Here is a 115343-nt window from a genome sequence, read left to right as displayed (position 1 = left end):
TTTTAAATTCATTTTTTTTGATACTACTTGCTTATAGTATTAACTTTAATTGTGATAAAGGAAAATATTTTTTCCTATTGTCAATTTACATAATTATTTCAATAGTTGGTATTCTCTTTTCAAGGACAACAATTATTGGGATTCTCTTGTCATCACTGTTTTTTCTTAATTATAGAAGTTTATTTAGGATTTTGTTAATAATAGTGCCCTCTTTGATCTTGTTGCTAATATACGGTAAGAATCTACTAGAAGCGAATAGTCAAATTGCTTTTGGTTTAGACTTTTTATTTAATTTTAAAGATTCTCAAGCATCATCGTCATTCGGTGGGTTAAAAGAAATGTATGAGATATTACCTGATAATTTAAAAACTTGGGTTTTGGGGGATGCTAAATATAAGGTTGTTTCACAAGGTGGAGATTTTTTAGCATATTATAAAGACACAGATATTGGATATTTTAGAGTAATTTTTTACAATGGTATAATAGGCTTATTTTTATTTTTTTTAATGACTATTTATATTTTAAAAAAATCTTTCTATTTTAGTCGTTCTTTGTTTTTGTTGTTGTTAATATGTTTTATTTCTTTGAATTCTAAAGGTGTGGCTAATGTTTATTTTTTCTGCTTTTTATTTTTCTTAGTTGATTTTAGTTTTGATAAAAATCAATTAAATAATGATAAGAAGGTTTTAGTATGAAAAAAGTTGCTATTTTGATTTTGGCGCATAAACCTATCAAATATTTTGAAGCACTTGCTAAAGAAAATAAAAGTGTTAATTTTTTTGTTCATATGGATAAGAAAACAAATTTTGAAAATTCCTATATTGAAAATCTAGTATTTCTAAATGATGATCTAAGAGTGGATGTTAGGTGGGGAGGATTTTCACAAGTACAAGCAACATTGAATCTATTTTCATTTGTAATTGAGAATACTGAATGTGATTATATTCATCTTGTTAGTGGAGAGGATATATTACTTTCAAGCAATAATAATATTTATGACTATTTGACTTGGCAAAGTTCTGATATTTTTATGGAGCTTAACAACTCTTTGAGCCATAGGTTTCGTGTTCGTTTTTTTGCTCCACATGTTGAAACTACATGGCAACGAAAACCTTTTGGGAAACTTCTTACATTTGCTTTGAAAATTTTAGATAGGATTCTGTTTACTAATAAAAAATTTTGGTTTGGAAGTAACTGGTTTTCAATTAGAAGAAACGAACTGAAAATCCTGTTAGAATCAATAAGTCAGAAAGATATTAATTTGTTTCAACATAGACTCAATCCTGACGAACATTTTTTTCAGCATCTAGTTGTTAAATCTGGTTTGCAGCATCTTGTTAGTGCGGATAAAAATAAGAGGTATATTATTTTTGATAAAAAATACAATAATGGTAATAACCCTCTTTATTTTGATGCAGAAAATTTGTTAATTTTGAAGAATGCTAGGGATTTCTTTTTCGCTAGAAAAGTAAAAGAAAACGATCAATTTGAATATTATGAAAAGGTAAACTCATTGTGATACTGTTTTCTATTTTATTGTCTTTATATCATAAGGAAAAAGTTGAGTACTTAGAAAAGTGCTTTGAAAGCATTTGGGATCAACAGACTTTAAAACCTACTGAAATAGTATTGGTTTTAGATGGTCCTATTGGAGAAGAGCTTACGAAATCTGTAGAACATTGGCAGCAGAAACTCGGTAATATTTTAAAAACCGTTACTTTGGCAGAAAATTTCGGTTTAGGTAAGGCTTTAAATGAAGGCTTAAAGCACTGTACGAATGAATGGATTTTCCGTATGGATACGGATGATATCTGTACTCCAGATCGTTTTTCTAAGCAGGTTGCTTTTATTCAAGAAAAGCCTGATGTGGTTTTATTTGGTGGACAGATTCTAGAGTTTAATCAAGATGTTTCAGACGCTCACATATTAAAAGCTGTGCCTGAAAATCATAATGAAATTAAGGCTTTTGCACAAAAGCGTTGTCCATTTAATCACATGACTGTTGCCTATCGTCATGATGTCATTACTGAACTTGGTGGTTATCAACATCATTTATTCATGGAAGATTATAATCTTTGGCTACGTGTGATTGGCGCAGGTTATAAAGTTGCTAATTTACCCGATGTAATTTTATTTGCTCGTGTGGGAAATGGAATGCATGCTCGACGTAAAGGCTTGGAATATATTAAAAGCGAAAAAAAGTTATTGGATTTAAAAAAAGAGTTGAAGTTACAGCATCCAATTCATGCTAATATAGTTTTTTTGTTACGGTCAATGTTTCGACTACTACCATCCACGATGTTGGGGAAAATTTATAATAATTTTCTTAGGAAGAAAGTCTAAATTATTTTGATATATGGGTTTCAAACAATGAAAAGGCTTGTTGATATAGTTGTTGCATCTGTAGCAATTTTATTACTTTCTCCAATATTTATTCTCGTTGCTTATAAAGTCAGGAAGAACTTAGGGGCGCCTATCTTTTTTTATCAGGAACGCCCTGGTAAAGACGGTAAGCTATTTAAAATGATTAAGTTCCGCTCGATGAAAGATGCTACAGATTCCGAGGGAAATGCTTTACCTGATGAGCAGCGGATTACACCATTTGGACAAAAATTGCGCTCTACAAGCTTGGATGAAATGCCGCAGTTATTTAATGTGCTAAAAGGCGATATGAGCGTCGTTGGGCCTCGGCCAATGTTAAAAGAATTTGTTGAACTTTATTCACCTGAGCAAGCGCGTCGTTTGGATGTAAAACCTGGAATGACCGGTTTAGCACAAGTGAGTGGGCGTAATGAATTAGATTATGAAGAGCGCTTTAAATGTGACGTTTGGTATGTCGATCATCATAATACCTTCGTTGATTTTAAAATCATGTGGAAAACATTAGGTGTTATGTTGAAACGTGAAGGAATTAATGCGCCTGGACATGTTGGTCCCTCTTTATTTAAGGGGAATAATTTACAAGAACAAGATAAAATTAACTCTTGAAGATCTATCTAAATCAATGAAGTAGTAATGTAATGATCAAGAAAGCAATTTTACCTGTCGCAGGTTTAGGTACACGATTCTTACCAGCAAGCAAATCTATTCCAAAGGAAATGGTGACGGTTGTTGACCGTCCAGCCATTGAATATGTGGTACGTGAAGCAGTTGACGCTGGGATTGAACAAATTATTTTGGTCACACATTCTTCTAAAGCCTCGATTGAGAATTATTTTGATCGTAATTTCGAGTTAGAAACAACTTTAGAACAAAAAAAGAAATTTGATCTACTCAAAGAAATTACTGATATTTTACCTAAGCATGTTAGCGTTGTGAGCGTGCGTCAGCCGCAGCCTTTAGGTCTTGGGCATGCTGTACTCTGTGCAAAAGATATCGTGGGTAATGAAGCATTTGCCGTATTATTACCTGACGTTTTAGTCAAGAATCAAGTCTCTGAGAATGATTTGTCTCTGATGATCCAGCGCTTTGAGACATCTCAAGCAGCACAGATTATGGTTGAAGCAGTACCTGATCATTTGGTTGATCAATATGGTATTGTTGATGTCGCGGTTTCACCGAATGAAGGTGAAAGCGTTGTGATGCAGGGAATCGTTGAAAAGCCTGCGGTGGGTGCAGCACCTTCGAACTTATCTGTGGTTGGTCGTTATATTTTACCAGCTCAGATTATGGCGCTTTTAGAAAATACTCCACGTGGAGCTGGAAATGAAATTCAGCTCACTGATGCCATCGCAGCATTACAGCAAGCAGAAGCTGTTGAAGCGTATCGTATGAAAGGGCAGACTTTCGATTGTGGCAGTAAGCTTGGATACCTGAAAGCTGTATTACACTATGGTATTGAGCATCCCAAATTGGGCGCAGATTTTAAGGGCTTAATTCAAGAATTAGCCCTGTAGTTTAGGGCATGTGGTTATGAAAGTTGCAATCTTTGGCAATACATTATATGCAGGCGTGATGTCTGCATTATTGTCTGAATCTGGGCACTTTGTGTATTGGTGCTCACATCTCAATGATAATTCCGCTGATCAGCAGTACTCATTTCATGATGAAAATGTTAGTCGCTTACTGGAACAACAGTTAAACAGTGGTTTTCTCAGTTATCGTGATTTGGACGCTATTCCTTTAGATATAGATGCTTATTTATTTAGTTTTAATCAAACACAAGAACAACAAGTTTTTCAACTGCTTCAGTCGTTAAAACAGCGTCCGATTATTCATCCAAAACTGATGATCAATGCTTCAACCTTTGGCTTACAGGGGACTGAGCACTTTAAGAAAATCCTTTCCGAAGATGACTGGGTTTATTTACCAGATACGATTCAAGAAGGAAATGCTTTACAAAGTTTAACTCAAGCAAAACAAATGATTGTAGGATGTACGCAAGTTGACGTTCAGAGCAAAGTGAAAGAATTGCTAAGGCCTCTTTTTCCTTTGGCACAGCAATATTTGTTTATGCCAATTTTAGATGCTGAATTTACCAAGCTCAGTATTTCAGGCATGTTGGCGACAAGAATTAGCTATATCAATGATTTGGCTGTGGTTGCTGAGAAACTCGGGATTGATATTGCATCAGTACGTCAGGGTATGGCGGCGGATAACCGTATTGGTTCAGCTTACTTAGCCCCTGGTGCTGGTTTCGGCGGTGAAAATTTTTCTCATGATATTCTGACACTCTCTAATACAGTTGCAAATACAGGCGTTAAAAGCCAATTGCTGGCACAAGTATGGGAAATTAATGAGCAACAAAAAGAAATCCTATTCCGTAAGTTTTGGAACTATTATCATGGTGATTTAAAGGGTAAGTCCGTTGCAATTTGGGGGGCTTCGTTTAAAGAAAATACCTCAAGTATTCAGCAATCACCTATCCACCAAATGCTTGCGGCACTGTGGGCGCAAGGGGTGACGGTTCATCTACATGATCCGCAGGCTTTGGATGAAATTAAACAGATGTATGGGCAACGTGACGATTTAGTCCTCTGTGATGATCAGTATGATGCGGTGAAAAATGTGCATGGTCTATGTGTGTTAACTGCATGGAAACAATACTGGAGTCCAGACTTTAAACAGCTTGAACAATTGATGGTACATCCTTTGATATTGGATGGCCGCAATATTTATGATCCAGACTATGTGAAATTACAAGGTTTCGCATATATGGGCGTGGGGCGTTAATGATGATCAAGCAAATTCAGCCTTTTGCCGTTAAGGCGTCAGCGTCAGTGCTTGAGCATTTATCATCTTTGCAAAAGCAAATTAAAGAGGTTCATCTCAAGACTTTATTTGCAGCAGATCCCTCACGCTTTAAACGGTTCTCAGTTGAACATGATCAAATTGTTCTCGATTTTAGTAAACATCGTATTGATCAAACTATTTTAAATGGCTTGGTCGACTTAGCTCAGGCACAAGATTTAAAACAATGGATTAAGACATTATTTTCTTCGGAACAAATTAACTATACCGAGCATCGTGCAGCCATGCATTGGGCTTTACGCTTGCCGCAATCGAGTCCAGATTTTCCTCAGGAGAATCAACAGGTACAGCAACAGCTGGAGCGGATGTATGCTTTGGTGGATAAAATCCATGCTGGACAATATCGTGGCGCAACCGGTGAAGTCATTCAGGATGTAGTCAATATTGGTGTCGGAGGCTCTGACTTAGGTCCTTTAATGGTGACACATGCGTTGTCCGATTTTAAGGTGACGAGTACAAAGCCTTTAGATGTGCACTTTGTCTCGACTATGGATGGTAGTCAACTGTCTGACCTGCTACATCAGCTGCGCCCAGAAACGACATTATTTATTATTTCCTCGAAGTCATTTGGCACCATTGATACCTTGTCGAATGCACAAACGGTTCGTCAATGGTTAGAAAAGTCGCTTGGACAGAATGAAAAAATTCTGCAGAATCATTTTATTGGGGTCTCGACCAAACCTGAAAAAATGACGGAATGGGGCATAGCCGCTGATAAGCAGTTGTTGCTATGGGACTGGGTTGGTGGTCGTTATTCACTGTGGTCATGTATTGGTCTGCCGATTGCGTTAACGATTGGGGTTGATGGTTTTAAGCAGTTGTTAGCGGGCGCGCACGAGATTGATCAACATTTTCAAACCGCACCATTTCAGCAGAATATTCCGGTATTGATGGGCTTGTTAGGGGCGTGGAATAATAACTTCCTTGAAATCCAAACTCATGCTGTGTTGCCCTATGACGGTCGACTCAAATATTTCGCCGCTTATTTGCAGCAGCTTGAAATGGAGTCCAATGGTAAATCGATCCAGCGTAATGGGGAAAAGGTGAATACAGCGACTTGCCCGATTGTGTGGGGTGAGGTTGGACCCAATGCACAACACGCATTTTATCAGCTATTACATCAAGGGACACACTCCGTGAGTTGTGACTTTATTGCACCGGTAAAGCGTTATAATGCCAATCAATTTACTTATGCTGAAAGTGCAGAGGCTTTGGTTGAACAGCATCATCTGGCCTTATCGAATTGTTTGGCGCAGTCGCGATTATTGGCCTTTGGTAATCAAGCTTTGGCAGCAGATGAACTTGAAGATTTACCCGCTTATAAGCAATACGAAGGCAATCAGCCAAGTTCAACCATTTTACTCAAAGAGCTGAATCCTTATAGTTTAGGGATGCTAATTGCGACGTATGAACACAAAGTTTTTGTGCAGTCGGTATTGTGGAATATTAATCCCTTTGATCAATGGGGTGTTGAAAAAGGTAAAGAGATTGCCAATCAACTGTTACCGATTTTAAACCGTGAGCAAGATGATTTGTCTGCTTTTGATACATCGACGCAAGGTTTGTTGAAAATATTGTTAGGAAAAATAGATGGCTAAAATTTTAGTCACAGGTGGTGCGGGTTATATTGGCTCACATACCTGTTTAGAACTACTCAATGCAAGTCATGAAGTTATTGTATTTGATAATCTTTCAAATAGTTCGGAAGAAGCTTTACGTCGTGTACAGACACTCGCCAATAAAAGCTTGGTTTTTGTAAAAGGTGATATTCGTAATCAGGATGCGTTAGATCAGGTCTTTCAGGATTATTCTATTGATGCGGTCATTCATTTTGCAGGTCTCAAAGCGGTCGGTGAGAGCCAACAGGTTCCATTGACTTATTTTGATAATAACATTGCTGGCAGTGCTCAATTGGTCAAGGCGATGGAACGCGCTGGCGTATTTAACTTGGTATTCAGCTCATCTGCAACGGTATATGATGAAGCCAATAGTTCTCCGTTAAATGAAGATATGCCAACAGGTATGCCAAATAACAATTATGGTTATACCAAACTGATTGTCGAGCAAATGCTGCAAAAACTGGCACAGGCAGACTCGCGTTGGTCGATTGCTTTACTTCGTTATTTTAACCCTGTCGGTGCGCATAAAAGCGGTCAGATTGGTGAAGATCCGCAAGGAATTCCAAATAACTTAATGCCTTATGTCACACAAGTCGCAGTCGGTCGTCGTGAAAAGCTGGCAATTTATGGCAATGATTATGACACCGTCGATGGTACAGGGGTTCGTGATTATATCCATGTGGTCGATTTGGCCAATGCGCATTTATGTGCCTTAAATAATCGCTTATCTGCTCAAGGCTGTCGTGCTTGGAACATTGGGACGGGCAATGGTTCATCGGTATTAGAAGTTAAAAATACTTTTGAACAGATCAATGCTGTACCTGTTGCATTTGAATTTGCACCACGTCGTGCAGGTGATGTCGCCACTTCATTTGCAGACAATAGCCGTGCGATTACAGAGTTGGGTTGGCAGCCTCAATATACTTTGGAAGATATGTTGGCGGACAGTTGGAACTGGCAGAAACAAAATCCAAACGGCTTTAATTAAATCAAACACAAATAAAAAAGGAGCAATATGCTCCTTTTTTATTTGGAATAAATTAGCCCTGAATCAAAGCCGTTAATTCATCGACATAATGCTGCATCGGTTGCGGATTGTGATCGGCACGACTTTCAATATTTAAACGCAGTAACGGCTCGGTATTCGAAGCACGGACATTTAAGCGCCATGCACCAAAATCAAGGCTGACACCATCGGTACGATCAACCTGTGGATTTTGATCGGCATAATGATCAAAAATCTTTTGCACCGTTGCTTGTGTATCCGCCACTTTAAAATTGATTTCACCGCTACATGGGAATTTGGCAATCATGTTTTCAACTAAAGTTGAAAGCGATTGACCCGTTTCCGAAAGTAGTGCAATGGTCAGTAGCCAAGGAATCATACCGCTATCGCAATAGGCAAAGTCACGAAAATAGTGGTGCGCACTCATTTCCCCGCCGTACACAGCATTGTGCTCACGCATGACATCCTTAATGAAAGCATGTCCAGACTTAGATTGTACTGCGATGCCTTGGTATTGATCGACGATGTCAAAGGTATTCCAGACCAAACGTGGATCATGCACAATCTTTTCACCTGATTGTTTGATCAGGAATGCCTGTGCCAATAAACCAACGATGTAATAGCCTTCGATAAACTGGCCTTTTTCATCAAACAGGAAGCAGCGGTCAAAGTCACCATCCCAAGCAATCCCCATATCAGCCTGATGTTGCAGCACAGCATCACGCGTGCTGTCGCGGTTTTCAATCAGGATTGGGTTCGGAATACCGTTCGGGAAAGTGCCATCGGCTTCATGGTGAATTTTAATGAACTCAACTGGAATATTCAGTTGCTGGAATTTTTGTTCGATGGCATCAATCACATGACCTGCTGCGCCATTGCCCGCATTGACCACCAGTTTAAGCGGTTTAATTTTTTGTGGATCAATATAGGTGAGTAGGTGTTCAATAAACTCAGGCAAAATATTGTAGGGTTGGGTGGTACCTTTATTTGTAACTTCAATGAATTGACCTGATTCAGCCAATGCCTGAATTTCTTTTAAGCCTGTTTCCGCACTGATTGGGCGTGCATTTTCACGCACTAATTTCATCCCGTTGTAATCCATTGGGTTATGGCTGGCAGTGACTTCAATACCGCCTTGTACATCCAAATGAAAAGCTGCGAAATAGACTTCTTCTGTGCCGGTCATGCCCAAATCAAGCACATTGATACCTGCATCATTCAAGCCCCGAATTGTGGCCTGTTTTAAGCCTTCGCTACTTAAACGGATATCACAACCAATCACCACGGTTTTGGGTTGATAGATCTGCCCATAGGCACGACCAATGTTATAAGCAATCTCTTCATTCAGTTCAGTACCGAGTTTGCCGCGAATATCGTAGGCTTTAAAGCAAGTCAGTTGCGTCATATTGTTCAATTCATAGTGATGTGATTTGAGTTGTGAACAGATTATACAGATATCGCTACAAAGTCATATTTATTGTTTTATCTTCAGCGTTTGAGGACCTGAGCCACATAAATTGAATGCTGGTTGGAAAATTTTTATCAGACTTTAGTCGAATGCCGAAAGCACACATGAACAGAAAAGGATTGATTTATTTTAATTATTATTGGTCATACCAATTATGGTTGCGGTGATAGGGTTGATCCTGATAATTCATATAATTAAGATGCATGAAGATTGTAAGTGGGTGAGATCTGCTTATTTATTAAATATTGGTCATACCAATATTATGAAGATTCGTTAAATATCGAAGTAAAAACAAAATGACGCCCAGCATTTCAAGGAGATGAGAATGCTAAATGTGTGGCAACAACTATATGACCCTTTCAATAATATCTGGCTATCCAGTGCAGTCGCGCTGATCCCGATTATTTTCTTCTTCTTGGCGTTGGCGGTCTTTCGTATGAAAGGTAGTGTTGCGGGGACTTGTACCGTGATGATTGCCTTGCTGATTGCATTGTTTTTTTATCAAATGCCAGCTGAAATGGCATTTGCTTCCCTGGTTTATGGTTTTTTTTACGGTTTATGGCCGATCTCATGGATTATTATCGGGGCCGTGTTCCTGTATAAAATTTCGGTAAAAACGGGGCAGTTTGATGTGATTCGCTCCAGTATTTTGTCGATTACAGAAGATCAGCGTTTACAGATGCTCTTGGTGGGTTTTGCCTTTGGAACCTTTTTAGAGGGTGCGGCAGGTTTTGGTGCACCAGTCGCCATTACAGCAGCTCTATTGGTCGGCTTAGGCTTTAAACCGCTATATGCTGCGGGTCTTTGTCTGATTGTGAATACGGCTCCTGTGGCCTTTGGTGCCATGGGTATTCCGATTATTGTGGCTGGACAGGTGTCTGGTGTCGATACTATGGAAATCAGCCAGATGGTCGGTCGCCAACTGCCTTTTTTAACCATCATTGTGCTGTTCTGGATTATGGCGATCATGGATGGTTGGCGTGGCGTGAAAGAGACTTGGCCTGCGGTATTGGTCGGCGGTAGTGCTTTTGCCATTGCCCAATACCTGACTTCAAACTTTTTGGGACCAGAACTGCCTGATATTACCGCTGCGATTGCCTCATTGGTCAGTTTGACCTTGTTGTTCCGAGTTTGGAAACCGAAGCATATTTTCCGTTTTGAAATGACTGATGAACAAGCAGCCAGCCATGCGGTCTCATCACAACAGCGTTATAGCATTGCGCAGATTGCCAAAGCATGGTCGCCGTTTATGATTTTGACCATGATGGTGACCATTTGGAGTGTGAAACCATTTAAAGCACTCTTTGCTAAAGACGGTGCCTTGGCGGACTGGATTTTTAAAATTGAAGTGCCGTATCTGCATAAGCTGGTAGAAAAAATGGCGCCGATTGTGCCTGAAACTACAGCCTATGAAGCGATCTATAAATTTGATTGGTTCTCTGCCACAGGTACGGCTATTTTTATTGCGGCCATCATCACCATCATATTCCTGAAAATGAAAACCCGTGACGCGGTTAGTACCTTTGCGGAAACGTTAAATGAGCTAAAAACCCCAATTTATTCGATCGGAATGGTGTTGGCCTTTGCTTTTATTGCCAATTATTCAGGTCTGTCTGCGACCTTGGCTTTGGCACTCTCGCATACAGGTCATGCCTTTACTTTTTTCTCGCCATTCTTGGGTTGGCTGGGTGTCTTCTTGACGGGTTCCGATACCTCATCCAATGCGCTGTTCTCGGCTTTGCAAGCCACCACAGCACAGCAAATCGGTATTCCAGAAGTGTTACTGGTGGCTGCCAATACCAGTGGGGGCGTAACGGGCAAGATGATTTCACCGCAATCGATTGCGATTGCCTGTGCCGCGGTGGGTTTGGTTGGAAAAGAATCGGACTTGTTTCGTTTCACGGTAAAACATAGCATCATATTTACTGTCTTTGTTGGCATCATTGTCACGGTTCAGGCTTATCTGGTGCCGTGGATGATTCCATAACGCTAATCAAGGAAATGTGATGAGAATCTCCGATCAAGTGGTCATGAAATTACAGGCACTCATTGAGCAACGCCAGATGAAACAAGGTGATCGCTTACCTGCCGAGCGTCAACTGGCGACCAGCTTAGGCGTATCTCGTCCGTCCTTGCGTGAGGCGATTCAACAGCTGAATAGTCAGGGGGTGTTGAGTAGCCGCCGTGGTGATGGGACCTATATCCAACAATTACCTGAACAGTGGCCACAACAGCTCATCGTCAATCCGATCAGTCATTTGATTGAAGAAGATCCACTGTACCGTTTTGATGTACAGGAAGCGCGTTTGTTGCTTGAAGGTGGCACTGCATGGTACGCCGCATTGCGTTCAACACCTGAAGATCGGACCAAAATTCATCATTGTTTTGATGAGATTAGTCGTTATCAAAATGCAGGCGATTCAGCTCGGGCGGCAGTGGCGGATGCAGAATTTCATTTAGCGATTGCCGAAGCGTCACACAATATTGTACTGATCCAAATGATGCGGAGTCTGTTTGATTTACTGCAATACAACGTCTTGCTCGGGCGTAACAAAGTTTATAACCACCCTGTCAATGGTGACTTGCTCAGCGAGCAGCATTTTCAGGTGATGGATGCGATTGATCGTAAAGATCCCGAAGCTGCACGCCAAGCGGTGTGTGGGCATATTGAATTTGTGATTAATCATGTACGTGCTCTGGGCGAAGATGAAGCGCGCCAGAAACGTGCAACACGTTTAACGAGAGTGGACTCAAAATGATTATTTCTTCTGGCAATGATTATCGTGCTGCGGCCCAGCGTCGTTTACCGCCATTTTTATTTCACTATATCGACGGTGGTGCATATTCGGAACATACCTTAAAACGTAATGTGCAGGACCTTTCTGAAATTGCCTTGCGCCAGCGGGTGTTGAATGACATGTCGGCATTGAGTCTGGAAACCAAACTGTTTAATGAAACCTTGTCGATGCCTGTGGCATTGGCACCAGTGGGTTTAACCGGTATGTACGCACGTCGAGGTGAAGTTCAGGCGGCAGTGGCAGCAGATCAAAAAGGCATTCCATTTACCTTATCGACTGTTTCAGTCTGTCCGATTGAAGAAGTGGCGCCTGCAATTCAGCGTCCAATGTGGTTCCAGCTGTATGTGTTGCGTGATCGTGGCTTTATGCGTAATGCCTTGGAACGTGCTAAAGCGGCAGGTTGTTCAACACTAGTGTTTACCGTGGATATGCCTGTGCCAGGGGCACGTTATCGCGATGCGCATTCAGGTATGAGTGGTCCAAATGCGGCGATGCGTCGTTATATGCAGTCTATGTTGCATCCACATTGGGCATGGAATGTCGGGATGTGTGGTCGTCCACATGATTTGGGCAATATCTCGAAATACTTAGGTAAACCAACAGGGCTTGAAGATTATATCGGCTGGTTAGGCTCTAACTTTGATCCGTCAATTTCTTGGAAAGATCTGGAGTGGATTCGTGAATTCTGGGATGGCCCGATGGTGATTAAGGGGATTCTGGATACTGAAGATGCTAAAGATGCTGTGCGCTTTGGTGCAGATGGCATCGTGGTATCCAATCATGGTGGACGCCAGTTGGATGGCGTGATGTCTTCTGTGCGGGCTTTGCCTGCGATTGCCGATGCGGTGAAGGGCGATCTGGCAATTTTGGCAGACTCTGGCATTCGTAATGGTCTGGATGTAGTGCGGATGTTGGCCTTGGGTGCAGATACGGTGTTATTGGGCCGTGCCTTTGTTTATGCCTTGGCGGCAGCAGGGGGGCAAGGGGTATCAAACTTGCTCGATCTGATTGATAAGGAAATGCGTGTGGCGATGACCTTAACAGGGGCTAAATCGATTCAAGAGATTAATGCGGATTGTTTGGTACAGGTAAGTAAATTGGGTGTGTAGCGGGCACGAGATAAAGTAGTTATCACTTTGTCGAATTGCCAGTCATTTAGTAGTAGGCACAGCCACCAAGTCTGGTGACATGCTTATGTCTGAGGTATAGGCATTTGTCACTTTTGAAGGATCAAAAGTAACCAAAAATCCTCTGTTCCGATGACGGTACGTCCTTGCTACCGCATCGGAACAGGCGGCATCCTTGCCGCCAACAGCGATAGTAAATACAGGGCTGATTCAAATTAGAGAATCAGCTAGTCCAATGATAAATGACAAACCGTAAGTCCTTACCGTGCTGATCTAGTTTTAGCATGCATAAGATATAGCTAGATTTTATATGAATGACCCAAAGGAGCCATCATGCAAAGATTTTCTCCCAAAGCAGTGATTGGTCGTTTACAGCAGATTGTTGGACGTCAGCATGTACTGAGCGATGATCAAAGTACCCGCCAGTATCGTCAAGGCCGTCGTTTTGGTGAGGGCAAAGTCTTTGCAGTGGTGATCCCTGGCACCTTGCTGGAACAGTGGCAGGTGTTGCAAGCAGCAATTGACGCGGATTGTATCGTCATCATGCAAGCGGCCAATACGGGCCTGACCGGTGGTTCAACCCCCTATGGCGATGATTATGACCGCCCTGTGTTGATAATGAGTACGCGCCGTTTAAAAGGCATTCAAGTGATTCATGAGGGTCAGCAGGTGATTTGCTTGCCGGGGGCGACTTTGGATAATCTGGAACAGCTATTGAAAGGCTATGGCCGAGAGCCGCATTCGGTGATTGGTTCTTCCTGCATTGGTGCTTCGGTGTTGGGTGGGGTCTGTAACAATTCAGGCGGTGCCTTGGTACGCCGTGGGCCTGCCTATACCGAACTGGCCTTGTATGCGCAAGTGAATGCTCAAGGTCAGCTGGAGTTGGTGAATCATCTGGGCGTGAACTTGGGCGCAACGCCAGAAGAAATCCTGACCCGTTTAGAGCAGCAGCGATATCAAGTCACAGATATTTTAGACGATACTGAAAAACAGGCATCCGATCAGCGTTATGCGCAAGATGTCACCCAAGTCGATGCTGATAGCCCAGCACGCTTTAATGCTGATCCATCGCGTCTGTTCGAAGCCTCAGGTTCGGCAGGTAAAGTCTGTGTGTTTGCAGTGCGTCTGGATACCTATGAAAAGGTCGAGAGCAATGTCTTTTATATTGGCAGTAATGATGCTGAGGATCTGACTGCGATTCGCCGTTATTTATTGACTTCATTGCCAAGCTTGCCGATTGCAGGGGAATATATTCACCGCGATGCTTATCATATTGGTGAAAAATATGGCAAAGATACTTTCCTGTTTATTGAAAAATTTGGCACCGCTAATGTGCCGAAAGCTTTTGCATTAAAAGACAAGGTCGATGGCTTTTTAGAAAAATTTAAAATCAAAGGGCTGACCGATCATATTTTACAAATGATCACCTCCTTGTTACCGAGTCATTTACCGAAACGGATGACGGAATATCGCGATCGTTATGAACATCATCTGATGTTACGCGTTGAAAATAATTGCAAAGCCCAGACCGAGCAATTTTTACAAGACTATTTTGCGGTGCATGCTTCGGGTAATTTCTTCCTTTGCGATGCAGATGAAGGACGTAAAGCCTTTTTGCATCGTTTTGCCGTGGCAGGCGCAGCGATTCGTTATCGTGATACCCATCGGGATGAGGTTGAAGATATTGTGGCGTTGGACATTGCGTTACGTCGCAATGACCGTGAATGGGTCGAGCAATTGCCTGTGGAGATGGAACAGCAGATCATACATAAGCTCTATTATGGGCACTTTTTCTGTCACGTGTTTCATCAGGATTACATCCTTAAAAAAGGCAATGATCCTTTAGCGATGGAACATCAAATGTGGCATTTGCTGGATGCCCGTCGTGCGGAATATCCTGCCGAACACAATGTCGGTCATCTATATATTGCCAAGCCTACATTGGCCAATTTCTACCAGAAACTTGATCCGAATAATTGTTTTAATGTCGGGATCGGACACACTTCTAAATTGAAGTACTGGGGCAAAGCCAAGTCCTGACTTTAAATAAAACAGGAAATAAAAAAGGCGCTTCAAGCGCCTTTTTTATGCGTGATAACTTAAGCGGTTGCAGCAGATTTTGCTAAAACTTCAGCCACTGCTTTGGCAACTTTGTATACGTTATTCATGTTCAGGCCTGCAACACAGATACGACCACTGCGTACCAAGTAGATTGCATATTCTTCACGTAGCGTATCCACTTGCTCAGCGGTTAAACCCGTATAGCTAAACATACCTTTTTGGTTCACAAGGTAACTAAAGTCACGCTCAGGAAGTGCTTTGGTCAATTCATCTTTTAAGATGCTACGCATTTTGATAATACGTTCACGCATCTCTTTCACTTCGCCTTGCCATTGTTGATTCAGATCAGCGTCATTTAACACTTGATCAACCAACCATGCACCTGTTGTTGGTGGGCTAGAGTAGATACGACGTACCGTTGCTTTCAACTGACCGAATGTGCATTTTGCTGCTTCAGCATCGTCACATACGAAAGTCAAACCGCCAACACGCTCACCGTAAAGTGAGAAGATTTTTGAGAACGAGTTGCTGACAATAAAGTTCAGACCTGCTTGGTCTAATGCACGAATGGCATAAGCATCTTGTTCCATACTATCGCCGAAACCTTGATACGCGATGTCGAGGAATGGAATCAGGTTACGCTCTTTTAATACCACAATCACCTGATCCCATTGTGCTGGGTTCAAGTCTGCGCCTGTTGGGTTATGGCAGCATGGGTGCAATAACACAATGCTTTGTTCTGGCAATGTTTTTAAAGTAGACAACATCCCATCAAAATCAACGCCACGTGTTTCAGCATCGAAGTACGGATAGAAGTTGCTCTTGATGCCTGCACCATTGAAGATGGCAACGTGGTTATCCCAAGTTGGTTGGCTGACCCAAACTTCTGAATTTGGGAAGTAGGTTTTTAAGAAGTCTGCACCGACTTTTAATGCACCAGAACCACCCAACGTTTGAATCGTAGCAACACGACCTTGTTGAATTGCAGGGCTGTTTGCACCAAACAATAAGGCTTGAATCGCATCACGGTAAGGCTTGAAACCTTCCATTGGTAAATAAAGCTTGGTTTGCGTGTTTTTAGGTGCAATACGTTTTTGCGCTTCGATAATGGTATCAAGCTGAGGAACGATACTGTCTTCGTTATAGTACAAACCAATACTGAGGTTGACCTTTTCAGCACGTGGATCAGCATTGAACTGTTCCATCAATGAAAGGATTGGATCGCCTGCATAAGGTGGGATATGTTGAAACATTAACAATGTCCTTTTCTTCAACAAAGTGCATAGATGTCTGGGGAGGTTGGCGCTTCAGGAGCGGAACCTTTGATGCCCAATAATGTATCAATAAAGGCTGCATGAAGCACGCTGTTATTTACATTTTGGTGCAGTATTTACTTACAAAATTTGTCGGGATGAATCCATTATAAGGATTGTCTACAATCAAGCTGTCATACCATGGTCGTAGTATTAAAAGTATAAGGCCGCCTAGTCGATCAAAGCTTAGGGTCAGGTGATGAGTATAAATATTATTAACATTTTGTTTTATAAAGCTTTATTTTGTATTTTGGCAAGTGTTTTGATCAGCAGATTGGTTATATCTCGCTAGTCGAATTGGCAGCATCAGTCAGATTTATTGTCGACAATCCTATTGCATTTTTTCTTTTATCTGGTTATAAAATCATAAAAATTGTAGAGATTGTCGACAATATGCAAGATACCCTTGTTCCTCAAGCCCTCAGCACCAGTCAGGGAATGACCCTGACGGAACACGTATTTAAGCAAATTCAATCGGCAATTGTTTTAGGGCATATTCCTGCGGGCAGCAAGATTTCAGAACCTGAGTTGGCACGGATATATGGCATCAGTCGCGGGCCTTTACGTGAAGCGATTCACCGTCTGGAAGGGCAGAAATTGGTGGAGCGAACTGCGCATGTCGGTGCGCGGGTAGTCTCGCTTTCACTGCAACAGTTTCAAGAACTGTATCAAATTCGTGCCTCTTTAGAAGGCTTGGCCTGTAAACTCGCTGCACAGCATATTGATAAAAAACAGATTCTGGCCTTGCGTGATGTATTGCGTATGCATGCCGAGGATGAAAACTTTAAAGCAGGTAAGGGCTACTATCTGCAAGAAGGCCAAGACGATTTCCATTACTGCATTATCAAAAGCAGTGGCAATAAAACCTTAGAAAAAATGTTATGCGATGAGCTGTATCACCTCATCCGGATGTATCGCATTCAGTTTTCAAATACCCCAGATCGCCCAAGTAAAGCTTGGGATGAACATATCCGCATATTAGATGCGATTGCTGAAGGTGACGGTGAACTTGCCGAAATGCTGATGCATCGTCACATCAATGCATCTTACAAAATTGTTGAGCAAACATTGCTACAAAATCAAGGAGAACAACAACATGGCTAAACAGTCTGCTGGTCAGCTATTCCGCGACGCGGTCGCAAATGAAAAACCATTACAAGTGGTGGGTGCGATCAATGCTAACCATGCATTATTGGCAAAACGCGCAGGCTACAAGGCGATCTATTTGTCAGGTGGTGGTGTGGCTGCAGGTTCTTTGGGTTTACCTGATTTGGGTATCAGTAACCTTGATGATGTATTGACTGATGTACGCCGCATTACCGATGTCTGTGATCTGCCATTATTGGTTGATGTTGACACAGGTTTCGGTGCTTCTGCGTTTAATATTGCGCGTACCACCAAGTCGATGATCAAGTTCGGTGCTGCTGCAATGCATATTGAAGATCAAGTCGGCGCTAAACGTTGTGGTCACCGTCCGAATAAAGCCATCGTAACTCAACAAGAAATGGTCGATCGTATTAAAGCCGCGGTCGATGCACGTACCGATGACAGCTTTGTGATCATGGCACGTACCGATGCACTTGCAGTTGAAGGCTTACAAGCTGCAATTGACCGTGCAGGGGCGTATATCGAAGCGGGTGCAGACATGCTGTTCCCCGAAGCGATCACTGAATTGGCCATGTATAAGCAATTTGCAGATCTGACCAAAGTACCCGTTTTAGCCAATATCACTGAGTTTGGTTCAACCCCATTATTTACTACGGAAGAATTGGCTTCTGCCGATGTTAGCATTGCGCTCTATCCACTGTCTGCATTCCGTGCCATGAATAAGGCCGCAGAAAATGTTTATGAGACTTTACGTAAAGAAGGCACACAAAAGAATGTGGTTGATACCATGCAAACCCGTCAAGAATTGTATGAACGCATTAACTACCACGCGTTTGAACAATATCTTGATGGAACTTTTGCGAAGAATAAGTAGTTTCACCCCCTCCTAACCTCCCCAGAGGGAGAGGGATTTCACGAATTGAAGACTTTCGAGTAGAGATAAAAAGAGTATTTTTATCAGTTTCATGAAAGTCTTAATGATCGTGAAGGCGGCATGGATGCTGCCACGTTGGGCTGCGGTAGCAAGGACGTACCGTCAGGCCAACAAAGGATTTTTGCTTACTTTTGATCCATCAAAAGTAAGTCCAGCCGAAGGCTTATCCTCAAATAAGATGAGAGTTCGGTATGACACCGCTACGAAATTCACCTAAGGATATATAAAAAGGACAATCTTATGAGCAGTAATGAAACGCCAACAGGCTTCAAACCAAAAAAATCAGTTGCACTCAGCGGACAAGTCGCAGGCAACACTGCACTCTGTACCGTAGGCCGCAGCGGAAACGACTTACACTACCGCGGCTATGACATTCTTGACCTTGCCGTCGGCAGCCAATTTGAAGAAGTGGCACACCTTCTTGTACACGGCAAACTCCCAAACAAAGCCGAACTCAAAGCCTATAAAGCAAAATTAAAAGCACTCCGTGGTTTACCCGCAGCATTGAAAACCGCACTAGAGCAACTGCCACCATCTGCACACCCAATGGATGTGATGCGTACGGGTGTATCTGTATTGGGTTGCTTAACCCCAGAACACGAAGACCATAACGAAGCCGGCGCAAAAGACATTGCTGATAAATTGATGGCAAGCTTAGGCTCAATGTTGTTGTACTGGTACCACTTCAGCAACAATGGTCGTCGTATCGAAGTTGAAACCAATGATGATTCGATTGCTGCGCATTTCTTGCATCTATTGCATGGTGAAGCGCCATCGGAAGAATGGATTCAAGCCATGCACACCTCATTGATTCTATATGCAGAGCATGAGTTTAACGCATCTACATTTACCTCTCGTGTCGTTGCAGGGACAGGTTCAGACATGTACTCGGCAATCACAGGCGGTATCGGTGCGCTGCGTGGCCCTAAACATGGTGGTGCCAATGAAGTGGCGTTCGTGATTCAACAACGTTATGACAATGCAGATGAAGCAGAAGCCGACATTCGTAGTCGTGTAGAGAAAAAAGAAGTGGTAATCGGTTTTGGTCACCCGGTCTATACCGTTTCTGATCCACGCAACGAAGTGATTAAGCAAGTGGCGCGTGAACTTGCTGAAGCGCAAGAAAATACCAAGATGTATCTGATCGCTGAACGTTTAGAAGCGGTGATGAAAGAAGTGAAGAACATGTTCCCGAATCTCGACTGGTTCAGTGCGGTGAGCTATCACTTGATGGGTGTACCAACAGCAATGTTCACGCCATTATTCGTGATTGCACGTACAGCGGGCTGGTCTGCACACGTGATTGAACAGCGTCAGGATGGCAAAATCATTCGTCCAAGTGCCAACTATACTGGCCCTGAAAATCTTGAATTCAAACCATTGGCGGAGCGTGGTTAATGAACACAAAATATCGTAAACCGCTGGCAGGTACCCAGCTCGAATATTATGACGTGCGTCAAGCCGTTGAAGATATTCAGCCAGGCGCATACGAAAAGCTGCCATACACCTCGAAAGTACTCGCTGAACAGCTGGTGCGTAAAGCGGATGCCGAGAATTTAACGGCCTATTTAATCCAGTTGATCGAAGGCCGTCAGGATCTCGATTTTCCATGGTATCCAGCACGTGTGGTCTGTCATGACATCTTGGGTCAAACCGCATTGGTAGATCTTGCTGGTTTGCGTGATGCGATTGCAGACAAAGGCGGTGATCCTTCCAAAGTGAATCCTGTGGTTCCAACCCAGTTGATCGTGGATCACTCTTTGGCAGTTGAATTCGGTGGCTTTGACCCAGACGCGTTTGAGAAAAACCGTGCAATCGAAGACCGTCGCAACGAAGACCGTTTTCACTTTATTGAGTGGACTAAAACCGCTTTTAAAAATGTTGACGTGATCCCTGCGGGTAACGGCATCATGCATCAGATCAACTTGGAGAAAATGTCTCCAGTGATTCAAAATCGTGACGGCTTGGCATTCCCGGATACTTGTGTCGGTACCGATTCACATACGCCACATACCGATGCGCTTGGCGTGATTTCAGTCGGTGTGGGTGGTTTAGAAGCTGAAAACGTGATGCTTGGCCGCGCGTCTTGGATGCGTCTTCCAGACATCATCGGGGTTGAATTTGTAGGTCAGCGTCAAGCAGGCATTACTGCAACGGATATCGTGTTGGCATTGACTGAGTTCTTGCGTAAAGAACGTGTCGTTGGTGCTTACCTAGAGTTCTTTGGTGAAGGTGCTGACAGCATGTCGGTAGGCGACCGTGCCACCATCTCAAATATGACGCCTGAATATGGCGCAACTGCGGCGATGTTCTATATCGACCAGAACACCATCGACTATTTACGCTTGACGGGCCGTGAAGATGCGCAAGTGGCTTTGGTTGAGCAGTATGCAAAAGAAATCGGTCTTTGGGCATCAGATATGACCAAAGCTGAGTACCCACGTGTACTTCGTTTTGATCTTTCAACGGTGACTCGTAACATTGCAGGGCCATCAAACCCGCATGCACGTGTCTCTACGGCTGATTTGAAAGCCAAAGGCATTGCAGGGAATTTGGATCTTGCCAAGGCACAAGAAGCAGAAGGTTTAATTCCTGATGGTGCCGTGATTATTGCTGCAATTACCTCATGTACCAATACCTCAAACCCTCGTAACACGGTTGCTGCTGGTCTATTGGCACGTAAGGCCAATGAGCTGGGCTTGGTACGTAAACCTTGGGTGAAATCATCATTTGCACCAGGTTCTAAGGCAGCTGCGCTGTATTTAGAAGAAGCGGGTGTGTTGGGTGATCTTGAGAAACTTGGTTTTGGTATCGTCGCCTATGCATGTACCACCTGTAATGGGATGTCAGGCGCACTTGATCCCGTGATTCAACAAGAAATCATTGAGCGTGACTTATACGCGACTGCAGTACTTTCGGGTAACCGTAACTTTGATGGCCGTATCCATCCATACGCAAAACAAGCGTTCTTGGCATCTCCGCCGTTGGTTGTAGCCTATGCGATTGCAGGAACCATTCGTTTTGACATCGAAACAGATTCGCTTGGAAATGACAAAGATGGCAATCCAATTTATCTGAAAGATATCTGGCCTTCGGATGCTGAAATTGATGCGCTCGTCAAAGAAGCCGTGAAACCTGAACAGTTCCGTAAAATCTACATTCCGATGTTTGATTTGGGTGTTAATGAAGAAGCTGCGAGCCCACTATATGATTGGCGTCCAATGAGTACCTATATTCGCCGTCCTCCATATTGGGAAGGGGCGTTGGCTGCACCACGTACTTTAGCTAACATGCGTCCGCTTGCGATCTTGGGTGACAACATCACTACCGATCACTTGTCTCCATCGAATGCGATTGTGTTAGACAGTGCTTCTGGCGAATATTTGGCGAAAATGGGTGTGCCTGAGGAAGACTTTAACTCTTATGCAACCCATCGTGGTGATCACTTAACCACACAACGTGCCACATTTGCTAACCCGAAACTGTTTAATGAAATGGTGGTTCGTTCAGACGGCAGCATTAAACAAGGTTCAAAAGCGCGTGTCGAGCCAGAAGGCGAAGTGATGCGGATGTGGGAAGCGATTGAAACCTACATGAATCGTAAGCAACCGTTAATCATTGTGGCGGGTGCGGATTATGGACAGGGTTCAAGCCGTGACTGGGCAGCAAAAGGTGTTCGTCTTGCAGGGGTTGAGGCGATTGTTGCCGAAGGTTTTGAGCGTATTCACCGTACTAACTTAGTGGGTATGGGTGTTTTACCGCTTGAGTTTAAAGCTGGTGTAAACCGTAAAACTTTAAAGCTGGATGGTACTGAGCTGTATAGCGTGATTGGTAATATTGCGCCACGTTCAACTTTAACTTTAGTGATTGAGCGTGCTACAGCGGATGGTAAAGAAGAGATCGTTGAAGTGCCTGTAACCTGTCGCCTAGATACAGAAGAAGAAGTTTCTGTTTATGAAGCGGGTGGGGTATTACAGCGTTTTGCACAAGACTTTTTAGAAGGTCAAGTGGCTTGATGCCTTAGATCGAGATTGTGATAAAAAGACTCTACTTCGTGTAGGGTCTTTTATTTTTATATATAAAAGAAATCTGGCTTAATCTTTTTTTAAATTTTGAGGATGAATGACGTTAAGCATTTAGCTAGGTTTGGCTTTATCTATTTTGATAAAATGTTGTTGCTAAAGTGATCAAATAGTATCTATCATAAGGTATATACCAGAATGGTTGGAGTAGCGACAATGTCGACCGCAAAAGTTTTTATGACCGGCCGCAGTCAAGCGATTCGTTTACCTAAAGAATTTCGATTTGAAGGCGCAGAAGTTGAAATATTTCGCCGTGGTGATGAAGTGATCCTACGTGAAAAGCCAATTACCGCGGAACGCTTATTCAATGTATTGGCACAAATGCCAGATGATTTTTATGCAGAAGAAAGAGTGGATCAACCACCACAAGAACGAGAAGAATTCTAATGCAGACACAATATTTATTGGATACCAATATTTGTATCTATATCAGCAAACATCAGCCTGAAAGTGTCCGCCAGCATTTTGAAAAACATCTTCCCAATCGGAATATTTTAATCTCGGTGATTAGCTTGGGCGAACTACGTTTTGGTGCTGAAAAAAGTCAAAGCAAAGAAAAAGCATTAAAAGTCATTGATGAGTTTACCTCAATGATTCAAGTTGCCGAATTAGATGAATATGTTGCGGATCATTATGCGCAAATACGTCAAGCGCTTTCTTCTAAAGGTCAGATCATTGGATCTAATGATTTATGGCTTGCAGCGCACGCCAGAGCAAATAATTGGGTAATGGTCACCAATAATGAAAAAGAGTTTTTACGTGTTGATGGATTGCGTGTGGAAAATTGGGTATCGAATCCCTTATAACTCGTTTAAATTTTAATTAAGCATCATTCTTCACTTTTCCGACATCACCACTTGTCGGAAAGGTCAATAAATAATCAAAACTATCACGCTATAGTATATGTACCATTTCTAAAATCTATGGAGAGCAAAGATGGTCACTGCTGGCGAAAAACCTGGAACAGGCTTCTATTTTTGTGTTCAATGCGGACACCGCACCTATTTAGAAATTGGTACTGATCGTTTACCTCCGTGTACCAAATGCCTTGGCAATCAATTCAACAGTAAGAATGCCTAAGCCGCAAAATACCAAACAGTTACCCACTGTTTGAATAAAAGCCCTATCCCTTGATAGGGCTTTTTGTTACCTTAAAAATAAGATGTAAATAACAAGACCTGTCATAGGCATAGAAAGGTAATCCATGATGGAAACAATTTTAGGACTTTGTATTGGCGTTGGACTCAGCGCAGCTTGTGGTTTTCGTGTCTTTGTGCCGCTATTGGCGATGAGCATTGCCACCTTAATGGGATGGTATCAACCTGCTCAAGGCTTTGAGTGGTTAGCCATCCCATCAGTATGTCTGGCACTGGGTTTTGCCACGATTTGTGAAATCGCAGCCTATTATGTACCGTGGGTAGATAACTTATTAGATACCATTGCGACACCTGCGGCTGTGGTCGCAGGAACGGTCACAACGATGGCGGTGAGCAGTGGTGAAATGTCCCAGTTTGCCACTTGGGCCGCGGCACTGATTGTCGGTGGCGGAACCGCAGGTGTGGTGCAAATGAGTACGGTTGCGGCACGTGGGGTTTCGACGGCAACCACAGGTGGGCTGGGGAATTTTGTGATCTCGACCGGTGAGTTGATTGGCTCAATCGTATTGTCGATTTTGGCTTTTATCATGCCTGTGGTGATTACGGTCTTGGTGATTATTTTTATTATCATTGCTGCACGCTGGATTCGTTCAAAACGCCAAGAGCAAGTCACTCATTCACTATAAGCTTATATTTTCAAATCTATCATTTTTATATTGTGAATACAGATAATAAAAACGCTTCTTTAGGAGTAATGAGTAGATGTCACTTCGTTTGGTAAAACCTCACGCAAGGTTTAAACAGAGTTATAACGACTATATTAATGAACTTGCTGATGAAGAACGTTATCCACTAACACTAGACTTTGATCACACAGATTTTGACAAGTTTTTGCATAAATTAGAACAATATGAAAAAGGGCAGTCTTTACAAGAGGGACATGTTGCCAATATGACCTATTGGTTAGTAGACGATAATGAAATTATCGGGGTATCTAATTTACGACCTCAGCTCAATGCAGAAATTAAATATTGTGGTGGGCATGTTGGTTTAGGGATTCGTCCTTCTAGACGCAGACAAAACTTTGGCGCTAAGTTGCTGGAACTTACTATTCAGGAAGCATGGGGATTGGGCTTAACGCAATTGCATATACATTGCTATAAAGCCAATCTGGCTTCTGCAAAAGTGATTCAAGCAAATAGCGGTTGTCTGCATTCTGAAATTACTTTAGATCAAGTGATTCAAAGATATGTCTTAAATAAAACAATATAGGAAATCTTAGTTTGATTATTTGGAAGCGGATATTGGGTATCAATATCATTCCATATCAAAAATGGTGGACTTATGAAAGCTCAAGTGATTGCCGCATTATTCGTATTATCAGGCTTAGCGATACTGCCACAACTCAGCTTTGCTCAAGAACAACCAACAGCGGAAGAGCTTAAATTAAGCCAAGACCAAGTCACGTATCAAGCCTATATCCCTGCAAAATATCGTTTATTTAAAGCCATTGAAGGTGACTTGAATAAAGATGGCATAAACGATGTCGTGCTGACGGTGAAAGCAACCGATCCCAAAGATTTTGTTGAACATGAGTACCGTGGTCGTATCGATATTAACCGCCGTGGCGTGATTGTATTGCTCCGTGAAAAAGGCATATACAAGCCAATTGTCAGTAACTTAAGTTGTTTTTACTCGGAAAATGAAGACGGTGGTGTTTATTTCGCCCCTGATATACGCTTAGAAATTAACAATAATGTGCTGAATGTACACTTTGCCCATGGACGCTATGGCTATTGGCGTTATCTATTTCGCTTGGAAGGCAATGATCTACGTCTGATTGGTTATGACAATTCAAGCAATCATGGGCCTTATATTGAAAGCCAAACCAGTATTAACTTTTTAACAGCAAAGAAAGTTATTCGTGACAATTTAAGTCAAGACTTTGAAGGTGAGCCAAAATTTAAGGAGAAATGGAGTAAAATTAATCCAGCCCCAATCTATCTATCGAAAATTAAAGAGTTTGATTATTTAAGTTTTTAAGGACGGGTCATGAGTTTGAAGATTGTTGCCGCAGGTTGAATTCGCGCAAAATGCCAAGAGAAATTCAGTCATTGTTTATAAAAGAAATAGCATCAATAACCACCTGAATGATGAGATAAAAAGATGATAAAGACTCAACTCATTGCCGCCTTATTCGGCTTTTTAAGCCTATCTGCATTGCCGCAAGTCAGCTTTGCCCAAGAACAACCGACAGAGGAAGAAATTAAATTAGGTCAAGATAAAGTCACCTATCAAGCCTATATCCCTGCAAAATACCAACTCTTTAAAGCGATTGAAGGCGATCTGAATAAAGATGGCTTGAAGGATGTGGTGCTGATCGTCAAAGCCACCGATCCCAAAGCCTTGGTTGAACATGAATATTATGGACATTTAGATCGTAACCGTCGCGGTGTGATTGTATTGCTGAATGAAAAAGGCAAATACAAAGCTATTGTCAGCAATCTCAATTGTTTTAGCTCTGAAAATGAAGATGGCGGTGTCTATTTCCCACCCGAGCTATGGATGGAAATTAAAAATAATCTGCTGAGCGTTTATTATTCGCATGGACGTTATGGTTATTGGCGTTATCTATTTCGCTTGGAAGGCAATGATCTGCGCCTGATTGGTTATGATAATTCAAGCAATCATGGTCCACTCATTCAAAGTGAAACCAGTATTAATTTTTTAACAGGCAAAAAAGTTTTTCGTGAAAATTTAAGCCAAGACCCAGAACAAGATCCACGGTTTAAAGAAACATGGAGCAAAATCAATCAGGTGCCGATTTATCTATCCAAAATAAAGGACTTTGATGATTTAAGTTTTTAAAAATTGGTGATTATTTTGATGATTGTTGCCGCCTATTGGATTTGTATAAAGCATCGAGCATTGGGGAAGTATTTTAAGTTTTGTATCATAAAAGGTGCTTAAAATAACAACTATAAAAAATAGAGGGAAATCGACATGAATACTTTCCAACTTACACAATTTTTTCTTTATACGGCGATCTTGAATTATATCGTTTTAATTATCTGGTTTTTGGCTTTTATTTTTGCAAAAGATTCGATCAAACGGTTGCATGGGCATTGGTTCAAATTGTCTGAACAGCAATTTGATGCGATTCATTACAGCGGGATGGCAATCTATAAAATCGGTATCTTATTATTGGGTCTCGCGCCTTATCTTGCTTTAAAGCTGCTCTAGAATATGATCTTTCGGCTTAAGCTTACAAAAGCATCATGGGCAACTCGATGCCGCAGGATAAAATTTAATAACAATAACCAGATCAATGAATAAATCTCACAAAGAGAGGATAGGGCATGAATGGGAAAACAGAGTGTCAAAACTGCATCATTTGTAAAAAAAGCTTTTCTATCAAAAATTTGATCCCACTTGGAACGCTACGTCGGGTCATTACAGAAGAAATTGCTCAGGATTATCCTGAATGGACTTTGCAGGATTATATTTGTCTACCCGATTTAACCAAGTATCGAATGCAATATGTCCATTCACTGCTAAACTCAGAACAAGGTGAGGTTTCAAATTTGGAGAATGATGTATTACAGAGTATGCAACATCATGATTTAATTAATAAGAATATAGAAACTAAATTTGATCAAGATTGGACCTTAGGTGAACGATTGGCAGATAAAATCGCGTCATTTGGTGGCAGTTGGACCTTTCTGATTTGTTTTGCCGCTTTTCTGGCGATTTGGATTTTGGTCAATACCGTGGTTATGGTCAAACATCCTGCGGACCCTTATCCCTTTATTCTGTTGAATCTGATTTTATCTTGTTTGGCTGCAGTACAAGCCCCGATTATTATGATGAGCCAAAACCGTCAGGAAGCTAAAGACCGTTTACGCTCAGAAAATGACTACAAGGTGAATCTCAAAGCAGAGCTGGAAATCCATAATTTACATGAGAAAATGGATCATCTGCTCATGCATCAATGGGATAGACTGGCAAAAATTCAGGAAATACAGCTCGACTTACTGACTGAAATGAGCAAGAAGAAATCATAGCAGGTCGATTGAAACAATCGTTATGCCAATTCGCGATTTTCGCTAGGAAATCTGAGGTCGGACAGCTGAGTCTGAAGATTGCCATCGAAAAACCAGTCAGAACAGCGTAAATTAGCGGCAATTATAATATTGCGTTCAAGCTTATGATGCTTACTTGGATTCTATTTACTCTCATGGCTGCATTTATGCAGGCTTGGCGCAATGCATTTCAAAAACAACTCAGTACCAGCGTGGATGTCTATGGCACCACACTCGCGAGATTTATCTTTTCACCGATCTTTGCATTTAGCTATTTGGCCTTTCTCTATTGGCATCAACCGGTTACAGCATCAGTGCATTTTTCCGATAAATTCTGGCTGTATATCGTGATTGCAGGCATTAGTCAGATCTATGCCACAGCATTGATGGTCAAACTGTTTCAACAAAAGAACTATGCCATTGGGGTGGGACTGGCCAAAAGTGAAGCGATCTTGGCAGCTCTAGTTGGTGTTTTATTTTTACAGGAACATCTCAGTACTTGGGGTTGGATTGGGGTGGTGATTGGAGGGCTTGCGGTATTTTTACTCAGTAAAGGCAAGCAACAGTCCGATCTGTCCTTTAAAACCTTGATGATTGGGCTCGGGAGTGGCCTGTGTTTTGCCATTACCTCTTTATTGGTGCGCGAAGCCAGTTTAGAACTGAGCATGTTGCCATTCTTGCATCGCGCTGCATGGGTATTGTGCAGCCTAATCAGCTTTCAATGTATCGTGCTGTTGGTCTATCTCGGATTTTTCAGCCGCCCGACATTGTTTAAAATGTGGCAACGTGTTGGCTTAACCTTAAGAGTGAGTATCTGTAGCTTTTTGGCGTCCGTCGGCTGGTTTAGTGCCATGAGTATGCAGACTGTGGCGATTGTGAAAACGCTAGGTCAGGTCGAAATTCTATTCAGTTTATTAATCTCAGCCTTCTTTTTTAAAGAAAAGCTCGCTAAAACTGATCATTTAGGCCTGTGGCTAGTGATTGTAGCAGCGATTATGGTGATTTGGGCTTAGATGAGAAGCTCTATTTGAAAAAATACACATGTAAATTTGATTTTATCGGAATATAAATCGTAGTTTTTTGTTAGATATGGGAAATATTTTAACTTTTGTAATGTAGTATGCAAAATTATTTCATTGATTGCTAAAAATAGCAGTTTTTAGGAAAACAATCCCGCCGTGATCTGCCTAAACTATGTCTCAAGGGTGTGAAAGGGATCGAAAAGAGTAGCATGCACCGATGCTTATAAAGCAAGTGTGTACGAACCCAAAAGGTCTCGATTCGGCTTAGGACGCTATAGATCAAAAGTTTATAGGCAAAGGTTATGGCTTACAAAGTCATAGGTGTTGAAGTAAACAACCTCTGTTTTCCCTTGATACCCTAAAAAATTTAATTGAAGAGAACATCAATAATTCGATCAAAATAATAAAAACTAGATCAATAAAACTAAAACTGAGTGTGAAACCAATCCTGTAATCTGAATATTGTGAATATAAGTCGATATTTTTATATTAAAAAACAAAGTGATATAATTATTTTTATATTAATAAATCAAAAAATCACAGCTATAGGTCAGCACTATAATGAATGAGTTCGAGCTTAAAATCCGCTATCCACATCAAATGAATCACAATGACATCGATCATGTTGGTCGCTTTGATTTGGCAACGATTTTAACCAAGTTTGACGAGATGACTTGGCGTCAGCACTTGGTTCGTCAATTACAACTCAATGGTGTCGATACCAGTTTTATTGTCAGCGATCATCGGACAGAACAGACCATTTCCATTACCCTTGATGCCTATGCCAAGTCACAGCAGCTTGAATTCAAACTGGACAGTGATATTCCAGTCATTATTCCTAAAAAAGATCTGTTTGGTTTGGTCACACGTAAAAGCAAAGACAGTATTTCGTTTAAACAATTGAGCTTGGCGCGTGTCAAAGATTATTTGATTGCGTTTTTAAATCGGGACATTGCTACATTAGAAGAGATCTATAAACAAGGTTTGGGCAAGGGCTTAAAAACACCGTCTTGATTGTGACAGTGATGAGGAAAATCAGCGGTTGCGAAAGCCGTTGGCGCAACTATAATCACTCCCCATCCTGTACCTGATTGCATTTGTTCTGTTGCCATGGCTCTAAACGACAATTTTATTTATACACCGCCACAAGATCCTTTAGAGATCATCTATGAAGATGATGATTTGCTGGTGATCAATAAGCCTGCTGGGCTATTGTCAGTGATGGGACGTTTACCTGAACATCAGGACAGTGCCTATTTACGGGTTTTAGAAAAATACCCTGCTGCCAAAGTCACGCATCGTCTGGATATGGCAACTTCGGGCTTACTCATGTTTGCCAAACACCGTGATGCAGAGGTGGCCATTAGTAAAATGTTTCAGGCACGTACTGTCAAAAAATACTATGTGGCCTTAGTACAGGGACAGATTCAGCCAGAGGGCACTGTGGAAGTCCCGCTGATTACCGATTGGGAAAACCGTCCGCGCCAGATGGTGCACTTTGAGTTGGGTAAGCCCGCTAAGACCCTATTTCAGCTCATGCAATATGATGCAGTAACGGATCAAAGTCGTGTTCGCTTAGAACCAGTCACAGGCCGTTCCCATCAATTACGCGTGCATATGATGCACATCGGCCATCCAATTATGGGCGATAAACTCTATCATCCTGAACCTGCCAAATTTCATTTAAAACGGATGGCGCTGCATGCGGCTTATTTGGCATTTCAACATCCATTAAAAAAGCATGCAGTTGAACTCCATTCTGAGCTAAAGTTCTAAACACGACCAGAAATAGGCCAGCGCATGTATTCGATTCAGCAGTCTGAATGGACAGCACTCTCAGAGATACAGCAACTGCAATTAAAGCCACTTTTATTAGAGGCTGATCCAAGCTGGCAGCAGGTCTTAACTTATTTATTGCAGTCGAATCTGTTCGTCATGTTGAATGATCAGGCACAGATCATTGCGCAACTTTGTTTATTTAGAACAGATGATCAAGCTGAAATTAAAAATCTAGCCGTAGATTCACGCTATCAAAAACAGGGGCTTGCCAAAGCTTTGATTCAATTTGCCATTGAAAATACCAGAGAACAAAATATCCAAACATTATGGGTCAAAACGGGCAACTCCAGTCTGGATCAATTGGCGCTTTATCAGAAATGTGGATTTCGTCTGTCACATATTGAGCGAGATGTGTTTAGAGACTATGCAGAACCGATCTATGAAAATGGCATAGCTTGCCTTGATCAGATCGTACTGGGCATCGTATTACGTTGAGACACAGGAGTCTCAGGACGTTTACTTTGATCGTTTTTTGACTACAATATTGCTATTAATCCGTCTAAAAAATGACATAAAAATCGGTTAATCTATAGCCAAATATCAAGTCCAAAACACAACAAAGGATATTTATATGACTCGCGACTATGACCAATTCCCAGACAATGATAATGGCAACGTGCTATGGCAGATGGTTGAAGATGGTAATGAACTCAACGAGCCACATGAAGTCGAATTTTCGATTGTTTTTGAAAAACAAGAGCAGGTTGAAAAATGTGCCTTGCATCTTTTACACCAAGAACAAAAAATTTCACTTTTTCAGGAAGAAGTCCATTCAGATGGTTCTGATCTTTGGGTGCTCAATATCCATGTCAACATGATTTTGGAGTATGAAGATATTGAAGACTTGGAAGAATGGATGACCAAGATCGCCAAAGAGTTCAATGGCGAGTATGATGGTTGGGGTTGTATGAGCTATATTTACGACGAAGACGAGTAACTTAATTATGTGAATTGTTATTGAAATAACAATTCACTACACTATTTTTCCCTACCTTGCACATTGGGGTGGTTGACTTTTGGTTTATAACTTTTTGAAAGATATGTATTTTAGTTATCTGTGTGATCTACTGATCTCTTCTGCTCTAATCCGTGCCGTAATTTGACATTTTTTTAATAGAAGAACTTTCTCGTATTCATAAATTATGGAACATTTTGAAACTTTAACTTTTCGAAAAAATAATTTAAGCTTCGCTGCAAAATAAGGCTAGTGCAAAGATTAAGCACTAACAGGGGGTCGAATGGATGAGCAAACATCCAGTTTAAAAGGATTACCACGGTTAAAACCCCGTGGCGGACTGCAAGTCATGTATGCGGCAGTTCGTGCGCTTTTTTTACGCGAGTTGCAAACCCGGTTTGGTCAATATCGTCTTGGTTATGTATGGATTTTGCTTGAACCCGCCTTGCATATTGGTTTCTTGTTGATTTTGTTTGGGAGTTTTAGCCACGTTATACCAGGGATAGAATTTGAGGTTTTCTTAGTAAATGGCATCATTCCCTTTTTCTTATTTAGAACCACTGTCAGCCAATCTTTAGGTGCAGTTCAAGCTAACCAAGGCTTATTCAGCTATCGTCCTGTAAAACCCATAGATACTTTGATTGCTCGTAGTTTTCTAGAGCTATTTTTGCATTTTATTGCTTATTTATTTTTTAGTGCATTGTTACTTTGGCTGGGATTTCATATCAGTTTTCAGGCGCTCCCTGCATTATTAGGGTGTTGGGTGCTGTTAAGCTTACTAAGTTGTGGTTTAGCATTAGTTTTTATGGTGATTGGTAATATTTCACAGGAACTTAATAAATTTATACCAATGCTTTTTCTGATATTGTATTTTTTGTCTGCAGTAGTGTATAGCATTCACTTAATTCCATATGAATATCAGCAGTATTTACTATGGAATCCAGTGATTCACATATTAGAGTTAATGCGTCATGCGGTTGCTCCAAATTATCCATTGGTTCAAGGAGTTTCTTTAACATATGTATTGGAATGGATTATTGGATCTATATTTTTAGGATTATTGTTATATAAACGATTTGAGCAACAAATGGTGAAGTCAAAATGATCGAACTTCGCAATTTGACTAAGTCTTATGTAACTCCAAAAGGGCGCCATTACGTCTTTAAAGATTTACATGCTGTACTTCCAGAAAATAAAAGTGTAGCAATTTTAGGAAAAAATGGCGCAGGCAAAAGTACCTTACTTAGAATTATTGGCGGTATCGATTTTGCTGATAGTGGCAAAGTCGTAACCAATAAAACTATTTCTTGGCCTGTTGCTTTATCTGGTGGTTTTCAGGGTAGCTTAACTGCACGCCAGAATGTTCGCTTTGTGGCTAGACTCTATCTAAGTCATGAAGAAGAAGTGGATCAAGTTATTGCATTTGTGGAGTCTTTTGCTGATATTGGTAAATACTTTGATATGCCAATTAAAAGTTATTCCTCCGGTATGCGGGGGCGAATTGGTTTTGGCCTTAGTATGGCTTTTAATTTTGATTATTACTTGCTCGATGAAACTGGTGCCGTGGGTGATGCTAATTTTAGGAAGAAAAGCCAAGCTTTGTTGGATGAGCTAAAACAGAAATCCAATATTATTATGGTATCCCATGATCTCAATGATTTAACCCGCAATTGCGATGTGGCTTTTTTAATGCGGAACGGGCAAGCAGAATTTTTTGAAGATATTGCAGAAGCAATAGAGGTCTATAAAGCATATGCGATCAATAACAAATAAAGGTCTAGTGATCAGTTACATCATGATTGTGATGTTGCCGCTATTGTTAATTATTGCTTATTTGGTTTTTTTTGCTCAAGAGCGTTTCGTTTCTCAATCTACCTTATTAGTTAAACAAGTCGGTGAGGTCTCAGGCACTTCTGCATCAACAGGACTTAGTACATTACTTGGTGTCAGCAATACTAATAGTGAGGATGCACATATTTTAACCGCCTATATTACGTCCCGTAATATGGTGGAAATCCTCGATAAAAAGCTTAATTTACGTAAAGCTTTTATGATGCAAACGGATCCTATTTTTGGGCTTAGTTCAGATGCATCAGTTGAGGATTTGGTTAAGTATTTTAACAGCCGGGTGAATGTAGACTTAGATGAAAAAACCATGATGTTGACCATTGCATCACAGGGCTTTAGTTCAGAATTTGCCTTACGTCTCAACCAAGAAATTCTAAAAAATAGTGAAGCTTTTATTAATGATCTTTCACAACAAATTGCTGAAGAGCAACTAAAATTTGCCGAAAAGCAATTGAATGAGGCGAAAGAACAATTAGATGCTTCACGAGACACTTTGTTGGATTATCAAAATAAAAACCAGATGTTTGACCCACAGGCGCAAGCCCAAGCGGTTGCAACAGTGGTTGCTAGCCTAGAGTCGAACTTGGCACAGTTGCGTACAGAGGAAAGAACCTCTTTAAGTTATTTAAATGAAACAGCACCTCAGGTGGTGGCAATTCGCAGTCAAATTGAAGCAGTACAAAAGCAAATTGCTGATGAAAATGCCAAATTGACTTCACCAAATACCAGTAAACTGAATAAAAGCGTGGCTGATTTTGAAGCATTAAAAGCCAATGTGGAATTCTCTACAGATTTATATAAGATTTCTTTAGCCTCACTAGAAAAAGCACGCTTGGATGCATCACGTAAGCTCAAGAAGTTAGTTGTTATTTCAACACCAGAGCTAGCACAAGATGCACTTTACCCACGTATTCTTTATCTAATCGCAACATATTTCTTGGTTTTAAATATTTTATTTGGTATCACGATGTTGATTTACTCGATTATCCGTGAGCATAAGGAGTAAGCACAATGAAAAAGATATTAATCATCAGTACGCTTGCGATGTCATCATTTCATAGTTTTCCTGCCGATACCAAGACACTTCTGCCACAAGAATTAACTCAGGATCTTTTACAAGCAAATATTAATCCCACAGATAATACAATTCTACCTAGTCAATCGGTGGTTGGGCTTTCGCCCAGTAGCGCACTCAAATATCCAACAGCAACCAAGATGTTTGGTGAACAGCTATTTAAAGGGGCCTTTGCCAGCACAGCTGGTTCAACCTTTAATGACAGCTATGTGCTGAATCCTGGTGATAATATTAATTTACGCTTATGGGGCGCATATCAGTTTGCTGGGACGTTAACCGTTGATCCGCAAGGTAATATTTTTATTCCAAATGTAGGACCTGTCAAAGTGGCTGGTACGACCAATGGCCGACTGCAGTCTTTGATTGAAGGCTATGTCCGTAAAACCTATGTCGCCAATGTTGGCGTCTATGCAGCCTTGGTTCTGTCGCAACCCGTGAAAGTCATGGTCACCGGCTTTGTGAATCAACCTGGTGCTTATGGTGGTGTCGCCAATGATAGCGTACTGGCATATCTGGACCGTGCTGGTGGAGTTGATGCACAACGTGGTAGCTATGTCGATATCCGCATTATGCGTAATGGGCAGCTCAAGCAATACGTCAATCTCTATGACTTTTTAATTGCAGGCAAACTACAGCCTTATAGCTTCCGTGATGGCGATGTAATTGTGGTAGCGCCGCGTAGCCATACCTTCTCGGTGTCGGGTGAAGTATTTAATGCCTATGACTTTGAATTTAACGTTCCTGAAGTCACTGTTGCTCAGGCGTTATCAGTAGCAAAACTGAAACCAGGCGCGACCAATGTCAGTATTATGCGCCGTCAGGGTACAGAGTATCGCAGTGAATACTATCCACTCTCTGCTGCCAATAATGTGGTGATTGAAGATGGGGATATTTTAACTGTTACGGCGGATCGCTTTGCAGGCACTATTCAGGTACGGATTGAGGGCGCACATAATGGTGCCCATGCAGTGGTACTACCTTATGGTTCAAAACTGTCAGAAGTCATGAAGCAGATTCAGCCAAATACTCTATCAGAGATGGATGCCTTACAGCTTTTCCGTCCATCGGTTGCTAAGCGACAAAAGGAAATGTTAAACGTTTCTTTAGATAAACTTGAAGAAGCAACACTTTCTGTACGCTCTACCACGCAAGAAGAGGCTAATCTACGCGTAAAAGATGCCGAGTTGGTCAAACAGTTTATTGCCAAAGCCCGTACGATTCAGCCTAAAGGCCAAGTGGTCTTGAATCCTAAAGATTTTGATGATGTGATTTTGGAAAATGGCGATATTCTAAATATTCCAGAAAAAACCTCAGTCATTATGATCCACGGTGAAGTCACTTTCCCGAATGGGGTGGTATGGCAACCGAATATGACTGCGGCATCGTATATTGATCAGGTCGGTGGCTTTACTCAGAAGTCGAATAAATCAAAACTGGTGGTGATTCATCAAAATGGTGAGTCTGAACTGGTCAGTAAGCGTTATAAGATTCAACAGGGGGATGAAATTTTAGTTCTTCCTAAAGTACAAACCAAAGTCGTGGAATTAACGCGTGGGATTACTCAAGTATTGTTCCAGATTGCGGTAGCAGCCAAGGTGGCATTGGATTTATAGGGATAATTTGATTGTTGCATGTATAGGGCATAATCCTCTGATGCATAAATGGGTCAGGGTTAAAACAAACATGTTGATAGAATATGGTGTTGAAACAATAATTTTTTAAATAAATTATTGAATAATTTGGTGAAAGTATGAAAGTGTTAGTTGTGTTTGGAACAAGACCTGAGGCGATTAAAATGGCGCCTTTGGTAAAGCTATTAAGTGCAGATCCATTTTTTGAAACAAAAGTCTGTATCACAGCTCAGCATCGACAAATGCTGGATTCCGTTTTATCTGTATTTGATATCCAACCTGACTATGACCTCAATATCATGAAAGTAGGTCAAAGCTTAACTGAGTTAAATGCCAGAATGATGTTGGCACTTGAAGAAGTCCTAGTCGATTGCAAACCAGACTTGGTTCTGGTACATGGTGATACCTCTACTACACTGAGCACAGCAATGGCGGCTTTTTATCAAAAGATTGATGTGGGTCATGTTGAAGCAGGCTTACGTACTTATGATATTTACTCGCCATGGCCAGAAGAAGCCAATCGTCAATTGACCAGTGTAATTGCCAAATGGCACTTCTGCCCAACCGAGACCTCTGCCAACCATTTGCTCCAAGAACACATCAACAATAGTAAAATCAGTATTACTGGTAATACCGTAATTGATGCATTATTTTATGTGAAAGATCAATTAAATAATAATGAAACGTTACAGCAGCAAATGCGTTCACACTTTCACATGCTAGATTTAAGTAAAAAGCGTGTCTTGATTACAGGGCACCGTCGTGAAAATTTTGGTGAAGGTTTTGAGAATATCTGTAAAGCGATTAAAGCACTTGCGGATAAATATCCTGAAGTCGAGTTTGTCTACCCTGTACATATGAATCCGAATGTGATGCAACCTGTTTATCAATACCTTGATGGTGTTGAGAATATTAAACTAATTGAGCCACAAGAGTACGTACAGTTTATTTGGCTTATGCAACATAGCCATATCATTTTAACCGATTCTGGTGGTATCCAAGAAGAAGCACCATCTTTAGGTATTCCTGTTTTGGTGATGCGCGATACTACAGAACGCCAAGAAGCTGTGGAAGCTGGAACGGTAAAATTGGTGGGCACCTCAAAAGAATTAATTATTCAGCAAACCTCCGCATTACTAGATGATCATGCATTACACCAGCAAATGAGTCTTGCACATAATCCTTATGGAGATGGACAGGCATGCAAAAGAATCATTTCTTATTTAAAACAGTCTAATTAATTGTATTTTACTATATTGAATAGTAAAAATTGTTTTAAATATTATGGAGAGAATAGGTGTCAGCTGCCAAAATATCGGTAAGTGGTTTAGGTTATATCGGTTTGCCTACAGCAACTATGTTTGCGAATGCTGGGGCAACAGTTATAGGGCTTGATGTAAATCAATACACGATTGATATTATCAATGAAGGTAAGATTCATATTGTGGAACCAGGTTTGGAAGAAATTGTAAAAAAAGTAGTTTCTTCTGGAAATTTAAGAGCATCCCTTTATGCAGAAAAGGCGGATGCCTTCTTAATTGCAGTACCGACACCATTTAAAGGTGAGGATTATACGCCAGACCTTTCCTATATTGAGGCGGCAGTTAACACAATCGCACCTGTTCTTGAGTCAGGTAATATCATTATTTTAGAGTCAACTTCTCCAGTAGGTGCAACTGAACAAATGGTGGAATGGCTATCGGCGTTACGTCCAAAGCTTAAATTCCCAAAGCACGAAGTAGATGTAGATGTAGACGTGCATATTGCTTACTGCCCAGAACGTGTTTTACCTGGTCATGTAATTCGTGAATTGGTTGAAAATAACCGTACCATTGGTGGTATGACACCAGAATGTACTCGAAAAGCAAAAGAAATTTATCGCATCTTTGTCAAAGGTGATTTGTTGGAAACTAATGCCCGTACAGCAGAAATGACTAAGTTAACAGAAAATGCTTTTCGGGATGTCAACATTGCATTTGCCAATGAACTTTCTTTGATTTGTGATAGCTTAGATATCGATGTATGGGAGTTAATTAAGCTTGCTAATCATCATCCTCGTGTGAATATCTTAAGACCTGGTGCTGGTGTCGGTGGACATTGTATTGCTGTAGATCCATGGTTCATTGTCAACAAAACACCTGAGTTGGCAAAAATGGTACGTTCAGCACGTGAAGTGAATGATTACAAACCCAAATGGGTAATACAACAAATTGAAAATGAAATTGAGAAGTTGGGTCCTTTAGGTCGTAAACCCAAGGTAGCGCTATTGGGGCTTGCATTTAAGCCAGATATTGATGATCTAAGAGAAAGCCCAGCTGTCGAAATTGCCAAAGAATTTGGCTTGAATGGTAGTGTCGAGTTATTTTTAGTTGAGCCGCATATTCAGAAATTACCTACAGATATCATCAATGGTCGTTTAGTTTCTTTAGAGGAAGCTTTAGAGCAAGCGGATGTTTGTGCTGTTTTAGTCAAGCACACAGAGTTTATTCAACTTTCAACTGATGTAGTCATGAGTTTTGTAGGATAAAATTATGAAATTTAATTTAAAAAAACTTCGTTTAATCTATTTATATCCAGATGATAATAAGATAAAAAAATTAGCTCAGAAACTTAATCTTTCTGAAGAGGAGATGGTAGAACTGTTTATTACTTATGAAGCAGAATACGAAAAACTTGTTAGTCAAGGCATCAATTTTAAAGCACCAAATGAACAATATACGATTGCCTTTCAATTAGGGCAAGCAATTCTTGAATCAACGCGTAGTCTCGATAAACTTAAGAAACTACCAGCGAGGCTGATTGAGCTTAGAGCATTATCTCAAAAAAGAAAAATCAAAAAGAGTACAAAAGTTTTACCTGATCAATCATCAAAAAAATATCTAGAACAATTAGACACTCCTTCAATAGCTTATGACGAAAAATTAACAAGTGGAATTGAGACTCCGGAGCAGAAATATCCAGAGAATGGTAAGGTTTCGATTCTAGGTTGGCCGGAACCAGAAAAAAATGGTAAATTTAATGTGCTTACAGTGTTAGATGACTTTAGCCGAGTATGTTTTAGTCAACAGGCTAACCTTTTAGAGCCAAGGCCCGATAATTGGTATTATCTTATGCAACGAGATAACCCCGATTTCATTTTTGTGGAGTCAGCTTGGAAAGGTAAGGGTGCAAGTTGGCAATATCGAATAGCAAAATATAACCATCCTCTTGGTTCAGAGTTGGATGATATGTTGGCGATAAGTAAAGAAAAAAATATACCTACTGTTTTTTGGAACAAAGAAGATCCTGTCCATTTTGATCACTTTATACATAATGCAAAGAAATTTGATTATGTATTTACTACAGCAGAAGAGGCGATTCAGCTTTATCAAAAAATAGGGTGCAAAAATGTATATGCACTTCCATTTGCAGCAGAAAAATCTTTGCATAACCCTATCGGTTCGGCAAAAAGAATTGAAAAAATCTGTTTTGCAGGGAGTTATTATGCAAATCGGTTTAAAGATAGAGAAAACGATCAATTAATGCTACTACAAGCGGCTGAAAAATTTGGTTTAGAGATTTATGATCGCAATTATAACTCTACAGCGCTAGATTTTAGATTCCCTGGAACCTTAGCCAACTCAGTAATTGGTAGTTTAGGCTATGAAGAATTATGTCAAAAACATAAAGAATATAAAATTTTTCTCAATGTAAACTCTGTTCCTAACTCTAAAACTATGTTTTCTAGGCGTATTTTTGAGCTTTTGGCTTGTGGAACGCCAGTTGTGAGTACAAAATCTATTGGTATTGAGGAAATATTAGGAAAAGATATTGTATGGGTGGTAGATACGCCAGAGCAAGCAGAAGAAGCAATTCATACACTCATGACTGATAAACAGGAATGGAAACGAAGAAGTTTAGCTGGAATTAGAAGTATATTTAAAAAACATACCTATGATCATCGTTTCAGAGAAATTTTAAATACAATTGGCTTAGCCAATTGTATAGAAAAGAAAGACAAAATTGTTGCAGTGATGGCTTTGGTGGGTTCCAAGAGTCAAGCTGAAAAAATAATAGAATCTTTTGAGAAACAACATCAAGATTTTTTTGAAAAAAGGTTACTACTAGTTCAGTCTCGTGCATTTAGTCTATCTAAAGAAATACTAAAAGAGCATGTGTTAATAAATAAAAAAATATTTACTCAAGAGTTTTTTAACTCTTATTTATTAGAACAGGGTATTAACTATCTTGGGAAAATGAAGAGTGAATATGAGTATGGATCACATTATATTGAAGATTTACTTCTTTCATTTAATTATCAAAAACTTCCTATTGTTATGAAGCCAGTAAAGGTGCTAAATGAGTATAGTTATAATTTTATGAGCGAAGCGCAACCAAATACTTGGTTGGTTGATTTAACTCAATGTCAAACATTGGACTTGTATTCTATATTCTTAAATCATAGCGATTTCGAAGAAAACACAGAAGTATTTTTAGCTGATAGCGCAAATATTTCCTCACTCAGTTATAAAATGAATCTTTCACAACGTACTGCCCACCTTTTAGCTATAGATATCTAATGTATTTTGAGATCTATTCTTGTAGAAATTTGATGAAGATTTGAAGGTAAATATGATGCAGAAGAAAAAAGTATTGGTTATGGGGCATGACCAAAAATTTTGGTACCCGTTACAGCATAACTTAGAGAAAACTGAGAAATTTATTTTTAAAGAAGACTTGTGGCAAGGTCATGACGGTCATGATGAACAAAAAACTCTAGAATTAATGGCTTGGGCAGATATTATTGTTGCCGAGTGGGCTTTGGGTAATGCAATCTTTGCAGCTAAACACAAAAAAAAGCACCAATTACTTATTGTCAGGTTGCATAGCCAAGAAAGAAATACAACCCATTTGAATCATATAGATTTTGATAATGTCGATAAATTCATATTTGTCGCACAGCATCTGGTTGAAATTTGCACTAATAAATTTGATATCCCAAGTGAAATTATTACTGTTATTCCAAATTTCATTGATTTAGATAAATATAATCTTAAAAAAATGGGTGGATGTGAATTTAATCTTGGTATGATTGGGATGGCTCCACAATCTAAAAGATTAGATTTGGCAGTTGATACATTTGAATTATTATATAAAAAAGATAAACGCTATACCTTACATATTAAAGGTAAACAGCCATATGAATATGATTGGTTATGGGCTAGAACTAAAGAGAGAGAGTACTATACGAAAGTATATGAAAGAATAAATCAATCAGAAATCAGAAACAATATTATTTTCGATCCGCCAGGTGCCAATGTTCAATATTGGTTACAAATGATGGGCTTCGTTTTATCTCCTTCAGATTTTGAAAGCTTTCATATGGCAATTGCAGAAGGAATGGCAGCCTCAACAATTCCTGTAATTTGGAATTGGCCAGGTGCTCAGCAATTGTATCGTAATATGCCTTTGATGACGGATGCTTACAGTGCGGCTGAATTTATTGATTTCACACGTAGGTCAGACAGTTTAGAAATATTACAACATCAAGTAAAAGAATATGTATATGATGTTTATCATCCTCAGAAAATTGTTGATGATTGGTTGGAGGTATTAAGTGCGGTACCACAGCAGGTACATCTATCAAATGCTCAGTATCATAGTAATCAACCCCCAAAATTGCTAGTTGTTTGGGCTATGGGAACTTGGATAGATTTATTTAGAAAAGAAATTTTTGAGGCGCTAAAGGCAAAGTATAAAGATCAAGTCAAAATCTTAATTATTAAAAATGGCTATCATTCAAGTACATTAGTCAAAAATAAATTATGTACATTGGATGAAATTAAAAAATATTCAAAATTAGAATATGATGAAATAAAAGAGGGTATTTATAGCCTAAATATCCCATTTGGAGGATGGATACCAGATGTGACTGTACACCCTTTACTTAAGAATTCTGAAAGTTATCCAGATGCAGTCAAAGCGAGTATAAGCTATCTATTCCCTGAATATGAAGTGCTAAACTGGATATCTAAACCAAATCAAATGGATTACTTAGTTGCTGGTAGCCCATTTATTTATGATATTTACACAGATAATGCTAGTAATGAGCAGCTAAAAGAAAAAGAGCAACAAGTTTTTTCAAAGGCACAGCATATATTTTTTAATACGGACCAGTTATTTCAAAGACAAAAATATTCATTGAATGCAAATTCTAGTATTTTGACTTCGTATCGAGATATTGCACGATTAATGAAATTGACTAATATATCCCAACGGAATGATAACGAAGTCGTAATCGATCAAAAAATAGATAAAAAAGTTCTTGTAGTTTGGGCAATTGAACGTTGGAGTACATTCCATCGTTCTGAAATGATTAAAGCATTAGCCGAAAACCTAAAAGAATCATTTAATATTTTATTTGTTGAGCCAGGTAATCATTACAACACGTTATTGAAAAATAAAATTTATAGTGACGTTGAGTTGGAGGATTTTCTTAGTTTAAAACCAGCTACTATTTCTAATAATTTATATAGATTATGTATCATTAATTCTGGGTTTCTGCAATCTCAGCCTCAAGGTATCCTTGGAGGAATTGCTGATTATGATCAAGCAAGTAAACATGCGATTCAGTATATTTTTGGAACGAATACAGAAGTTCTTCACTGGATTTATAAACCTCAGCAACGGACTAGAGTTGGTTCTGACAGGTTTATTTATGAAGTCTATGATGAATATACGATGCACTTTAAAACAGGTATTGTTGATGAAGCTGTTGCCCATTTAGAGCCGAGTATTCTACAGCAAGCAGATCATGTGTTTTTTACTTCGGATATTTTAAGTGAGCGTAAAAAACAATTTTGTAAATCATCAAGTATTGTTGGAAATGGAGTTTTTTACGATATTTTTGAAAAATATCGTATGCCTATATTGCAATCTTTTGGTCGAAAAACAATTGGCTATTTAGGAAATTTAAGTGATTTCTTTAACTGGCAACTGATGTATGAAGTTTGCCGACAGAATTCTGAAATTGATTTTTATTTCCATGGGCAAGTTGAGAAACAGCGTATCGGTGAAAACCAAGAAATGGAAGCATTACTGGGTTTATCTAATACTTACTTTTCAGGTCGTGTTACACGGGAAATAGGCGCGGCAGCTATAAATCGCTATGATATTTTAATTATTCCTTTTGTAATTAATGATGCTATGGATGCAGTTAACCCATTAAAATTATGGGAATACTTTGCTACTGGTAAACCAGTTATTTCAACACCGATGGCGGCATTGAATCATGTGCCATCCCCTTTGCTACGAGTCGCCAGTAATACAGATGAATGGCAAAAATCTATTTATGAATGTTTACATGAATCGCCTAATTTACAAATTGAGAGAATCAATATTGCAAAAGAAAATTCCTGGTCAGAATTAACAAAATGTCATGCTGTTACCTTACGAAAAATATAATGAGGATGAGTAAATGAATAATGACAATTTATCTTTTATTATAGATGAGCAAGGTAGACATTTATATTTTGCATTTAAGCCTGCAGAAAACCCACAGCAAGCTAAAACAGTGTTTATTTTACATGGACATACCTTTAATGCAAAGCCTAGTAATTTTGTGGATAAGAACTGGAATGTAGTTTGCCCTATAGATAATTACGGTGTAGATAACAGTGGTAGCTGGTGGTTAGGTGAAAAGGGTGATTATTTTGTTAAAGAATTATTGCAGCAATTAGTCGTAAAAATTAAAGAAATTACTGGGAGCAACAGGATTTATTTTTGGGGATCTTCGATGGGAGGTTATGGTGCAATATTTCATGGTATTGAATGTAAAGCGGAGGGTGTATTTGCACATATCCCACAAATAAAGCTAAAAAATACAGTTTATACGGATGGTATTATGGCGAAATATGTCACAAATGTATTCGAAGGTGCTGATGTTGATGAATTGGATTTATTGAATAAGCTACAAACAATCAATAAGTCAGAAATGCCTTGTTTTTTTATTACACAAACGCGGTTTGACTACAATCAATATTTAGAGCAACAGGCTAATGCATTTATCGAAAAATGTAATCATTTAGGATTGATGTATTTTTATGAAATTGCTCCCAAATATGGTCATAGTATTTATAGATCAGTCGCACAATCTATAGCGGTATTTGATCAGTACGAGCAAGATATTGTAGAGTGGCTAGAGAAACGAAAATCTGGTTAAATTGATGATGAATGATTCAAAGTTTTTAGAAGTGAGTTTGCAGAGCACTGTAAATGACATCAAAATTAAATTTAAACAAGGCTTCTTCGAACCTTACGTAGACGATAGTTTAAAAAATAGCCACTACTTTAAACAACGCATCCAAAGGTGGTGGGGAGGTATTGATAAAAAAAGTGCCATTAATACAGTATCCAACTTAGCAGATTTTAGCTTTCCATTAAATTGGAAGGACGATATAAATATTGATTATAACTATCAATGGAGAAAACATAGTTTTTCATTTATATCACATTTTATAGCGGCGTATGAGAGTGATAAAGATAATAGTCATATTAATACCCTCATTAATGAAATTAAAACATGGAAAGAGTTTTTCATAGAAAAAGAGGACGTTAAAAATATATTTGCATGGAATGATCATGCTACAGCCAATAGATTGGAGAATTTTTTTTCTTTATATCTTTATTTTTATTATAAAGGTGAAGAAGTCGATGATTTAAAAGAACTGTGTCTAATGCATATGTATGTGCTGTCATTAGATCGATTCTATACAAAACAAACTAACCATGGGTTATTGCAGTCAAATGCACTATATTTGGCAAGTCATATCTTTTATGATAATAAAAAAATTGTAGATTTTCAAAAACTATCATTGCAAAGGCTTAGAGATGAATTCTTGTTTGCCTTTCGAGATGGAGTGCATATAGAGAATAGCCCAGAGTATCATTTTGTATTTTTAGGAAGTTTGGTTCATATTAATCAAATAGTAGAAATAATAGAAAAAGAAAAATCGACAAATAATAAATTATTTGAAGGTGACTGTTCACTGTTAATAGACAAAGCAATTGAATATCTAGCTTATATCATTCGGCCAGATGTAAAATTACCTTATATAGGTGATACAGAAGAAAAAAATATTCAAAACTTTAGATTAAACTTACAGAGCGAAGCCTATAGAAATTTCTTATATACAGTTTCTAAAGGTGCAGAGGGAACACCACCTGAATATGTGAACTATATTGCTGAAAAGACTGGTTGGGTTGTTATACAAAGCAATTCAGATATTGATAATTTTAATGAAAGACTTCATCTAGTTTTGAAAAATGGTTTTTTGAGTAAATATCATAAACAAGATGATGACTGTGCAATATCCCTATTTGCGTTTAATGAAGAATGGCTATGTGATGGTGGGCTATATAAACATGAGCATCATGATCCAATAAGAGAGTTTTTCAGATCAAGGTATTCACACAATTTAATGACGCCCTTAATTAATCCAATTGAACGTCAAGACTTAACTTTGGTAAAGCCGTCAAGAATTAAAACATGGATTAACTCGAATGAATTAGTATATTTAGAAACGGAAAGCTTTATGTTTAAAGATTTCTCATATATTAGATCCATTACTTATAGTGGAAAAGATAGCTTAAGTATTACAGATCAAATTAACACAAGTGGTCAGGTTGAAGATGAGGTTGTAACAATATTTAATTTTCCTAGTGATAAAGACATAGTTATTTTAAATAATGAGATTTATATTAAGTCTAAAAGCAAGAATACGGAGTTAAAAATTACTTTTAATTCAGAGCAAGACTTTTTAGTTGATTATTCTAGAAACTTTACTGATATTTCACATTATTTTAAATGCGTTAGATCAAAAAAGTACAACAGTTTAGAGGAAATGCAAACAGTCTTAGTCCGGTTCATTGCTAAGAATGAGAGAAATTATACTTTAAAATCGTTTTTTCAATTTGGTCTTGGAGAGCCTCATGATTAAAATTTCTATTTTAGGTAGTTGTGTTACAAGAGATGCTTTTGAGTTTGAAATAGAGAAACCATTTGAAGTGTTACAATATATTGCACGCTCTTCTTTTGCACGATTTTGTTTTAAACCATTGGAAAAGAATCTTAATCTAGAAAAAATTAAATCTTCATTTCAGAGAAATATGGTTAGTAATGATTTAAATGTTAATGATTTAAATGTTTTTTTTTCAAATGATTCGGATTTTTACATTGTTGATTTTATTGATGAAAGATTTGGCTTGATTTCTGTATATGATACTTATGTTACTAATTCTACTGAGCTAGCTTTAAGTTTTTTAGATAATTCAATTGATCCTGCTGCAACTAAAATTATAGAAAAATTCAGTCAAGAGCACTTTAATTTCTTTATTAAAGGTTTTGATGTTTTTTACCAATTTGCAGTGAATCATAAAAAAAATAATAAAATAATTGTTAATGAGGTTTATTGGTCAAATATAAATGAAGCTGGAGATTTTTTATTTAAAAATGGCTCATTTATTGATAGTACTAATTCATTTTTAGACAAGGTGTACCAATATCTTAAAAACAAATATAAAGACATAGTTTTTTTAAGCTATCCTAAGGAATTATTTGTCTGTGATAGTAAACATAAATGGGGGGTGGCAGCATATCACTACACTAGTGATTTTTATTATTACTCACTTAATTTTTTAAAAAATATGATGCTAAAAGCTGAGGAAAACAAAAAGTATTTAGTGCAAGATAGTAATGTTGAAAAATACTTAAATCATTTTGATTCGATTTTAGATAATATTCCTTCTGCATATTCAGTGTATCAAGAAGCTAGATCTGCCTACTTAAACAATAATATTGAATTAGCAAAAAAACTATACAATTTAAATCTTTTGATCCATAGCTCTTCTATTCCATATCAGTGCATAATTGGTAAAAATAGTGTGTTCTCCTACGGTGGAATAGGCATCATTATTCATTACGCTGCTAAGTTAGGTGAACGCTGTACGATAGGCTCACAAGTGACTATTGGTGGCGATCGATCTGGTGTGCCTGATATTGGTGATGAAGTATATATTTCTACAGGAGCAAAAATTCTAGGCAATGTAAAAATTGGTACAGGTGCAATCATTGGAGCAAATTCTGTTGTATTACGTGATATAGAGCCGTTTACAGTAGTTGCAGGTAGCCCTGCAAAAAAAATTGCTCAAATTACCAAAGATAATTTTGATAAATATTCTGGCTTCTATTGGAGTAGAAGTTCTCCTGAATCAGCTAAAGCATTTTCGGATTATTATTTTAAGTGAATAAATGCATTATTCCATCTTTTTAGTTAAAGGATACTCATGGCAAAGCGGCTTAGAGATGTTAGAAGTAGAGATAGAAAAGTTTTCTGGTACGAAAGCTTAGATTTTTTTTTATCTCATAACTATTTTGAAACAGGAATGCATTGTTTTCAATGTGGTGGCCTATTCTATGATGTCCTTATAGAAAATAATAATGCAGAAACTACGAACTATTTTTTTAGTAATACTGTTTATAATAAAGATATTATATTGCCATATTATTCAGATGTATTTAAATCGAAAATAGCAAATCAAGTTTTTTTCTCTGATCCAAACTTGTTAATTGATGATAAGTTAGATGTTGCGTGGTTTGCTGGGAAATATAGAGATATTAATTTACAGGATATATTGCTTAAGACTATTCGTCATATTGATAAATCTTTAAAATCTAAAAAACAGATTTTTTTTGGTAAAAATAGTGGTGGTTTTGCAGCATTATTTTTCTCATGGTTTTTTAAAAATTCATTAGCTTTTGTTGTTAATCCTCAAACAAAAATCTCAGGTTTAAATCAAGAGGATTCTATTAAAAATTTTGCAAAATATTGTTTTTCAGATAGTAATTTAAACATGAGTAAAAAGTTGGAATTGATTTGCCCTGATTTAACAAAACTATATGCTTTGATTATGGATAATAATGTTGTTTGTTTACAAAACCAATTTTCTAATTATATGGATTTACATTTAACGCCTTTCTTAGAAAAAATAAAATGCCCAGAAAAAGCGAAAGTGATTTATGGTAATTGTGATGAGGGAAATATTGATCTCGCTTTTAATTATATCCAGCAGTTTTTGATTTGTTTTGAGCATTCTGACGATTGGACAGATGCTATTCAGGCTGATTTTATAAACTAGTCAGTTAATTTGTTGATAAGTTATATCTTTATGGAGTGTTATTATATGAAAATTGGCTTGGTAGGTTATTTTGGATGGGGGAATTACGGTGATGAGCTATTTTATCAATGCTATCAGCAGCTTTTTCCAGATCATGAACTAGTTTTATTTCATGACCCATTGAATAGTACTTTAGTTAGTAATTTTGAACAAGTAGTAAATTCTGTTGATAAAATTATTATCGGTGGAGGGGATTTAATTATTCCTTGGAGTAAATCTTGGCTATATTGGAATGATTTGTTTCTAACCAAACCTATATATATATATGGGGTTGGTGTACCTACTTGGGGTGGAGCTAAGCCAGAGTTACTAGAGTTTTATAAAAGTTTTTTATCACATTCAAATGTTAAATTAATTGCTTGCCGTGATGAAGAAAGTAAAAATTGGGTTCAAAATAAAATAGGAATTGATGATCCAAAACTAGTTTATTACCCTGATTTAGTACTATCTATGGATTTTCCTAAGAAAGAAAAGAAAAAAATATTAGGAGTTATTTTAAGACATCAAACCCAATATGTTACTGAAAACATAGAAAGAGCTTTAAATTTGTTTTCAAGTCGAGGGTATAAGATTAAATTTATTTTGCTAGGTACTGGTCGCACACTCAAAGACGATTATGAAATTCTCCACAATTTTAAATATCCGAATATGGATATTGTGATTAGAGATAATGAGGAAAGCCTTAGTGAAGAAATAGCTGAGTGTCAATATTTACTGAGTATGAAATTTCATGGAATTATTGCTGCATATAAAATGAAAGTTGATTTCATTCCTCTGAGTGGCGCAGATAAATTTATTTCCTTTATGAAGCAAACAAACAATCAAGAATTCAACAGTAATTGGAAAGACGAAAAACTGGTTGAAAAGTGTGAAGTCTTATTGGATAAAGGGACAAATTTTAGTAATTATGATGATTTAGTTTCTTTTGCAAAGCAAGGGACAGATTTTTTAAGAAAATCAGTATTGAGTTAATTTATAGAAATTTGAATGGGTGATTTAATATGAGTAAATTTGGATTTGTTAGAATTAGAGATAATGTTAAGCTTTATGGTATTTTGATTGATATAAATGAAGCCGATAATATTCAAGATGTAACATTAAAGCTTGCTGATAAAACTTTTACTATTAAAGCAGATAAATTAATCCCAGATTGGGCTTATAAATCTTTTTTAAATTTTCAGGGTCAGAAAGACTGGAAAAAGTTTTCGGAAATCAGAAATACGCATAAAATTGGTTATTTTGAATATAATTTATCTTCAATATTAGCAGAAGATTATTCTCAAATTGAAGTAGCAGCAAGTGATACGTCTATCATTAGTGGGTCACCTTTAGTTATTCATAAACCAAATGTTTCTGTTCTGAAGCAGACAGATTATTTTACGGCTATACCAAATGAAGATTTACAACTATTTGGTTGGGAAAAATTTTCATTAGAAATTAAGAAACATATTGCTGATAATAAAAAAATAATATGTATTCCTCCTTTTATTAGTTGGAATATTCCATTATTCCAACGACCACAACACATGGCACTTGCTCTTGCCGAACAAAATGCTATTTTTATTTACTTTTCAAATCAGGTTGATGATGTTTTCTCTGATGTAGTATCTAATGGAAAAGGATTATATATTGTAGAGCACAATTATTATGATAAATTTTTATCAACGTTCGATAATACTTATGTTATTTTTTATTCGACCTCGCCTAATAGAGAAATGCAGCAAGTTAAAGCTACAAATAACCGTTTAATTTATGAATATGTAGATCACATTGATCCAAAAATTTCTTCAACATATGCTAAAGAACTTACACGTCGATTTAATACTTTAAATAATGATAATACATTTGGTGTAATTGCGACTGCAAAAGTTTTATATGAAGAAATGCAAGAAAGATTTCCAAAATATAAGGTACTACTTAATCCAAATGGTGTGAATTGTAGTCATTTTTTACTTGACCGTGAAAATTCTATTGTTAAAGATGATTTCAATAAAATTATTAGCCAAAAAAAACCAATTATTGGTTATTATGGAGCTATAGCACCTTGGCTAGACTATGATCTCATAGAAAGAGTTGCTGATTTACTGCCTGAATATAATTTTGTTTATATTGGTCCATTATATGCTGTAGATGAAAGTGCTTTACCTAAAAGGGATAATATCCACTGGTATGGTGCGATTGATTATACTGACTTAGCCAATTATGCAGTTTGGTTCGATTGTAGCATTATTCCTTTTGAAAAAGGTTCAATTGCTAAAACAACCTCACCATTAAAACTTTTTGAATATTTTAGTCTTGCAAAACCAGTAGTTGTTACTTCTTACATGATTGAATGTACACAATTTGATATTGTTCGTTCTGGTAGTAATGCATTGGAGTTTGCTGAGCAGGTTAAACTTGGATTATTAAATTGGAATCAAGAGTTAGCAGAAGCAAGTATTGCTTTAGCCCAAGAACACGATTGGCTTAAGCGTGCAGAGAGTTATGTTCAATTTTTAGATAATTTAGAAAAGAAAGAAGCGCTTTTAAATTTAGAGCAAAATCTTACTAGTTCAAATTTAAGCTACAGAATTGAAAATAAGTTTGTGACGCATGGGCATGTTGATATCAAAGTCTTTGAAGATAATCTAGCTGTAGTTCCACATGCATTACGTATTAAGAAAGATGGTTTTCTTAAATTAAAGATTAATATCTGTACAGCTGATCTAGAAAAAAAAGGAATTGAATTTTCTTTTAACTTTACTGACTATTTGAATACAAAACAACTTGAATACCAAATAAATGGTGGTGGAAAAACACTGAGCTTTTTAAATTATGGTGTCAAGTCTGAATATATGACTGCTACGACTGAATTAGATGATGATGGTTCTTTCGAATTGGTTATTAAAGCATTATCTGATATTGAGCTAACGTCAGCTAACTTATCTATACGCTTAAAAAATTTTAGAATCATAAATCAAGATGTTGATTTATTTTGTAACCAAACACCCCATAAGCGAGTACTTAGAGGTCAAGATTATTTTTCTGATGAAAGAAATTTTTCTATCTTTTCATTGAAAAATAAAAAATCGAAAAACCTTTTACAACAAGTCTCTTTTAATTTATTGAAACCACGAGGAATTGATATAAAACCAATTCATATCGTAGGTAGACCCTATGAGTATTCATTAACAGCTAAGCCATCTAAGGGAGATATTACTTCTTTTAATGTCGATCTATCGAAAATTGAAATTTTATCATCATTTAAGAGTGTTGAATTAAAATTATCTTTACCTTATTTTAATCCGAACTCTTCTGATCGAATTTTTTATTTTATTCAAGCTGATGATGAAATTATTTATATAGAGGATATTTCTTTATTTAGTGGGCTAAATAGTATTAAAATACCATTGCCAAAAAATACACTAAATATAGGACTATTATCTAAAGTTTCTGGTGATGATATTTGGATTTGGGATACTGCTTCAAAGATTCAATTGTTTGATATTGTTCTTTCTCCTGCATTAATTAATGAAGTTGAAGCAACATCTAAAGATGGAATAATTTTAAAAGAAAATAATTTTAAAAATGTCTTTTTTTCTAATGTTGATGAGAACAAAGTAGAGCATAACACTAAAGAAGTTCTGTCGGTTAATGTCTCTGAAATGGTAAATGACCATGTTCCTGAAAGTAAACCTATAAGCACAGCGAAACGGACTATAAAAGGTGTAAAAAGAAATAGTAGGATTTAAACATTTAATATTTTTTAGGGATTAGCAGGATAGACTTGCTAATCCCTATTTTTAAGAAGGGAAACTCTATGTTTAACAAGAGAGTGAAATCTGTGTTGATCATTCTAGAAGGCCTTTTAGTTGGTGGACTTGAAACTAGATTGAAAGGTGAAGTTAGCACTCTAGTTAGTAAAGGAGTTAAGGTTTATTTTTTAATTATTGCGCATGATAATGTTTTAGATAAAAGTATATTTAATTGGTACAATGTTGAAGACATATTTATATTAGAAAGTAATAATAGAAGAAGTATAGGTTTTTTTATTGATGTAATTGATTTTTTAAATACGATAATTATTGATAAAAAACTAGAATTGTTATATGTGCATGATGCATTCACAGCTCTTATAGGAACTTTAGCGGCTAGAATTAATAACATAAATTGCTGCATGACAATACATGGTGTAATGAATTTTCATGTTTTAAGTGAAATTGAAAAAAAAATATTTAAAGACGTTGTAATACCAAATCTATCTCATATCAACTTTGTTTCAAATGAGGTGCAAGATACTTTCTTACCCTGGGTTGATGATAGAAAAGTTACTAATGTTCATTCAAATTTGATAAATACTTTCAGGTTTAAGAAAATATTAGAAAAATCTGTTGATGAACGATGGCTTATCATTTGTAGATTAAGTAAAGAAAAATTGCCTGGAATTTTAGATTTCTTAAAATATGCACACAAGGCTGGTATTAAAGGAATTGTTATTGCTGGAGAGGGCGGGGATAGAACATATTTTGAAAATAGTATTGTTGAATTAGGTTTAGGAAATTTTGTTGAGTTCATAGGACAGCAGTACGACATACCAAAGCTTATTAATCATTTTTCAGGCGTAGCCGGGGTAGGACGAGTTGTGTTAGAAGCCATAGCGTGTGAACGCCCTGCTTGTGTATTAGGTTTTTTTGGCGGTGTAAAAGGCTTAGTAACACCATTAAATTTTGAAAGATTTCAATATTCGAACTTCAGTGGTAGGAATTTAGCAAGTATTTCCAACAAAGATTTTGAAGAGCAGTTAAATGTCCATAATAATGAAAACTTATATATTCTTAGAAAAAAGCTTGAAGATCATTTCAGCGAATCCAAAAAATGGCCTGAATTTATTGAGAATTATATTACTGTACTAAAATTACCAACTAATTGTATAGTTTCAAGTAATCTTATTAAGAGCCTATATGCGCAATCTTGTTACTTTGCGCCTGAAATGTCTGATTATTTCATCACATCTGATTTTTTTATCAATAATATTTTATTTCCACTTCTTGAAAATCATGCCAGTAGATCTGATCTTGGCTAACTTCTGCTGTGTCAAATTTCTTTTGAATTTTATGCTAAATGTAAAATTTTTCTTTTTATACTATGGAATAAAGAAGCCACTTTAAAATTATTTTATAGACTAGATATTTGTATTAAAGCATTGTTATTTAACTATTTAGTTAAAAATCACTATAATTTTTCTATTCTTAGATTCGGGAATCATTTATGTCTTTATTTATAATTAAAATTTAATACTAAATACATACAAAACAATTACAATGTGGCTGGGGTATAAATGGTCTGAATTTATCTAACACTAAAAGTGATTTGGAATTTCAACTCATTTAATTAATATTAACATATTATTATCAATATCTTATGAAACTAAAGAACTTAGTACTACTTACTTCACTGTACCTTACTGCGTGTGGTGGTGGTGAAACAACGACAAAAGAAGTAGAAGTACCAAAGGTAGTTGAACCATCTAAGCCTATAGAACCATTTCCATGTAAAAAAGCTTTAGATATTTCTGCTTTAACTGACAATGGTATAAAAATCATGCGTTCTTTAGATGAATGTGGTCAGTTTTTTCCGATACCTAATGGTTTGCTACCTAGAAAACTAAGTAGTGAGATTACAATTGAAGAGCTAGAAAAAATTACTTTGGTACAAAGAGAAAAAATTCGATTAGATACACCGTATTTTGCCAATGACCACGTCGTGCATCCAATGTTTTTAGATTTTCAAGACAAATTAGTGGAAAAAAATAAATACTGGTTAGGTATTACTCCATATCATAATACACAAGATGTGTATGAAAATCCGACTATCTATGAAAGCAATAATTTAGAAAATTTTGATTTAATTTCAAGATTTAAACAACCTCTTTCTGAGATACCAAAAAAAATTAATAGTGATGATAAAGCATATAACTCTGATATTAATTTTGGTTATGATCCGTTTAAAGGGGAGTTAATTATGATGTGGAGAACTGTCAACTCTCTACATGGTAATGTTAATAATAGGTTATTTGATTTACGATATGTTACGTCAAAAGATGGAGTTAAATGGTCTGAAGAAAAAGTTTTATTCTCGAATAGTTATAAAGATCCAATTTTATCACCTTCTATCTTATATAATACTGAGAATAATCTATGGTATTTATATTATGTCGGATATAGAAAGAATAAAGCAACAATTGCATATAGAACATCTGCTAATTTAGAGGGTATATGGAGTGATGCTCATTTTATTGATAATCCGAAAAATATTGATCCATGGCATTTAGAAGCAAGATTTGTAGGAAAACAGACTATTTTATTGATTAACGATAATTTTTCTAGTAAGAACTTATATTTTGCTTTAGGTCCGAATGGAGAAAATTTTAAAGTTTCTGAAAAACCATTGCTATCTGGAAAAGATTTAGCACCGTATAAGGCAAGTTTTAGTCCAATTTATAATCAAAATGGGAGCGTTTCATTTAATGTATATTGGACATCAAGTGCATTTAAAGGGAATGGTGCAAACATATGGCAGCTTTTTCATGATAATATAGTAGTTAAATAGCTACCTTTAAATATATATTTTTATTAAGTATTCAATAAATTATTTTGAATACTTAATATTTCTATTTTTCAAACTTGCCGCACGATATGAATTTAATTTTTGGTAAAATTTTTTCTATGTGGATAATGGTTGGAGGTAATGCTGGTAAATATTTTAATTAATAAATAGTTTGTAAACTGTTTTTTAATATATTTGATGAGTAAATCACTAGTCTAATTTATTCCAGTATAGCATTTCAAATGAAATTCCGATTGGTATATTGTTTTGTAAATAGCATTTTTCTCTTTCAGAAATCGTGCTTTGTGGTGCTGGTATGAAAGAGGTAGAAGAATTTTTATTTTGTGTAAAAAGCTCCATATTAACTTTTAAGTTTTTAATGTTTGTACCTTTTATAGCTTGCTGCAAAATTGAATAATTTCCTTTTGTATTTAGGCATTCATCACTTTCACTGTTAAAATTCCTATTAATAATAGCTGGACGCAGACATGTCGGCGTGTCACATGTCGTATAAGATGTTTGACCTAAAAAATCTTGGAAATGTATCCATGTGATTTTTGGTGTACTTTTAAATAGATCATTGAGATTAATTTCAAGTTTTATCTTATCCTTCTCCTTTAATGTACTATAAGGTGTCCAAAATGCTGGTGACCATAAAATATCAGCTGATTTAATTTTGTATAATGAATCTGAAAGCGTTTTTAGATAGTTTTTATAAGCATCCTTTATTGAGTCATTTGTGAAATAGTTTAAGTTTGCCTCATAATGAATATACCAGCTAAAATTCATGTTGGGGTATTTTTTTAATATGGAGTTTGCATTTTTTAAAGCATAATTTATATTTTGTTGGGAGAAATTTTTGTCCATTATACCATTGTAATATTTGCTATCTTTCCAGTCATTATTTTTCTTCTCCCATTTCTTTGAATTCACTGAGAAAAAAACTTTATTAAAACATTTATAGTAAGGTTGAATTTTATTTAAATAAAGATCATTTAAGCTTCCGTTGCTGTTAATGACATTAATGATAACAAGGTCATGTTCTTCTTTACTTTCACATATGTCTTTTAATATATCTACTCTATATTTTTCCCCATATCGATCCATCTGTTGTATGTCTAAAAAGAAAGAGGAAATTTCAGCTTTTGCGTAGCTGCAAATGAGTAAGGATGAAAAAATAAGCAGATGGTATTTCATAGCGTAATCCTAATATGATGGATTATGTGTGTTTTGGACTCATTGGATTAGAATAAGGCTGTCTTTTTAAAATATAGTTTTTCTATAAAAAAGATGTAATTAGAAAGTAAGAATAAATTTTAAATTGTAATTTCTTATCATCTCAACTTATGCCCTTGAATTTCTGCCCAAAGTGCAGAATATTCAGGGCGCTTAATTTTCTGCTGAGCTAACAACTGAAAGAATGTTTTCAACAGATAAGGTGGGGTGGTATCAGTTACTATCGCTTCTACATTTATCTGTTTGAGTTTCATTTCAAAGCGTTGCTGGTTGGCTTGCCGCTGTTGGTGATAGAGACTCTTTTTATCTTTTTCATGATGGATATGTAAAAAGTATTGTTTTTTAAGCAATTGTTCCAGTTGGCTCTCTGCCAAAATGGCTCGGAAACCTGTTGCCATCATCGGTGCGAGATAGGTTTCATCAAGTAATAAGGCGGGTTGATAGTCGATCAAGCCTTTATGCTGAAACAAGCGCAGCATAAAATCAAAATCCTCATAGCCATGTCCTATAAATTGTTCATCAAACCCTTCAATTGCGTGTACAGACTTTAAGTCGGTAATAATGATGGACGATGGGAAGGCGAGATGTAAAATCAGATCTCGCCTAAAGTCATAATATGCGTGTCTAAATTCTGCTAATGTCAGGCGGTTGACCTGCTTGCTGCCCTTTTTACTCAAATACAAACATGGGTACATACACAACTGTGCAGGATGCTGTTGTACCTCGGTAAATGCGTTGTGGATTTGCTCAAGATTGATATGAATATCGATATCCAGAAACATCACATAGCGTGTTTGTACTTGCGCCAATGCAATATTTCTTAAGTGAGAAAGATGGCCGCTACTACTGTGGTTAATCACCAGCGTGATTTGTGGGCAGCATGCAATGATCTTTTTGAGTTGTTGTACTTGGCGTTCTGGCTGTGCATTACAGCCTAAAATAAAACCAATGGACTGGTCTTGTGCAATCGCGGCCAGACGCTCGATCCGTTGCAAAATATCATGGCTACGATAGCTTAAGTCGATCGGGATGACGATTGATAAATCAACCGTACCATAATCAGGTCTTTTCTTTTTCGAGAAAAAAAATTTAAGCATATAAGTAGGGGTGATCGATTTGGCAACTGTTGAGGATGTCTTTTAACCATTGTTTCACCGTATAGTGGGTGAATACATGATCACAAGCATAACGTATTTTTTCGTTTTGTTGCTGACTAAGCCCGTAACTGAGTTGGGCAAATAATTCATTTGCCTGTTCTTGTGTTTCAACCACTTCACACAGTTCAGGAAATAAATTCTGTAGAGCAAGACTCGGGTTACTAATCACCAGACGACCACAGGCCATCCCTTCGACTACTCTTCTTGAGAGCATAGTTGGGGAAGTGGTAACAGAGTTGACGTTAATGATTTGTTGAAATTTACGCATAATATGTCCCGTCTCACGATAAGGAACCGAGTGTAAATATTCAGCTTTTAGCGTTGTGGGGAACTTATAATTTTTATCTTTTTTGTCATCGTGTCGGTTGATGATGCATAGGCCATGTGGTGCCGCAGCTTCAAATAAGATATCTTGCCATTGACGACGTTCCGGGAACATATGATGCATATAGCTGCCCATAAATAAGCTAGAACGAGAAACTGTTTGGTTGATTGGGGCAGGATAGTGAATTTTGGGCTGAAACGGGAAATTCAAATAATTTATTTTCGAGTCTGGACACAAGCCTTGATAATTCGGGATAGATGCACGGTCAGTAGTAAAAATAAAATCAAATAAACGTGCAGAATCAATAAATTGATCAAAATGATACGGGTCTTCTTTATTCCAGAAAATTGTTGGAATTTGATGTTTTTTAGCCCATTGAATCAGTGCTTTGACTTTATCATTATTGCGTCTTGGATGTTCGGGATAGTCTGCGATATGGTATTGCCATTTCCGCTGTTGACCTAACCATGCAGATTCAACTAAAACAAAATCAATCTTCCCTGGGAAAAAATGATAGAACCAGTGCTGGTATGAAATTAAATTTACGTTAGCTTCTAAATCAAGCGCGCTAAATGTAAAGTCATCCAAGACAGCTAAAATGTTAATTGATTTTTCCATTAAAAAACTTAATTTGAATTAGTGGCTTAGTTTCAAATATCCCCCACCATAGGTTAGGAAAAATTTTGAAAAGAATATGTGATATAATAGTAAATGAACTGCGCCAACATTGTAAACGTTCATATGTTAGATTACATTCCTTTTGGGATTAAGAAAATATATTTTTTTAAAAACAATGATTTATATAACTCATTGACTCAAGAGATTAAAAAACGCACAAACACGAAAAATAATAAAATATTTTGGGGTTGGGGGCGCAAGAACAGTTTTAAAAAAGCACAAACATTGGCTTTGGAGCAGCATGGTATTGCCATGTGCGCAGAAGATGGTTTTATCCGCTCTTTAGGTCTGGGTAAAGCGGGTTATCAGCCACTTTCCGTCGTTTTAGACCACTCTGGCATCTATTTTGATGCGACACAATCCTCAGATTTAGAAAAAATAATTTTGGGGTTATCACTTTCAAAAGATCAAGTATTACAAGCACAAGCACTGATTCAGAAGATTTTGAATGCGGGTATCAGCAAATACAATTTACATTACCAATCACTTGAATTAAGCAAATTTCGTGATCAAAAAAATATCCTTGTGGTTGATCAAACCATGGGGGATCAATCGATTCGCTATGCAATGGCATCGGCTGAAAGTTTTAATAGCATGCTGCAACAAGCGATAATTGATCATTCTGATGCAACTATTTGGGTGAAAATACATCCTGATGTTTTAGCCGGAAAAGCCAAAAGCCACTTTTCACTTGAGCACCTCAATGCACCCAATATCCAGCTACTGGCAGAGAATTATAATCCGGTCGAATTGTGCCAACACATGTCGGAAGTCTATGTGGTGAGTTCTCAATTAGGCTTCGAAGCATTATTGTGCGGTAAGCCTGTGCATTGCTTTGGCATACCGTGGTATGCAGGCTGGGGGTTAACACACGATCGCATGCAATTGCCTGAAGCGATTCAAAGCCGTAGACAGGTCTCACGGAGCATTGAACAACTCTTTGTCGCCGCCTATGTACGCTATGCCAAATATATTTCGCCTGTTTCACAGCAGATCTGTGAATTGCAGGAAATTGTAGAGACTCTGATTCCTAATATTGAATTTCAAAAACAAATACCCGCTACAACTGTGGTGGCTTATGGTTTTAGTCGATGGAAGAAGAGCTTTATTCAAGATTTTCTGGCCTTTCCTCAGGTTGAACTACGCTTTAAACATTGGCGTAAACCCGCTAAAGATCAAGCCATTGTCGCGTGGGGGAAAAAGGCGGCATTACTCAAGCAACAGGGCTACCAACAGGTATGGACGGTTGAAGATGGCTTTCTTCGCTCGTTGGGACTCGGTGCTAAACTTATTAGGCCTTTTTCATTGGTCTTTGATGATGTCGGAATTTACTACGATGCCACGCGCCCGTCACGCTTGGAACAGCTACTCAATCAGGTCAAACTTAGCTTAGAACAACAGCAGCGTATTCAGTCGTTGGTACAGCAGATTATTCAAAATAAACTGACCAAATATAACGTCGGTCAGCAGCTTTCAGATGGTATTCAAGCACTTAATAATATTGAGAAAAAAATAATTTTGGTGGTTGGTCAAGTTGAGGATGACCTGTCGATCCAACTGGGTGGTATCGACATTAAAACCAATCTGGCTTTGATCCAAGAAGTACGAAAAAATCACCCCAATGCTTATATTATTTATAAGCCTCATCCAGATGTCGAAGAAGGACTCAGAAAGGGCAAAATTGCATGGGATGAGATGAAGCATCTGGTCGATCGGGTTGAAAAAAACGTATCTATTATCACACTATTCGAATATATTGATGAGCTGCACACAATCACCTCTTTATCTGGATTTGAAGCACTGTTAAGAAACATTAAAGTATACTGTTATGGTATGCCGTTTTATGCAGGTTGGGGTGTTACTGTTGATCGACACACATGTGAGAGAAGACAACGTAAGCTCACAGTGGACGAGTTAGCGTTTAGTGTTTTGGTAGAATATCCCGTTTATAATTTACCGCAGACGCGTATATTACAGATTCCGTTGGTCACACCAGAACATGTGATGCAACAGATATGCAAATTACAGCAAACGGCCGAGAAATCTCCATCAAGCGTTTGGTCATGGATGTTTACACGCTTGCGTGAATTGAAAATAAAGTTTTAGGATTAGAGATTGTCTATATATCTAGATGAGCTATTGTCAGCCAAAAAAGTTGTGTTATTACAAGGTCCAATAGGCTCATTCTTCACAGATTTGTCAGACTGGCTTACAACCAAACAAATTGAGTGTTTTAAAGTCAATTTTAATGCAGGGGATTGGCGTTACTATCACTCTCGCCCGAATATTTGGCATTACCGAAAAAACTCAACTGATTTTGGTGCTTGGTTGTCTGAACATATTCAGCAGAATCAAATTGATGCGATTGTATGTTTCGGCGATTGCCGTTTCTACCATCAACAGGCACATGCAGTTGCTCAGCAACTTGGTATCAAATTTTTTGTGTTTGAAGAAGGCTATATTCGTCCCGACTATCTGACTTTCGAGGCAGATGGGGTCAATGACTTTTCGAATTTTAAACAACTTTTTTTAGCTGAAAATAATCAGGATGCTGTAGAGCTGCATCGCGAATCCAGTGATAATCACTATCACCTGATGCTGTGGAGCGGCTTCCAATATTACCTATGTTGGGCTTTGCTGTTCTGGCTTTATCCTTTTTATCGACATCATCGAGGTTATAACCCCCTACAAGAGTTTGGCTACTGGTTTATGGCGATGTTAAGGCGCTTTAAAAATTCCTTGGTTGAGCCGAAGCGCTTTGATGCCTTTATTCAGCAACACAGTAAGAATTATTTTATCTATACCTTACAAGTGCATAATGATTCACAGGTTCGTGTGCATAGTGATTACACGGATATTCGCGAGTGTATCGTCGAAATTCTTCACTCTTTTGCGCAGCATGCCAACCCAGCACATCATTTAGTGCTCAAGCATCATCCGATGGACCGTGGCTATCGTCAGTATGCTCAGTTGATTCAGAACCTCTCAGCAAAGCTAGGGGTAGAGGATCGGGTTCATTATTTCTGTGATATCCATTTGCCGACTTTATTAAAACATGGTCTAGGTTTGGTCACGATTAACAGTACAACGGGGATTCAGGCACTTTATCACCACATTCCTGTAAAAACCTTGGGACGTTCCCTATATGATCTGCCTGGGTTAACCGTACAAGGTGATCTGGATGCGTTCTGGTGTAATCCGATTCCACCCGATGAAGCCTATTTTCATTTATTCAGAGAAAAACTGATTGAAATAACCCAATTAAATGGGGCCTATTACGGCAAAAATTTCTGGATGAAATAATAAAAAAGCCCTTCAATCAGGGCTTTTTTATTGGGTACAAGTTTATATCCGCATATCTAAATATAAAGATTCTTTGACCTCTTCCATCACAATATAGCTATGTGAAGAGGCAGAGGCCGGTAGTTTTTTTAATAAATCACCTAATAGACGGCGATAGGCACTCATTTCCTTTAAGCGTGCTTTGACCAGATAATCAAACTCACCTGAAATCAGATGACATTCCAGTACTTCTGGAATATCAACCAAATCCCGTGCCACCTGATCAAATACATCGCCAGATTTGGCAGACAGTTTGATTTCCAGAAACACCAGCAGGCTACGATCGACATACGCTGGGTTGAGTCGAGCATAGTAGCCCACAATAATCCCTTCGCGTTCTAAACGCTTCACTCGTTCTGAGCAGGGCGTGGTGGACAGGTTGACCCGTGAGGCCAACTCACTGATGGCAATTCGGCCTTCACGTTGCAAAATATCTAAAATCTGGCGATCAATCCGGTCTAATTTACGCATCATTTATTCCCTTTTATTTTCATTTTTTCGTGACAAAAATATGAAATTACCTAGATTATAGTCATAAAATCAGTGAAAAAAACTATTGATCCAAAAATATACTAGTTAAATAACCTAGTGTGTGCTTGAGGGATCTATTATGCGCGTAATCGTTTTAGGAAGTGGCGTCATTGGTGTGGCAAGTGCTTATTATCTTGCACAACAAGGTGCGCAAGTGACGGTACTTGACCGTCAATCAGGACCTGCCAAAGAAACCAGTTTTGGTAATGCAGGTCAAATCTCCCCAGGATACTCAACGCCATGGGCAGCACCGGGTATTCCTTTTAAAGCCGTCAAGTGGATGTTCCAGCATCACGCGCCATTAGCCATCAATATTGATGGTAGTATGTGGCAGTTGCAGTGGATGGCACAGATGCTAAAAAACTGTAATCCACAAAGTTATGCCGTGAACAAAGAACGCATGATGCGTGTGGCAGAATACAGCCGTGACTGCTTACGTGATTTAAGAGCAGAAACTGGCATCAACTACGAAAACCGCTCGAAAGGTACCTTACAAGTGTTCCGTAGCGACGCACAACTTGAAGCGGTACAACGTGATATTCAAGTATTGCAAGAATGTGGTGTCGACTTCGCTTTACTCAATGCCCAAGAGCTGGCGAATGTAGAGCCTGCTTTAGCTCATACCGATAAGCTGGTCGGTGGCTTACATTTACCGAATGATGAAACGGGTGATTGCTATTTATTTACCAATGCCTTGGCAAAACTGGCGCAAGATTTGGGTGTGGAATTCAAATTCGATCAAAATGTTGAAAACCTGATTGTTGAAGGTGATGAAATCAAAGGCGTCAAGGTCAATGGTGAGGTTCTCACTGCGGATCGTTATGTCTTGGCCTTTGGTAGTTACTCTCGTGATTTCTTAAAGCCATTGGAACTGAATTTACCTGTTTACCCAGTCAAAGGTTATTCACTGACCATTCCGATTGTAGAGCCAAAATTTGCACCACAATCTACGGTCTTGGATGAAACCTACAAAGTTGCGATTACCCGTTTTGATCAACGAATTCGCGTTGGGGGTATGGCTGAATTGAGTGGTTTCAATCTTGGATTGAATCAAGATCGCCGTGCCACCTTGGAAATGGTGACGCAGGACTTGTTCCCGGGTGGGGATCTCGCTCAAGCTTCATTCTGGACCGGCCTACGTCCAATGACCCCAGACAGCACGCCGATTATTGGTGCAACCCAGTACAAGAACCTGTTCCTGAATACAGGGCACGGCACTTTAGGTTGGACCATGGCCTGTGGTTCAGGCAAACTGATCAGTGATCTGGTTATGAACCATCGCCCTGACATCAGTACCGATGGTTTGTCGATTCAACGTTATTCACACGCCGCTTAATTGCACAGACCGGGAAGTTAGAATATGCCTCGTCCAATTACTGCGGTGATCCATGCCCAAGCCTTACGCCAAAATCTTGCGGTGGTGAGGCAAGCAATGCCAAAAAGCAAAGTGTTTGCGGTGGTTAAAGCCAATGCTTATGGGCATGGCATTGAACGTGTTTATGCATCTTTTAAAAGCGCCGATGGTTTTGCCTTGCTCGATTTTGACGAAGCAAAACGTCTGCGGGCATTGGGCTGGACTGGTCCGATTTTATTGCTGGAAGGGATTTTCTCTGCCCAAGACCTGTTTGATTGTGCCCAATACCAACTCAGTTTTACCGTACATAATACGCAACAGGTGGCGTGGATACAGCAGCATGCTTATCCAGCCCAGTTCGATATTTTCCTCAAGATGAACAGTGGCATGAACCGTTTAGGGTTTAAACCACAACAATATCGTGACATTTGGCAGCAGCTGAGCCAGTCGGACAACATTGCCAGCATCACCCATATGATGCATTTCTCCGATGCTGATGGTGACCGTTTTGGTGAAACGGGCATTGACTATCAATTGCAGCAGTTTGACGCCGCGATTGCAGGCTTGCCTGGAGAACGATCGGTCAGTAACAGTGCTGCAATCTTAAGATATCAAACTCAATTACAGTCGGACTATGTGCGTGGCGGCATTATGCTGTACGGCAGTTCTCCCGATTATCCCAAGCATACCATTCAGGACTGGGGCCTTGCGCCGAGCATGAGCTTGCGCAGTGAGATTATTGCTGTGCAACAGCTCAATGCCAATGAAAGTGTCGGTTATGGTTCCAGCTATTTGGCCGAGCAGCCGATCCGAATCGGGATTGTTGCCTGTGGCTATGCCGATGGCTATCAACGCATTTCAGCAACAGGAACCCCAGTTTTGGTCAATGGGATTCGTACCCAAATCATTGGACGGGTCAGCATGGATATGTTGGCCGTAGACCTCAGCCCGATCAGCGATGCCGATGTTGGCAGTGAAGTGGTGCTTTGGGGGCAGTCCAGTTCAGGCACCGTTTTAGCCATTGATGAAGTGGCAGCAGGTTCAGGCACCATCGGTTATGAACTGATGTGTGGCGTGACTGCACGTGTTTCATTTATTACTCAGGAATAAGGATTTCTTATGTCTCATTCAGATATTCAAAAGCTCAATACCAATGAAGTGATGAGTGCTGTAACGGTATTCAATCAAGTGGTGTATTTATCAGGACAAGTACCTAAAAATGCCGAACTAGATATTGAAGGTCAAACCCGTGAAGTGTTGGCAACCATTGAACAACTGCTCGCTTCAGCAGGGACGGATAAATCTCGTTTATTGTCTGCACAATTATTTCTTAAGGACCTATCTGATTTCCCCGTGGTGAATACCATTTGGATTGACTGGTTAAAAGGTCATGTTGCGCCTTCACGTGCCACCATTCAGGCAGACTTGGTCAATCCGAAGTGGTTGATCGAAATTGCAGTTGTTGCAGCACAAAAATAAAGCGATCCGCTTTATTTTTGTTTAAAAAATATAAAAAAAGAAGAAAAGTAACGTATTTGCAGTAGATAAAACGTAGTCAGATACGTATTTTCTTGCAATCGAAATGAGTCAGTCGTCTTTAAAAGACAGCTAGGGTATGGCGTATAAATCAAGGCTGACTCATTTAGGAAAAAAGTAAAAGGAACTTTATATGACGGTTACATCTCATCAGTCAGAAGGCGAACAGTCGCCCCAAGACTTACAACGTAAACTCTCCAATCGCCATTTGCAGTTGATCGCCATCGGCGGTGCCATTGGTACAGGGCTCTTTATGGGCTCAGGCAAAACCATCTCTTTGGCAGGCCCATCAATTCTGTTTATTTACATGATCATTGGTGGCATGTTCTTCTTTTTGATGCGTGCACTGGGTGAGTTATTACTTGCCAACTTGCATTACAAATCCTTTGTCGATATGGCACATGACCTGATTGGACCATGGGCAGGTTATTACATGGGCTGGACCTATTGGTTGGGTTGGGTGCTGGTCGGGATTGCTGATCTGGCCGCCGTAATCAATTATCTCACCTTTTGGTTACCCGAAGGCACCATGTTTACTCCAATTGGACAGGCCGCCATTAGCGCAGGCTGTGTCCTGTTTGTACTGTTCTTAAACCTGCTCACCGTGCGCCTATTTGGTGAAATTGAATTCTGGTTTGCCCTGATCAAGATTTTAGCGATTATCGGTTTGATTGGTGTTGGTGGCTATATGATCTTTAGCCATTTCCATGCACCGCATGGTGCTGTCGCTTCGCTCAGTAATGTCTGGTCGCATGGTGGTATGTTTCCAAAAGGTCTGGATGGCTTCTTGGCTGGTTTTCAGATCGCAGTCTTTGCCTTTGTTGGCGTGGAACTGATTGGAACTACTGCTGCTGAAACCAAAGATCCACATAAGAACTTACCCAAGGCCATTAATGCGATTCCAATTCGGATTATCTTGTTCTATGTGTTGGCCTTGTTGGTGGTGATGTCAGTGACACCTTGGAACATTATCCGTGCCGATAAGAGTCCATTTGTGGAGTTGTTCTTGAATGCAGGGATTGTGACATCGGCCATCATCATGAATTTGGTGGTGCTATCTTCGGTGATGTCTTCCATGAACAGTGGTGTGTTCTCGACCAGTCGGATGCTGTTTGGTTTATCTAAAGATGGTCAGGCACCCAATGCCTTTGGTCGTTTATCCAAAAGTGCCGTGCCTTCCAATGGTCTGATCTTCTCGTGTGTGTTCATCATGGGCGGGGCAGTGTTGCAATACTTTGTGCCGAATACCCTTGAGGCCTTTACTTTGGCCAGTTCACTGTGTGTGATTCTATTCATTAGTGTCTGGAGTCTGATCATGGTGTGTTATCTGCGCTACCGTAAATTACGTCCAGAACTGCATGCCCAATCCAAGTTTAAAATGCCGGGTGGTGTATTCATGTCTTATATTGTGATTGCTTTCCTGTTATTTGCTTTGGTGATTTTGGCACTTGAACCAGATACTTTGAAGGCACTGTATGTCAGTCCATTGTGGCTGGTCATTTTGGCAGTGACCTACCAGCTGATGTATAAACCCCGCATGAAAAAATTGGGGCGTGAATTGACCCAATAGCCTATGGCGATATGAGTAAAAAACCGATCTCCCTTGATCGGTTTTTTATGGTCAAGCGATTGTGTTTAATCCACCAAAAGTTGTTGATATTGATCAGCCTGTTTACGTAGATAATCCCAGACCAGTTTAATGCGGGGTTCATGCTGCAAATCGACAAAGGTCAGCATCCAAAAGGTATGGGTATAGCGTACCTGTTGCTCTAATACGGTCTCCAGTTCAGGTTTATCATCAGCCAAAAACTTGGGCAAAATTGCTAGCCCAGCACCTGCACTCACGGCAATTTGCTGCGCTAAAATACTACTGCTGCGAAAGTTTGCATTCAGTTTTAACGGTAAACGTTCCAGACAGTACAGCTCGGGGCTATACACCAAATCATCAATATAATTGACAAAGCGATGTGGAGTTAAATCCTGCAAATGCCGAATCGGTGGATGCTGAGACAGATAGCTTTTGCTGCCATAAATTTTTAAACAATAATCCGAGAGTCGCGTAATGATATAGGGCCCTGAAGTTGGGCGCTCAATTGAAATTACAATATCCGCCTCGCGATGCGACAGCTTGATCATTTTCGGTACGGGAATCAGGTCGATGGTCAGCAAAGGATATTGCATGGAAAACTCAGCCAGTAAGCGTGCCAGAAAGGCGGTACCAAAGCCCTCAGGTGTGCCAATTCGCACACGACCTTGCAAAGGTTGGTCGGGCTTTTCAATTTGCAGAAAGGCATATTCCATTTGCTCAACCCGAGGCACTAACGCCATGCCTTCCAGCGTGAGTTCATAACCCGAGGCTTCACGCTTAAATAAAGTCACCCCTAAAGTTTGCTCTAAGGCCTGAATCCGCCGTGCCACGGTACTGTGTTCCACGCCGATGATCCGTGCCGCATTGGTCAAGGTTTTGGTACGTGCCAGTACTAAAAAAAACTGTAGATGATCCCAATCCACTTTCATTGTTATTGTCGTCCATGTGCATATTTGCACAACGATCGTGCATTAATTTGCGTTGGTGGTCAAAGCTTTCTTTGTTAGTCTCGAATAAAACCTGAATAAAGAAAATACGACGATCGATATTTTCTGAACACTGAACACAATAAAAATACAGCCTATGGAGAGGTTATGAACACAATCCAAAATATTCAATTGGAAACAGCCAAGTTACTCATTAATGGCAGTTTTATCGAATCAGAAACCCAACAATGGCAAGACATTATCAATCCTGCAACGCAGGAAGTGATTGGTCGTGTGCCATTTGCGACGGTGCAAGAAGTTGATGCAGCAATTCAGTCTGCACAAGCAGCATTTGCTTCTTGGCGTCAAACCCCGATCCAGGCGCGCATGCGCATCATGCTGAAACTGCAAGATTTGATTCGTGCCAATATGAAGGAGATTGCACAGGTACTGACTGTGGAACAAGGCAAGACTTTGGCGGACGCGGAAGGTGATATTCAACGCGGTCTGGAAGTGGTTGAGCATGCCTGTTCGGTTGGCACTTTGCAGATGGGTGAATACGTTGAAGGCGTGGCGCGTGGCGTCGATACCTATACCGTACAGCAACCTTTGGGTGTGTGTGCAGGGATTACCCCATTTAATTTCCCCGCCATGATTCCCTTGTGGATGTTCCCGATGGCGATCGTCTGTGGCAATACCTTTGTGTTGAAGCCTTCTGAACAAGATCCGCTTTCGACCATGATGTTGGTGGAACTCGCGATTCAGGCCGGTATTCCAGCAGGGGTGCTGAATGTGGTGCATGGCGGTAAAGAAGTGGTTGATCGCCTGTGTACCCATCCAGATATTAAAGCCATTTCCTTTGTTGGTTCGACCGCAGTGGGCACCCATGTGTATAACCTTGCAGGGCAGCATGGCAAACGTGTGCAATCGATGATGGGCGCGAAAAACCATGTGGCGGTGATGCCCGATGCCAATAAAGAGCAAACCTTAAATGCTTTAGTCGGTGCGGCATTTGGTGCAGCAGGGCAACGCTGTATGGCGTTATCGGTTGCGGTGATGGTTGGTGAAAGTAAACACTGGATTCCCGAGTTGGTCGAAAAAGCCAAGACTTTAACCGTGAATGCAGGGCATGAACCCAATACTGATATTGGTCCTGTGATTTCAAAACGTGCCAAAGCCCGTGTACTGGATTTGATTAATAGCGGAGTCGAGCAAGGTGCGAAACTGTTGCTGGATGGTCGTGATGTTCAGGTGTTGGGTTATGAGGACGGTAATTTTGTCGGTGCAACCATTTTTAGTGGTGTAAGCACGGATATGTGCATTTATAAAGAAGAAATTTTTGGACCTGTACTGGCGATTATTTGTGTCGATACGCTTGAAGAAGCAATTGCGCTGATCAATGCCAATCCATTTGGTAATGGTGTGGGATTATTCACGCAAAGTGGCGCAACAGCACGGACTTTCCAGAACCTGATTGATATCGGTCAAGTCGGCATCAATATTCCAATTCCTGTCCCTGTACCGTTTTTTAGTTTTACTGGTTCACGTGGTTCAAAACTGGGTGATTTAGGCCCTTATGGTAAACAGGCGGTGCAGTTCTATACTCAAACTAAAACCATTACCAGCCGCTGGTTTGAAGACAGTCACGAAGTGGGTAGTGTCAACACCACCATCAATTTACGTTAAGGGGATCATGGATGAATATCGCCTTTATCGGTCTAGGCAATATGGGCGGCAGAATGGCCCAAAACCTACTCAAAGCTGGACTTACAGTCTATGGTTATGACCTCAGCGAAGTGGCCATTCAACACTTTGCCGAGGCAGGTGGTGTGGTTTGCGACAGCCCCCAAGCTGCTGCCAAACAAGCCGATGTGCTGATCAGCATGTTACCTGCGGCCAAACATGTCAAAGAAGTCTATCTCGGTGAAAATGCCGTACTTGAAGTACTGAAAGCAGGCAGCTTATGCATCGATAGCAGTACCATTGACCCACAAACCATCAAGGACATTGCAGCGGTTGCCCAAAGTAAAAATATCCATATTTGCGATGCGCCTGTGTCAGGCGGCACCATTGGCGCACAAGCAGGGACTTTGACCTTTATGGTCGGTGCCAATGATCAGACTTTTAATGAAGTCAAACCTGTACTCAGTCACATGGGCAAAAACGTGGTGCATTGTGGTGAGGTGGGTGCAGGTCAAATTGCCAAAATCTGCAATAACTTGATTCTCGGAATTTCTATGGCTGCGGTGGCCGAAGGCATGGCACTCGGTGCCAAACTGGGTATTGATCCAAAAGCCTTGGCTGGTGTGATTAACACCTCAAGTGGTCGTTGCTGGAGTTCTGAAGTCTGTAATCCATGGCCACAGATTAATGAAAATGCACCTGCTTCGCGTGGCTATCAAGATGGTTTTGCCACACAGTTGATGTTGAAAGACTTGGGTCTTGCAGTAGAAGCGGCAGGACAGGTCAAACAACCGATTGTGCTGGGTGGGATGGTGCAGCAGCTGTATCAGCAAATGTGTATGCGTGGCAATGCGCATCTCGATTTTTCCAGCATTATTCAGCAATACCTGCCGCCAGAAGCATAACAGTTCAAGCCAAAGGATGGCTTTTATCAAAAAATTAAACCCTGTCATGAATAACAATCAAACCAGACTGAGGGAACATAGATGTTGAATTATAAAGAGACGGTTCAGGCTTTTGATCTGCAAAGCACAGCAACACAGATGTTGTCAGGTTCAGTCAATGCATTGAATGCCTGTTATGAATGTTGTGATCGCCATGCGCATGACGACAAGATACGCCTTGTATTGGCAAGGCAAAGATGGTCGTAAAGAACAATACACTTTTCGTCAGTTACAACAATGGTCGAGTCAATTTGCCAATTTCTTAAAATCTCAGGGTGTAAAAGCAGGTGATCGTATTTCAGGATTATTGCCGAGAACGCCCGAGCTGTTGGTGACGATTTTCGCGGCATGGCGGATTGGTGCGGTATATCAACCTTTGTTTACTGCATTTGGCCCCAAGGCAATCGAGCATCGTCTGCAACTGGCACAAAGTAAGTTGGTGGTGACAGATACGGGTAACCGCAGCAAATTGGATGAAGTTGATCGTTGTCCAGCAATTGTCACGGTTGCCAATCAGCACGCCACACCGTTACATCCAGAAGACTTTAATTTCTGGGATGAAGTACAGCAGCAACCTGAGCACTGTGATTTGGTGATGCGAACCCTGCAAGATCCATTTTTATTGATGTTTACCTCGGGAACCACAGGCCCCGCCAAACCATTAGAAGTTCCGTTAAAAGCCTTACTGGCCTTTGCTCGCTATATGCAAGATGCGGTTGGTCTAAGGGACGAGGATTCATTCTGGAATATTGCCGATCCGGGTTGGGCATATGGCTTGTACTTCGGTATTACTGGGCCGTTATTTTTGGGTCATGCCATCTTGTTCTATGACGGTGGTTTTAGTACCGACAGTCTGTGTCAGATTGTCAAGGATTATCAGATTACCAATCTGGCGGGTGCACCCACCGCTTACCGCATGATGATGGCGGCGGATCCTGCTCAGATGGCAGCACTGAAAGGCCAGTTCCGCGTGGTCAGCAGTGCAGGAGAGCCGTTGAATCCAGAAGTGATCCGCTGGTTTAAACAGGAGCTAGATGCGCCGATCTATGATCATTATGGGCAAACTGAAGTCGGCATGGTGGTGTGCAATCACCATGGCCTAAGCCATGAGGTTCGTGCGGGTTCAGCAGGTTTTGCCAGCGCAGGTTATCGTGTTGCCGTGGTAAATGAACAGGGCGAAGAATTGCCCGCAGATACGCCGGGAATTTTAGCCGTGGATATCAGCCAATCCCCGATGATGTGGTTTGGTGGCTATCATGAAACCCGTAAATCGCCTTTTATTGGTCAGTACTATTTGACGGGTGATACTGCCGAGTTGCATGCCGATGGCAGCATGAGTTTTGTTGGACGCAGTGATGATGTGATCACCACGTCGGGCTATCGGATTGGTCCCTTTGATGTGGAAAGTGCCTTGCTGGAACACGATGCGGTGGTTGAAGCAGCGGTGATTGGAGTGCCTGATCCAGAGCGGACAGAGGTGGTGAAAGCCTTTGTGATTTTATCGGCAGGAATTGAGCCCTTGGAACAACTGGCGGAAGAACTGAGTCAGTTTGTGAAAAAACGCCTGTCTGCGCATGCCTATCCGCGACTGGTCGAATTCGTCACTGAACTGCCAAAAACCCCAAGCGGCAAAATTCAGCGCTTTTTATTGCGCAATCAGGAAATTGCGAAACAGCAAGCCAAAGTAGGATAGGGAAGACAAGATGCAATTGACTGAAGAACAAGGTCTCATTCGAGATATGGCGAAAAGCTTCGCTCAAGAACAGATTAAACCGAATGCCAGTGATTGGGATCGGCATGGTACTTTCCCAAAAGCAGCACTGGCACAGATGGGACAGCTTGGTTTTATGGGCATGCTGATTCCCGAGCAATGGGGTGGTTCCGATACGGGCAATCTCGCTTATGTCTTGGCACTTGAAGAAGTTGCTGCAGCGGATGGTGCGACCTCAACCATCATGAGCGTGCATAACTCGGTGGGCTGTGTGCCGATTTTAAAATTTGGTACCGATGAACAGAAAGAACGCTTTTTAAAACCCTTGGCACAAGGTGAAATGATCGGTGCTTTTGCCCTGACTGAGCCGCATACCGGTTCAGATGCCGCGGCGATTAAAACCCGTGCGGTCAAAGATGGCGATGACTATATTCTCAATGGCGCCAAGCAGTTTATTACCTCGGGTGATAACGCAGGGGTGATTATCGTATTTGCCGTGACTGATCCAAGTGCAGGCAAGAAGGGTATTAGTGCTTTTCTCGTGCCACGTGATACAGCGGGTTATGAGGTGATTCGGGTCGAAGAAAAACTGGGTTTACATGCCTCAGATACCTGTCAGATTGCGCTGACTGATGTGCGCCTGCATAAAAGCCTGATGTTGGGTGCGGAAGGTGAGGGGCTGAAAATTGCACTTGCCAATCTGGAAGGTGGACGTATCGGCATTGCGGCGCAGGCGGTGGGTTTGGCACGTGCAGCACTGGAAGAAGCCACGCGCTACGCCAAAGAGCGTCTGACCTTTGGTAAACCGATTTTTGAGCATCAGGCACTGGCTTTCCGGCTTGCCAGTATGGCCACAGAAATTGAAGCAGCACGACAATTGGTGCACTACGCTGCACGTCTTAAAGAAGCAGGGCAACCTTGTTTGAATGAGGCTTCCATGGCCAAACTATTTGCTTCGGAAATGACAGAACGCGTCTGTTCGGCTGCATTACAGGTATTTGGTGGCTATGGTTATCTGAAAGATTTTCCGATTGAACGGATCTACCGAGATGCCCGAATTTGCCAGATTTATGAAGGCACTAGCGATATTCAACGCTTAGTGATCGCCCGTAGCTTATAACAATATAACAAGGAATTTATGATGCAGTGGCAAACCATCTTATTCGAAAAACGCAATGGCGTGGGATTGATTAGCCTGAATCGTCCGCACGCCTTGAATGCGCTGAATAGTGAATTAATTAGCGAAGTTAATCAGGCTTTAGATGAATTAGAAAAAGATCGTGAGATTGGCTGTATGGTGTTGGCAGGTTCAGAAAAAGCCTTTGCCGCAGGGGCTGACATTAAGGAAATGGCCGAACTGAACTTTCCCGATATTTATTTTGATGACTTTTTCCATTTGGCCGATCGTATCGCGCAACGCCGTAAACCCTTAATTGCTGCGGTCAGTGGCTATGCGCTTGGCGGAGGTTGTGAGCTGGCATTGATGTGCGACTTTATCTATTGTGCGGACAATGCCAAGTTCGGTTTGCCTGAAATTACCTTGGGGGTGCTTCCCGGAATAGGTGGAACACAGCGTTTAACCCATGCGATTGGCAAAGCCAAAGCCATGGAAATGTGTCTCACTGCACGGCAAATGGGTGCGGTTGAAGCCGAGCAAAGTGGTTTGGTCGCACGTGTGTTTGATAAACACGAATTATTGCAACAGACCTTGCAAACGGCAGAAAACATTGCTGCGCGCTCTTTAACTGCCAATATGATGCTGAAAGAAAGTATTAATCGTGCCTTTGAGGTCAATTTGACCGAAGGCTTGCGTTTTGAACGACGCATGTTTCACTCTATTTTTGCCACATCCGATCAGAAAGAAGGCATGCAGGCTTTTGTGGAAAAACGACCAGCGAAATTTAATCATCGATAAGAGATCAATAAAATGAATATCGAACAGCAGTTAATGATTGAGCAAAAAGGTGGTCTTGGCCTGATTAGCTTAGATCGGGTCAAACATTTAAATGCACTGTCACTGGAGATGATTGAGGGTATTTGTAATCAACTGGAACTGTGGCGCGATGATGCGTCGATTCAAGCGGTTTTGATTAAATCGAATAGCCCGAAAGCCTTCTGTGCAGGTGGTGATATTCGCTATCTGTATGACAGTTATAAAAATGATACGGCTGATTATACGGGCTATTTTAGCGCCGAATATAAAATGCTGAACCTGCTGCGTGAATATGAAAAATCTATTGTTGTGGTGCTGGATGGTTATGTACTGGGTGGTGGTTTTGGTTTGGCACAAGCCTGTCATATTGTGGTGAGCAGTGAAAAATCTCGATTTGCCATGCCTGAAACAGCGATTGGTTTTTTCCCAGATGTTGGCGCTACCCATTTCCTATCTCGACTGGATGACATTGGCGTGTATCTGGCGCTTACAGGGGAGCAGATCAGCAGCAGTGATGCGCTTTATTTGGACTTGATTGACTACCATGTGCCGAGTGACAAATTAGAGGCTTTGCAACAGGCACTGATCAATGAGCCGAATTTAAGCAAACAGAATATTGAGCATATTGTCGCTTGCTTTATTACCCGACCGGCTGAAAGTGAACTGAAACCGTTGGCAGATGGCATACGCAAGCATTTCGGTTTTCAGCATGTGGATGAAATTGAACATAGTCTGGTACAAGAACAGGATGAACAGTTGCGACCTTGGGCAGAAAAAATGCTGAGCATTTTGCAACAGCGTTCATCTATCGCCAAACAAACCAGTTTGAAGCTGCAACATTTAGGTCGAGGTCTATCTTTAGCACAGTGCATGCAACTGGAACGGGATCTGCAAGATATCTGGTTTGATCATGGCGATTTCATTGAAGGTGTACGTGCCTTGATCGTTGATAAAGATAAACAACCACAGTGGCAACAACGGAATCCAGAACTGGAACAGATTCTGGAAAAACTCAGCTAAATCCAATCATGCATATTGACTCATCTAAGGAGTATTAAGCAGTCTGAAATGCGGATGATCAGGACTGATGGTCCGCAAAAAATATAAAACAAGAAAATCCAAGAAAGGAACATGATGATGCAAACAATACATGGAAACGGTTCATCTCCTAAAAAGTCATCTCATCGCTTGGCGGGTGTCTCAAGTATGGTGGGCACTACGATTGAGTGGTATGACTTTTTTATCTACGGTGCTGCAGCAGCTTTAATTTTTAATAAATTGTTTTTCCCCAACCTTGACCCATTGACCGGTGTACTTGCGGCATTTGCCACTTATGCGGTGGGCTTCATTGGGCGACCCTTAGGTGGCTTGGTGTTTGGGCATTTTGGTGACAAGATCGGGCGTAAATCGATGTTATTGCTCACCCTGATGCTAATGGGAATTCCAACCGTCCTGATTGGTCTGTTACCGACGTATGAATCAATTGGCTATTGGGCCGCCATCTGTTTGGTGATCTTGCGTTTTGTGCAAGGTATGGCGATGGGGGGCGAGTGGGGCGGTGCCGTACTGATGGCGGTGGAACATGCGCCAGAAGGCAAAAAAGGCTTTTGGGGCAGTCTACCTCAAGCCAGCACTGGCGGTGGTTTGATGCTGGCCTCGATTGCATTGGGATTGGTGTCTTTATTGCCCGAACAGGCCCTGTTTAGTTGGGGCTGGCGGATTCCGTTTCTTGCTAGCATCGTGTTACTGGCAGTCGGTTGGTACATTCGAGTCAAAGTGCCAGAGTCCCCCGATTTTGAAAAAGTAAAGCAGCAGGCGGAAGAAGTTAAAGTCCCTGCTTTACAGGTCTTTAAAAATCATCCGAAGCAACTGATCACTATTATTGTGGCACGTGCGGCAGAGAATGCATGGTTTTATATTGCCTCGACCTTTACTTTGGCCTACACCACCACACAGTTGGGGATTGCCAGACAAGAGATCCTATTTGCCACCATTTGTGGCGCCATTGTGATTATGTTTATGACCCCATTATGTGGGCATTTGTCCGATAGAGTCGGTCAGCGCAATATGTTTATGTTTGGCCTATGTGTACTGGCACTGTATAGCTATCCATTCTTTAGCATGCTCAATACCAAAGACCCCGTGTTGGTCTGGACTGCAATCGTGTTGGCGATTGGCGTAGTGTTCCCAATTATGTATGCACCGCAAGCGCAGCTGTTTGCGCGGCAGTTTCCGGCAGAAATCCGTTATAGCGGGATCTCGATTTCAGTACAGTTGGCGGGGGTATTGGGTGGTGGACTAGCGCCGTTGATCGCGACGAAGCTACTCAGTGTTGGGGGCGGCAGTCCTCATCTGATTATGATGTATATTGGTAGTATGGCGGTGATTGCGATTATCTCGACCACCTTTATGCCACGGGATGGACTGCTGGCTGGGATGCAAACTGAGCGCAAAAAAGCAGTCAATGTGCAAGCCAAAGTCACAGAACCGTCTTAAGGATAAGAAAAGAATCTGAAAAGGTGTTTCCAAGTAGTTGGAAGCACCTTTTTCTTTGAGGAATTTAAAAGGTTCCACGTGGAGCATCAAATTTTTAGATATAAGGGGTTGGTTGATTTTTAAGCTTTGTTGCAAAGTGTATTTATTCAGGCTTATTTAAATTGAAATGCGCTAGTATTTTGAGTGAGTCCATAATCAAGGAAGGATGATTAGAATGAACACAGTTGCTGAATGGGTTAAACAGGCAAAATCCGAGATTGAAAATTTGACCCCAGATCAAGTTGAACAAGAATTAGCTTCAGGACAGGCCATACTGATTGATGTGCGAGATGCAGAAGAGCGTGTTGCTGGAACAATACCAAGCGCATTGCATATCTCTCGTGGCACTTTAGAATTCGCTGCTGATCCGAGTAGCCCACTGTATAAATCTGAATTACAACCGAATAGCAGAACCATTCTACATTGTGCGGGTGGTGGACGTTCGGCACTGGCAGTAAAGACCTTGCAGGCATTGGGCTATCGTAATGTGGCGCATTTAGAGGGTGGCTTTAAAGCATGGGTAGAGGCGAATAAACCGGTGATTTAAAAAAAGATTAAACTAAAAGCTGTCTAGTCCTAAAATGGGTTGACACTTTTAACTTAACGCTCGATGAACCTCATCGGGCGTTTTATATTTTAAAGACTGATGCGGACGATACTGGTTATACATTTTTACTGAGTTTGCAACCAGCTTCTTTGCCTGTTGTAAGTCCTTTGGTTTATGTAGTAAATATTCATTCTTAAGAATACCATTTACCCGTTCCGCCAATGCATTTTGATAACAATCATAACCATCTGTCATGGAACAATTGACACCATGTTTGCTGTGAACAGCCTGATAAAGCTGAGAACAATACTGTACGCCTCTGTCCGAATGATGGATGAGATTCCCCTGAGATCGCCTGTCCTTTAGAGCATTCTGATAAGCTTGTACGACTGAGGAGGACGTTAAATTATCATCGACATGATAACCTACGATCTTTCTTGACCACACATCTGTAACTAAACTGAGATAAGCCTCTCCATTGTGCAAGGGTAAATAGGTGATATCTGCTACCCACAATTGTTCTGCTCGAATCACCTTGATTTGATTGATTAGATTCGGGTGACAATAAAAGCGATGATGGCTCTGTGTGGTCTTATGATAAGTACGTTTAGGCTGTATTAATAAGCGTGCTTCCCGAAGTATGTCAAATAAGTGATCTCGTCCAACTTGAATATTGGCCTGATAATTTAATAAATAATGTAACTTCCTTGTACCTATCCGTGGGTGCAAGGCACGGAATAATCGAATATGTCTTAAGATCAATTGATCTTGCTGTTCTTGATCACGCAAACGGTTACACTGCTTGTAATAGGCTTGACGACTTATCCCTAGATACGAACAACATTTTGAAATCGGGAATCCTAGTTCTTGTTTCTTTTGGCTAATCGTTTGCCTGATGGCTTTTTTACCAGGCTGACTCCGTAATCTTGTTTTAGTACATCAATTACAGCTTCAAAGAATTCAGCTTTACGTTGTGTTTCAACAAGCTGTCGTTCTAACTCTTTAATTCTTTGTTCTGGTGTGAGAGGTAGAGGATTCGACATAGGCTGTACTCCTAATGGCAAAGGCATGCCCTTACTCCAATCCAATTTACAATGCTTTCTTAGCCAGACTAAAACTGTTGAACGCCCTTGAATACCATATCTGCTCTGAGCCTGTTTATAAGTCATTTCGCCTTTTTCAATTTGATCAACAACTGATAATTTAAAAGCGAGACTGTAATCTCGTTGTGTTCTTTTAACTATTGTGTTCATTACACTCTCCAAAGTTAAATTGGGAAAGTGTCAACTTTATTCAGGATGGGACAAGCACAAGAAAAAAGCCCTAATCTTTCGACTAGGGCTTTTTTGAATCTGGAGCGGGAAAGGAGACTCGAACTCCCGACCCCAACCTTGGCAAGGTTATGCTCTACCAACTGAGCTATTCCCGCTAATTGAGCAGTTTTTACGAAAACTTACACTAAAAAATTTGAGCGGGAAAGGAGACTCGAACTCCCGACCCCAACCTTGGCAAGGTTATGCTCTACCAACTGAGCTATTCCCGCATGCCGTGTATAATACATTATGCAAAAATAGGGTCAATAATTTTATGCAAAGAAATTGATTATTTGCATAAAATTAAAGCATTTTCATGCAAAAAAAGCATGGTGAAGCAAATTTTTGTACAAAAGTTTCCCTCAGATTGCGCTCATGTATACTAATAAGCTATCTCAATCTGACCTTACAGAGTGACTGATGAACTTAGAACAACAGTTGATTGAACATTTAAACACCCTCGCACCGACCCATCTTGAAGTGATTAATGAGTCGGCAGGGCATGGCGGATATTTCCCGGGTAAAGAATCACACTTTAAAGTCATCGTGGTAAGTGATGAATTTCAAGGACTACGTTTAGTACAACGTCATCAAAAAATTTATGCTGTTGCAGCAGAGTTGATGAGTCCCGGTCGAATCCATGCACTTGCGATTCATGCTTATGTACCGAGTGAATGGCAAGGCCAAGCACCTGCCAGCCCTGAATGTGCACATGCACCAAAAAGCTAAGGATCAATGATGGATATTCATTTACTCACTAAAATTGTGCATATGTCCGCAGTGAGCTTATTGATCATTGCTTTTATATTACGTGGTTCAACACTCTTTGTTGGTGTACAAGATCAACAACCCAATCCAAAAGCACGTAAAGGCTTGGTGGGATTACAACATCTATCTTTGACCTTAATTATTGTGACGGGTGCGGTTTTACTGTTCATGAATAATTTTGAGGTGCAGCCTTGGTTCTATGCCAAACTGATTTTATTTTTTGTGTTGTGGTCGTCTTTGATCAAAACCTATAAAAAGGACAGCAGCATTTTATTGGAACAACGCCGTGCAGGATTAATCATCGGGACAGTGGCGATGGTGGGGATTCTTGGTTTGGTGATGATTAAGCCTGTTTTTGCCTGATTGTTCGACACATTGTTTGAGTAATTGTTTTGTCACTAGGTTAAACTGCGTGCAGTTTACAAAAATATTATAGAGGGAAATCATGTTAACGCGTGTGGTGTTTAACCAAAAAGGTGGTGTGGGGAAATCAAGTATTACAGTCAATCTTGCTGCGATTAGTGCGAAACAGGGATTCAGAACCTTGGTGATTGACCTTGATCCACAAGCGAATTCAAGCCAATACCTTTTAGGTGAAGATGCAACCTATTCTGCTGATAAAGCAGCTTTAGAGCCAAACATTGAAAACTTCTTTGATGATATTTTAGGTAGTACGCAGCAAAAGGGCTTGATCGGCAATGCGATTGGTTCAATCCTGAAAGCACCACGTGGCAAAGGCTTGGACAGCTATGTCCACCGTTCTTCTTTTGACAATCTGGATGTGATTCCAGCAAGCCCAAGCCTAGGTGCATTGGAGCATGCACTGGAAAGTAAGCACAAAATTTATAAATTACGTGATTCGATCCAGTCTCTGAGTGCGCGCTATGACCGCATCTTTATTGATACGCCGCCCGCGTTTAACTTCTTTACTTTATCTGCATTAATTTCAGCAGATCGCGTGCTGATTCCATTTGATTGTGACGTGTTTTCAAAACGTGCGTTACAAACTTTGATTGAAAATGTGCTCGAAACCCAAGATGATCATAATGATCGCTTGGAGATTGAGGGAATTGTGGTCAATCAGTTCCAATCTCAGGCAAAATTACCTCGTGAAGTGGTTCAACAGTTAAAAGATGAAGGTTTGCCTGTGCTGGATAGCATGTTGCCGCCATCGATCTTGATGAAAGAATCACATCAAAAGAATTTACCCTTGATTCATTTGGCATCTGACCACAAATTGACCGTCGCTTATGTGACCCTGTTCAATGAGATTGAATCAAAGAAATAAGAGAATCTTATGAAACGCTTATATTGGATGCCTGTTTTGGCTGCGAGCATGTTATTGGGTGCATGTGCATCAACGGTTAAGCCAGCTTATGTATCGCCGACACAATATCAAGCACTGAATTGCCAGCAGTTGCAAGCCGAGTACAACCGTATTGAGCTCTATATCGAAAATGGTGTGCAAACGCCAAAACGTACAGGTGTGGGTGTCGGTCTTGGCCTTGGTGGTGGCTGGGGCAGAGGCGGTTGGGGCTTTGGTCCATCGATCTCGGTCAATATGGGACAGTCGATGAATACCAAAAATACTGAACTTGCTAATGTATTAGGTCAACAAGATGCGATTGTACAGGCAGCAAAATTCAAAGGTTGCCCAATCATTGTAAAACAACGCCCAAAATCGTAAATTTTGAGAACTGATCGTCATCGCACAAGATGGCGGTTAGTAACTAAATTATAGCAAAATGTTTCAAAACAAAATGATAAAAATCAAATAATTGAATTGGTAGTGCCTCGTAACCTACTGATTTGTCTCGTCCAGTCATACTGCTAAAATTTGTGTTTTTGCCCTAAATTCGTTTAAGGTGGCGCCCATGTATAGTCGTTCGGTATGTATATGATTGAGAGTTGGTTTTTTGTTTTGGCGATGTTGGCGGTATTGTTAATACCTGGTCCGACCAATGCTTTGCTTGCCAGTGCAACACATCAACACGGTGTACCTAAAACGATGACTTTTATCCCAATTGAATGGTTGGGTTATCTGTATGGCATTAGTTTATGGGCGCTTTTCATTCATTTATTTGATCCGATTTGGCCCGCAATTGGCGCAATTCTACATACGCTCAGTTTGCTGTATGTGCTGTGGATGGCATTCCATCTGTGGAAAGGCTCACATCTACAAAAGCTAGATCAACATCACCAACATATCCGTAAAAGACAGTTATTTCTCTCTACACTCAAAAATCCGAAAACGGTGTTGTTGGCTTCCGGAATCTTTCCAGCTGAAACCTGGAACTCGATTGAGCAAGCCGCGCTGGTTTTTGCGATTTTTAGTCTTATTCTGATTCCAGTCAGTATTTTCTGGATGTTGTTTGGACGTGCTTTACTGGCGGGAAGTTTGGTTGGAATCAAAGCCGATCATTTATATAAAGGATCGGCCATGTTATTACTGATTTGTATGCTGCCCATGATCTTTCGTTTGTTTTAAACCAAGCTTCAATTTATTCCGCTTTGGCGCCCTTCATTTTCTGGCGAATAAATCCAATCACACCCGGTAATACACTGATAATAATGATACCGAAAATTAAATGGGTAAAATTATCTTTTACGATTGGCATATTCCCGAATAAATAGCCAAGGGTAATGAAAGATGCGATCCAGCAGAATGCACCTACTACGTTATAAGTCAGGAAGTACTTATAGTTCATGCTACCCGCACCCGCCACAAAGGGAGCGAAGGTCCGTGCAAAAGGAATGAATCGAGCGAAAATAATGGTTTTACCACCATGACGCTGAAAGAACTCTTGGGTTTTAATCAAATGTTGTTTATTGATAAAACGTGAATTGGTCTCAAAAACACGTGGACCAATATAGCGACCAATATGATAGTTTAATGTATCACCTAAAACGGCAGCGATAAATAATAGAATGCCAAGCACCCATGGATCCATTGCGCCTGTAGATGCTGCTAATGCACCAGCAGCAAATAACAAGCTATCTCCTGGTAAAAATGGCATCACCACCAAACCAGTTTCAACAAAAATAATTAAGAATAAAATGGCATAAATCCAAACGCCATAATTGGTAATAAATTCTAAAAGGTGTTCGTCAACGTGCAGAATAAAATCAATGAGTTCCATGAAGGTGTTAACACTATGAATGTGGACTAAATCCTAGCAGTGCCTCTGTAGAAAGTCAGTATAAAAAGCAAATTAATTGGTAACTTTTCAGCATAGATGAGGAGAGGTAGGAGACCCGAAAAATATTTTTATTGTTGCAAATAAGGAACGATATGTTAACTAAATTAGTGTTTATTGCAAAATTAAAGACACATAAACTGCTAGCATGTTAAAAAACAAACAGTGTGGAATTGATTATGTTTAATCCGAATGTTGTTGTAAAAAATATCGTAACACAGTCTGGCGTGGCCAATGTTGTCACTTTGATTGCTCGTTTGTTATTGGCTTATATTTTTCTTGTTGCAGGTTGGGGCAAGATTGTAGGCTATGCGGGTACAGTGGGTTATATGGAATCCATGGGTGTTCCGGGTGCTTTATTACCTTTGGTGATCTTGGTTGAGTTTGGTGGTGGCTTGGCTCTATTGTTTGGTTTCCAAACACGATTCGCATCTTTAGGTTTAGGTCTTTTTAGTATTATTACGGCTTTTATTTTCCATGGCGGTGCAGAAGATGCCATTAACTTTATGAAGAACTTCGCGATGGCGGGTGGCTTCTTTATGCTGATGCTCTATGGTGCAGGTCGTATCAGCCTCGATCATCTGATTGAAAAATAATAAGCTCATGAGAGATTGCCCCGTGCCCAGTCGCGGGGAATTCGTATGTCTCACTCGCTTACTTACAAACTGAAGCCGACAGCCGTGCTTATTTCTGTTTAGATCATAAATGGTTAAAACAAATAGGACATGAAAATGAAAAAAATGTTGATCGGTTGTGGGTTGGTGGTCGTTACAGGTTTATCGAGCCTAGCATGGGCAGGTAAGGATGATCATGTATTGGTACAGGAAGCAACAAAGAATGTGGTGACGGTAAGCCAAGTCGCGAAATTGGCCGATGAAACCGGTGTCACTCTGACGGGCCAGATTAGCAAACACTTGAAAAGCGACCATTATGAGTTTAAAGATTCGAGTGGTACGATCAGCGTCGAAATTGATGATGATATTTGGCGTCAGGCAGGGCTAAAAGTGGGTGATCATGTACGTTTAGTGGGTGAAGTGGATACCCATCGCTATAAACCAACCGATATTGAAGTGATTAAAGTTGAAAAATACACGCATCGATAGGCGCATAAAAAAGGAAGCATAAGCTTCCTTTTTTCTTTTTAGATGAAAGTGTTAGAGCATAAAATGAATTTGCATTTCCCCGACGAGGAAACCCAGCACAGCACCGACAATAATCAATGACCATTCATCTTCTTTGAAGGCAGGACGTAGCATGCCTTCGAACTCTTCTGGACTCAGTTTCTGCATACGCTCAACCAAGGTATTCCGCACATTCATCGCATCTTCAGCATATGACTCCACATAGCGCATGGTGTCTGGAAGTTGTTTTAAAATACGTTCTGCGACTTCGGCTTTCAGGTTTTGATATTTCTCACCGCCAATCGCATAGACCACTAATGGACGGACAATACCAGCTTGTAAATCAATTTCTTGTTTGACTTGACGGCTGACCAGCTCAATGACTTTATCCGAATGCGTGCCTGAAAAAAGCTCTTCCATCATATTACGTGATGTCAGTAGTTGCTTGGAAATCAACGCAGCATAATCAGCGGCAACTTCATTTTGGCGTTTAATGAATAAACCTTGCCATGTGTAACCCATAATCTTTTTCGGATATAACGGTCGGAACATCATTTGCAAGGCCATCCAGTCGCTAAAGAAGCCGACAAAGCCACCAAACATCGGCAGCATCCATGGATATTTACCTTGGGTCACGATCCAGCACAGCATTTGTACCACACCAATCGCAAAACCAAAGACGAAACCGACATTACTAAAGAATTTGAATTCCTGTTTGCCGACTTTCTTAAAGATTTCATTGAGCAGGCGTTTGTCTTTGAGTAGGTTGTTGACCACCATATGTTTGATGTCGAAGTACTTGGCAACATCCTTTTGTACTTCACTCATAATATGTTCAACAATCTCTGGCGCTTTGGCTTGGACACGCTTAATCAGTTTTTGTCGTGCAAACTCAGGCATGCCTTCCCATAGGCCGGGTTGGTATTGTTGTGCCACTTCTCGGGTAATGTCCTCAGCTGCTGCCATCAACGGTTTTTCAATTTCTTGGGCAATACGCTTCGGGTCGAGTCGGGCAAAAATTTCTTCGGGTTTAATCAGCTTGGAGGTCATCAACTCCACTGCTGTGGTGGCCATCTTCTCTGCTTTACGGGGAACAATCCCTTGCCATCCGAGTGGAAGACCAAATAATCGCAATCCTTTAAATTCAAGTGGTGAGAACATCATTTGAATGGCAATGACCTTGGTTACATAACCAATAAAGCCACTGATAAAGGGGATTGAAATATATAACCAGAAATTCTGTTGAAAATCCGCAATCATTTCTTGAAACATTATTTTATTGGTCCTTCAAGTCCTAATTGTTGCTCGTGGTCGGGCAAGCGCTAGATGATAGTGAAATATTTTCGGCCGTTGATGAAACACCAAGACCATTAATTTTTGAGTTACCCTTTTATTTTTCCTTTGAATCAGGACATCACAATCGTATAAAAAGGCAACGATGCCGTCGATTGAATACCTTTCCGTGGTAATACATATCTTGACTCGTCATCTTAGCACCAATTTTTGCTTTGTGTTGAGCAGAATGGGCAAGAATTATTGATTTAACTCTCCTTATTTTGTGCTTTGCTCTGAAATTTTAGTTTAAATATCAGTGTTGATTCAGCTGTTCAATGAAAAAACAAGATAGATGATGAATTGCGATGCGCCAAAGCGTGAAAAATGTTAGAATATGGCGCTTAATTCATTTGCCTTTAAGATGAACCATGACGACCAATACTCAAATTACTGAAGATCGTATCCTTATTCTGGATTTCGGCTCTCAATATAGCCAGCTCATTGCACGTCGTGTACGTGAAGCGGGTGTCTATTCTGAAATGTATGCATTCGATATGTCTGAAGAAGACATTCGTGCGTTTAATCCGAACGGGATTATTTTATCAGGTGGCCCTGAGAGCGTACATGAAGAAGGAAGCCCACGCGCGCCGCAAGTTGTATTTGAATTAGGCGTACCAGTGTTGGGTATTTGCTATGGTTTACAAACCATGTCTGAACAACTTGGCGGTAAAGTTGAGCCAGGTACAGTACATGAGTTTGGTTATGCAGAAGTGGATATTCTAGTACGTGATCATTTGATTGGTAACTTGCAAGATCGCGAGAACCAGCTTCACGTATGGATGAGTCATGGCGATAAAGTAAGTGCGATTCCGGAAGGTTTCCAAGTTACCGCAAGTACACCTAGCTGTCCATTTGCTGCGGTGAGTGATGAAACACGTCGTTTCTATGGCGTTCAGTTCCACCCAGAAGTGACGCACACAGCTAAAGGTGCTGAATTACTGTCGAATTTCGTACACAAGATTTGTGGTTGTCGCGGTCTTTGGACACCTGAACACATTATCGACTTACGCGTAGAACAGTTGCGTGCACAAATTGGCGATGAAAAAGTTCTATTAGGTTTGTCTGGTGGTGTGGATTCATCTGTGGTTGCTGCGTTATTGCATAAAGCTATTGGCGATCAGCTGACCTGCGTATTTGTAGATAATGGTTTACTTCGTTTAAACGAAGGCGATCAAGTGATGCAAATGTTTGCAGAAAATATGGGTATCCGTGTGATCCGTGCTGATGCTGAACAGCGCTTCTTAACTGCGTTGGCAGGTGAAGTTGATCCTGAGAAAAAGCGTAAAATCATTGGTCGTGAATTCATCGAAGTATTTGCAGAAGAAGCACGTAAACTAGATGGCGTGAAATTCTTAGCACAAGGTACGATTTATCCAGACGTAATTGAATCTGCTGCAAGCAAACAAGGTAAAGCACACGTGATTAAATCACACCACAACGTGGGTGGTTTACCTGATGACCTAGAGTTTGAATTGGTTGAGCCATTACGTGACTTGTTTAAAGATGAAGTACGTAAATTAGGTACAACAATTGGTTTACCGCATAGCATGATTTACCGTCATCCGTTCCCAGGTCCTGGTTTGGGCGTGCGTATCTTGGGTGAAGTGAAAAAAGAATATGCTGATATTCTTCGTCTTGCTGACGACATCTTTATGCAAGAACTGCGTGACAGCGGTTGGTACGATAAAACTGCACAAGCATTTGCAGTATTCCAACCTGTAAAATCAGTGGGTGTTGTTGGTGATGGTCGCCGCTATGCATGGGTGATTGCACTTCGTGCCGTGGAAACCGTTGACTTTATGACAGCTCGCTTTGCACATCTTCCATATGAATTGGTTGATAAAATCTCAACCCGTATCATGAACGAAATTAAAGATGTTTCACGTGTCGTCTACGACGTGTCATCTAAACCACCAGCAACGATTGAGTGGGAATAAGACCAAAGGCAGGATGAAAATCCTGCCTTTTTTATGCGATTGACAAAGAGGTAAAGCATGTCCGAAACCTTGCAACTCGAACAGTTAACAGCATCTCTACAGCAGCTTTTGGGTGAGTCCCTGTTTGCCATTTATCTGTATGGTTCAGCTGTTGATGGCGGGTTAGGTCCAGAAAGTGATCTGGATGTTTTGGTTGTGGTGAGTCAAGCACTGACACTCCAGCAACGACAGCAACTGGCAGAAACCTTATTACACATTTCGCATCCGATTGGTGCTGCACAACGTGCACTTGAAGTCACCATCGTACGCAAAGATCATGTTGTTTCAGGAAGTTATCCACTCAGTTACGAACTACAGTTCGGGGAGTGGTTACGAGATGAGTTAAGCCAAGGTGATATACTTAGCGAACATGCAGACCCAGATCTGAGTATTTTGCTGAAGAAAGCACAAATGCATCATCGGACTTTGTTCGGGCCAAGCTTGACACAGTGGTCAGCTGCGATACCGGTACAGCAACTCTGGCAGGCGATGGCAGACACCTATCCCTCGATTGTGGCGCATTGGGATGAGGATGCCGATGAGCGTAATCAAATTTTGGCCTTATGCCGTATTTATTTTAGTCTGGTGACGAATGAGATTGCACCTAAAGATCAGGCTGCGCAATGGGTGGTTGCTCAGTTACTACCGCAACATCAGCCTGTTTTGCAGCGCATGATCCAAGAATATAAAGGTAAGATTGGAAAGCAAAATTGGCAACAACAGCATCAGGCTTTAGGTCCTGTTGTTGATTTCCTCAGTATGAAAATAAAAGTGCTTTTAGAACAAAAAATACATAAATAATAAACAGTAAAGGACATTGCTTGGATTGTTGCATGGATAAGACTTAGTATTGCAAGAACAGACTATTCAAGTAGGCGTGATTAGACCTAACATCAGTCTATGACTAAACCCTGATGGGGAGTGCCTTTTGAACCAGATTGTTGAAATGCAAACTTATATAGCAGTGGTTGAAGCAGGCAGTATTACCCATGCAGCGAAACGTCTGGGCATTACCAAATCGGTGGTGAGTCAACGGATTCAGCAATTGGAACAGCGTTTATCTGCCGCACTAATTCATCGTGGTCGGAGTATGTTGCTCACCGAGGCTGGGCAGGAATTTTATCGGCAGTCGACCAAGATTCTGGCGGAGTTAAGTGATTTGGAAGCGTCCATTAGTGCTCGGCATGAGCATTTAAGTGGCAGTTTTCGTTTATCGGTGCCACAAGCATTTAACATTCAATTTCTCGCGCCTTATTTGGCGGAATTCATGCAGTTGTACCCTGAGCTCAAGCTGGATATTGAGTCGAGTGATCAATTCGTCAATTTGAATAATGGTCATTATGATGCAGCGATTCGGATGGGGGAGCTACCTGACTCCAACCTGATCAGCCAGAGCATTGCACCGAATCATCATTATATTTGTGCAAGTCCAGACTACTTAAAAGTATATGGAAGACCAACACATCCGAATGAGCTGTTGCGCCATCGTGGTCTGTTGTACCTACCTCGAGAACCGCACGGCATGTGGCAACTCCCTGTCGCCGGTAAGAAGGCATTTTTCCGAATTTCACCTTATCTACGTACAGATAGTGGTCATCAATTATTGGAAGCTGCCAAGCTGGGCTTGGGGATTGCGATTTTACCAAGCTTTCTTGCCGCGGACGCCATTTGCCAGCAGCAACTCAAGGTGATTTTGCCTGAGTTCTCACCTTCGGGAGGCAATATTTCTGTGGTTTACCGCTTGTCGAATCGAGCTTCACCTAAAATTCAAGCTTTGGTTGATTTTCTATCCACAAAAATTGGTCATCCTGCGCCTTGGGATAGCCAGATTCAGAACATTTTGCGGCAGTCGTCCTAAGGGAATGTTTGGAAAAAGCGAATCATAGTTTTGTTTTTTGTGGTCTAGCGAACAAAAATCATCATTTGGTAGGGTGTTTGCCTCGCTTTAACCCTTGTTGATATCGGGTGATCTCAGAAGATCGAGAATTCAATCCGCATTTACGCTCGCGATGAATTGCCATCACAAGTCGAACCCATGAATCCAAAGTAACTTGCAAGTGTGGTTTAGAAATAGCATGGGTTGCAGTCTGGCACTTATTTAGATTGTTGATTTTGTGAGTGAAATATGATGGTGAACACGCTAGCAAACCGATATTTGATTGAGGACTCAACCGATCTTCTCTTATTTTCATTTTAGGATGTGCAGATGAATAGACTAGCTAAAAACTGGATTAATGGTGAGTGGGTGGACTCTCATCAGCATATACAGTCGATTAATCCAGCAACATATGAAGTGATCGGGCAATATGCCAATGCAACAGTAGAGCAGGTGGAAGCTGCTATATGGGCAGCAAAGACCGCATTTAAAAAAAACGATTGGAAGCGTGACCGTCGGTTACGCGCAAAAGTACTCAATGAAATGGCCGATGCTTTTGAACGCCATGCAGATGAGTTGATTGAGATCCTTGCCACTGAAAATGGAAAAATTAAAGCAGAAGCCAGCTTTGAAGTGACGATGGTTCCTGCCAAATTACGTTATTACGCGGCATTAACCCTGACCGAGTACGGTCGAGCATTAGAACCAAAGCCAGGCAGCTATTCCATGGTTTTGCGTGAACCGATGGGTGTGTCTGGAATTATTGTGCCGTGGAATTCTCCAGTGGTTTTAATGATTCGGTCACTGGCACCTGCATTGGCCGCGGGCACCACAACAGTCATTAAGATGCCGGGACAAACTGCACAAACCAATGCTGTGATCTCTAGAATTTTTTCTGAGCTTCCTTCATTACCACAGGGTGTGATCAATCTTTTTAGTGAGTCGACTGGAGGGGGAGCACGCCTATTGGTTGAATCTGCAGATGTTCCTGTGATTAGCTTTACCGGCAGCACGGCAACTGGTAAGGCCATTTCGGCAACAGGTGCACAACATCTGAAACGATTTGGCTTAGAGCTAGGGGGTAAAACGCCGATGATCGTGTTTAAAGATGCTGATCTTGATCTGGTCTTGCCGAAGTTAGAAAAAGCACTCACCATCTTCGCTGGGCAGTTCTGTATGACTGGTTCACGTTTATTGGTGCAGCGTGAGCTCGCTGATGAACTAAAACAGAAACTGGCTCAGCGCTTGGAAGCGGTTAAAGTTGGCCCTGCTGCTGATCCAAGCAGTGATATGGGACCATTGATCGACAAAAATAATGTAGCACGAGTCGATGCGGTGGTTGAAAAAGCGATTGCCGAAGGAGCGAAGGTCATTGTTCGTGGTGGGCCGATCACTGAGGGTGAGTTGGCGAAAGGGGCTTTCTACCGCCCAACCTTGCTTGAAGTGAATGATAATTCGATGGACATCATTCAGGAAGAAACCTTTGGGCCAGTGCTGACTTTACAGGTGTTTGATACGGAAGCGGAAGCGATTGCGCTCGCCAATGACAATCAATATGGTTTAGCGGCTTCAATCTGGAGTCGTGATGTGGAGTTACCATTGCGGGTGGCGACGGAAATGGAAGCGGGCACGGTTTGGATCAATGATTGGGCTGTGGTTTATGATGAGTTTGAGGAAGGCGGTTTCAAAAATTCTGGACTTGGCCGAATGAATGGTATGGCGGCGATGGATGACTTTATTGAATATAAGCACATTACCATTTCAACAGGTATTTCTAGAGTGGAATAGGTGTTCTGTTAGTCATTGAATCAGATATCAAATAGCGCATCGATTTCGATGCGCTATTTTATTTTAACCCTGCTCTAAGCATTAGGCCGAGAACAGTTTAAAGCAAATTTGCCTTAACCACTGATTACTTGGGGTCTGATGGACACGTGAATGCCAGTGTTGTTTGACACTAAATTGAGGGAAATTATAAGGCGGTTCAAAAGTCTTGAGTCCACCTTGGGTCATAAAGACCCGCGCTAGATAGTGAGGGATTGTCGCAATGGTATCCGCATCTCGGACAATCAGACCAACTCCCAAATAGCTCGGTAGACGCACCAGAATATTTCGATTGACGCCGTGTTTTTGTAGCTCATGTTCCACCACATAATGTCCCCCAGTCGCCAAGATATCGACATGTAATTCCTGAGCAAACTCTGAAGCAGACAGACTGGTTCCTGTCAGTCTCGGATGCTGTTGACTGGCGATACAGGTGTAATGTTGCTGAAACAGGGTTTGTTGGTAAAAACCAGCTTCCAATTGAGGGAGAAATCCAATGGCGAGATCAATATCCCCATTCGACATCATTGGTGCGGTTTGGCTATCAATCGGTAAAATTTCCAGACGAATTGAGGGGGCATGCTGCCGCATGTAATTCATTAGACGTGGTAAAAATACCAAATGACTGATGTCGGTCATGCTGATACGGAATTGATAAGTCGAAGTCTGTGGATCAAAGTCAATATTGTAATTCTGGACTAACTTCAGGCGGTTTAAGATTTCTACCACCATCGGATAGATCTGTTGAGCAAGCTCAGTGGGCTGCATTTTATTTTCAATACGCACAAACAATGGATCACGAAAATGTGCTCTGAGTTTATTCAGTGCAATACTCAAGGTGGGTTGACCAATACCAAGCTGTTCCGCTGCTTTAGAAATACTTTTGTGCTGATAAATTTCAAAGAAAATTTTCAGCAGTCTTGTATCCAGATCAAACATGTCGATGAACTACCGTATTGATTTTATCAATACAGCCTATTGTTTTTTGTGCATAGATTCAACACATCCTGATTGCTACATTGAGCCAACACCGAATATTGATGAAATTATCGTCATTAGTATTGTGCTCCATGGGCAGAAAAAGGAATGACATATGGAACAGTTAGGCACGCTCGAAGAGCTACCAGAACGTTATCGTGAAGAACTGAATGCATCCAATCTGGTGCCATTGTGGCCCAATCTAAGAAGTTTTATTCCACCTCATAAACCAAGACCGCAAACGGTTGCAACGGCTTGGTATTTTCAGCAGATCAAACCACTGTTGTTAGAAGCAGGTGAGTTAACACCGATTGAAAAGGCAGAGCGTCGTGTCTTGGCACTCGCCAACCCTGGTCATGGTTTGGAGAATATGAAAGTCAGCCCAGCCATGTATTTAGGTATGCAATTGCTGCTTCCGCAAGAGTGGGCACCTGCTCATCGACATGCACCGAATGCGGTGCGCCTCATTGTTGAAGGAGAGGGTGCCTACACCACGGTCGAAGGGCAAAAATGCATGATGGAACATGGCGACATGATCCTGACGCCATCTGGTTTGTGGCATGAGCATGGACATGATGGTGATCAACCTGTGATTTGGATGGATATCCTAGATTTACCGCTGGTTTACTACATGGAAGCCTCTTTTGTTGAAGAGGGTCGCCGTCAGGAAGTGGATCGGATTAATCAAGGTTCTACGCCGCAATATGCAGCGGGTATCGTGCCTACACCACATTTTAGTCGTGAAGATGCGCCTTATCCGATGATGCGTTATGCCTGGAAAGACACTAAAAAGGTACTGGATGCCTTGGCTGAAAAAGCTGGCTATCAGGACCCGTTACAAGTGGCTTATGTCAATCCTGAAACAGGTAAAGACTGTCAGAACATTCTGGGTTATTCAGCTTTACTTCTGCGTCCGAATGAAACGCTGTCTTTGCCTTTACGTTCCACTGCACAGGTCTTTCATGTGATTGAAGGTGGTCTGACCATTCAGATTGATCAACAGGATTTCCATTTAACCCAAGCGGATACCGCATGTGCACCATGTTTTGCTGTTATTGATTTAATCAATACATCTGCGCAGCCATGCTATGTGTTTATTGCCGATGAGGCACCTTTACAACGTAAATTAGGCCTGTATTCGGTACGTGAACGTCATGTTGAAGGAGTGAGTCCATGAAACTGTATGGATTTTTTCGCAGCGGCACATCGCACCGTACCCGCATTGTCCTGAATCTCAAGGGTTTGGATTATGAGATGAGCTATGTATCGCTGGCGAAAAATGAGCATCATCAAGCTGCTTTTCAAAGGCTAAATCCACAGGGTTTTGTTCCCGTCCTGGAAACGGAGGTGGGGATGCTGTTACAAAGCCCTGCCATTATCGAATGGTTAGAACAGCAATACCCTGAGCCTGCTTTGCTGCCAGCAGATGCGTTGGGTAAAGAGAAAGTACGTGCCATTGCAGCCTTGATCGGATGCGATATTCATCCCTTAAACAATAAGCGTGTACTGGAGTATTTACGCCAGCTTGGACTGGATCAGAATCAGATCAATGCTTGGTGTGCCAAGTGGATTCAGGATGGTTTTTCAGCCTTAGAGCACATATTGGCTGAAGATCCAACTCGGGAAAAGTTCTGCTATGGCAAGCAAGTCAGCATTGCCGATGCATATTTGATTCCACAAGTGGTATCGGCACAACGCTTTCAGGTCGACCTGTCGGCTTATCCTCAAATTAATGAAATTTATCAGCATTGTATGACCCTAGACGCATTCCAGAAAGCTGCGCCTGAACAGCAGGCCGATGCGTTTTAAGGCGCTGATTTAACCTATATCAACAAGGAATATGCCATGACTTTTATTTTCCAGCCAATGACACCCGCGGGCCTGTTTATTCATGGCTCAGATCAGCAATTTCCAGTACGTCGTGTCTATTGTGTCGGGCGTAACTACGCTGCCCACGCACGTGAAATGGGCTTTGATCCAGATCGTGAGCCGCCATTTTTCTTTTGTAAGCCGAACGATCTAGAGTCGATCGTACCCGTTAATCAGGATGCGGTAGATCTTCCTTATCCAACCGAAACCTCAAATTATCATTATGAAATTGAGTTGGTGGTGGCGATAGGACGCGATGCTAAAAATGTTTCGGTCGAAGATGCCGTAAATTACATTTATGGTTATGCGGTTGGTTTGGACATGACTCGCCGTGACTTGCAAATGAGTATGCGTGAAAAGGGGCGTCCATGGGAAATTGGCAAAGCATTCGATTTTTCTGCGCCGATTGGCCCCATTCACCCGATGACGGAAACTGGTGAAATCAATCAGGCTGATATTCATTTGACCGTGAATGGTGAAACGGTACAACGCAGTGATATCACCCATTTGATCTGGTCAGTTGCTGAAACCATTGCCAATCTGTCGACCTTATTTGAACTGAAAGCAGGTGACTTGATCTTTACAGGTACGCCTGAAGGTGTCGGTGCTGTGGTGCGAGGTGATGTGATGCGTGCGGAGATTACAGGTCTAACAGGCATTACCGTGAATGTGAAATAACTCACTTGATCTAAGTGGTTTAAATAGGTGCTCAAACTGAACAATAAATAGAGTTGAGCACCATTGCTAAGGATTGCACTGGCCAAGGTATTGGCAAAAGGAGTCGTTATGTCTCAGAAAACCATAGATGTACAAAATTTCATTGATGAAATACCACTGTCAGCTTTGCAAAAGCTAATCATGTGGTTGTGCTTTTTGATTGTTGCAATTGATGGCTTTGATACTGCAGCAGTCGGTTTTATTGCGCCTGCATTGAAAGCCGAGTGGGGCTTACAACCCACTGATCTAGCACCGTTATTTGGCGCAGGCTTATTTGGCTTAATGGCAGGCGCACTTATTTTTGGCCCTTTGTCCGATAAACTTGGGCGTAAGCCGATTCTGATCGGCTCGGTGATCATGTTTGGCTGTGCCAGCCTATTTGCCGCCTTTTCATCGGACTTGCAAACGCTGATTATTTGGCGCTTTCTCACTGGGCTGGGTTTAGGTGGTGCTTTACCGAATGCCATTACCTTAACCTCAGAATATGCACCGACGTCCCGCCGTTCCAATTTGGTCACCATGATGTTTTGTGGTTTTACCATTGGCTCTGCGCTGGGTGGGATTCTGTCGGCACAACTGCTACCGCATATCGGTTGGCATGGCATTTTATTCATAGGGGGAATTGCACCTTTATGCACAGTGCCTTTCCTATATTATCTCTTGCCTGAATCGCTGCGGTTTCTGGTTTTGAAACAAAAAAGTACCGAACACATTGAAAGCATCGTTCGTCGTATGGCACCGCATATCACGCAGATTCCAAGCTTGGTCCCGCCTGCAAATGAAGTGGCAAAATCAAGTATTAAAGACCTATTTAGTAAAGGTCTTGCTTTAGGTACTTTTCTGATTTGGTTTACATTTTTCATGAGTCTGCTGATTATTTATATGATCTCAAGCTGGATGCCGACTTTACTTACCAATGCAGGTTTTAACTTATCCAATGCCTCATGGCTCACCTCGATCTTTCAGATTGGCGGAACAATCGGTGCCATCGTCTTAGGCTTGCTGATGGATAAAATGGATGCGACTAAAATTTTAAGTGCAGCTTATGCTTTTGGTGGTTTGTTCCTGATCTGTTTAGGTCTCGGGATTGAACAGTCCAATACCATATTGCTGATGTTTGCCATGTTTGGTGTGGGTGTGGGGATCAGTGGCTCACAAGTTGGCGCAAATGCCTTTTCATCCAGCTTTTATCCAACACATTGTCGTGCAACTGGTGTGAGTTGGGCCAATGCGATTGGACGTGTGGGGTCTGTTGTCGGCTCTATCATGGGCGGCTGGCTGATGTCATTGGATCTTTCTAGTTTTGCCATTCTCAGCATTCTTGCTATTCCTGCCTTCTGTGCGGCCATTTCATTATTGCTGATTAAACGCCTTAAAAAAGAACAGCCTGTCGTTGTGACAACGCTAGGCTGAAATCAAAGATATTCCACATAAAAATAGATTGCTGTGCCAATGGATGGCACAGCCCCAGCGATGGATGATTCCTTCAATGAGCCATTTAAATACACAAACTTTAACGCTGAGCCTACTGTTGGTGATGTCAGGAAGCAGTTCGGTGCTATGGGCAGCAGATCCAACCCAAGCTATTCAAGATGAATGGAAATTTAACCTAAAGAATGCCTATCTATATCGGGATTATGACAATCCCAATGCCAAAAATTTTGGTAGTTGGTCGCAAGGGGCATCTTTATTTTATACTTCAAATTTACACGACACGCCTTTAGTGATCGCAGACAAGCCGATTCGTATTGGCGCGGACGCTTCGGTGCAATATGCCTTACGTTTAAGTGCAGATCGGCATGTCAGTGATATGGTGCTGCCCTTTGACTCCAAAACACAATCCCAAGCCGCTGATTATTCAAAATATGGGGCAACCTTAAAACTGGGTTATGACAAAACCTTGCTGAGTATCGGGGAGTTATGGCTGGATTTACCTGTCACTACTTCAGATGCGAGTCGGCAGCTCATTACCTCGTATTGGGGAACGAATTTAAAGTCACAGATTTCGGATCAGCTATATGCTGAACTGGGTAGAGTGGAAAAAGTATCTCCACGCAATGAGGAGGATTTTCATCGCTTTTCCTTTACCTCCAAAGGCAAAACGGCCTATTCCGATGGCTTAAATTATCTAGATCTACGTTATCAACTGACACCTGCACTGAAAGCTGAATACTATTTTGGCAATTTAGAAGATTTATATAACAAACACTATCTAGGCTTGGAGCATACGTGGAAACAGCCGACTTTTTCACTCAATTCCAAGTTGAAATATTTTAATGCTAAAAATGATGGCAATAATTTTGAGATTGATGCGCAAAATATCGGGCTGTTGGAAATGTTGAAAGTGAACAATCAGAGCTTTGGTTTGGGTTATCAACAGATTGTTGGTGAATCGGCTTATCCTTTACCAGATGGTTTTTTGCCTGAGTTGTATTTTATTAACTGGAATGCCACAGGCTTTTTCAAGCAGAATGAAAAGTCCTATCATTTGATGTATGGCTATGATTTTAAAGATTATGTACCTGGGCTAAATGCCGTGGTTAAGTATGTTTATGGTCATGATTTTAAAACCGCCAATGGTGAGAAAAATCATGAAACTGAATCCAATGTCTTGATCAATTATGCCTTTCAGCAGCCTTATTTAAAGGGTTTTGCCATTCAATATCTGCGTGTTGATTACAAGGTCAAACATGGCAATGACTTTGGTGAAGACCGTTTATTTGTGAACTATACGAAGCGGTTTTAATCATATTCAAAGTCGTAAAAAAGAGTGTTTGAGCACTCTTTTTTATTATTTATATAATGGGGGTTGGTTTTTAAATATTTGATTTATGTTGGATAGTCTGGGTTAATTTACATGAGTTATATTATGTCGATTTTAGAAGATTTTAATTAAAAATAAATTGTTAAAAGAATTTAACCTAGATGCTTAAATTAAGAGACTTCAAAAATGGAATTTATTAAATATATAGGTATTAAATTCTTAATAAAACTAAAATGGTTTTTAATTTTTCTTATAGCTTTAATAGTATTGCTAGGTGTAATCGCATTTATTGCGGATACGTTCTTTGACAACGCAGCAAGGAAAGATAGTTGTGCGGATTCTGGTGGGGCTTGGGATTATAATTTAAACCAATGTGAATATAGGTCTAATATCCCAAAGAAAAGTGGATGAACAATAACTATATTTATTATCAATATCTTATGTTGCTGTTGAGACTATATTTAAAGTAAATAGACCTCTTTTTGATCAATTCCGATACTTACTACCAAAAAAAGAAGAGTGCTTAGCAGCTCTTTTTTATTACTTACTCTTCCAAAAGTTCTTTTGAGAATAAATAACCCCATAAATATCAAACCATTAAAAATTAAGTTATATCTTAACTTGATAAAAGATATGTTAAGATATATCTTAATATGCGTAAATTAAGCAAATAAGAGAAAAATAAAGATGAAACATCAATCCGAGCATCCTCATGATGAAGCCGAAGCGGCTTTATTACATCGAGAACATCACCGAGCCGGTCGCCGTGGTCGCTTATTTGAATCAGGTCGTATGAAACTGTTAGTGCTGCATTTGATTCAGCAAAGCCCTAAACATGGCTATGAAATTATTAAAGAAATTAGTGATCTGGTAGGCGATGGTTATACCCCAAGTGCCGGAACGATTTATCCAACGCTAACCGCATTGGAAGAAATGAATTTGATTCGCGTGCTGGATGCCGAACGTAAGCAATATCAGATTACCGACTATGGCGACAGCTATTTAAAGGAGCAGCAAGACATGCTGTTGGCACTTCTACAAAAGCTGCGACTAAGACGTGAAATCCATAATAATGATCAGCTGATTGATATCCACCGCGCGATGGAAAATCTGAAAACCGCATTGCGTTTAAAGCTGAATATCACAGATTTGCAACAAGAACAGATCCATCAAATTGCGGAAAAAATTGATCAGGCCGCCATCGCAATTGGACGTTTATAAGTTGGGAGCGAAATATGTTAGAGCTACAACAGAAAATCAAACAGGCGGGTCTAAGGGTGACTCATCCACGTATGGCGGTATTGTCTGTGCTGGCACAACAATCAGAAGAGCTTACGGTGAAGCAGATTTATCAACGGCTGAATGAACAGAAACAGCAACTGAGTTTGGCTACAGTGTATCGGGTGGTCAGTGATCTGGTGCAGGCCGGCTTGATTGCTAGTTATCAGTTTCATCGTGCTGAGACCAAGTTTAATTTACCTTCAATCTCTAACGGTCAAGTGCTGCAAATTCGTTGTGCTGATTTAACCACAGCCAAACAGACCGCATTTTTACAGTCGTTGGCTGCAGTATTTCATCAATTTCAAGTCGACCTGATGCAGGTTGAAATTAAAGAGAGTGCTTAAAAGCATCTTGGAGCAGAAGCATGAAACAACATCAATATCATGTCACAGTACAACATCTAAAGGATGCGAAAGGGCAGGTTTCAACTTATAGCGAGCGTTTAGAGTTTTATACAGGCAACCATGACGATATCTTCGAGATTGTCGAACGTTTGAAGAAAGCCGATTTTTTTGATGATCAAACCACCAAATCATTTGCAGTGGGCTTAAAGCTGTTTAGTGAAGTGATGTTGGAAAACAAAGATCATTCTTTATTTGAGACTTTTCTACCTCAGTTTGGTCAGTTTATGAAAAATTTAAAACAGCAAGTGAAGAAAGACATTCCTGAGTAAGGTTGTTTTAGAACAAAGTTCATGATGCGTTCAGTAATAGATTGTTGCATAGATAGTACCCTGTGTATCGTTTATGGATCGTGCTGATGACGTTATAAATTATTAAAATTAACTAAAGATTGTTTTTATTAAAACGAGCTAAAAATGCAAGAATTGAAAGCAAGCCCACGACTGATTGCGAAATTACCCGCGAAGTATGCAGCGTGGATCTTACCGCTGATTTTATCTTTTTTTATGAGTGGGACTTTATCACTCGTTAATCTATGGATGAGAACGGGCTTTATTTCAGGGTTTACCATGATCTGGTTGGAAACATGGATGTTTTCTTGGTTGATCGCTTATCCATTGGTCTTGGTTTTATTGCCTGTGGTACGGCGTTTAACAGGCTTGATTGTCGATATGCAAGCTAAGCCATAAACCTAATGAAGTGGTATTTTATTGAAGGATATTAAGCCTATATCAAGATTGTCTCATGAATAACACTCTGTGTATTACTAAAAGACTATATTGCTGAATGATTGTATTGATAAGATCAAGCTATCAACTCATTGCAATAGCATAGGTAAAAGAGAGCAATATCATGAGCAATAATAACGACTACGATATTTCTGATTCAAAAGACTGCGAAACATATATTAATCAATTCATTCAAGAATTTACCATTCGTTCTGCCGAAATTGGTAAGGGAACCGTGATTAAGCGTGCTCTGCCGAGTCGACAAAAACGCTTGGTCGGAGCATGGTGTTTTCTAGATCATGCTGGGCCTGTGAGTTTTCCAGCGGGTGATGGTTTAGATGTGGGACCGCATCCACACATTGGTTTGCAGACGTTCACATGGATGATTGAAGGCACCATGATGCATACCGATAGTCTGGGCTCAAAACAATTAATTCGCCCGAAGCAAGTCAATTTGATGACGGCAGGTCACGGAATTTCACATACCGAAGTTGCACCTGATACCGAAACCAAAATGCATGCTGCACAGCTTTGGATTGCATTACCAGATGACAAACTGAATATGTCGCCTAAGTTTGAGCACTATCCAGAATTACCGATTGTGAATAAAGATCAGGTTGAATTTACGGTACTGGTCGGAGATTTCCTCGATACAACCTCACCTGTATACGTGCATACCCCTTTGGTGGGTGTGGATCTGACTGCACAAACCGATACTAAAACCCGTATTCCACTCAATCCAAAGTTTGAATATGCCTTTATGGCATTAGAGGGCACGGCTCGCGTCAATGGTCATGAACTGACTGCTGATAATATGGTGGTTTTGGAAACAGGACTCACTGAAATTGAAGTCGAGTTAACTCAAGGTCACCGCGTGTTATTGATTGGTGGTGAACCGTTTGAATCGCCGATTTTACTGTGGTGGAATTTTGTAGGGCGTACCATGGAAGAGTTAAAGCAAGCGCGTGAAGACTGGATTAATCACGATGCTCGTTTTGGGGAAATTCCAGATTACCAAGGTAAACGCCTAGAAGCGCCAGTGTTACCTGATCAAATGAGGGCATCAAAATGAGTATTATTGCCAGTGCAGCAGTCCAGACTTTGCCAGAACCTTGGAAGGGGGCAGTGAAGAGTGGTACACATCAATTTCTTACCGATAAGCCAGAACAGTTTGGTGGACATGATACAGGTCCTGCACCTTATGATTTCCTTACCACAAGTCTGGCCTCCTGCACTATGATCACCTTGCGAATGTACGCGCAGCATAAGGAAATGGATTTAGGTGAATTTACCGTTGAAGTCGACTTTCATACCAATCGTGAACAGCAGGAACGGATCGAACGCCGTGTAATATTTAAACAACCTGTTTCACAAGATTTAAAAGAAAAGCTTCTCAATGTCTGTAGCAAAACGCCTGTTACTAAAACTTTGTTACGTAGTTTAGACATTCAGACCATGATTCTTTAAGACTAAAGTGCTATTGTGCTTGGGCAAAACATAATTCTAAGCGTAGCTATGAGAGGGACTAAAACCATAGTTGCGCAGCTATAAAGCAGGCACAAAAATGATTACCTTACATTACCTACAATGCTCACGTTCGTTCCGCATCTTGTGGGCGTTAGAAGAACTTGGTGTGGATTGCCAAGTTGAGTATTACCAAAGGTCAGCCAGTTACGCAGCGCCAGAAAGCCTTAAACAAATTCATCCTCTCGGTAAAGCACCTATTTTGGTCGATGGGGATGATGTCATTGTTGAATCTGCTGTGATCCTCGATTATTTACAACAGCAGTATGATCTTCAAAGCAAATTTAAACCTCAACAGGCATCTGATCAACGTCAATATTCGTACTGGATGCATTATGCAGAAGCTTCATTGATGCCTTTATTGGTCATGACCCTTGTGATGAATAATGTCAGCAAACACGTTCCTTGGGTGATTCGTCCGATTGCGGAAAAAATTACCGATGGTGTTAAAGCCGGCTTTGTCCGCCCACGAGTGAAAGAACATATTTTGTATCTTGAGGATTATTTGTCAAAACATGATTATTTTGCAGGTGATTTTTCTTTTGCTGATATTCAAATGGCCTTTCCACTGATTGCGATTCAAAACCGCTTACATGGTAAGTATCCAAACATTCAGGCTTTTGTACAACGTGTTCAGCAGCGTCCGGCTTTTCAACGTGCTGAACAAGGAACGCTGCATTCTCAATGCGCATAAATTTTTAAGCATAAAAAAGGGAACTGATTGTTCCCTTTTTTATTGTGACTCTATTTTTAGCGTTTAATTACAATTGAATCAATGCCGCTATGTTGTAAGGTCTGTTGAGCAGCAAGCGCAGATTCTTGGCTGTCATAAGGTCCAGAGAACACTCGATACCACGTTTGACCATTTTCAACGCTTTTCACCACATCTGCAGATAAACCATTCAGGATGATTTCAGCACGACGTGCGTCGGCACTGTCTGGGTCAGGGTAGCTACGTACTTGTAAAATATAAGTCGCATGTGCAGGTGCTGCAGCTTGTTCACTTGGGGTGATGCCACTTGGATCTTCTGTCGTTGTAGTTTCAGGTTTTGGTGACTCGATAATCACAACATTGCCCTGAGGTTTAGACTCTGGTACGGCTTGTTCAGGAATTGGGGTTACTTGCTGTTGCGGAAGTAAGTCATAAAAACGGTAGTCTTTATTGGTATTTTCTTCTTCATAGTGTTCAGACGTTACCTGATTTTTTGCAGGAACAGGCTGCCATGGTTGCCAAAGCATGAGCATCACGGCAGCGCACAGGATCGCGAGAACTGCGACAAGCATTCCTAACCACTTTGGAATGAGTGGTTTTTTGGGCTTGTTTGGTCGTTCAGATACACCACGTTGCGTTTTTCCAAACACCAGAAATTCCTCTTGATCCTATTAGGTTATTTGTAACTTGAATCTGCTTAAAAACAAAGCATTATGTTTAAAAATAATGCTTTGTTTACCATATTGTTTAACAATCATGGTTTAAGTTTACATGTGTTTAAGCTTTGATTTACTGGTTGCCGTTCTAACTCAGGCATAGCCTTCGGTCTTGCGACGATGTGCAAAGCGTTGCTTTGCTGTTTTACAGCCCATCTCAAGCATAGCTTTCGGTCTTGCAGCCATGTGCAAAGCATTGCTTTGCTGTTTACATGGTTACTTCGGGCACAGCCCTCCGTCTTGCGACCATGTGTGAAGCTTTCGCTTCACTTTTTACATGGTCTCAGGAGCGGAGACACCGAGTAATTCTAAGCCATTGTGTAAAACTTGCTGTACATTGATTGAAAGCAATAAACGTGCTTGTGTAAGCGCTACATCATCACCCAAAACCTTATGCTCATTATACCAAGCATGGAATAGGGCAGCTAACTCTTTAAGATAGTTACCAATTTGGTGTGGTTCATAGACATTTGCCGCACGGACTAAAATATCAGGATAAGCAGCAAGCTTAGACAGAATTTCTGTTTCAGCATCAAGTTCTAAACGATTGGCTTGCTCGCGCGCTGCAACAGCATCAAAACTGATCCCTGTAGTGGCTGCTTTTTCTAACATACGACAAATACGTGCATGGGCATATTGAATGTAATACACCGCATTGTCCTTGCTTTGTGAAACTGCAAGATCAAGGTCAAAGTCGATGTGTTGTTCAGACTTACGCATCACATAGTAGAAACGTGCGGCATCATTACCCACTTCTTTACGTAGATCACGTAAAGTCACGAACTGACCCGAACGAGATGACATTTGTACCATCTCACCGCCACGCCACAAGCTCACGAACTGAACCAAAAGTACAGTCAATTTCTTCGAGTCATAGCCCATTGCATCAATGGCAGCTTTGACACGTGAAATATAACCGTGGTGGTCGGAACCCCAAATATCAATCAGGTCAGTATAGCCGCGTTGTAATTTATTTAAGTGATAAGCAATGTCAGAGGCGAAGTAAGTGGTTTGACCATTACGACGTTTTACAACACGGTCTTTTTCATCACCAAACGCAGTTGATTTAAACCAAATGTTACCCTCTTTTTCATAGAGGTAACCACGCTGGTCTAAAGTCTCAAGCGCTTCATCAATTTTGTCAGTTAAAGAATCTTCACTGAACCATTTGTCAAAGGTCACGCCAAAGTCAGCTAAGTCATCTTTGATGTCATCTAAGATGGCATGTAACGCTGCTTGATGGAAAACACGGTAGTCCGCACCCAAGTGTTGTTGTGAGTTTGCGATCAAACCATCAATGTGTTTTTCTTTATCGCCAGAAAGCACGACTTTGTTGCCTTCTGCATCGAGTTCTTCAGCGTATTGAACATCTTCTGGTACATCTTTATAGATGTCAGCAACGGCACGAACATGTGCATTGCCATCTTTATCAATAATTTCTTGTGCGATTTCTTTGACGTAGTCGCCTTGGTAGGCATTCTTCGGGAAAACCAGTGTTTGCCCGGTCAATTCTAAATAACGTAAGTAGGTTGAAGTCGCCAAAATGTCCATTTGACGACCAGCATCGTTGACATAGTATTCACGATCAACTGTTGCACCTGTTGCTTCTAATAGATTCGCAACCGTCATGCCATACGCTGCACCACGACCATGACCGACATGCAGGCTAGAGGTTGGGTTTGCAGAGACAAATTCGACTTGGATTTTTTTTGCTGCATTGGCTTGGCTACGACCATAGTTATTTTTTTGTGCTTGGATTTGATCAAGCACTGCATAGCGTTGGTCTGCATTTAAAAAGAAGTTGATAAAACCCGGACCTGCAATTTCTGCTTTGGTAATGTCAGCCACTTCAGGAAGAGCCGCCAAGATTTTTTCAGCGAGATCACGAGGTTTCATACCTGCAACTTTTGAGCCGATCATGGCGATATTTGAAGCAAAGTCTCCGTGACTTCGGTCTTTGGTACGGGTTAAATGGCTCGTGTTGGTCCAATCTGAAGGAAGTACGCCTTGTTGTTGCAGGGTTTGTACCGCATGATCGAGAGCTGCTTGTATTGCCGTATTCATAGTTACCGAAAATAAATGTCGCGGAAAAACGACCAATATAGCAAATTTTATCGGCTTAAGGGGAGTGGGATTTGTGCGGAATTAACATATTCACATAAATCTTTTTGAAGTGAGTAGAAACTTGGTGGTCATGTAGATGCTATGTTATTGATAAACATAGCATCTGATGGTTCTAGTCTTCTAAAATCTGTTCTAATAATTCATCGCTTGGCGCAAAATAATAAGCACCATCAATTGCAGTGGTAAAGTGCAATAAGCGGTCATGAATACCATCCCCTGTAGTCCCAAACATACGTTTCAGCATTTCATAGATAATGCTTAAATTGTTGGTGTAGGCAACAAAGAATAAGCCTTGCTCGCCTTTTCCATCACCATAAGGCAAGCTGTGACGCAAGATTTCCATTTCCTCACCTTCATCGTCTTCAACGACTGTACGTGCGACATGTGAGTTTTCTGGTTTTACATCATCATCCAACTCAATTGACTCAAGTTTGGTACGGCCAAACACATGTTCTTGTGCATCGACTTTCAGCATTTGCCATTTTGCAAGATCATGAATATAACGCTGCGCAAAAATAAAGCTGCCATTGGCAAAGGCACCTGCTGTTTCTGGTAGTAATGCTGCTTCTGCACGGTCATCTGGAAATTGCGGATTCTCTGTTCCATCAATAAAGCCTGTCATATCACGGCCATCAAAGAAACGGAAACAAGCACGCTCATCTAGGACTTCGACTTTGTCTTGAATGCCGTTAAAAAAAGCTTGGCTCATGGCAAAACAAATATCTGCACGGGCACTGGCAAGATGAATAAATACATCCGCTGGCACCACTGGCATATTAAAGGCACCTTGTTGCGGATCGAGTTGTTTAAAACCTTCAGGTGTTTGCGAATAGAGTTGTGCCCAAAGTTCGGGACCAAAAGCGATGGCTGTTTTAATCTGGTCATTGGGGTGTTGTGTGATTAAACGGTCACGGGTCGAAAGGAGAGCTTCAATCTGTTGTTTTAATTCGGCAATGCTTAGATCTTTTAAACGTAAAACAATAAAGCGGGCGTGGTCAGAAGGTAATGGAAGAATGACAGATTGCGCAGTCATTAAAAGCTCCTTAGTTATTTTTAAGGGGGAAAACAATAATTGTGCCTGATGTTATCAGGGCTGAGTAGCTTATTTGCTAAATTTTCTTGCCTAAAATATCAACGCGATGCGCTGATAAAACGGTATAATTCACCTTTTATTGTTCGACTGTAGTCGTTATGTCTTTGCAGATTTGGTTTGCTTTTATGTTGGCGTGCTGGGTGATTAGTATCTCACCAGGCGCAGGCGCAATTGCGTCAATGTCGAGTGGCCTCAACTACGGCTTTCGACATGGCTATTGGAATGTCATTGGCCTGCAAGTGGCGTTACTCATACAAATTCTGATTGTGGCAGCAGGTGTTGGTGTGCTGTTTGCGACAACACCTTTGGCTTTTCAGGTGGTGAAATGGTTTGGCGTCACTTATTTGGTTTATTTGGCGTATAAGCAGTGGACTGCACCGATTCAGGCGATTGAGATTCGACAGGAGCAACCTCAATCCGCTTTAGCCTTAATATTGAAAGGCTTTGTGGTGAATATGAGTAATCCTAAAGCCATTGTATTCTTGCTGGCTGTTTTACCGCAATTTCTAGATTTGAGTCGACCGCAATGGCTGCAATACGTAATTATGGCGGTCACGATGGTGACGATCGATCTGATTGTCATGGCGGGCTATACCGGACTGGCTTCGAAAGTATTGAGACTGCTTCGCTCACCAACACAGCAAAAATATTTAAATCGTGGTTTTGCGGTGATGTTTAGTGGTGCAGCACTTTTATTAAGTGCAATTCAACAGTCAAGCTGACTGCCTGATTTAGGCAGATTGAGCTTGGCTTTTGAGTTTTTGCGTGATGAAAATAGCAGCAAAGCAAAGTGCCATACACAGAACAATACTTAAGCCTGTAGAAATATTCAGTGCAGCACTCGACCATAGACCAACCGTGACCCCGAGCTGTGCTAACACAAATGCCCAAACCACCATTTGTTTTGGTGAGTGCGCCAATAAGCGTGCACTCAGGGCTGGAATTACCAGTAAAGCACCCATCAATAATGAACCGACCGCACGTAATGCCAATACGGTAAACAGTGCCAATAACAACATAAAGATCAAACGTTGCCAGTTCGCACTCACGCCTTCACTCATGGCGATATCTGGATCAATCGCAATTTGAATCTGCGCTGACCATGAACGATAAAGTACGATTAATGCACCTACAATCACCACTGCAAACATGGGTAAATCAGCCCATTCGATACTGAGTAAATCGCCGAATAAATAGCTAAGCAATTCAGGGCGCAAACTTGGTACTTGCTGAATCAGTAGTAGACCAGAGCAGAGGAGGGTAGCTGAGCTTAAAGCGAGTAATGCATCATTGGGTAGGCGTGAATCGTGCAAAACCCAAAGAAGAGCAACCAGCAACAGCGCAAGGCAAGCGACACCCAGCCAAAAAGGTAAATTCAGAATCCCTGCAACTGCGACCCCAAGTAAGGTGCCATGCGCCATGGTGTCGGCAAAAAACGACATTCTGCGCCAAAGCATCAAGCAGCCGAGAGGCGCCGTTAGAAAAACCAGCAGTGACCCCATGATCCAAGCAGGGAGGAGGAGTTGTAACCATTCCATCATGGCTTAGACCTTTGGCTCAGGGTGAATATGTGGGCGTGGATCGTGCGAACACGGTTCGGCATGATCACTATGCCCACAGTGATTGTGATGATGCTGATAGAACATACGTTGGGTGCCAAAAATCGCTTGGTATTCTGGATGCTGTTGAATACTTTCAGGTAAACCACTACAGCAAATATGTTTGTTAAGGCAGACCACGCGATGGGTACCTTGCATCACCCATTGTAGGTCATGTGACACCATTAACACAGCACAGCCATAGCGTTCAGGTAAACTGCGGACATATTCATAAAGCTCAGCTTCGGACTGAATATCCAAGCCTTGCATTGGTTCATCTAGGACTAAAATATCGGGTTGACGCAATAAAGCACGAGCCAGTAACACCCGTTGCCGTTCACCACCTGACAGTTGCTGTACTTTGGATGACTGTAATTTTTGAATGCCTGTGTCGCGAATAATCTCTTCGCGTAACGCTTGTTCGCAGACTTCTAGATCAAGCAAATCTTGTACGCGTAAAGGGAGGCTCGCAGAAGGGTTAAACTTCTGCGGGACATAGGCCATTTTTAATTTTTTAGAAAAGTGAATTTTGCCTTTATTCGGCGGCATGATACCTAACAGCACTTTGATCAATGTAGATTTGCCTGCGCCATTGGGACCAATCAACGTCACTATTTCTTTTGCTTGCAAGGCAAAATCTACATTTCTTAAAATATCTAGCTCATCACGACGAACTGAGATTTTCTCCAGCTGAATAAGTGGAGTGATTACTGGCGTGTGCTGCACTGATGACATTTTCCAGAGATTTCAATAATGCTATGTTGCGCTAAAAACTGGTCTGATGACGCAAGTTGATCGAGTTGCTGGATCAAACCTTGTGCTGATGCTTCTTTCACAGAATGACATTCCGTACAGATCAGAAAAGCCGCTTGATGACCTTCACGTGGATGACAACAAGGAATATAGGCATTAATAGATGTAAGTCTATGAATTAAGCCTTTTTCTAATAGAAAGTCTAAAGTACGGTAAACCGTAGGAGGCGCAGCAGGGCGGTCTGCTTGGCCTTTAATCTTAGCCAATAAGTCATAAGCACCCATCGGTGCAGATGCATTTAAAATGAGTTCAAGTACTTCTTTACGTAAAGGTGTCAGACGAGCGCCAGTCGCAGTACATAAAATTTCTGCTTCGGCAAGGCGTGCTTTAATATCGTGATGACCATGAACACCATGTAAAGCATTGTCATGTTCATGTGAACAAGAACTCATAGATTGACCTCATTGTTTTTGTAGAGCCTATTGAATTTTCACTGACATGAAGTGTCTGAATAGTGTCGCAATAGCCCCGCTATCATAACATGCAATTTATGATAACTATCTATATAAGTTAAATGCACGACGGATAGTGCAGCGAATCTAAAAATAGACATAGGCATTTTTTAACTTTTGTTATATTATAACATGCTTCGCTAAATTGAGTAATGTTGTGATGTCTCGCCTATTTGTCTTGGTCTTGTTTTCGATGTTAAGCACATGGGGCTGGACACAAAGCTTGGTGGTTTCAACACACCCAATTTATCTGATTGCCAAAGAAGTAACAGACGGAGTAGAAGAACCGATTCTGTTATTAAAAGATCAAAGTGGCCATGACGTACAACTCACACCAGCACACCGTAAAGCGATTCAAGATGCCTCTTTGGTGATTTGGCTTGGGAAAGCGCATGAGGCGCCGCTTGAAAAGATGCTAAATCAGAACCGTAAAGCGATTGCGCTATTGGATTCAGGCATTTTAACGACTTTACCGCTGCGTAATTTGCGTGGTGCATCTATGGCGAACACGGTAGATAGTCATGTGTGGTTAGATCCGAATAATGCGGTGCGTATCGCTTTCTTTATTGCAACTTTACGTTCTCAGCAATATCCAGAAAACAAAGCCAAATATATGGCCAATGCCAAAGAGTTCTCTCAGCAGATGCTGCAAGCCTCACAGCAATATGAAAGCTCTAATAAAGCCAAAAACTATTGGTCTTATCATGATGCCTATCAGTATCTAGAACGTGCCTTGAACTTAAAATTTGCGGGTGCACTAACAGATGATCCACATATTGCACCGACGGCAGCTCAGATTAAGTACTTAAGAGACAATCGTCCGCAAAATAAAATGTGTTTATTGGCCGAAACGACAGCAAGTGCCAGTCAGTACCAAAAAATGAACCCAGTAGTTTTCCAATCGGTCGATGAAAGCATGCGCGGTGAAGACAATTTTGTAACAGCATGGCAAAAATTGGCTTTAAAAACCGATAAATGCGTAATAAGTGCACAAAATTGATCAAAAAAATAAAAATCAATTGACTCTAACGTCAAAAAATATGGTAACGAAAAAAGCAGACTTAAGTCGAGAAAAGATTGCATGTTCAGGGGTGTAACTCTATAATGCCTGCGATTCGAAACGATCATGATTAAAACTTGTCAAGCAGTTCTGCTGTAAGTGGGTAAAAAATGAGCCAAACTAGTCGCATGATTGACCGACGATTAGCAAAAGCTTTGGTCTTCTTACAAGCATGTATGATTCCTATTGCAGCTTTACTGGCATGGGCAATGAAAGATACAACTGCTGCTTTGAGTGCTGCGCTTGGGGCTTTGGTATGTTGGTTGGCACATTGTTATTTTGCTTGGCAGTCGTTTAGAACGGCAGGCGCAAGAGCATCAAAACAAGTCATGCTGAATATGTACCGAGGAATGCTCGGTAAGTTTGCGATTGTGATCGTGGGTTTTATATTAATTTTGAGCAATGTTAAACCGCTGTCACCGGTTGCATTGTTTTGTGGATTTATTCTCGTACAAGCGATGTCGTGGGTCGCGCCATTTTGGGTGGCACGTCTACAAAAACGAGAGTAAACACATTTTGAGATTTTTGGAAGTAGAGGCGGGATCTTTGCCATCCGCTTGATTCGTTTCTACTTCTTTTTAATGATTGACATTGACCAGGTGTGATTTATGGCTGCTGAAGAACATGCCCTGACTTCGACCGAGTATATCAAGCATCACTTGACCAATATGACCTATGGCAAAATGCCTGATGGTACATGGAAATTGGCTGAGACTGCTGAAGAAGCTCATTCGATGGGGTTCACTGCAATTCACTTGGATTCAATGGGTTGGTCTATCGGACTTGGTGTGATTTTCTGTTTGTTGTTTTGGACAGTTGCGAGAGCTGCGAATGCAGGTGTTCCAACTAAATTCCAATCAGCGATTGAAATGATTATCGAGTTTGTTGACTCAAGTGTTCGTGATACTTTCCACGGCAAATCACGTTTAATTGCACCATTGGCATTAACCATTTTCGTGTGGATTTTCCTCATGAACGCAATGGACTTAATCCCTGTTGACTGGATCCCGTATACAGCTCAATTGATTGGTGCAAACGTATTTGGTATGGACCCTCACCACGTTTACTTCAAAGTTGTTCCATCTACTGACCCGAACATTACCCTTGGTATGTCGTTGTCTGTATTTGTTTTAATTTTGTTCTATAGTATTCGTGAAAAAGGGATCGGCGGTTTCGTCGGTGAATTGGCACTTAACCCATTCAACCCAAGTAACAAATTTGCAAAAGCGTTATTGATTCCAGTGAACTTAATTTTGGAATTAGTAACTTTCCTTGCTCGTCCAGTTTCGTTAGCTCTACGACTGTTCGGTAACATGTATGCGGGTGAGTTGATCTTCATCTTGATCGCATTATTGCCGTTCTGGATCCAGTGGGCGTTATCTGTGCCTTGGGCTATTTTCCACATTCTTGTAATCACGCTGCAAGCATTTATCTTTATGATGCTGACCATCGTTTACTTGAGCATGGCAAGCGAAAAGCATTAATGGTATTGCCTAACTATCACCTGATCGTTGGGCTTAAATTTTAGTTTAATTTGGTAATAACCTAACCTCTGAGGAATTTTTCATGGAACTCACTTTAGGTCTAGTTGCAATTGCATCTGCTATCTTGATCGCTTTCGGTGCTTTAGGTACTGCGATTGGTTTTGGTCTTTTAGGCGGTCGCTTCTTAGAAGCTGTTGCTCGTCAACCAGAATTGGCTCCACAACTTCAAACTCGTATGTTCTTAATTGCGGGTCTTCTTGATGCTGTGCCTATGATCGGTGTTGGTATTGGCTTGTTCTTCATCTTCGCTAATCCATTTGTAGGTTAATAGCTTAATTCCTAAATCCACATATTGAGGAATAGCGAAATGAATATCAACCTCACATTGATTGGCCAAGCAATTGCATTTGCGATCTTTGTCGCATTCTGCATGAAGTTTGTTTGGCCTCCACTAATCAATGCGATTAGTGAGCGTCAGCGTAAAATCGCTGATGGCTTAAACGCTGCTGAAAAAGCAAAAGCTGACCTTGCTGATGCGCAAGCACAAGTAAAGGCAGAATTAGACGCAGCAAAAGCACAAGCGGCTCAATTGATCGAACAAGCGAACCGTCGTTCAGCACAATTGATCGAAGAAGCGCGTACCCAAGCATCTGCTGAAGGTGAGCGTATTCGTCAACAGGCGAAAGAAACTGTTGATCAAGACATCAATTCTGCTCGCGAAGAATTACGTCAACAAGTTGCTGCTTTGGCAGTTGCTGGTGCAGAAAAAATTCTGAACCAACAAGTTGACGCAGAAGCTCATAATGCCATGCTGAATCAGCTGGCTGCTAAACTTTAAGCGAGGCGAATATGGCTGAACTCTTGACGTTAGCACGCCCGTACGCCAAAGCAGCATTTGCTTATGCATCTGAGCAGAATGCAACTGACGCTTGGTCAAATGCGTTACAACTGCTCAGTGCTGCGGTGCAAGATGAAGCATTTTCCGCTTATTTAAATCGCCCTGAGCTGACTCCTGCGGAACAAGTAGGTCTTTTTGCCAAGGTTTTAGGTGAAGATCAAACTCAATCAGTGTCTAACTTTTTGACATTGCTTGCAGATAATGATCGTTTAGTTTTACTGCCTGAAATCGCAACAGAATATGAACTACTTAAATCGCAGAACAACAACACATTGGAAGTAGAAATTGAATCTGCTTTTCCAATGGATGCGACACAAGAGCATATTTTAGCTCATGCGCTTGAAAAACGTTTTAACAGAACAGTTCATGTCACTGTTAACGTTAATCCAGCGTTGATCGCAGGTGTTGTGATTCGTGCAGGCGACCAAGTGATAGATGACTCTGCGCTTAACAAGCTTGAAAAAATGCGGACTCGTCTTCTTGCGTAATAGCAAAAAGACTGAACTTAAAAAAGATTGAGGAATAGCGCAATGCAACAACTGAATCCATCCGAGATCAGTGCGCTCATTAAACAGCGTATCGGCGATCTGGACACCAGCGCGACCGCGAAGAATGAAGGTACCATCGTCATGGTATCTGACGGTATCGTGCGCATTCACGGTCTTGCAGATGCAATGTACGGTGAAATGATCGAATTCGACGGCGGCTTATTTGGTATGGCACTGAACCTAGAACAGGATTCAGTGGGTGCCGTTGTTTTAGGTAACTACCTAAGCCTGCAAGAAGGTCAAAAAGCTCGTTGTACAGGTCGTGTATTAGAAGTTCCGGTTGGTCCTGAACTTCTTGGCCGTGTCGTAGACGCTTTGGGTAACCCAATTGATGGTAAAGGCCCAATTGATGCGAAACTTACTGATGCTGTTGAAAAAGTAGCACCAGGTGTAATTTGGCGTCAGTCTGTCGACGAACCTGTTCAAACTGGTTATAAATCAGTTGATACCATGATCCCTGTAGGTCGTGGTCAGCGTGAGTTGATTATTGGTGACCGTCAAACTGGTAAAACAGCAATGGCGATCGATGCGATCATCGCTCAGAAAAATTCTGGCATTAAATGTGTATACGTTGCGATTGGTCAAAAACAATCAACAATTGCAAACGTGGTACGTAAGCTAGAAGAAACTGGCGCTATGGCGTATACAACTGTTGTCGCAGCTGCGGCCGCTGATCCTGCAGCAATGCAGTATTTAGCTCCGTACTCAGGCTGTACAATGGGCGAATACTTCCGTGATCGTGGTGAAGATGCGTTAATTATTTATGATGATTTGTCTAAGCAAGCTGTTGCTTACCGTCAAATTTCATTACTTTTACGTCGTCCACCAGGTCGTGAAGCGTATCCAGGTGACGTATTCTATCTTCACTCGCGTCTTCTTGAACGTGCTTCGCGCGTTTCAGCTGATTATGTTGAGAAATTCACGAACGGTGCAGTAACTGGTCAAACTGGTTCTTTAACTGCGTTACCGATCATTGAAACTCAAGCTGGTGACGTATCTGCATTCGTACCAACCAACGTAATTTCGATTACTGACGGTCAGATCTTCTTAGAAACATCATTATTCAACGCAGGTATTCGTCCTGCTGTGAACGCGGGTATCTCGGTATCTCGTGTTGGTGGTTCTGCTCAAACGAAGATCATCAAAAAATTGTCTGGTGGTATCCGTACCGCTCTAGCGCAATACCGTGAATTGGCTGCGTTTGCTCAGTTTGCTTCTGATCTTGATGAAGCAACGCGTAAGCAACTTGAGCATGGTCAACGTGTAACTGAGTTAATGAAGCAAAAACAATATGCTCCATACTCAATTGCTGACCAAGCTGTTTCTGTATATGCATCTAACGAAGGCTACATGGCTGACGTAGAAGTGAAGAAAATCGTAGACTTTGATGCTGCGTTAATCTCTTACTTCCGTTCTGAACATGCTGCGTTAATGCAACAGATCGATGAAACTGGTGATTACAACAAAGACATCGAAGCAGCATTCAAAGCAGGTATTGAGAGCTTCAAAGCGACTCAAACTTACTAATTTTAGCAATAGCTAAAACTTTAGTTAAGTTTGGTTCACGGATCAACCTTCGGAAGCTCGCAAGAGCTTTCGAATACTAGGTTAAGCGTATGGCAAATTTAAAAGAAATTCGCGCCAAAGTAGCTAGTATCAAGAGCACGCAAAAGATTACTCGCGCGATGCAAATGGTAGCTGCTTCGAAAATGCGTCGTGCGCAAGAGCGCATGGCTCAGGGCCGTCCGTATGCCGATAATATGCGCCGTGTAATTGCTCACTTAGTCCAAGCAAACCCTGAATACAAACACCGTTATATGGTTGAACGCCCAGTTAAGCGCGTTGGCTATATTGTGGTGTCTTCAGATCGTGGCTTGGCAGGTGGCTTGAACATTAACTTGTTCAAGAAAGTTGTGCAGCATGTCAAAGCACAGCAAGAGCAGTCAATTGAAGTTGAATTTGCTTTGATTGGTCAAAAAGCGGTTTCGTTTTTTAAGAATTACGGCGGTAAAGTGCTTGGTGCAACGACCCAACTTGGTGATGCGCCGAGTTTGGAACAGTTAACTGGCTCAGTACAAGTTATGCTTGATGCATTTGATAAGGGCGAATTAGATCGTATCTACCTCGTATCAAATGGCTTCGTCAATGCAATGACTCAGCAGCCTAAAGTTGAACAACTTGTTCCTTTAGCACCGGCAGAAGAAAGCGATGACCTCAACCGTACTTATGGTTGGGACTATCTCTACGAACCAGAAGCAGAAGAATTGTTAAATGGTTTGTTGGTTCGCTATATCGAGTCTATGGTTTATCAAGGTGTAATTGAAAACGTTGCATGTGAGCAGTCAGCTCGTATGGTCGCGATGAAAGCAGCGACAGACAACGCAGGACAATTGATTAAAGACCTACAACTCATTTACAACAAGCTGCGTCAAGCCGCGATTACTCAGGAAATTTCTGAGATCGTTGGCGGTGCCGCTGCCGTTTAACATTATTAAGTTTGAATTGAGGAGACAGCAATGAGTAGCGGTCGTATCATTCAGATCATCGGCGCGGTTATCGACGTCGAGTTTGAGCGCAATAGCGTTCCTAAGATCTATGACGCTCTCCAAGTTGACGGTACTGAAACTACATTAGAAGTTCAGCAACAGCTTGGCGATGGTGTTGTTCGTACCATCGCAATGGGTTCTACAGAAGGTCTTAAACGTGGCCTAAATGTAACCAGCACAAATGCACCGATTTCTGTTCCAGTAGGTCCAGCGACACTTGGTCGTATTATGGACGTATTGGGTCGCCCAATTGATGAAGCAGGTCCTGTAGCGACTGAAGAGCGTTTGCCGATTCACCGTCAAGCACCTTCTTATGCTGAACAAGCAGCTTCTACTGATCTTTTAGAAACTGGTATCAAAGTCATCGACTTACTTTGCCCGTTTGCGAAAGGTGGTAAAGTTGGTTTATTCGGTGGTGCGGGTGTTGGTAAAACCGTTAACATGATGGAGTTGATCAACAACATCGCGAAAGCACACTCAGGTTTATCT

109 protein-coding genes, 2 tRNA genes and 2 pseudogenes (1 of these 113 running past the window's edge) are annotated in these 115343 nt (G+C 40.6%); 94 read left to right on the top strand and 19 right to left on the bottom strand.

Going from position 1 to position 115343, the window contains the following annotated elements; genetic code table 11:
- The 8 genes in view from B2727_RS05875 to galE are tightly spaced (at most 32 nt apart) and all read left to right on the top strand, a layout consistent with a single transcriptional unit that may run on beyond the window.
- Positions 1-695, top strand: the 3' portion of a protein-coding gene (locus B2727_RS05875) for a hypothetical protein (RefSeq protein WP_241345221.1). It extends 556 nt beyond the left edge of the window; only the last 695 of its 1251 coding nucleotides appear in the window; the start codon falls outside the window, past its left edge; its stop codon occupies positions 693-695.
- Positions 692-1519 (top strand): beta-1,6-N-acetylglucosaminyltransferase, encoded by an 828-nt coding sequence (locus B2727_RS05870; RefSeq protein WP_241345222.1) that lies wholly within the window; start codon positions 692-694, stop codon positions 1517-1519. Before B2727_RS05875 ends, B2727_RS05870 begins: the two co-directional genes overlap by 4 nt.
- Positions 1519-2343 carry a glycosyltransferase gene (locus tag B2727_RS05865; protein WP_241345272.1) on the top strand — a complete coding sequence of 275 codons (825 nt, stop codon included), beginning with the start codon at positions 1519-1521 and terminating at the stop codon, positions 2341-2343. Before B2727_RS05870 ends, B2727_RS05865 begins: the two co-directional genes overlap by 1 nt.
- Before the next feature lie 27 nt (positions 2344-2370).
- A complete protein-coding gene (locus tag B2727_RS05860) occupies positions 2371-2988 on the top strand; it encodes a sugar transferase (RefSeq protein ID WP_241345223.1) in 618 nt (205 codons plus the stop codon).
- Positions 2989-3020: 32 nt separating this feature from the next.
- The gene (galU, locus tag B2727_RS05855) at positions 3021-3896 is read left to right on the top strand and encodes a UTP--glucose-1-phosphate uridylyltransferase GalU (protein ID WP_005319906.1); all 876 of its coding nucleotides are present in this window, start codon (positions 3021-3023) and stop codon (positions 3894-3896) included.
- Between the two features lie 16 nt (positions 3897-3912).
- Positions 3913-5172 (top strand): nucleotide sugar dehydrogenase, encoded by a 1260-nt coding sequence (locus B2727_RS05850; protein WP_241345224.1) that lies wholly within the window; start codon positions 3913-3915, stop codon positions 5170-5172.
- A complete protein-coding gene (pgi, locus tag B2727_RS05845) occupies positions 5172-6848 on the top strand; it encodes a glucose-6-phosphate isomerase (protein ID WP_409449596.1) in 1677 nt (558 codons plus the stop codon). The genes B2727_RS05850 and pgi overlap by 1 nt, the downstream gene beginning before the upstream one ends.
- Positions 6841-7857, top strand: a complete 1017-nt coding sequence (gene galE, locus B2727_RS05840) for a UDP-glucose 4-epimerase GalE (protein ID WP_241345225.1) — start codon at positions 6841-6843, stop codon at positions 7855-7857. Before pgi ends, galE begins: the two co-directional genes overlap by 8 nt.
- A 52-nt stretch (positions 7858-7909) precedes the next feature.
- On the opposite strand, the gene B2727_RS05835 is transcribed toward galE, so the two are convergent.
- On the bottom strand, positions 7910-9280 hold the full coding sequence (locus B2727_RS05835) for a phosphomannomutase CpsG (RefSeq protein WP_241345226.1): 1371 nt from the start codon (positions 9278-9280) through the stop codon (positions 7910-7912).
- Between the two features lie 382 nt (positions 9281-9662).
- Here B2727_RS05835 and lldP point away from each other — a divergent pair, with 382 nt between their 5' ends.
- The 4 genes from lldP to dld all read left to right on the top strand — a co-directional run bounded on the left by lldP (position 9663) and on the right by dld (position 15308).
- A complete protein-coding gene (gene lldP / locus B2727_RS05830; protein WP_241345227.1) occupies positions 9663-11330 on the top strand; it encodes an L-lactate permease in 1668 nt (555 codons plus the stop codon).
- A 19-nt stretch (positions 11331-11349) separates the two neighbouring features.
- Positions 11350-12102, top strand: coding sequence for a transcriptional regulator LldR (lldR, locus tag B2727_RS05825; protein ID WP_277605518.1), 753 nt, complete (start codon positions 11350-11352; stop codon positions 12100-12102).
- Positions 12099-13250: an FMN-dependent L-lactate dehydrogenase LldD gene (lldD, locus tag B2727_RS05820; RefSeq protein WP_241345228.1), complete on the top strand. Its 1152-nt coding sequence runs from the start codon at positions 12099-12101 to the stop codon at positions 13248-13250. The genes lldR and lldD overlap by 4 nt, the downstream gene beginning before the upstream one ends.
- A 351-nt stretch (positions 13251-13601) precedes the next feature.
- Positions 13602-15308, top strand: coding sequence for a D-lactate dehydrogenase (gene dld, locus B2727_RS05815; protein WP_241345229.1), 1707 nt, complete (start codon positions 13602-13604; stop codon positions 15306-15308).
- 59 nt (positions 15309-15367) lie between these two features.
- Here dld and B2727_RS05810 read toward each other — a convergent pair whose 3' ends face one another.
- A complete protein-coding gene (locus B2727_RS05810; protein WP_241345230.1) occupies positions 15368-16582 on the bottom strand; it encodes an aromatic amino acid transaminase in 1215 nt (404 codons plus the stop codon).
- A 453-nt stretch (positions 16583-17035) separates the two neighbouring features.
- Here B2727_RS05810 and B2727_RS05805 point away from each other — a divergent pair, with 453 nt between their 5' ends.
- The 34 genes from B2727_RS05805 to B2727_RS05640 all read left to right on the top strand — a co-directional run bounded on the left by B2727_RS05805 (position 17036) and on the right by B2727_RS05640 (position 55115).
- A complete protein-coding gene (locus B2727_RS05805) occupies positions 17036-17746 on the top strand; it encodes a GntR family transcriptional regulator (protein ID WP_005186499.1) in 711 nt (236 codons plus the stop codon).
- The gene (prpB, locus tag B2727_RS05800; RefSeq protein WP_005209856.1) at positions 17739-18623 is read left to right on the top strand and encodes a methylisocitrate lyase; all 885 of its coding nucleotides are present in this window, start codon (positions 17739-17741) and stop codon (positions 18621-18623) included. The genes B2727_RS05805 and prpB overlap by 8 nt, the downstream gene beginning before the upstream one ends.
- Before the next feature lie 300 nt (positions 18624-18923).
- Positions 18924-20081 carry a bifunctional 2-methylcitrate synthase/citrate synthase gene (prpC, locus tag B2727_RS05795; RefSeq protein ID WP_005200876.1) on the top strand — a complete coding sequence of 386 codons (1158 nt, stop codon included), beginning with the start codon at positions 18924-18926 and terminating at the stop codon, positions 20079-20081.
- Complete coding sequence (acnD, locus tag B2727_RS05790) at positions 20081-22699, top strand: Fe/S-dependent 2-methylisocitrate dehydratase AcnD (protein WP_241345231.1); 2619 nt, start codon at positions 20081-20083, stop codon at positions 22697-22699. The genes prpC and acnD overlap by 1 nt, the downstream gene beginning before the upstream one ends.
- Positions 22700-22921: 222 nt before the next feature.
- On the top strand, positions 22922-23152 hold the full coding sequence (locus B2727_RS05785) for an antitoxin (protein ID WP_171552354.1): 231 nt from the start codon (positions 22922-22924) through the stop codon (positions 23150-23152).
- Complete coding sequence (gene vapC / locus B2727_RS05780; RefSeq protein ID WP_241345232.1) at positions 23152-23571, top strand: type II toxin-antitoxin system tRNA(fMet)-specific endonuclease VapC; 420 nt, start codon at positions 23152-23154, stop codon at positions 23569-23571. The genes B2727_RS05785 and vapC overlap by 1 nt, the downstream gene beginning before the upstream one ends.
- 130 nt (positions 23572-23701) lie before the next feature.
- Positions 23702-23845 (top strand): zinc ribbon-containing protein, encoded by a 144-nt coding sequence (locus B2727_RS05775; protein WP_004637424.1) that lies wholly within the window; start codon positions 23702-23704, stop codon positions 23843-23845.
- A 127-nt stretch (positions 23846-23972) separates the two neighbouring features.
- Positions 23973-24548 (top strand): DUF4126 domain-containing protein, encoded by a 576-nt coding sequence (locus B2727_RS05770; protein ID WP_241345275.1) that lies wholly within the window; start codon positions 23973-23975, stop codon positions 24546-24548.
- Between the two features lie 76 nt (positions 24549-24624).
- A complete protein-coding gene (locus B2727_RS05765) occupies positions 24625-25134 on the top strand; it encodes a GNAT family N-acetyltransferase (RefSeq protein ID WP_241345233.1) in 510 nt (169 codons plus the stop codon).
- A 72-nt stretch (positions 25135-25206) separates the two neighbouring features.
- Positions 25207-25905 (top strand): hypothetical protein, encoded by a 699-nt coding sequence (locus B2727_RS05760; protein ID WP_241345234.1) that lies wholly within the window; start codon positions 25207-25209, stop codon positions 25903-25905.
- Between the two features lie 123 nt (positions 25906-26028).
- Complete coding sequence (locus tag B2727_RS05755; RefSeq protein WP_241345235.1) at positions 26029-26730, top strand: hypothetical protein; 702 nt, start codon at positions 26029-26031, stop codon at positions 26728-26730.
- A gap of 135 nt (positions 26731-26865) precedes the next feature.
- The gene (locus B2727_RS05750) at positions 26866-27105 is read left to right on the top strand and encodes a DUF6868 family protein (RefSeq protein WP_241345236.1); all 240 of its coding nucleotides are present in this window, start codon (positions 26866-26868) and stop codon (positions 27103-27105) included.
- Between the two features lie 116 nt (positions 27106-27221).
- Positions 27222-27926, top strand: coding sequence for a DUF1003 domain-containing protein (locus B2727_RS05745; RefSeq protein WP_241345237.1), 705 nt, complete (start codon positions 27222-27224; stop codon positions 27924-27926).
- Positions 27927-28069: 143 nt separating this feature from the next.
- Entirely contained in the window at positions 28070-28957 is an 888-nt protein-coding gene (locus B2727_RS05740) for a DMT family transporter (protein ID WP_241345238.1), read from the top strand.
- A gap of 570 nt (positions 28958-29527) precedes the next feature.
- Positions 29528-29980 carry a hypothetical protein gene (locus B2727_RS05735; protein ID WP_241345239.1) on the top strand — a complete coding sequence of 151 codons (453 nt, stop codon included), beginning with the start codon at positions 29528-29530 and terminating at the stop codon, positions 29978-29980.
- Positions 29981-30076: 96 nt separating this feature from the next.
- The gene (locus B2727_RS05730; RefSeq protein ID WP_241345240.1) at positions 30077-30742 is read left to right on the top strand and encodes an RluA family pseudouridine synthase; all 666 of its coding nucleotides are present in this window, start codon (positions 30077-30079) and stop codon (positions 30740-30742) included.
- Positions 30743-30766: 24 nt separating this feature from the next.
- Positions 30767-31240 (top strand): GNAT family N-acetyltransferase, encoded by a 474-nt coding sequence (locus tag B2727_RS05725; RefSeq protein WP_241345241.1) that lies wholly within the window; start codon positions 30767-30769, stop codon positions 31238-31240.
- 136 nt (positions 31241-31376) lie between these two features.
- Entirely contained in the window at positions 31377-31742 is a 366-nt protein-coding gene (locus B2727_RS05720) for a ribonuclease E inhibitor RraB (protein ID WP_004801857.1), read from the top strand.
- 301 nt (positions 31743-32043) lie between these two features.
- Complete coding sequence (locus tag B2727_RS05715; RefSeq protein ID WP_241345242.1) at positions 32044-32865, top strand: ABC transporter permease; 822 nt, start codon at positions 32044-32046, stop codon at positions 32863-32865.
- On the top strand, positions 32862-33533 hold the full coding sequence (locus B2727_RS05710; protein ID WP_241345243.1) for an ABC transporter ATP-binding protein: 672 nt from the start codon (positions 32862-32864) through the stop codon (positions 33531-33533). Before B2727_RS05715 ends, B2727_RS05710 begins: the two co-directional genes overlap by 4 nt.
- Positions 33514-34614: a capsule biosynthesis protein gene (locus tag B2727_RS05705; protein WP_241345244.1), complete on the top strand. Its 1101-nt coding sequence runs from the start codon at positions 33514-33516 to the stop codon at positions 34612-34614. The genes B2727_RS05710 and B2727_RS05705 overlap by 20 nt, the downstream gene beginning before the upstream one ends.
- Positions 34615-34619: 5 nt before the next feature.
- The gene (locus B2727_RS05700) at positions 34620-36296 is read left to right on the top strand and encodes a polysaccharide biosynthesis/export family protein (RefSeq protein WP_241345245.1); all 1677 of its coding nucleotides are present in this window, start codon (positions 34620-34622) and stop codon (positions 36294-36296) included.
- A 137-nt stretch (positions 36297-36433) separates the two neighbouring features.
- Positions 36434-37555: a non-hydrolyzing UDP-N-acetylglucosamine 2-epimerase gene (wecB, locus tag B2727_RS05695; RefSeq protein ID WP_241345246.1), complete on the top strand. Its 1122-nt coding sequence runs from the start codon at positions 36434-36436 to the stop codon at positions 37553-37555.
- A 56-nt stretch (positions 37556-37611) separates the two neighbouring features.
- On the top strand, positions 37612-38841 hold the full coding sequence (wecC, locus tag B2727_RS05690) for a UDP-N-acetyl-D-mannosamine dehydrogenase (RefSeq protein WP_291348387.1): 1230 nt from the start codon (positions 37612-37614) through the stop codon (positions 38839-38841).
- 4 nt (positions 38842-38845) lie between these two features.
- Entirely contained in the window at positions 38846-40873 is a 2028-nt protein-coding gene (locus tag B2727_RS05685; RefSeq protein WP_241345247.1) for a CgeB family protein, read from the top strand.
- A gap of 52 nt (positions 40874-40925) precedes the next feature.
- Positions 40926-43757: a glycosyltransferase family 4 protein gene (locus tag B2727_RS05680; protein WP_241345248.1), complete on the top strand. Its 2832-nt coding sequence runs from the start codon at positions 40926-40928 to the stop codon at positions 43755-43757.
- A 13-nt stretch (positions 43758-43770) separates the two neighbouring features.
- Complete coding sequence (locus B2727_RS05675; protein ID WP_241345249.1) at positions 43771-44514, top strand: alpha/beta hydrolase family protein; 744 nt, start codon at positions 43771-43773, stop codon at positions 44512-44514.
- A 4-nt stretch (positions 44515-44518) separates the two neighbouring features.
- Positions 44519-46291, top strand: a complete 1773-nt coding sequence (locus B2727_RS05670; protein WP_241345250.1) for a heparinase II/III family protein — start codon at positions 44519-44521, stop codon at positions 46289-46291.
- Complete coding sequence (locus B2727_RS05665) at positions 46284-47597, top strand: DUF6270 domain-containing protein (protein ID WP_277605528.1); 1314 nt, start codon at positions 46284-46286, stop codon at positions 47595-47597. Before B2727_RS05670 ends, B2727_RS05665 begins: the two co-directional genes overlap by 8 nt.
- A gap of 39 nt (positions 47598-47636) precedes the next feature.
- Positions 47637-48488, top strand: a complete 852-nt coding sequence (locus B2727_RS05660) for a hypothetical protein (RefSeq protein ID WP_241345251.1) — start codon at positions 47637-47639, stop codon at positions 48486-48488.
- A gap of 45 nt (positions 48489-48533) precedes the next feature.
- Complete coding sequence (locus B2727_RS05655; RefSeq protein ID WP_241345252.1) at positions 48534-49499, top strand: polysaccharide pyruvyl transferase family protein; 966 nt, start codon at positions 48534-48536, stop codon at positions 49497-49499.
- Between the two features lie 29 nt (positions 49500-49528).
- The gene (locus tag B2727_RS05650; protein WP_241345253.1) at positions 49529-52258 is read left to right on the top strand and encodes a hypothetical protein; all 2730 of its coding nucleotides are present in this window, start codon (positions 49529-49531) and stop codon (positions 52256-52258) included.
- Between the two features lie 68 nt (positions 52259-52326).
- On the top strand, positions 52327-53589 hold the full coding sequence (locus tag B2727_RS05645; protein ID WP_241345254.1) for a glycosyltransferase: 1263 nt from the start codon (positions 52327-52329) through the stop codon (positions 53587-53589).
- Between the two features lie 338 nt (positions 53590-53927).
- A complete protein-coding gene (locus B2727_RS05640; protein WP_241345255.1) occupies positions 53928-55115 on the top strand; it encodes a hypothetical protein in 1188 nt (395 codons plus the stop codon).
- Between the two features lie 207 nt (positions 55116-55322).
- On the opposite strand, the gene B2727_RS05635 is transcribed toward B2727_RS05640, so the two are convergent.
- From B2727_RS05635 to B2727_RS05625, 3 genes are all read right to left on the bottom strand, one after another.
- Entirely contained in the window at positions 55323-56309 is a 987-nt protein-coding gene (locus tag B2727_RS05635) for a hypothetical protein (RefSeq protein ID WP_241345256.1), read from the bottom strand.
- A gap of 137 nt (positions 56310-56446) precedes the next feature.
- On the bottom strand, positions 56447-57445 hold the full coding sequence (locus B2727_RS05630; protein ID WP_241345257.1) for a galactosyltransferase-related protein: 999 nt from the start codon (positions 57443-57445) through the stop codon (positions 56447-56449).
- On the bottom strand, positions 57438-58448 hold the full coding sequence (locus tag B2727_RS05625; RefSeq protein WP_241345258.1) for a CgeB family protein: 1011 nt from the start codon (positions 58446-58448) through the stop codon (positions 57438-57440). The genes B2727_RS05630 and B2727_RS05625 overlap by 8 nt, the downstream gene beginning before the upstream one ends.
- 93 nt (positions 58449-58541) lie before the next feature.
- Here B2727_RS05625 and B2727_RS05620 point away from each other — a divergent pair, with 93 nt between their 5' ends.
- Both B2727_RS05620 and B2727_RS05615 read left to right on the top strand, forming a co-directional pair.
- Positions 58542-60614 carry a capsular polysaccharide biosynthesis protein gene (locus tag B2727_RS05620; RefSeq protein WP_409449597.1) on the top strand — a complete coding sequence of 691 codons (2073 nt, stop codon included), beginning with the start codon at positions 58542-58544 and terminating at the stop codon, positions 60612-60614.
- Positions 60615-60623: 9 nt separating this feature from the next.
- Positions 60624-61811, top strand: a complete 1188-nt coding sequence (locus B2727_RS05615) for a capsule biosynthesis protein (RefSeq protein WP_241345260.1) — start codon at positions 60624-60626, stop codon at positions 61809-61811.
- Positions 61812-61853: 42 nt separating this feature from the next.
- Here B2727_RS05615 and B2727_RS05610 read toward each other — a convergent pair whose 3' ends face one another.
- Complete coding sequence (locus B2727_RS05610) at positions 61854-62321, bottom strand: Lrp/AsnC ligand binding domain-containing protein (protein WP_241288465.1); 468 nt, start codon at positions 62319-62321, stop codon at positions 61854-61856.
- A gap of 139 nt (positions 62322-62460) precedes the next feature.
- Between B2727_RS05610 and B2727_RS05605 the strand changes: the two genes are divergently transcribed.
- The 4 genes from B2727_RS05605 (at position 62461) to B2727_RS05590 (ending at position 66841) form a co-directional block, all read left to right on the top strand.
- Positions 62461-63717: a D-amino acid dehydrogenase gene (locus tag B2727_RS05605; RefSeq protein WP_241288463.1), complete on the top strand. Its 1257-nt coding sequence runs from the start codon at positions 62461-62463 to the stop codon at positions 63715-63717.
- 24 nt (positions 63718-63741) lie between these two features.
- On the top strand, positions 63742-64845 hold the full coding sequence (gene alr, locus B2727_RS05600; RefSeq protein ID WP_241345261.1) for an alanine racemase: 1104 nt from the start codon (positions 63742-63744) through the stop codon (positions 64843-64845).
- 9 nt (positions 64846-64854) lie between these two features.
- Positions 64855-65214 carry a RidA family protein gene (locus tag B2727_RS05595; protein WP_101236741.1) on the top strand — a complete coding sequence of 120 codons (360 nt, stop codon included), beginning with the start codon at positions 64855-64857 and terminating at the stop codon, positions 65212-65214.
- 190 nt (positions 65215-65404) lie between these two features.
- The gene (locus tag B2727_RS05590; RefSeq protein WP_241345262.1) at positions 65405-66841 is read left to right on the top strand and encodes an amino acid permease; all 1437 of its coding nucleotides are present in this window, start codon (positions 65405-65407) and stop codon (positions 66839-66841) included.
- A 65-nt stretch (positions 66842-66906) separates the two neighbouring features.
- On the opposite strand, the gene B2727_RS05585 is transcribed toward B2727_RS05590, so the two are convergent.
- On the bottom strand, positions 66907-67788 hold the full coding sequence (locus B2727_RS05585; RefSeq protein WP_241288457.1) for a LysR family transcriptional regulator: 882 nt from the start codon (positions 67786-67788) through the stop codon (positions 66907-66909).
- Between the two features lie 165 nt (positions 67789-67953).
- On the opposite strand from B2727_RS05585, the gene B2727_RS05580 reads away from it, so the two are divergent.
- From B2727_RS05580 to B2727_RS05545, 8 genes and pseudogenes are all read left to right on the top strand, one after another.
- A complete protein-coding gene (locus B2727_RS05580) occupies positions 67954-69471 on the top strand; it encodes a CoA-acylating methylmalonate-semialdehyde dehydrogenase (protein ID WP_241288455.1) in 1518 nt (505 codons plus the stop codon).
- A gap of 11 nt (positions 69472-69482) precedes the next feature.
- Positions 69483-70373, top strand: a complete 891-nt coding sequence (gene mmsB, locus B2727_RS05575) for a 3-hydroxyisobutyrate dehydrogenase (RefSeq protein WP_241288453.1) — start codon at positions 69483-69485, stop codon at positions 70371-70373.
- Between the two features lie 81 nt (positions 70374-70454).
- Positions 70455-72105, top strand: a pseudogene (locus tag B2727_RS05570) (AMP-binding protein).
- Between the two features lie 10 nt (positions 72106-72115).
- The gene (locus B2727_RS05565) at positions 72116-73243 is read left to right on the top strand and encodes an acyl-CoA dehydrogenase family protein (protein ID WP_241345263.1); all 1128 of its coding nucleotides are present in this window, start codon (positions 72116-72118) and stop codon (positions 73241-73243) included.
- Positions 73244-73264: 21 nt separating this feature from the next.
- Positions 73265-74038: an enoyl-CoA hydratase gene (locus B2727_RS05560; RefSeq protein WP_241345277.1), complete on the top strand. Its 774-nt coding sequence runs from the start codon at positions 73265-73267 to the stop codon at positions 74036-74038.
- Between the two features lie 12 nt (positions 74039-74050).
- On the top strand, positions 74051-75076 hold the full coding sequence (locus tag B2727_RS05555; RefSeq protein WP_241345264.1) for an enoyl-CoA hydratase/isomerase family protein: 1026 nt from the start codon (positions 74051-74053) through the stop codon (positions 75074-75076).
- A 117-nt stretch (positions 75077-75193) separates the two neighbouring features.
- Complete coding sequence (locus B2727_RS05550) at positions 75194-76552, top strand: MFS transporter (RefSeq protein WP_241345265.1); 1359 nt, start codon at positions 75194-75196, stop codon at positions 76550-76552.
- Positions 76553-76766: 214 nt separating this feature from the next.
- Positions 76767-77138 (top strand): rhodanese-like domain-containing protein, encoded by a 372-nt coding sequence (locus B2727_RS05545; RefSeq protein WP_241345266.1) that lies wholly within the window; start codon positions 76767-76769, stop codon positions 77136-77138.
- A gap of 48 nt (positions 77139-77186) precedes the next feature.
- Here B2727_RS05545 and B2727_RS05540 read toward each other — a convergent pair.
- The 3 genes from B2727_RS05540 to B2727_RS05530 form a co-directional block, all read right to left on the bottom strand.
- Positions 77187-78391, bottom strand: a protein-coding gene (locus tag B2727_RS05540) for an IS3 family transposase (RefSeq protein WP_409449598.1) whose coding sequence is annotated in 2 segments (ribosomal slippage) — positions 77187-78032 and positions 78035-78391 — 1203 coding nt in all. Because the reading frame shifts where the segments join, the coding sequence is not laid out codon by codon here.
- Between the two features lie 100 nt (positions 78392-78491).
- A tRNA-Gly gene (locus B2727_RS05535) sits at positions 78492-78567 on the bottom strand.
- A gap of 41 nt (positions 78568-78608) precedes the next feature.
- Positions 78609-78681: transfer RNA gene (locus B2727_RS05530), tRNA-Gly, on the bottom strand.
- Positions 78682-78871: 190 nt separating this feature from the next.
- On the opposite strand from B2727_RS05530, the gene B2727_RS05525 reads away from it, so the two are divergent.
- The 5 genes from B2727_RS05525 to B2727_RS05505 all read left to right on the top strand — a co-directional run bounded on the left by B2727_RS05525 (position 78872) and on the right by B2727_RS05505 (position 81707).
- Positions 78872-79180 carry a BolA family protein gene (locus tag B2727_RS05525; protein ID WP_004801908.1) on the top strand — a complete coding sequence of 103 codons (309 nt, stop codon included), beginning with the start codon at positions 78872-78874 and terminating at the stop codon, positions 79178-79180.
- 9 nt (positions 79181-79189) lie between these two features.
- Positions 79190-79582, top strand: coding sequence for a SirB2 family protein (locus B2727_RS05520; protein ID WP_241288442.1), 393 nt, complete (start codon positions 79190-79192; stop codon positions 79580-79582).
- 82 nt (positions 79583-79664) lie between these two features.
- Positions 79665-80507: a ParA family protein gene (locus tag B2727_RS05515; protein WP_004801912.1), complete on the top strand. Its 843-nt coding sequence runs from the start codon at positions 79665-79667 to the stop codon at positions 80505-80507.
- Between the two features lie 9 nt (positions 80508-80516).
- Positions 80517-80906 (top strand): hypothetical protein, encoded by a 390-nt coding sequence (locus tag B2727_RS05510; protein WP_241288987.1) that lies wholly within the window; start codon positions 80517-80519, stop codon positions 80904-80906.
- A 210-nt stretch (positions 80907-81116) separates the two neighbouring features.
- A complete protein-coding gene (locus B2727_RS05505) occupies positions 81117-81707 on the top strand; it encodes a LysE family translocator (RefSeq protein WP_004801914.1) in 591 nt (196 codons plus the stop codon).
- A gap of 13 nt (positions 81708-81720) precedes the next feature.
- On the opposite strand, the gene B2727_RS05500 is transcribed toward B2727_RS05505, so the two are convergent.
- Positions 81721-82359 carry a DedA family protein gene (locus tag B2727_RS05500; RefSeq protein ID WP_005200750.1) on the bottom strand — a complete coding sequence of 213 codons (639 nt, stop codon included), beginning with the start codon at positions 82357-82359 and terminating at the stop codon, positions 81721-81723.
- A gap of 236 nt (positions 82360-82595) precedes the next feature.
- Here B2727_RS05500 and B2727_RS05495 point away from each other — a divergent pair, with 236 nt between their 5' ends.
- Together B2727_RS05495 and B2727_RS05490 are read left to right on the top strand one after the other, a co-directional pair.
- Positions 82596-83012: a DoxX family protein gene (locus B2727_RS05495; RefSeq protein WP_016164853.1), complete on the top strand. Its 417-nt coding sequence runs from the start codon at positions 82596-82598 to the stop codon at positions 83010-83012.
- A 135-nt stretch (positions 83013-83147) separates the two neighbouring features.
- On the top strand, positions 83148-83519 hold the full coding sequence (locus B2727_RS05490) for a NirD/YgiW/YdeI family stress tolerance protein (protein ID WP_005200746.1): 372 nt from the start codon (positions 83148-83150) through the stop codon (positions 83517-83519).
- A gap of 51 nt (positions 83520-83570) precedes the next feature.
- Here the strand turns inward: B2727_RS05490 and B2727_RS05485 are convergent, their stop codons facing one another.
- Positions 83571-84797, bottom strand: a complete 1227-nt coding sequence (locus tag B2727_RS05485; protein ID WP_171061146.1) for a DUF445 family protein — start codon at positions 84795-84797, stop codon at positions 83571-83573.
- A 443-nt stretch (positions 84798-85240) separates the two neighbouring features.
- On the opposite strand from B2727_RS05485, the gene guaA reads away from it, so the two are divergent.
- The 4 genes from guaA (at position 85241) to B2727_RS05465 (ending at position 90512) form a co-directional block, all read left to right on the top strand.
- A complete protein-coding gene (gene guaA, locus B2727_RS05480; RefSeq protein WP_004801923.1) occupies positions 85241-86809 on the top strand; it encodes a glutamine-hydrolyzing GMP synthase in 1569 nt (522 codons plus the stop codon).
- 57 nt (positions 86810-86866) lie between these two features.
- Positions 86867-87649, top strand: coding sequence for an ANT(3'')-II family aminoglycoside nucleotidyltransferase (locus B2727_RS05475; protein ID WP_241288989.1), 783 nt, complete (start codon positions 86867-86869; stop codon positions 87647-87649).
- Between the two features lie 127 nt (positions 87650-87776).
- A complete protein-coding gene (locus B2727_RS05470; RefSeq protein WP_005200739.1) occupies positions 87777-88706 on the top strand; it encodes a LysR family transcriptional regulator in 930 nt (309 codons plus the stop codon).
- Positions 88707-89054: 348 nt separating this feature from the next.
- On the top strand, positions 89055-90512 hold the full coding sequence (locus tag B2727_RS05465; RefSeq protein ID WP_241288991.1) for an aldehyde dehydrogenase family protein: 1458 nt from the start codon (positions 89055-89057) through the stop codon (positions 90510-90512).
- An 81-nt stretch (positions 90513-90593) separates the two neighbouring features.
- Here the strand turns inward: B2727_RS05465 and B2727_RS05460 are convergent, their stop codons facing one another.
- The gene (locus tag B2727_RS05460; RefSeq protein ID WP_241288993.1) at positions 90594-91487 is read right to left on the bottom strand and encodes a LysR family transcriptional regulator; all 894 of its coding nucleotides are present in this window, start codon (positions 91485-91487) and stop codon (positions 90594-90596) included.
- 154 nt (positions 91488-91641) lie between these two features.
- On the opposite strand from B2727_RS05460, the gene B2727_RS05455 reads away from it, so the two are divergent.
- From B2727_RS05455 to B2727_RS05395, 13 genes are all read left to right on the top strand, one after another.
- On the top strand, positions 91642-92703 hold the full coding sequence (locus B2727_RS05455) for a cupin domain-containing protein (RefSeq protein ID WP_241288995.1): 1062 nt from the start codon (positions 91642-91644) through the stop codon (positions 92701-92703).
- Complete coding sequence (gene maiA, locus B2727_RS05450; protein WP_241288997.1) at positions 92700-93335, top strand: maleylacetoacetate isomerase; 636 nt, start codon at positions 92700-92702, stop codon at positions 93333-93335. The genes B2727_RS05455 and maiA overlap by 4 nt, the downstream gene beginning before the upstream one ends.
- A gap of 36 nt (positions 93336-93371) precedes the next feature.
- Positions 93372-94073, top strand: a complete 702-nt coding sequence (locus tag B2727_RS05445; RefSeq protein WP_004801930.1) for a fumarylacetoacetate hydrolase family protein — start codon at positions 93372-93374, stop codon at positions 94071-94073.
- A 108-nt stretch (positions 94074-94181) separates the two neighbouring features.
- Positions 94182-95525: an MFS transporter gene (locus B2727_RS05440; protein WP_241288999.1), complete on the top strand. Its 1344-nt coding sequence runs from the start codon at positions 94182-94184 to the stop codon at positions 95523-95525.
- Between the two features lie 124 nt (positions 95526-95649).
- Positions 95650-96858 (top strand): OprD family outer membrane porin, encoded by a 1209-nt coding sequence (locus B2727_RS05435; RefSeq protein WP_409449600.1) that lies wholly within the window; start codon positions 95650-95652, stop codon positions 96856-96858.
- Positions 96859-97062: 204 nt separating this feature from the next.
- On the top strand, positions 97063-97287 hold the full coding sequence (locus tag B2727_RS05430; RefSeq protein WP_004801936.1) for a hypothetical protein: 225 nt from the start codon (positions 97063-97065) through the stop codon (positions 97285-97287).
- Positions 97288-97563: 276 nt separating this feature from the next.
- Positions 97564-98097: a PadR family transcriptional regulator gene (locus tag B2727_RS05425; protein ID WP_004801938.1), complete on the top strand. Its 534-nt coding sequence runs from the start codon at positions 97564-97566 to the stop codon at positions 98095-98097.
- A 14-nt stretch (positions 98098-98111) separates the two neighbouring features.
- Positions 98112-98501 carry a Fur family transcriptional regulator gene (locus tag B2727_RS05420; RefSeq protein WP_004801940.1) on the top strand — a complete coding sequence of 130 codons (390 nt, stop codon included), beginning with the start codon at positions 98112-98114 and terminating at the stop codon, positions 98499-98501.
- 20 nt (positions 98502-98521) lie between these two features.
- Positions 98522-98830 carry a DUF3861 domain-containing protein gene (locus B2727_RS05415; RefSeq protein WP_241289004.1) on the top strand — a complete coding sequence of 103 codons (309 nt, stop codon included), beginning with the start codon at positions 98522-98524 and terminating at the stop codon, positions 98828-98830.
- Positions 98831-98974: 144 nt separating this feature from the next.
- The gene (locus B2727_RS05410) at positions 98975-99247 is read left to right on the top strand and encodes a DUF2798 domain-containing protein (RefSeq protein ID WP_004801944.1); all 273 of its coding nucleotides are present in this window, start codon (positions 98975-98977) and stop codon (positions 99245-99247) included.
- A gap of 163 nt (positions 99248-99410) precedes the next feature.
- Positions 99411-100358 carry a pirin family protein gene (locus B2727_RS05405; RefSeq protein WP_241289006.1) on the top strand — a complete coding sequence of 316 codons (948 nt, stop codon included), beginning with the start codon at positions 99411-99413 and terminating at the stop codon, positions 100356-100358.
- Positions 100355-100753: an OsmC family protein gene (locus B2727_RS05400; protein ID WP_004801954.1), complete on the top strand. Its 399-nt coding sequence runs from the start codon at positions 100355-100357 to the stop codon at positions 100751-100753. Before B2727_RS05405 ends, B2727_RS05400 begins: the two co-directional genes overlap by 4 nt.
- Before the next feature lie 97 nt (positions 100754-100850).
- Complete coding sequence (locus B2727_RS05395; RefSeq protein WP_241289008.1) at positions 100851-101504, top strand: glutathione S-transferase family protein; 654 nt, start codon at positions 100851-100853, stop codon at positions 101502-101504.
- A 56-nt stretch (positions 101505-101560) separates the two neighbouring features.
- On the opposite strand, the gene B2727_RS05390 is transcribed toward B2727_RS05395, so the two are convergent.
- From B2727_RS05390 to B2727_RS05380, 3 genes are all read right to left on the bottom strand, one after another.
- The gene (locus B2727_RS05390; RefSeq protein WP_004801958.1) at positions 101561-102172 is read right to left on the bottom strand and encodes an SPOR domain-containing protein; all 612 of its coding nucleotides are present in this window, start codon (positions 102170-102172) and stop codon (positions 101561-101563) included.
- A 339-nt stretch (positions 102173-102511) separates the two neighbouring features.
- Complete coding sequence (gene argS / locus B2727_RS05385) at positions 102512-104302, bottom strand: arginine--tRNA ligase (RefSeq protein WP_241345268.1); 1791 nt, start codon at positions 104300-104302, stop codon at positions 102512-102514.
- A gap of 172 nt (positions 104303-104474) precedes the next feature.
- Entirely contained in the window at positions 104475-105395 is a 921-nt protein-coding gene (locus B2727_RS05380; protein WP_241345269.1) for a Dyp-type peroxidase, read from the bottom strand.
- Between the two features lie 158 nt (positions 105396-105553).
- Between B2727_RS05380 and B2727_RS05375 the strand changes: the two genes are divergently transcribed.
- On the top strand, positions 105554-106177 hold the full coding sequence (locus tag B2727_RS05375; RefSeq protein ID WP_033133966.1) for a LysE family transporter: 624 nt from the start codon (positions 105554-105556) through the stop codon (positions 106175-106177).
- A 9-nt stretch (positions 106178-106186) separates the two neighbouring features.
- Here B2727_RS05375 and znuB read toward each other — a convergent pair whose 3' ends face one another.
- Genes znuB through B2727_RS05360 form a run of 3 tightly spaced genes read right to left on the bottom strand, consistent with a single transcriptional unit; the run spans position 106187 to position 108258 of the window.
- A complete protein-coding gene (gene znuB / locus B2727_RS05370) occupies positions 106187-106996 on the bottom strand; it encodes a zinc ABC transporter permease subunit ZnuB (RefSeq protein WP_033133967.1) in 810 nt (269 codons plus the stop codon).
- Positions 106997-106999: 3 nt separating this feature from the next.
- The gene (gene znuC / locus B2727_RS05365; RefSeq protein ID WP_033133968.1) at positions 107000-107788 is read right to left on the bottom strand and encodes a zinc ABC transporter ATP-binding protein ZnuC; all 789 of its coding nucleotides are present in this window, start codon (positions 107786-107788) and stop codon (positions 107000-107002) included.
- Positions 107761-108258 (bottom strand): transcriptional repressor, encoded by a 498-nt coding sequence (locus B2727_RS05360; RefSeq protein WP_004801969.1) that lies wholly within the window; start codon positions 108256-108258, stop codon positions 107761-107763. Before B2727_RS05360 ends, znuC begins: the two co-directional genes overlap by 28 nt.
- Before the next feature lie 220 nt (positions 108259-108478).
- Between B2727_RS05360 and B2727_RS05355 the strand changes: the two genes are divergently transcribed.
- From B2727_RS05355 to B2727_RS05315, 9 genes and pseudogenes are all read left to right on the top strand, one after another.
- Entirely contained in the window at positions 108479-109318 is an 840-nt protein-coding gene (locus tag B2727_RS05355) for a metal ABC transporter substrate-binding protein (RefSeq protein ID WP_005200703.1), read from the top strand.
- A gap of 170 nt (positions 109319-109488) precedes the next feature.
- Positions 109489-109887, top strand: a complete 399-nt coding sequence (locus tag B2727_RS05350; protein WP_005200701.1) for an ATP synthase subunit I — start codon at positions 109489-109491, stop codon at positions 109885-109887.
- A gap of 99 nt (positions 109888-109986) precedes the next feature.
- Positions 109987-110862, top strand: coding sequence for a F0F1 ATP synthase subunit A (atpB, locus tag B2727_RS05345; RefSeq protein ID WP_004801976.1), 876 nt, complete (start codon positions 109987-109989; stop codon positions 110860-110862).
- An 82-nt stretch (positions 110863-110944) separates the two neighbouring features.
- On the top strand, positions 110945-111190 hold the full coding sequence (atpE, locus tag B2727_RS05340; RefSeq protein WP_000424060.1) for a F0F1 ATP synthase subunit C: 246 nt from the start codon (positions 110945-110947) through the stop codon (positions 111188-111190).
- A 39-nt stretch (positions 111191-111229) separates the two neighbouring features.
- Positions 111230-111700, top strand: a complete 471-nt coding sequence (locus B2727_RS05335) for a F0F1 ATP synthase subunit B (protein WP_004801977.1) — start codon at positions 111230-111232, stop codon at positions 111698-111700.
- Positions 111701-111711: 11 nt separating this feature from the next.
- Positions 111712-112248 (top strand): F0F1 ATP synthase subunit delta, encoded by a 537-nt coding sequence (locus B2727_RS05330; RefSeq protein ID WP_005200699.1) that lies wholly within the window; start codon positions 111712-111714, stop codon positions 112246-112248.
- 42 nt (positions 112249-112290) lie between these two features.
- Positions 112291-113835 carry a F0F1 ATP synthase subunit alpha gene (gene atpA, locus B2727_RS05325; protein WP_004656522.1) on the top strand — a complete coding sequence of 515 codons (1545 nt, stop codon included), beginning with the start codon at positions 112291-112293 and terminating at the stop codon, positions 113833-113835.
- Positions 113836-113924: 89 nt separating this feature from the next.
- Positions 113925-114794, top strand: coding sequence for a F0F1 ATP synthase subunit gamma (gene atpG, locus B2727_RS05320; protein WP_005200697.1), 870 nt, complete (start codon positions 113925-113927; stop codon positions 114792-114794).
- Between the two features lie 30 nt (positions 114795-114824).
- Positions 114825-115343 (top strand): annotated as a pseudogene (locus B2727_RS05315) (F0F1 ATP synthase subunit beta); the annotation flags it as partial.

Source organism: Acinetobacter sp. UBA991 (genome assembly GCF_002292065.1).
In the GTDB taxonomy this organism is placed as follows: Bacteria; Pseudomonadota; Gammaproteobacteria; order Pseudomonadales; family Moraxellaceae; genus Acinetobacter; species Acinetobacter higginsii.
The sequence above is the reverse complement of the archived record's forward strand: the minus strand, read 5'-3'. Positions and strand labels throughout refer to the sequence as shown.

What these genes read in the sequence shown, in the direction of transcription:
- B2727_RS05550 (WP_241345265.1), top strand. Translation starts at nt 75,194, where the DNA reads ATGCAAACAATACATGGAAACGGTTCATCTCCTAAAAAGTCATCTCAT.
- B2727_RS05635 (WP_241345256.1), bottom strand. Translation starts at nt 56,309, where the DNA reads ATGAAATACCATCTGCTTATTTTTTCATCCTTACTCATTTGCAGCTAC.
- B2727_RS05440 (WP_241288999.1), top strand. Translation starts at nt 94,182, where the DNA reads ATGTCTCAGAAAACCATAGATGTACAAAATTTCATTGATGAAATACCA.
- B2727_RS05545 (WP_241345266.1), top strand. Translation starts at nt 76,767, where the DNA reads ATGAACACAGTTGCTGAATGGGTTAAACAGGCAAAATCCGAGATTGAA.
- B2727_RS05400 (WP_004801954.1), top strand. Translation starts at nt 100,355, where the DNA reads ATGAGTATTATTGCCAGTGCAGCAGTCCAGACTTTGCCAGAACCTTGG.
- B2727_RS05710 (WP_241345243.1), top strand. Translation starts at nt 32,862, where the DNA reads ATGATCGAACTTCGCAATTTGACTAAGTCTTATGTAACTCCAAAAGGG.
- B2727_RS05685 (WP_241345247.1), top strand. Translation starts at nt 38,846, where the DNA reads ATGAAATTTAATTTAAAAAAACTTCGTTTAATCTATTTATATCCAGAT.
- B2727_RS05620 (WP_409449597.1), top strand. Translation starts at nt 58,542, where the DNA reads ATGAACTGCGCCAACATTGTAAACGTTCATATGTTAGATTACATTCCT.
- B2727_RS05810 (WP_241345230.1), bottom strand. Translation starts at nt 16,582, where the DNA reads ATGTTTCAACATATCCCACCTTATGCAGGCGATCCAATCCTTTCATTG.
- vapC (WP_241345232.1), top strand. Translation starts at nt 23,152, where the DNA reads ATGCAGACACAATATTTATTGGATACCAATATTTGTATCTATATCAGC.
- B2727_RS05835 (WP_241345226.1), bottom strand. Translation starts at nt 9,280, where the DNA reads ATGACGCAACTGACTTGCTTTAAAGCCTACGATATTCGCGGCAAACTC.
- B2727_RS05755 (WP_241345235.1), top strand. Translation starts at nt 26,029, where the DNA reads ATGATAAAGACTCAACTCATTGCCGCCTTATTCGGCTTTTTAAGCCTA.
- B2727_RS05335 (WP_004801977.1), top strand. Translation starts at nt 111,230, where the DNA reads ATGAATATCAACCTCACATTGATTGGCCAAGCAATTGCATTTGCGATC.
- B2727_RS05580 (WP_241288455.1), top strand. Translation starts at nt 67,954, where the DNA reads ATGAACACAATCCAAAATATTCAATTGGAAACAGCCAAGTTACTCATT.
- galE (WP_241345225.1), top strand. Translation starts at nt 6,841, where the DNA reads ATGGCTAAAATTTTAGTCACAGGTGGTGCGGGTTATATTGGCTCACAT.
- B2727_RS05645 (WP_241345254.1), top strand. Translation starts at nt 52,327, where the DNA reads ATGTTTAACAAGAGAGTGAAATCTGTGTTGATCATTCTAGAAGGCCTT.
- B2727_RS05515 (WP_004801912.1), top strand. Translation starts at nt 79,665, where the DNA reads ATGTTAACGCGTGTGGTGTTTAACCAAAAAGGTGGTGTGGGGAAATCA.
- B2727_RS05510 (WP_241288987.1), top strand. Translation starts at nt 80,517, where the DNA reads ATGAAACGCTTATATTGGATGCCTGTTTTGGCTGCGAGCATGTTATTG.
- B2727_RS05805 (WP_005186499.1), top strand. Translation starts at nt 17,036, where the DNA reads ATGCAAGATACCCTTGTTCCTCAAGCCCTCAGCACCAGTCAGGGAATG.
- argS (WP_241345268.1), bottom strand. Translation starts at nt 104,302, where the DNA reads ATGAATACGGCAATACAAGCAGCTCTCGATCATGCGGTACAAACCCTG.
- dld (WP_241345229.1), top strand. Translation starts at nt 13,602, where the DNA reads ATGCAAAGATTTTCTCCCAAAGCAGTGATTGGTCGTTTACAGCAGATT.
- B2727_RS05725 (WP_241345241.1), top strand. Translation starts at nt 30,767, where the DNA reads ATGTATTCGATTCAGCAGTCTGAATGGACAGCACTCTCAGAGATACAG.
- B2727_RS05765 (WP_241345233.1), top strand. Translation starts at nt 24,625, where the DNA reads ATGTCACTTCGTTTGGTAAAACCTCACGCAAGGTTTAAACAGAGTTAT.
- B2727_RS05860 (WP_241345223.1), top strand. Translation starts at nt 2,371, where the DNA reads ATGAAAAGGCTTGTTGATATAGTTGTTGCATCTGTAGCAATTTTATTA.
- B2727_RS05455 (WP_241288995.1), top strand. Translation starts at nt 91,642, where the DNA reads ATGGAACAGTTAGGCACGCTCGAAGAGCTACCAGAACGTTATCGTGAA.
- B2727_RS05555 (WP_241345264.1), top strand. Translation starts at nt 74,051, where the DNA reads ATGAATATCGAACAGCAGTTAATGATTGAGCAAAAAGGTGGTCTTGGC.
- prpB (WP_005209856.1), top strand. Translation starts at nt 17,739, where the DNA reads ATGGCTAAACAGTCTGCTGGTCAGCTATTCCGCGACGCGGTCGCAAAT.
- mmsB (WP_241288453.1), top strand. Translation starts at nt 69,483, where the DNA reads ATGAATATCGCCTTTATCGGTCTAGGCAATATGGGCGGCAGAATGGCC.
- B2727_RS05705 (WP_241345244.1), top strand. Translation starts at nt 33,514, where the DNA reads ATGCGATCAATAACAAATAAAGGTCTAGTGATCAGTTACATCATGATT.
- B2727_RS05420 (WP_004801940.1), top strand. Translation starts at nt 98,112, where the DNA reads ATGTTAGAGCTACAACAGAAAATCAAACAGGCGGGTCTAAGGGTGACT.
- B2727_RS05730 (WP_241345240.1), top strand. Translation starts at nt 30,077, where the DNA reads ATGGCTCTAAACGACAATTTTATTTATACACCGCCACAAGATCCTTTA.
- guaA (WP_004801923.1), top strand. Translation starts at nt 85,241, where the DNA reads ATGACGACCAATACTCAAATTACTGAAGATCGTATCCTTATTCTGGAT.
- alr (WP_241345261.1), top strand. Translation starts at nt 63,742, where the DNA reads ATGCCTCGTCCAATTACTGCGGTGATCCATGCCCAAGCCTTACGCCAA.
- B2727_RS05360 (WP_004801969.1), bottom strand. Translation starts at nt 108,258, where the DNA reads ATGAGTTCTTGTTCACATGAACATGACAATGCTTTACATGGTGTTCAT.
- B2727_RS05520 (WP_241288442.1), top strand. Translation starts at nt 79,190, where the DNA reads ATGGATATTCATTTACTCACTAAAATTGTGCATATGTCCGCAGTGAGC.
- B2727_RS05715 (WP_241345242.1), top strand. Translation starts at nt 32,044, where the DNA reads ATGGATGAGCAAACATCCAGTTTAAAAGGATTACCACGGTTAAAACCC.
- atpE (WP_000424060.1), top strand. Translation starts at nt 110,945, where the DNA reads ATGGAACTCACTTTAGGTCTAGTTGCAATTGCATCTGCTATCTTGATC.
- B2727_RS05375 (WP_033133966.1), top strand. Translation starts at nt 105,554, where the DNA reads ATGTCTTTGCAGATTTGGTTTGCTTTTATGTTGGCGTGCTGGGTGATT.
- B2727_RS05850 (WP_241345224.1), top strand. Translation starts at nt 3,913, where the DNA reads ATGAAAGTTGCAATCTTTGGCAATACATTATATGCAGGCGTGATGTCT.
- B2727_RS05660 (WP_241345251.1), top strand. Translation starts at nt 47,637, where the DNA reads ATGGCAAAGCGGCTTAGAGATGTTAGAAGTAGAGATAGAAAAGTTTTC.
- B2727_RS05350 (WP_005200701.1), top strand. Translation starts at nt 109,489, where the DNA reads ATGAGCCAAACTAGTCGCATGATTGACCGACGATTAGCAAAAGCTTTG.
- wecB (WP_241345246.1), top strand. Translation starts at nt 36,434, where the DNA reads ATGAAAGTGTTAGTTGTGTTTGGAACAAGACCTGAGGCGATTAAAATG.
- atpB (WP_004801976.1), top strand. Translation starts at nt 109,987, where the DNA reads ATGGCTGCTGAAGAACATGCCCTGACTTCGACCGAGTATATCAAGCAT.
- B2727_RS05760 (WP_241345234.1), top strand. Translation starts at nt 25,207, where the DNA reads ATGAAAGCTCAAGTGATTGCCGCATTATTCGTATTATCAGGCTTAGCG.
- B2727_RS05495 (WP_016164853.1), top strand. Translation starts at nt 82,596, where the DNA reads ATGTTTAATCCGAATGTTGTTGTAAAAAATATCGTAACACAGTCTGGC.
- galU (WP_005319906.1), top strand. Translation starts at nt 3,021, where the DNA reads ATGATCAAGAAAGCAATTTTACCTGTCGCAGGTTTAGGTACACGATTC.
- maiA (WP_241288997.1), top strand. Translation starts at nt 92,700, where the DNA reads ATGAAACTGTATGGATTTTTTCGCAGCGGCACATCGCACCGTACCCGC.
- B2727_RS05640 (WP_241345255.1), top strand. Translation starts at nt 53,928, where the DNA reads ATGAAACTAAAGAACTTAGTACTACTTACTTCACTGTACCTTACTGCG.
- B2727_RS05720 (WP_004801857.1), top strand. Translation starts at nt 31,377, where the DNA reads ATGACTCGCGACTATGACCAATTCCCAGACAATGATAATGGCAACGTG.
- lldD (WP_241345228.1), top strand. Translation starts at nt 12,099, where the DNA reads ATGATTATTTCTTCTGGCAATGATTATCGTGCTGCGGCCCAGCGTCGT.
- B2727_RS05700 (WP_241345245.1), top strand. Translation starts at nt 34,620, where the DNA reads ATGAAAAAGATATTAATCATCAGTACGCTTGCGATGTCATCATTTCAT.
- B2727_RS05445 (WP_004801930.1), top strand. Translation starts at nt 93,372, where the DNA reads ATGACTTTTATTTTCCAGCCAATGACACCCGCGGGCCTGTTTATTCAT.
- znuB (WP_033133967.1), bottom strand. Translation starts at nt 106,996, where the DNA reads ATGATGGAATGGTTACAACTCCTCCTCCCTGCTTGGATCATGGGGTCA.
- B2727_RS05465 (WP_241288991.1), top strand. Translation starts at nt 89,055, where the DNA reads ATGAATAGACTAGCTAAAAACTGGATTAATGGTGAGTGGGTGGACTCT.
- B2727_RS05560 (WP_241345277.1), top strand. Translation starts at nt 73,265, where the DNA reads ATGCAGTGGCAAACCATCTTATTCGAAAAACGCAATGGCGTGGGATTG.
- atpG (WP_005200697.1), top strand. Translation starts at nt 113,925, where the DNA reads ATGGCAAATTTAAAAGAAATTCGCGCCAAAGTAGCTAGTATCAAGAGC.
- B2727_RS05410 (WP_004801944.1), top strand. Translation starts at nt 98,975, where the DNA reads ATGCAAGAATTGAAAGCAAGCCCACGACTGATTGCGAAATTACCCGCG.
- B2727_RS05395 (WP_241289008.1), top strand. Translation starts at nt 100,851, where the DNA reads ATGATTACCTTACATTACCTACAATGCTCACGTTCGTTCCGCATCTTG.
- B2727_RS05330 (WP_005200699.1), top strand. Translation starts at nt 111,712, where the DNA reads ATGGCTGAACTCTTGACGTTAGCACGCCCGTACGCCAAAGCAGCATTT.
- B2727_RS05460 (WP_241288993.1), bottom strand. Translation starts at nt 91,487, where the DNA reads ATGTTTGATCTGGATACAAGACTGCTGAAAATTTTCTTTGAAATTTAT.
- znuC (WP_033133968.1), bottom strand. Translation starts at nt 107,788, where the DNA reads ATGTCATCAGTGCAGCACACGCCAGTAATCACTCCACTTATTCAGCTG.
- B2727_RS05430 (WP_004801936.1), top strand. Translation starts at nt 97,063, where the DNA reads ATGGAATTTATTAAATATATAGGTATTAAATTCTTAATAAAACTAAAA.
- B2727_RS05500 (WP_005200750.1), bottom strand. Translation starts at nt 82,359, where the DNA reads ATGGAACTCATTGATTTTATTCTGCACGTTGACGAACACCTTTTAGAA.
- B2727_RS05750 (WP_241345236.1), top strand. Translation starts at nt 26,866, where the DNA reads ATGAATACTTTCCAACTTACACAATTTTTTCTTTATACGGCGATCTTG.
- B2727_RS05625 (WP_241345258.1), bottom strand. Translation starts at nt 58,448, where the DNA reads ATGGAAAAATCAATTAACATTTTAGCTGTCTTGGATGACTTTACATTT.
- B2727_RS05735 (WP_241345239.1), top strand. Translation starts at nt 29,528, where the DNA reads ATGAATGAGTTCGAGCTTAAAATCCGCTATCCACATCAAATGAATCAC.
- B2727_RS05425 (WP_004801938.1), top strand. Translation starts at nt 97,564, where the DNA reads ATGAAACATCAATCCGAGCATCCTCATGATGAAGCCGAAGCGGCTTTA.
- B2727_RS05525 (WP_004801908.1), top strand. Translation starts at nt 78,872, where the DNA reads ATGAACTTAGAACAACAGTTGATTGAACATTTAAACACCCTCGCACCG.
- B2727_RS05650 (WP_241345253.1), top strand. Translation starts at nt 49,529, where the DNA reads ATGAGTAAATTTGGATTTGTTAGAATTAGAGATAATGTTAAGCTTTAT.
- B2727_RS05785 (WP_171552354.1), top strand. Translation starts at nt 22,922, where the DNA reads ATGTCGACCGCAAAAGTTTTTATGACCGGCCGCAGTCAAGCGATTCGT.
- B2727_RS05870 (WP_241345222.1), top strand. Translation starts at nt 692, where the DNA reads ATGAAAAAAGTTGCTATTTTGATTTTGGCGCATAAACCTATCAAATAT.
- B2727_RS05475 (WP_241288989.1), top strand. Translation starts at nt 86,867, where the DNA reads ATGTCCGAAACCTTGCAACTCGAACAGTTAACAGCATCTCTACAGCAG.
- B2727_RS05775 (WP_004637424.1), top strand. Translation starts at nt 23,702, where the DNA reads ATGGTCACTGCTGGCGAAAAACCTGGAACAGGCTTCTATTTTTGTGTT.
- B2727_RS05505 (WP_004801914.1), top strand. Translation starts at nt 81,117, where the DNA reads ATGATTGAGAGTTGGTTTTTTGTTTTGGCGATGTTGGCGGTATTGTTA.
- B2727_RS05595 (WP_101236741.1), top strand. Translation starts at nt 64,855, where the DNA reads ATGTCTCATTCAGATATTCAAAAGCTCAATACCAATGAAGTGATGAGT.
- B2727_RS05435 (WP_409449600.1), top strand. Translation starts at nt 95,650, where the DNA reads ATGTCAGGAAGCAGTTCGGTGCTATGGGCAGCAGATCCAACCCAAGCT.
- acnD (WP_241345231.1), top strand. Translation starts at nt 20,081, where the DNA reads ATGAACACAAAATATCGTAAACCGCTGGCAGGTACCCAGCTCGAATAT.
- B2727_RS05675 (WP_241345249.1), top strand. Translation starts at nt 43,771, where the DNA reads ATGAATAATGACAATTTATCTTTTATTATAGATGAGCAAGGTAGACAT.
- B2727_RS05605 (WP_241288463.1), top strand. Translation starts at nt 62,461, where the DNA reads ATGCGCGTAATCGTTTTAGGAAGTGGCGTCATTGGTGTGGCAAGTGCT.
- B2727_RS05485 (WP_171061146.1), bottom strand. Translation starts at nt 84,797, where the DNA reads ATGATTGCGGATTTTCAACAGAATTTCTGGTTATATATTTCAATCCCC.
- B2727_RS05380 (WP_241345269.1), bottom strand. Translation starts at nt 105,395, where the DNA reads ATGACTGCGCAATCTGTCATTCTTCCATTACCTTCTGACCACGCCCGC.
- B2727_RS05740 (WP_241345238.1), top strand. Translation starts at nt 28,070, where the DNA reads ATGATGCTTACTTGGATTCTATTTACTCTCATGGCTGCATTTATGCAG.
- B2727_RS05565 (WP_241345263.1), top strand. Translation starts at nt 72,116, where the DNA reads ATGCAATTGACTGAAGAACAAGGTCTCATTCGAGATATGGCGAAAAGC.
- atpA (WP_004656522.1), top strand. Translation starts at nt 112,291, where the DNA reads ATGCAACAACTGAATCCATCCGAGATCAGTGCGCTCATTAAACAGCGT.
- pgi (WP_409449596.1), top strand. Translation starts at nt 5,172, where the DNA reads ATGATGATCAAGCAAATTCAGCCTTTTGCCGTTAAGGCGTCAGCGTCA.
- B2727_RS05585 (WP_241288457.1), bottom strand. Translation starts at nt 67,788, where the DNA reads ATGAAAGTGGATTGGGATCATCTACAGTTTTTTTTAGTACTGGCACGT.
- B2727_RS05770 (WP_241345275.1), top strand. Translation starts at nt 23,973, where the DNA reads ATGGAAACAATTTTAGGACTTTGTATTGGCGTTGGACTCAGCGCAGCT.
- prpC (WP_005200876.1), top strand. Translation starts at nt 18,924, where the DNA reads ATGAGCAGTAATGAAACGCCAACAGGCTTCAAACCAAAAAAATCAGTT.
- B2727_RS05355 (WP_005200703.1), top strand. Translation starts at nt 108,479, where the DNA reads ATGTCTCGCCTATTTGTCTTGGTCTTGTTTTCGATGTTAAGCACATGG.
- B2727_RS05655 (WP_241345252.1), top strand. Translation starts at nt 48,534, where the DNA reads ATGAAAATTGGCTTGGTAGGTTATTTTGGATGGGGGAATTACGGTGAT.
- B2727_RS05630 (WP_241345257.1), bottom strand. Translation starts at nt 57,445, where the DNA reads ATGCTTAAATTTTTTTTCTCGAAAAAGAAAAGACCTGATTATGGTACG.
- lldP (WP_241345227.1), top strand. Translation starts at nt 9,663, where the DNA reads ATGAGAATGCTAAATGTGTGGCAACAACTATATGACCCTTTCAATAAT.
- B2727_RS05610 (WP_241288465.1), bottom strand. Translation starts at nt 62,321, where the DNA reads ATGCGTAAATTAGACCGGATTGATCGCCAGATTTTAGATATTTTGCAA.
- B2727_RS05670 (WP_241345250.1), top strand. Translation starts at nt 44,519, where the DNA reads ATGATGAATGATTCAAAGTTTTTAGAAGTGAGTTTGCAGAGCACTGTA.
- B2727_RS05405 (WP_241289006.1), top strand. Translation starts at nt 99,411, where the DNA reads ATGAGCAATAATAACGACTACGATATTTCTGATTCAAAAGACTGCGAA.
- B2727_RS05415 (WP_241289004.1), top strand. Translation starts at nt 98,522, where the DNA reads ATGAAACAACATCAATATCATGTCACAGTACAACATCTAAAGGATGCG.
- B2727_RS05590 (WP_241345262.1), top strand. Translation starts at nt 65,405, where the DNA reads ATGACGGTTACATCTCATCAGTCAGAAGGCGAACAGTCGCCCCAAGAC.
- B2727_RS05680 (WP_241345248.1), top strand. Translation starts at nt 40,926, where the DNA reads ATGATGCAGAAGAAAAAAGTATTGGTTATGGGGCATGACCAAAAATTT.
- B2727_RS05745 (WP_241345237.1), top strand. Translation starts at nt 27,222, where the DNA reads ATGAATGGGAAAACAGAGTGTCAAAACTGCATCATTTGTAAAAAAAGC.
- B2727_RS05490 (WP_005200746.1), top strand. Translation starts at nt 83,148, where the DNA reads ATGAAAAAAATGTTGATCGGTTGTGGGTTGGTGGTCGTTACAGGTTTA.
- lldR (WP_277605518.1), top strand. Translation starts at nt 11,350, where the DNA reads ATGAGAATCTCCGATCAAGTGGTCATGAAATTACAGGCACTCATTGAG.
- B2727_RS05665 (WP_277605528.1), top strand. Translation starts at nt 46,284, where the DNA reads ATGATTAAAATTTCTATTTTAGGTAGTTGTGTTACAAGAGATGCTTTT.